The organism is Halomonas sp. AOP5-B2-8 (assembly GCF_052376475.1).
GTDB classification, from domain to species: Bacteria; Pseudomonadota; Gammaproteobacteria; order Pseudomonadales; family Halomonadaceae; genus Vreelandella; species Vreelandella casei.
In genome coordinates this window covers 1-115,343 of sequence record NZ_JBQSVS010000004.1, presented here as the reverse complement: position 1 = coordinate 115,343, position 115,343 = coordinate 1, and the positions used below count along the sequence as shown (strand labels likewise).

The following is a 115,343-nucleotide window of genomic DNA, read 5'->3' as shown; positions in this document are numbered from 1 at the left end:
ATGACCCGCCACATTTACGCACCGGCGCTGTTTATTATGAGCCTGCCCAAGTGGAATTCACTGCCCGAAGACGTGCAGACCTTAGTGCTTGAGGCATCACGTGAGGCATCGGCCTACGCACGTGAACAAAATGCGGAAATGGAAGCCGAGCAGTTAGCCGCCCTTGAAGCCGCCGGTATGGAAATCAACGACTCGCCGGATATTGAAGCGTTTCAGGCCGCGGTAGCCCCGGTCTACGAAAAATACGGCAGTCAGTTCGGTGACTACCTCCCCCGTATCCAGGAGGCGCTGCAGTAACGTGGCCACTTTGTCGCAATCGTTATTATCACTATTAAGAGGCATTGAGCGCGGGCTGGATAAGATTCTCCAGCCTATCGTGTTCCTTGGCATGGCTGCCCTGATTGGCGTGATCACGCTACAAATTGTCTCTCGGGTGCTATTTAGCGCCGTCGGCTGGACCGAAGAAGTCGCCCGTTTTCTACTGGTATGGATCACCTTTTTGGCCGGCACCCTGGCGTTTCAGCGCGGGCGGCATATTGCCGTGACCTTTGCGGTGGATGCCCTACCCGGCCGTCTGCGCCAAGCGGCACGGGTTATCGCCCTGCTCATCGTGCTGGCCTTTATGATCACGCTGATTGTGATTGGCTACCGTTATATGCAGGTGCAGAGCTTTCAGAAATCCGCCTCGCTGCGCCTGTCGATGACCTATGTGTATGCGGTGATGCCGATCTGCGCGGCCATTATGGCATGGTATGCGCTGGTCGATATTCTAGAGCTGCTGCTTAACGGCGAGACCTCCCATCACCAGGAGGAACCGCTATGACGCTGCTGCTATTTGGGCTTTTCTTCCTGTTTATGCTGCTGGGCGTGCCGATCGCTTTTGCGATTGGCGCCAGCGCGCTGTATGCCCTGTACCAGTCGGGCGTACCGCTGATGGTCGTCACCCAGCAGATGTTCCAGGGCATTAACTCCTTTGCGCTGGTCGCGATCCCGATGTTTATTCTGGCCGGTGATTTAATGGCCCAGGGTAAGGTGAGCGAAAAACTGGTCAGCTTTGCCGATTCGCTAGTGGGCTTTATGCGCGGCGGGCTGTCGGTGGTTTCCGTGATGGCGGGCATGTTCTTTGCGGCGATTTCCGGCTCAGGGGCCGCGACCACGGCAGCCGTAGGCTCAAGCCTAGTACCAGAGCTTAAACGCAAGGGCTACGACCCGGCCTCGGCGGCTAGCCTGATCGCGGCGAGCGGCACCATTGGCGTGGTCATTCCGCCCTCGGTGCCGATGATTATCTATGCGGTCATCGCCCAACAGTCGGTATCCAAGCTGTTTTTAAACGGCTTTTTGCCAGGGCTCGCGATGGGATTAGGGCTAATGGCCATCGCCATTGCGCAGGCCTATAAGCGCCAATACCCTAAAGGTACGCCGCTATCACTAGCCACTATTCTGCGCACCTTTAAAGATGCCAGCTGGGGGCTGATGACGCCGGTGATCATCCTGGGCGGTATTTTCACGGGGCTATTCACACCGTCAGAAGCAGCGGTCGTCGCGGTCAATTACGCCATGCTGGTATCGCTGCTTGTGTATCGTGACCTAACGCTGGTGCAGGTTTATAAGCTGTTGATTCGCTCTGCGATGACCACGGCGGTGATTATGCTGGTGATTGCGATGTCAGCGGTGCTGAGCTGGACGCTCTCCAGCTGGCAGGTGCCGGGCGCCATTGCCCAAGCCGTGCTGTCGCTCTCGACCAACCCCTACGTGATTATGCTGCTGGTGGTCGGCGTTATTTTGCTCACCGGGGTGTTTATTGAAACGGCCAGCGCGCTGATTATTCTCACGCCGGTACTGCTGCCGCTGGTGCTTCAGCTGGGGATTGATCCTATTCACTTTGGTTTGATCATTGTGGTGGGGCTTTCCATTGGAATGATTACCCCGCCGGTGGCGATTAACCTTTACGTGGCGTCATCGATCACGCAGCTGCCGCTTGAGCGCATCACCCGCGCCATCGTGCCGTACTTATTGGGGCTGATTGGCGTGCTGCTGCTGGTCGTTTACGTGCCGATACTCATGGGCTGGTCAGGGCGTTAGCAGCGTTGGAATTTACTGACCGCAGCCCTTCCCCTTCAATGCCTTTGACCAAGCCCAGGATGGCTTGGTCGGGCTTAGCAGGAGACACCATGAACGCACAGCGCCCAAAAAGCTCGTCATCTCCACCAGAGGCCGCCTTGGCGTATCAGCCAATGGAGGTACGCCACGATGCCAGCGGCTGGCATGCCAACGCTCAGGAGGACATGCTGGCACTGGAAGTACCGGTGGCGCTGGTCTACAACGGTATCTCCCACGCGGTGATGATGGCCAGCCCTACCGACCTGGAAGACCTGGCGCTGGGGTTCAGCCTTTCTGAAGGTATCCTTGCCCATCCGCACGAGTGCTACGACATGGAACTACGTGAGGAAGAGCATGGGCTGGCCGTTCAACTGACAATTTCGACCCAAAGACTGGTGGAACTCAAACAGCGCCGCCGCAACCTGACCGGCCGCACCGGCTGCGGTCTATGCGGCACCGAATCCCTGGAACAAGCGATTAGCCCGATTCCCCATGTGATTGCGCCAGCGCTGAGCGACGCGGCTATTCAGCATGCCCTGGGCGAATTACTCGCTCACCAGCCGTTACAGGCGGTGACTGGCGCCAGCCACGGTGCTGCTTGGTGCGATTTAAATGGACGAATTCAACGGTTACGCGAGGATGTTGGCCGCCACAATGCGCTAGACAAGCTGATCGGCTCCTTGGCCGGCGATGGGGTGCTGCTTGATGAAGGCTTTGTGCTGGTCTCAAGTAGGGCTAGCTACGAGATGGTGCACAAGTGTGCCAGCGCAGGCATTGGTGCACTGGTCGCTGTCTCTGCGGCCACGGCGCTGGCGGTGGAACAGGCCCGCGAGGCGGGTTTACTGCTGGCTGGCTTTGCACGCCCAGGTCGTCATTTGATCTATCACCGCCCTCTTACAACAGCTGCCTATGCACAGGATGGCTAACGCGAAAGCCCCTAAACTGAAGGCCTTATATGTGCCATTTTTGCCCACTTTAGGTATTTTTCTACTGTGTAAGCAGTTATTTAGCTAACAATTGTAGGTTTCATAACATGGGTTAAGGTGTGCATTACCTTAGTCGTCCAATCTACTTAGGTGGTGGCCAAGGATGGCCCGTTTTTAGCAAGCAGCTAACCACATTCTTCAGTTGCCCTGACCACTTAAACCGCCTGGTCAGGGCGGCTTTTTTGTTTATAGGGCTGCCGCAACATCAGGCCGACGCTCGTCAAGCATTCCTTTATCGAGAATAAAGCGGATGATCTCCTCAAGCCCCACCCCATCATAAAGATTGGTAAATACAAAGGGGCGCTCGCCGCGCATCTTTTTAGAATCTCGCGCCATAATGTCTAACGAAGCGTGCACCTGTTCCGCGATATCCATTTTATTGATAATCAGCAAATCGGACTTGGTGATCCCTGGCCCGCCCTTGCGTGGAATTTTGTCGCCGGCAGAAACGTCGATCACGTAAAGCGTTAGATCGGAAAGCTCAGGGCTAAAGGTCGCTGAAAGATTATCGCCCCCCGACTCCACCATCACCAGCTCAAGCTTAGGATGACGCGCCTGTAGCTCATCAATGGCGGCAAGGTTCATCGAAGCATCTTCACGAATAGCCGTATGCGGGCAGCCGCCGGTTTCCACGCCCAAAATGCGATCGGCAGGCAGGGCATCGTGTTTGAGCAAAAAATCGGCATCTTCGCGGGTATAGATATCATTAGTGACCACGGCAATATCGTAATAATCGCGCAGCGCTAAGCAAAGCTGCTTGAGCAGCGCCGTTTTACCGGAACCCACCGGGCCGCCTACTCCAATACGTAAACAGTGCGTCATAACATGTCCTCAATAAGCGGATTAACTGCTGAGCTATCTAACGTCTACAAAACGTGAATCTGTTAGCTTCTAAACAGGCGTGAATATTGCGTTTCGTGTAATGCGCTGGCGAGCGCCAACCCAGGCAGCACAGGGCCTAGCTCGTCGTCATATAACGTCAGCGCATGATCAACGGCATCAACCAAAGCGGGGCGCAGCTGCTCAATAATACGCTGCGCAGCGGTGTGACCAAGCGGTAGCGCTTTGCAGGCCACGGCTAGCTGATTTTCCAGCCACGCCCAGGCAAAGCCGAGCAACATTTGCCGAATAGACGCGCCACGCAAGTGGGCCGCAAAGGCAAATAGCGTCACATAGCCTGGGTGGGCCGGTAACAAGGGCGGTAGTAAGTCTTCACTCGGCATCAGATTTAAGCTGCCCAACAAGCGCTTTAACGATGCGCCCAGGCGGCTATCTTCAGCGGCTAACTCCGCCGTTTCCCGCGTGGCGGCCAGCCACTCATCCCACTGCGCGATTGAATCACGGTCTGCGTCATCAATGGCCTTGTGCAGCCGTGCCAGTACCGGTAGTTCGCAGCGTGTTATGCCATCTTCCAAGACGCCGCACAGCCATTCAGTCAGGCTGGCCTCATCCCGTACCCAATCAAGCTCAAATGCGCTTTCCAAGCCTTGCGAGAAAGCAAATGCCCCGATGGGCAACGCCGGGCTAACCAGTTGCATCAGCCCCAACAGCGCTAAATCGTCGTGCTGCCCGGCGGATGCGGTTTGCTCAGTGGGCATGGTGGTGATCGTGATCGTGCACATGGTCGTGGCCGTGCGCATGGCCATGGGAGTGCCCACCGCCTACTTGGCTATAGGCGCCCGGCTCTGGGTCGAAGGTCGCGTCATGGTGCTCCAGCGTGGCGCCCAACAGCACGGCTAGTTCCTCCAGCACGTGATCTGGCGGGAAGCGCACCCAGCTGCCTTTTTCATCGTCACCTAAGGCTAACTGAACGTGGCGATTACCCAGATGATAGGCCAGTCGCGCTAGCGGTAAGCCAGTACTCACTCGCGCGGTAACCACCGGTTCTATGGCGGCGCAGATGCGTACCACTTCGCCGCTTTCGGCTTTTAGGCCTTCGCCGCTACGCAGTACCGGCCCGCGATCTAAAAACAACCCAAGCTCACGGCCACTGTCGCTTTTGGCTTTCAGGCGTCCACGAATTCGCAGCTCAAAGGGCAGCGTTAGTGTATCGCTAGCAGCGCTCTCGTTTATCGGCCCTAAACGTTCTATCAGTTTTAGCATGACTAGCGTCCTTTCTCGCTCGGTGCGGCTGTGCCGGGGGTAGGCAGTAGAGAGGGTCTTTTGCCATGGATGGCAAAAGTAGCGTACACGGACGTATTCACAGCGCCCTCTCGTAGGCCTATCCCCGGCGCCCCGGATAATAGTTCAATCAAAACAAGTGATAGCGCTGGGCCAGCGGCAGTTCGGTGGCCGGCTCGCAGGTTAAAATTTCGCCGTCACAGCGCACTTCATAGGTTTGCGGGTCCACGGTTAATTCAGGACACGCATCGTTCAACTTCATATCTTTTTTACGCACGCCGCGCACGTTTTTACACGCAGCCAGCGTACTTTGCAGGCCCAGGCGCTCCTTAATACCGGCATCTAGCGCGGCCTGGCTAACGAAGTTGAGTCGAATTTGACTGGTGGCACGGCCGAAAGCGCCAAACATGGGCCGGTAGTGAACCGGCTGGGGTGTGGGGATTGACGCATTGGGATCGCCCATGGGCGCGCCCACAATCATGCCGCCTTTTAAAATCAGTGCCGGTTTAACGCCGAAGAAAGCAGGCTTCCACAGCACTAAGTCAGCCAGTTTACCCACTTCCACCGACCCCACTTCATGAGCAATACCGTGCGTGATCGCGGGGTTGATGGTGTATTTAGCGATATAGCGCTTAGCGCGAAAGTTATCGGCGCCCAGCGCTTCATCTTCTGGCAGTAAGCCGCGCTGTACTCTCATTTTATGCGCGGTTTGCCAAGTACGGCAGACCACCTCGCCTACGCGCCCCATGGCTTGGGAGTCTGAGGCAATCATCGAGATCACGCCAAGGTCATGCAGAATGTCTTCAGCGGCAATGGTTTCGCGGCGAATACGCGAATCGGCAAACGCCACGTCTTCAGGAATATTAGGGTCGAGGTGATGACACACCATCAGCATATCGAGATGCTCGTCGATGGTATTGATCGTGTAGGGCCGTGTCGGGTTGGTGGATGACGGCAGCACATACTCTTTCGAACAGGCGGTCAGAATATCCGGCGCGTGGCCGCCGCCCGCCCCTTCCGTGTGATAGGTGTGAATACCGCGCTCTTTAAAGGCTGCCAGGGTGTCTTCGACAAAACCCGACTCGTTTAGCGTGTCAGTATGAATAGCAATCTGCACATCATACTTTTCCGCCACGGTTAAGCAGTTATCAATGGAGGCCGGCGTGGTACCCCAGTCTTCGTGGAGCTTTAGGCCCATGGCACCCGCTTCTAGCTGGGCCTCAAGCGCTTCGGGCAGGCTGGCATTGCCTTTCCCCAGCAGGCCGATATTCATCGGCAGGTCATCAACGGCTTGCAGCATTTTACCAATATGCCATGCGCCGGGCGTACAGGTCGTGGCGTTGGTACCGGTAGCCGGCCCGGTGCCGCCGCCTAGCATCGTGGTGATGCCACTCATCAATGCTTCTTCGACCTGCTGGGGGCAAATAAAGTGAATATGCGAGTCGATGCCGCCAGCGGTAAGAATTTTGCCTTCGCCTGAAATAATTTCAGTACCGGGACCAATCACGATATCAACATCGGGCTGTACGTCCGGGTTGCCAGATTTGCCAATCGCAGCGATACGGCCATTTTGCAGCCCTACATCGGCTTTAACGATGCCCCACCAGTCTAAAATCAGCGCGTTGGTGATGACGGTATCCATCACCGAGTCATCAACACGCTGGCTTTGGCCCATACCATCGCGAATCACTTTGCCACCGCCGAACTTCACTTCATCACCGTAGTGAGTGGCGTCTTTTTCGACTTCAATCCACAGCTCGGTATCGCCTAAGCGAACCCGGTCGCCCACCGTAGGGCCGTACATATCGGCGTAGGCTCGCCGACTGATCTTGTTGGTCGGTTTCATTGTTTACCTCCGTCGAGCGCGCCCATGACTTCGCCACGAAAGCCATAAATTTCGCGCTTGCCGACAAACGGAATTAGCGTGACTTCACGGGTCTGGCCAGGCTCAAAGCGAATCGCCGTGCCTGCTGCCACGTCTAAACGAAAGCCGCGGGTTTTGACGCGATCGAAAATGAGCGCGGGATTGGCTTCTGCAAAATGATAGTGAGAGCCTAGCTGGATGGGGCGGTCACCGGTATTCGCAACGTCTACCGTAATGCGCTCACGCCCCACGCACAGCTCGATATCGCCCTCTTTTAACTGATACTCACCAGGAATCATCGTATCTTCTCCAAGAGGGGCGCTTAGTTGATGGGGGTATGCACAGTGACCAGCTTGGTGCCATCCGGAAACGTGGCTTCTACCTGGACTTCGTCAACCATCTCGGCAACGCCTTCCATTACGTCTTCACGGCTAAGTATTTCACGGCCATAGCTCATTAAATCCGCCACGCTGCGGCCATCCCGAGCACCTTCCATAATCTCGAAGCTGATAAGCGCCACCGCTTCCGGGTAATTGAGTTTTAAACCACGTGCCTTGCGGCGCTCCGCCAATTGGGCGGCTGAGAACAGCAGCAGCTTGTCTTTGTCTCTCGGGGTTAGTTCCATGAGGTGTCTCCGTTACATAGGTTAGGCGGGACTGTAGTAACATAGCGCAACCCATGTACCAAAATGGTGAATAAAAGGAAAAGAAATTAAAATTCAAAAACTTATAATTAATCACTGGGCTTAGCCGAACGCTTTAAATGCACCAAATCAATCAACCCACCCCGCCCAGGCACCAAAATAGTGCATTTTGGCGTTACCAAGAATTTAAGCATATGCCGTCTTCAAAAAATAAATAAAAACCATTATCATTTAAGGACCTATTCATAGCGGTATTCCCATAACGTGACGGTCTCTCGACGCTACACCATCAATCACTTTCTGGACTATGGCCGTCGCTATTGCATCGACTATCGCTTCCCCGACGTGAATGCCGCCCCCACTTACCTGCCTCATGCAGCCGTTGCTATTGGCCGCGTAGAAGAACATGACTTGATGGACGGGATGGGGCTATTCATTTCCGATCTCGACATTAAGCGCCCCTACCGATCTTGCTCACAGGGCAGTGAAACGTTATTGATTGTCGTGCTGCTAGAAGGCCGGGTCCATTTTGATATTTCAGGCCAGCGCCGCTGGCTAACCGAAGGCGAGGCATGCTGTTTGCGACTGACGGAGGAGCGGACTCTCAGCGCTCTTCACCCCGCCAATCAACGGCTGCGCACGCTATGCCTTTCATTGCAGAAACCGGCGATCAATAGCTGGTGTGGCGCATCTTCTGCTAAAACCATGTCTCATACGTGGCGATTGAGTGCCGGCTTACGCCTCGCTCTTGAAGAAGGATGCGACCGTGTTGGCTCAGAGCTTGCTCAGCGCACACAGCTTCAAGGACTAGCGTTACAGGTATTAGCGCAAAGCATGTCGGCTCAGCCCCAGCAATGCATAGCACCACCCCTATGCGCTTACCAGGAGCGCCTTGAACAAGTTCGTCGCTGGCTGGATGAAGAACCGCTGCTGAATCATTCATTAGCCCGTTTGGCCGAGCACGCAGCGATGAGCCCAAGCACCCTGTTACGCCACTTTAAGCTGGCCTACGGATTAGCCCCCATCGACTATTTGCGAAAGCGCCGCTTAGCGCTAGCCAAGGAGCTGCTCATGCGTGGTCATAGCGTGCAACAGGCTGCTCACCTAAGTGGCTATCGTCACGCCAGTAATTTCATTACGGCTTTTCGTAAGCTGTATGGCATCTCACCCGGCGGTTTATGCCATCAGGCGGGCTGAATGAAAGTTCCCGCATTTGACGCGATCTGACGATTGCGCATAACGCATGGCTGAGATGGCATAACTATTCCCACTCCATTAATGGAATAATTCTCAATTGTTAAAAAATTCACTTGAGAAGAATAACCGATGCCATCTTTTCCCCGTCTAACGCTCACTGCTTTATTACTGGCATATCCCCTTCACGCATTGGCGGATGCAAAGGAGACGCTCAACAATCTTGTCGTTACCGGAGAGCGGCTTGCCGATAATAGCGAAAGCACGCAGCGATACACGGTGCCGGCTAGCCGTAGTGCAACGGGCTTGTCGCTGACGCCTCGTGAAACGCCGCAATCCGTTAGCATCATTACCCGCCAGCAGATTGATGACCGAGCATTACAAACCAGCGGTGACGTGCTCGCTCAGGTACCTGGCGTTTCACCCAGTCGTGCCGATAGTAACCGTATGAGCTATTCCGCACGCGGCTTCACGATTCGCAGCTTTCAGTTCGATGGGCTGAGCATTCCCATCAACAATTTCTGGAATTTTGGGGATACAGATTGGGATGCTGCTATCTATGACCGTGTGGAAGTAGTACGCGGCGCGACGGGGCTTTTGACGGGTGCAGGCGACCCCTCTGCGAGCGTGAATTTTATCCGCAAACGCCCGCTGCCTGACGCGGCAATCTCGCTTTCTACCAGCATAGGGCGATGGGATCGACGCCGGATAAGCGCTGATGTCTCGACACCGTTAACCAGCGATGGCACGACGGGCATCCGCTTTGTCGCTGCCAAAGATCGCAATGACAGCTTTATTAGCCACCAGGGAGATGATCACGACACGTTATATGGCGTGATCAGCAGTGAACTGTCGTCTGCGACGCAGTTAACGGCAGGCGTTGAATACCAGCGCAATGACTCTGATGGCATGGGCTCTGGCGTGCCCGTTTTTTACGCCGATGGCGACCGCACCGACTTTGATCGCAGTGCCTCTAACAATACCGCCTGGTCAACGTTCTATAACGAAACCACGCGCGCGTTTGCAGACCTCAGCCACACGCTGGATAACGGCTGGACCTTGCGGGCGGCCTACAGCCATAACGACGGTAACTACGGCATGCAGTACCTATACCGTGGCGGCTACCCCGACCGAGATACCGGCCTTGGCATGTCGAGTTCTTACTTGAACTACCGCGGCAACCGTACTCAGCAAACGGTCAATCTCTCCGCAGAGGGCAATTTTGGCCTCTTGGGGCGCCAGCATGAGCTGGGCATAGGCTGGATGTATAACGAGGACGATTTCGATATTTTGACCGCGTCACCCGCGGGTGCAGCGCCGGATGCCGGTAGCTTCTTCAACTGGCGCGACAGCGTGGTTGCCAAGCCCGCATGGGGAGATTTTGCTAACGCTGATAGCATGCGCGTCACTCAAAGCGGCGGCTATGTGGTCTCACGCTTTTCACTCAGTGACCCGCTGAGCCTGATTGTCGGCGCACGCCTGAGTGACTGGGAGCTGGATCAAAACTACTTCGGCGATGAGCGGCAATATCGCTATAGCAACGAGCTAACGCCCTATGCAGGCCTTGTTTATGACGTGACCGAGCATACCTCGCTATACGCGAGCGCTACAGAAATTTTTCAGACTCAGAACGCTCGCTTTGAAGACGGCTCACTGCTGGATCCTCTGCAGGGGCGTAGCTATGAGATCGGCGCTAAAACCAGCTTGCTGCGAGACCAGCTGGATGCCAGTGTCGCCGTGTTCAGAACAGAGCAAAATAACGCCGCTGAAGCGATCCCGGGCGTAGAGGTTATCGGCCAGCCCGGTACACAGGCAAACCGAAGCATTGATGGTAATCAAGTTAACGGGCTGGAGCTGGAACTCATCGGTGAGGTGCAGCCTGGCTGGAACCTGAGCGCGAGCTACACCTTAGCGCAGGCAGAAACGGCCCAGGGAGAACGCACCAATACGTCCCACCCGCGCCAGCAGCTTAAGCTGTTTACCGCCTACCAGTTGCCGGGCACATGGCACGACCTGACCGTGGGCGGTGGCGTGCGCTGGCAAAGTGATATCTCGCGCGCTGCCTCTAGCCCGAACGGTAGTGTGCAGGTCGGCCAGGATGCTTATGCTGTTGCCGACCTGATGGCCAGATACCGCTTCAATGACAATCTGAACGCTCAGCTAAACGTCAATAATCTCTTCGACAAGGATTACTACGAGCAAATTGGCTTTTATAGCCAGTACTGGCTGGGCGAACCGCGTAGTGCCACCGTTTCATTGAACTGGGATTGGTAAGAACCGGCCGTTAGGGTTGTGTCCACCACAGCCCTAGGTTAACCAGATACGCGGCGTATGCGCTTCACGCTCAATCCAACGCGGACGCAGTAGCCGCCAGGCCTGCTCGCACAGCGACCAGGCTTCATTGCGTGAATGACCCAAGTAGCGCAGCAGCAGTACGCCGTAACGCACGGTGACGGCCCAACGAGGGTTATCCGGCAACGCCTCGCGCAGGGCATCAATAGCGGCAGGTGCATCAGCAATACCTACCGCCCAGAGGGTAGCTTGTACGGTCGCACCACCTTGCCCCCAGCGCCCCGCAAAGCGTGGGTGTAGCGGGTCTAACGGCTGGCGCTCTAACCACAGCGGTTTGCCATCTAGCGTGAGCCGAAAGTGTTGTTCAATGCGCCCCGAAACGTAGGGCAAATTGCTTGCCGGGCGCCCCAGCGCCATCATTTCCCAACCTAAGCAGCGAGCACTGCCGTGTAGGGCAATATGCGTGCGCTGCTCACCTTTCGAGCCATCAAAGGCGATGGTTTCTTGGGGCAGCCATTCCAGAATCGCGTTATCTTCCACGCTTAGCTGGGTATGTTGAGTCCAGGCAACGCCTTGGCTGTCGGCTTTATAGAGTTTATTGGCAGCCGGAGTCGTCAGCAGCGCATGGGCACCGCTCTCTACATGAGCACTAATGGTAAGCGCATCGCCACTCACCAGTCCGCCCGGTGGGTGAAGCACGTACACATGGCACGCCTCACTTCGGCCTTCTGGGTAAAACGGCCGTTGCACCCGCAGCGGGCCTTGGTGGCGCGCCTGTACCATGCGGGTAACGCCGTCGCGCTGGGCAAAACGTAAGTCCAACGAAGCCGCCCAGTGGCGGCCTTGATCAAAGCGGTGGCCAGAGGCAAGGGGAGATTTTGCGATATCGCATAGCATCATAATTAGCTATCGCTTCCTTTCAGTAAGCCGTTAGCTAAGTAGTGCAATTAATGCGCCAAAATGGTGAAAAATTATTTTCCAGCTCTAAGACAATGACTTAAACAATTTCTCCCTACACCTAAAAATTTTCAATGCACCACAAAAGATCAAAAAAATAACAATTTGCACCAAACAAGAACGTACAGGCGCTGCTTATGCTGCCAACGGGGCTGCATAAGCAGGTAAATATATCGATTAAAGGGGATAACGCGGCTAGACAACCGCTCTGCCGCAAGGGAGTGAAGGAGCCAGGTATTGGAGAGAGGTGTGGGCAACGTATTAGACATCACCTTGCAAACGTGACATTAGGCTCTGTACGAAAACTGCCTTCGCTCGCCGACTTTTCGTACAAAGCCTAGCCCGCAGGACGCGGCTCTACTTGGCGACTCTGCTTAGCGACTCTGGCCTAACCATTTTACCGGCTCTCAAAGGGCGGAATGGTGAGCTTCCTCAAGTGAGTTTTCGGTCAGTATAACTAGCGCGCCGGTAATCAGCGCCTGCATACCTTGCGCTAGATCAATCTCCATTTCCGCCTCTTCTTCAGCACGATCTACCGCGTCATCAGGCGCCTGTCCTATCACCGAGTAAATCGTGTCTGCCACGGCAAAACAGTGAAAGGCGACCGTCGCAAGCAGCCAACGCGCCTGGGCCTGGGAAATCTCATAGACCTCCGCAATATGCGCTTGGTGCGCATGGATTTTTTCAATCATGGGCTGGGTCGCCGCCAAGCGACGGATTACGTAGGGCGTTAGGCCTGGGTGCGCTTTGACAAACTCGGCTATCGACATGGCAAAGGTGAACAGATACGCCTGAAGCGCTTGGGATTCCTCTCGACGAGCGCGCGGAATGCTCCAGCGTCGAAAAATCTCTTCGGCCACCAACCTCTTCAGCGCCTTGAGATTCGTCACGTGCTTATACAGCGCCATATGGCTGATGCCTAGCGCGCTGGCCACCCCAACAAAGGTGATGTTGGGCAGACCGATTTCGATACCCGCATTGGCAATACGCTCAAGCGTGATGGTAGGCGGCCGCCCGCGTGCTTTAACTGGCTGTTGCGTTGTCATATTGCATCCTTGATCGCTGACGTCCCCTATCTAGCCACTCACTCACCTTAGGGTCAATTAGTTGATTGACATGCAATTATATTAATTAGTTTATTGCCATGAAACTAATTATCTATTAGCCTAACTAAACGCGACTAATTCTCGTTACAGATTGCTGCTATGCAGGTTCGATAACCCCCTATGGCCGAGTACTAACGCTTCATGAGCACGCACGATACATCGAAATCCCAAGGTAAGAGCCCCATCAGCCAAGTGCTGGCCCCTATACGCACACGGCTTTTTGCCGCGGCAATGCTGGCGGGCATCGGCACGATATTAACGATGGTGCCGCTTGCCGGTATGGCACATATCGCCAAGATTCTTGTGTCTGACCCAGGCGCCGCCTGGACGTTATCAACCGCCAGCATGCGTGAAATCGGCTGGGTGGTAGCCGCCAGCGTCGCGAGCCTTTTCGTCGGCATGGGGTGCATGTTCCTGGGCGAGCTGGTCGCGCATCTGGCGGATAACCAACTCACCTACCAGTTACGCTTGGCTGTTATGCGGCGCTTGTCCCAAGCACCGCTTGGCTGGTTTACCAGCCGTGCATCCGGCGATGTAAAACAGGCGATGCAAGACGATATTGCGACGCTGCACAGCCTGACCGCGCACTTTTACACGGCGGTAGGACGCGTGCTTGGCGCCTTACTGATCTCGGTGATCTACCTGCTCGCGCTGGATTGGAAAATCGCCGTGATTACGTTACTGCCGCTGCCCGGTTTCTTTCTTTTCCTGCGCCGGCTGATGCAAGCCGGCAAAGCCAATATGGGTGAGTTTATTGCCCAGCTTGAGCGCATGAATAACGCCATCAATGAATTTGTCTGTGGCATTCCCGTCGTCAAGGCCTTCGGTACCACCGGACAAGCCTATCGTGGCTACCAAGCCGCCGTGGATAGTTTTGCTCATGCCTTTGAGCAATTTACCCGCCCTCTGGTCGCTTCTATGGCGCATGTCCATGCGATGGTGACAACGGGGACGATATTGGGTCTGACGCTCACGTTTGGCATATTTTGCGTCGCCAATGGCTGGTCAGAACCGGTCGATCTGGTGCCCTTCATTCTGGTAGCACCCGGCATCTGCGCTCCGTTACTGCTACTGCATACTTTGCTGCACGACTTAGGCAGTGCCGTTGGCGCCGCCCAGCGCGTCATGGCACTGCTTGAAACGCCGGTGCTGTCATCAATCCCCCCTGATGAGCGCCAGCTCCCAAACAACCATGAAGTACGCTTTGAAAACGTCAGTTACGTCTATGACAACGCTCAAAACGGGCTATCTAACCTTCACTTTACGCTTGCACCTGGCAGCGTGACGGCAATTGTTGGCCCATCTGGTGCGGGCAAGTCCACCCTGGCACGGCTGATGCTGCGCTTTTTTGACCCCACCCATGGGCGCATTACGTTAGGCGGGGTGGATCTGCGCCATCTTGAGATGTCAACGCTCTACCAGCGTATTGGTTTTGTTCTGCAAGACGTGCGTCTTATCCATGCCAGCATTGGTGACAACATTGCGTTGGGCCGACCTTCGGCCAGCCAACAGGAAATCGAGGATGCCGCTCGCGCGGCGAATATTCACGAACGTATTGCAGCGCTCCCTCAAGGCTATCGCTCGATTGTTGGCGAGGATATTCAACTGTCAGGTGGCGAGCAGCAGCGTGTCAGTATCGCCCGCGCCATATTACTTGATCCGCCTCTATTGGTGCTGGACGAGGCGACAGCAGCCGTTGACGCCAGCAACGAACTGGCCATTCAGCAGGCACTTTCGCGTTTAACCCAGGGGCGCACGCTTGTGATTATTTCGCATCACCTAAATTCGATTATGCACGCCGACCACATTCTGGTACTCGATGACGGCAAGGTCGCTGAGCAAGGCGATCACGACCAACTGCTAGCCAGCAAGGGTCTTTATGCTCGCCTTTGGGCACTGGAAGAGATAACAAACTCACTGGAATCGAAGGTGGCAGCGTGCTGAAAATGCTCAATCAACTGCTTGGCGACGACACCGCGCTTTTACGTCGCTATCTCGGGCTGGCCATTGTCTATGGTGTGCTAAGCGGTCTGACCATCTTGGCCCTTATTCCGCTTCTCAATTACCTCCTGATCGGCCAACTCAGCGTGGCCACCGCATGGCTGGCAGCGCTGCTTTTCGGCATCCTGGTCTGTTGGGGCGTGCGATGGCACGTGGAGCAGGCAGGCGTCCGTGTCGGCGTCGCCATCTTGCAGTCGGGTCGCCATCGCCTTGGCGAACACGTCGCGCACCTGCCGGTCGGCTGGTTTACCGCGACGAACACCGCGCGACTTAGCCATGCCACCACGCAGGGTATGATGGCGGTGGCTCAGCTTCCTGCCCACGTCTTTACACCGGTAATCAGCGGGCTTGTCACGCCTATCGTCCTGCTTGCCGCGCTGTTGGTGTTGCATACACCGCTGGGCATTGCAGCGCTGGTCGCACTGCCGCTGCTGTTGGGGGTTTTATTACTCACCGCTAAGCTTGCCCGGCATGCCGACAGAGCCTTCCAGCAACACTTTGCCGATACCAGTCAGCGCATGGTTGAGTTCGCCAGTGCCCAGGCCGTCTTACGCGCCTTTAGTGGCAACAACCACAGCACGCGCTTCTTGGAACAGGCCATGCAACAACAGCAGCGTTCGGGAACCAGGCTGGCTTGCCTCTCGGCACTTTCGGCGCTGCTCAATGCCTGGGCAGTACAGACAGTCTTTGCCGTACTGCTGATCGTCACGACCCTGTGGATCAATACGCTTCTAGAAGGATCGCTGACGGCAGCGAGCATCATCAGTGTCATCATTGCGCTGGTACTGGTAAGCCGGTTCGTCGAGCCGCTGCTGGATGTCGCTCAACATAGCGACATTTTGCGCAGTGCAAGAGGGCAACTCGAAGAGATCCAGTCGATTTTCGACGCGCCCCCCTTAGCCGAGCCCACCGCCCCTCAGCCGCCGCGTGACGCCTCCATCGAATTGAGAGCTGTCCGCTTTCGCTATGCGCCGCATGAGCCCGATGTGCTCAACGGGGTTAGCCTATCTATCACGCCCGGTAGCATGACCGCATTGATCGGCGAGTCAGGTTCAGGCAAGACCACCCTGGCACGACTGGTAGCGCGGTTTTTCGATGCAGATCACGGTAGTGTGCTCGTCGGCGGCGTAGACGTGCGCGATATGTCGAGCACCCAGCTGGCGAACCAAGTCAGTCAGATCTTTCAGGAGAGCTACCTGTTTGCTGGCAGCATTGCTGACAATATTCGCTTTGGATGCCCCGAAGCCAGCGATGCCGCACTGATGGAAGCCGCGCGTCTAGCCGGTGTCATCGAGATCGTCGAACGCCTGCCCCAAGGATTGGACACCCCGGTGGGCGAAGCAGGCACCCGCCTTTCCGGCGGCGAGCGGCAGCGTATCGCCATCGCCCGTGCCCTCATTAAGAATGCGCCCATTCTGCTGGTGGATGAAGCGACAGCCGCACTGGATGCGGAAAATCAGGCCATCATTACCCAGGCGCTGGTGCGACTGAGAGGCCAACGTACGCTCTTGGTGATCGCCCACCAACTCTCTACTGTGAGCATGGCTGACCAGATCATCGTGCTAGATGAGGGGCGTATCATTGAGCAAGGCGCGCCCGATGAACTGCTCGCTCAGCAGGGGCGATACGCCACGTTCCTTGGCCAACGCCAAACCGCCAAAGGATGGCGCATCACCCCGGATAAAACGCGAGAAACCTCACAGTGATGCGCGTGTATTTGCCTCTCCTGTTTGTATTGCTGTGCGGGATATCATTACTGGTCGGCGCGCGGCAGATAAGCGGTTACCAACTCATCACCCTGTCGGATGATGCTTGGTTGACGCTGACGGCCAGCCGGCTGCCACGCCTGATTACGGTGTCATTGACCGGAGTGGGCCTCGCGATTTGCGGTGTGATTCTGCAGCATATCGTGCGCAATAAGTTCGTGGAGCCCGCCACCTCGGGTGGGCTTGATGCCGCCAAACTGGGCATTCTCGTATCGCTGCCACTAATGCCTACGGCTGGCGTTGGATCACGAATGCTTGCCGCCCTGCTCTTCTGCTTCGCTGCGAATGTTATCTTTATCGCTATCGTTCGCCGCATCAAGTTCATCAACACGGTGCTGATTCCCGTCATCGGTTTGATGTACGGCGGCGTACTAAGCGCCCTCGCCGAGTTCTACGCCTACCGCCATAACATCCTGCAAAGCATGCAGGGCTGGCTGCTGGGAGATTTTTCGAAGATCGTCCAGGGTCATTACGAAATTATCTACCTTATTCTGCCGGTCGTTATACTCGCCTACGTCTACGCTCATCGCTTCACGGTACTGGGCATGGGCGAAGAGATGGCGACGAGTTTAGGCGTGAACTATCTCGTCACCTCTGCCATTGGACTGATGCTGGTGGCCATTACTGTCTCGGTCACGGTCATCGCCGTGGGTGCCATCCCCTTTGTCGGATTAGTGATTCCCAATCTGGTGGCGCTGTACTACGGCGATAACCTGGCTCGCACTCTACCCGCCGTAGCACTGTCGGGGGCAACCCTGCTGCTGGCCTGCGACATTGCGGGACGCCTGCTGATCTATCCCTTTGAAGTGCCCATCGGCTTAACGTCGGCTTGTGTCGGAGGAGTGCTGTTTCTGATCCTGATTGTCAGGAGGGCACAGTGATGACTATCAAAGCTAGCCACACCGTTTGGGCGGCAGTGATCGCTCTTGCGCTCGCTTTTGTCTTCGTACGCTCCGGTTTCGACTTCGAGTATGTGATCCCGAAACGACTTGAACGCTTGGCCACCATGGTGATCGGTGGCATCTGTGTCGCCTGGTCCGCCATTACGTTTCAGAGCCTTACCGGTAACCGGATATTAACGCCTGCCATCATGGGCTATGAGGCCGTCTATCTGCTGTTTCAGACCTTGTTGATGCTGATGCTGGGCACTCACAGCCTGATGGTACTCGGCGAGCACGGCAACGCCGCACTCTCGATCCTGCTGATGCTTGGCTACTCCTGGACGCTGCATCGCTGGCTGTTTAGAGACGACAGAGACAATGTCTATTTCCTGCTGTTGGTAGGACTGGTACTGACAATGGTCATTACCACGTTCACCCAGTTCGTTCAGCTTAAGATGAGCCCAGGTGAGTTTTCCATTCTGATGGGTTACAGCCAAGCCACTTTCGGTAACGCCAACGCCACACAACTGCTCTACGCCACGCTGATCGTGGCCACGATTTGCCTGGTGGGCCTGAAAAGCCTCCCAATGCTCGATGTGCTCTTGCTGGGCAGAGAGCAGGCCATATCGCTTGGCATCGATTATCGACGCTGCGTGCAGCGCCAGCTCTTTCTGATCGCCGCGCTGGTGGCTGTATCGACCAGCTTGCTTGGCCCTACGGCGTTCATGGGCATTTTCGTGGCCAATACCGCCTATGCGCTTGCCGGGACTTACCGTCATCGGGTCACGCTGCCGTTGGGTTGTGCCATCGCCATTGCCCTTTTCATCCTCGCCCAACTGCTGGTCGAACATCTCTTCAACTACACAACCACCGTCGGCATCCTCGTCAACCTTGTGTGTGGGGCTTACTTCCTTTCGCTGATGGTGCGTAAGCGGGGCGCAGCATGATCACGGTTCAAGACCTTCATAAAACCTACGGCGACCGTTCGGTGCTATCGGCGGTCAATCTCTGCTTTCCATCAGGACAGTTAACGTCCTTGGTGGGCCCTAATGGTGCGGGCAAGACGACGCTGCTGATGATGCTCGCGAGACTGCTTAAGCCCACTCGTGGGGATATTCGACTCGACGGCTCCCAGGTAACGCGCATTCCCATCAGTGAGTATGCCAAGCAGGTGGCCACACTGCGCCAGACGCCTGAGTTCAATCTACGCCTGACCGTCGAGGAGTTGGTGGCCTTTGGCCGCTTTCCCTATAGCCGTGGCACGCTCACTCGGCATGACCATCGTGTGATTGACGACGCCCTGTCGTTTCTATCGCTGACGACACTACGCGGTGCTTATCTGCATGAGCTCAGCGGCGGCCAGCGCCAGATGGCGTTCCTGGCCATGACCATTGCACAGCAGACCGATTACCTACTGCTCGACGAGCCACTGAATAACCTCGATATCAAACATGCCGTTCAGATCATGCAGGCGCTTCGCCGCCTCTGCGATGAGCATGGACGAACGGTCATCCTGGTCGTTCATGACATCAACTTCGCCGCCAACTATTCCGATTACATCGTCGCCATGAAGGACGGGGCCGTGCACTGCGATGGCAACGTCTCCGATGTCATCACCGAACGGCGCTTGAGTGAGCTTTACGGCCTGAAGTTCGACATCGCCCATAACGAACGCGGCTATCTATGTAATTACTTCAAGCCCTCAGGAAACCTGGAATGAAACAATCTCTCAACAACCGCTTGGCACGCTTTCTCCCACTCGCCTTGGTGGCGTTGCTACAAGGGTGCGATCAACCCTCAGCCAATGACATGCCCGCACAGGAGGCCATGACACCGCTCACGATTCACCACGCGCTGGGCAGCACTGTGATCAATCACCGTCCACAACGGGTAGCGGCATTGGACATGAATGAAGTCGACTTTCTGGATCAGTTGGACGTTCCGGTGGTGGGCATGCCAAAGGACTTTATTCCCCATTTTCTGGAGAAGTACCGGGACGACCCGACGATTGAAGACCTGGGCGCTATCGTACGCCCTAACCTTGAGCGAGTGCATCGAGCTAACCCTGACCTCATTCTTATGACGTCATTACAGGCCAACGATTATGACGAGCTGACGCAGATCGCCCCCACGCTGCACTTCGACGTGGATTACCGCAACAGCCAGACCAACCACATTGACGTTGTCATGGATCATCTCATGGATCTTGGGCAGATCTTTGGTAAACAGGCGTTGGCCCGTCAGCGAGTTGCCGAGCTGGCTCATACCGTCGAGGAAGTCAGACGTGTTACCCAGGGCCGCCCTGAGAAAGCCCTTATCCTGCTGCACAATAATGGTGCCTTCCACTCCTTTGGCATGCAGTCACGCTACGGCTTCATCTTCACCGAACTAGGCGTTGCACCCGCCGCACCTGACATTGATACCGGCCTGCACGGCCAGCCGGTCTCTAGCGAATTCATCCAGCAGGCTAACCCCGACATCATCTATGTCGTAGATCGTACTGCCGTGATGGAGCACCGGCCCACCATGAGTGCCGACAGCCTGGCAAACCCCCTGTTACGCCAAACTAACGCCTGGCGAAAGGACCGGGTGGTCTTTGTCGACCCCGAAGCCTGGTATGTCACCGCAGCCAGCGTCAGCTCTCTGGCGATCATCGCGGATGACATTATCGACGGATACCGGAACTAGCGGCTCGTCGTCCCAGAGCACCTAAAAAAAACGTTTTCATCGACTGCTTCATTGAGCCTTTTAACAGTTGCTCAATTGAAGCGGTGTAGTTCCTCTGTCTTTAAAAATGGAGATCGACATGCCCTTACGTTGCCACCACCGCCCCCTACAGCCGACGAGAGCGCCACATTGCGCCTCTTGCTCAAGCCCTTTATCGCTCGTCAGGAGCGCCTTTCCGCTGGCGCTGAGCGCGAGTGCTGCCATGCTGCTTTCCTCACAAGCTCTAGCACAGGCCCAGGAGACCGAGACCCGCAGTAGTACTGCCCTAGCCCCTATCACCGTACACGGAGAAGCGACATCCGTTAACGATACGTATTCCGGCGGCCAAGTCACCTACAGCAATAGGGCTGGTTTTCTGGGTAATAAAGACTTTATGGAGACGCCTTTCAATACCATCAGCTATACGGACCGCTTCATCCAGGATCAACAAGCTCAGAATATTACCGATGTGATTGCAGCGACTGATCCGAGTGTCTTCAGCAACGGCGTCACCAGTGCCTGGAGCGAAACCTACTCGATCCGTGGTTTTGACGTCAGCACACGTGACGTAACGTTCGGCGGTCTGGCCGGTATGGCCCCTTACTACCGCACGTCCCCAGAAATGTTCGAGCGCATCGAGGTGCTCAAGGGGCCTTCGGCACTACTCAGCGGGATGCCACCAGGTGGCTCCGTTGGTGGAGCCATTAACCTGGTTCCCAAGCGGGCTGGCGATGAACCGCTGACGCGTTTCACCACCACGTATATGTCCGACGCTCAGCTTGGCGGGCACCTTGATGTCGGCCGACGCCTGGGTGACGATCAGCAGTTTGGCGTTCGCTTTAACGGCGTATACCGCGACGGCGAGGGTGCTGTGGACAACCAGAAACCAAGGGTTCAAATGGGCTCTCTAGGGCTGGACTGGCGCGGTGAGCAAGCTCGACTGTCAGCTGACTTGTACAGTGCTGACGACCATATTGATGGCCCCGCTCGAGGTATCAACCTGGCCCCAGGCCTGGCAGTTCCGACGCCTCCCGACTCCGATACATTGATCAATCCGGACTGGGCCTTTGCCGACACACGAGACAAGGGCGCCATATTGCGTGGCGAATTCGACTTTACCGACGAGATCATGGGGTACGCGTCAATGGGTCGAAGCGAAACGAACTACACCTACAACGGTGCCATGTTAGCCCAGGTGCTTGATGATCAAGGCAACTATCGCACAAGCATTGGTCAGCTCGCCTTCGATGTCGAGAAAACATCGGCGGAAGTTGGGCTTCGCGGCCATTTCCAGACCGGCGCCGTCAGCCACGCAATTAGCGTCAATGCCACCCATTACGAGCATGAGCAGCACGACTACGGCCGCAGAATTGTCCCCGGTGCGGACTGGGTCACCAACCTATACGATCCGCAGTGGGGCGCCGCTGCCGAATTCATCACGCCGCACATCATGCATACAGAGCTACGCTTAAACAGCTACGGCTTGGCAGACACGCTCTCGTTTGCCGATGATCGTATACAACTGACGCTCGGCGCCCGACGCCAGGAGGTAGTGAGCGATGCCTACAGCGTGGCAACCGGCGAACGTATCTCCCGCTATGATGAAAGCGCGGTCACCCCCGCCGCAGCACTACTCTTCAGAGCCACCGACCAGGTATCGCTCTACGCCAACTATATTGAGGGACTCAGTCAGGGGGCCACAGCACCTATGAGTGCCGCTAACGCGGGTGAGGTGTTTGAGCCTTACACGACTAAACAGAACGAGGTTGGCGTGAAGCTTGATCTGGGTGATTTTTCACACACGCTTAGCCTGTATGAAATAAAGCGGCCCAGCAGCTACACCGATCTGGTCACCAATACCTTCTCGGTTGGGGGCGAGCAGCGGAACCGTGGAGTAGAGTGGAGCTTCTTCGGCACTCCTATCAGCAACCTGCGCCTGATGGGTGGCATCGCCTATGTCGATCCTGAAATCACCCGCGCCGCGAGCGATGAAGAGCAAGGTAATCAGGCAACCGGCGTACCGAACCTGCAAGCCAAGCTAGGCACTGAATGGGATCTGCGCGCAGCACCAGGGCTGACACTGACCGCTAATGCCACCGCAATGTCAGAGCAGTACATTAATAGTGACAACTCCCTATCAGTCCCCGGACACACTATTTATGACGTTGGCGCACGCTACGCCTCTAACCTTTCCGGCTATCCACTCACACTGCGTGCCACTGTTAACAATGTGACCGATAAAACGTACTGGGCAATGCCTCAACTCTCAAGCCTCGCATTAGGCGCCCCCCGCACCTTTATGTTTTCGGCCTCACTGGACTTCTAGACAGCTTTAACAAGCGATGCTGATGCCATAACAGCTACTGTTGTCCACTACTGATTTTCACTGCTGTTTTTCACTACTAACCTCGTAAAACATCCCCCCTACGCCCGTCGAGCGGGCGTAGGGGGATAACTTCAACCGTCATTGTGCCCCATGACGCAGGTGCACTGCAGGCAACTCCGAACCCGGCCCAATAGTTCCCTACCTGGCAATGGTTATCACAACGTGGCAATTGACCGCACAACTGTCACTCTCTCATCAGCTAAAATCCTAGAATCTATATAAAAAACACAACACGGCCAACAAAGCGTATCGAGTAAATGTATTTATCACGTTCAGTAGGGACTCTTTGGTATCGCATGGCGCTTTTTATGGCGTTTGTGGCGATGCATCTCCTATTGGGCGGGCCGCTGATTTCGCAGTACCAAGCCGGTGGTCAACATCACGCTAATCACGGCACTCACCACCCACCTAGCCACCCATCTAGTCACCATGGCGGGGGCCATCATCAACACGCGGCGCCGCAAGCAAGTAATGACCACCACCACCATGCGGGCCAGGCTGAAACAGTAGAGCCAATATTTAACTGGTTTCATCAGTGTGGCTACTGCGCTGTCTGGCAGCAGTTTCCGACCACCCAAGCCTTGCTTCCCGCGATCGGCCAGCAAGCGTTCATCACCCATGAACGACTGCTGTCGCAACCGGCTCAGGGCACGCAGTCCTGTGATACCTACCCTCACGCACTTACTCGCGCACCGCCGTTCTCGCAACCTGTATAGCCCATTTCTCTTCGCCCTATCAGCCTAAAGATTGCTTTTGGCTGGCGGCTGCTTATACAAATTCAATTGGCGCTTAGCGAAACAAGCTAACGCGTCAGGAAACGATGATGTCGACGACTACCTCTTCCCCACAGGCTGGGCGCAAAGCCTCATTAGACCTGTACCGCGCTGTCTGGCGCTGGCATTTTTATGCCGGCCTTTTAGTGTTGCCTTTTATGATTATCCTGGCGATCACCGGCGGGCTATATCTTTTCAAAGACGAACTGGATGCACTGATACACGCTGACGTGAAGCGCGTGGCCGTTCAAGAGGCGACGCTCCCTCCCTCTTCGCTGGTAAGTGCGGCCCTGACAGCACACCCCGGCACCGCTGTAAAATTCACTGACCCCGCGACGCCGGAAAGCTCGGCAGAAATCACGGTTAATACAACCGCGGGCGAGCGATTAGCGGTTTACGTCGACCCGTATACTGCCCATGTGCTGGGTGCGCTGGATGATCGCGGCACGGTAATGTGGACCGTTCGCTATTTGCACAGTTTGAAATACTTTGGCCCTACGGCGCGCAAACTGATTGAAATAGCCGGCGGCTGGTCAATTCTGCTGGTGCTCACCGGCATTTACCTTTGGTGGCCACGGCGTAAAGGCGCGGGCGGTGTGATTAGCGTGCGCGGCAAGCCCCAAAAACGCGTGTTCTGGCGCGATCTGCATGCCGTGCTGGGTATTTTTGTGGGCGGGTTTATCGTCTTTCTAGCCATTACCGGCATGCCCTGGTCAGGCGTATGGGGCGCGCAGGTTAATCAGTGGGCTAACGGTAACAATTTCGGCTATCCAGCCGGTGTACGGGTGGAAGTGCCCATGTCCGAGGCACGTTTAAACGAGCAAAGTCTGACGAGCTGGTCACTCGAACAGGCACAAATTCCAACATCCACGCACTGGCCAAGCCAGACAACGAGCATTGGCCTTGACGGTGCTGTCACCATCTTCGATGAATTGGGATTGCATCACGGCTATGCGGTCAGCCTGCCGGCCACGGAAACCGGGGTGTACTCCGGCTCGGTCTACCCCAATGATCTTAGCCAACAGCGCGTAGTGCATCTGGACCAGTACACTGGCGAGCGCTTGATCGACATGAGCTACGCCGACTACGGGCCCATGGGTCGCTGGCTGGAATTTGGCATTAACGTGCATATGGGCCAGCAGTTTGGGTTATTTAATCAGCTGCTGTTTCTGGCCGTCTGTATGGCGATTATCTTGCTGGCGGTATCGGCTGGCGTGATGTGGTGGAAGCGCCGTCCCTCGCGCGCGATGGGCGTACCGCCACTACCGGCTGATAAACGCGTTTTCCGGGGGTTGATTGCCATTTTGGCAATCGGTGGTCTGCTATTTCCGCTTGTCGGCGCGTCGCTGATCGTTATGCTGCTGCTTGATTGGCTAACTGTGCGTCCAAGACAGGAAAAACGACTAGGCTAAGCTCAATAACGCTCCGGCCCTTATGCTATCACTAGCATAAGGGCCGGAAGGTATTTCAACATGTGCCTTAGCAACCACGTCTGGCGTGGTTAAAAACGCATTATCAGGAGCCTGAAGCCAAGTTCTTAAGGTCAGCAACAATAGACGTCATCGAATCACTGTCGCGGATCATGAATTTTGCTTTACCGTGGCGATCAAACGCAAAAACGGCGCTGGAGTGAGTGACCTCATAGTTGCCGTGCTCATCCTTTTCGCCGTATTCGTAGGCAATACGATATCGGTTAGCGACCGCGTCTATATCCGCTCTGTCGCCGGTCAGGCCGATAAACTCGGGCCCAAACGCATCGGTATATGTTTGCAGCACGCTGGGCGTGTCACGCTCAGGATCAACCGAAATAAACAACACCTGTAGATTGTCCCGATCACCCTCCTCCAATTGCCGTATGGCTGATGCAACGGTTGCTAGCATGATAGGGCAAACATCAGGGCAGTTCGTAAAGCCAAAGTAAACCAGCGTGGCTTTATCGGCATAGGCTGTTTCATCGACGGCCTCGCTATCTTCATTGACTAAATCAAAATCAAGTTCCGGCAGCATGTCGGAGACGTCGTTAGTGCGCCAACTTTCGTCGCTACATCCTACTAGCAACAATAGCCCGATAAACAAACATAGCCTTTTAATCATCGCTAAACATCCATCACAAGAACTGTCTTACATTGATCCGGGAGCAACGACGGTGAAGGTAACCGGCAGCTCTGGCTGATTTTCAAAGTGAAGCAGCACATCCACTTCATCGCCTTGCTCCAACGGTTCAGCTCTGTGCATGAACATAAGATGATAACCTTTGGGAGCAAAGGCAAAACTCTCACCAGGCGCGACGTCGACTTTTTCAACAGACTCCATGCGCGCCATATCATTTTCAGTGGTGCTAACGTGCATTTCGGTCATATGAAATGCAGCGCTTTCTGCGCCCACCAAGGTGAGCGGTTCATCACTTGTATTGGTAATATTAAAGTAGCCAGCACCAGGTGAGTCGCCGGGCAATAGACTCAGCCTCGCGTCGGTGACTTCAGGTTCAGCAGCCTGCACGCTGCCTGCCGACAGCGCTAACGCTAAGAGTCCCCAGACTGCTTTAGTACGCATGTTTAGCATTTTAACTTCCCCTTATTGTTAACGTTAAGTTGTGGACAGCAAGGTATTAACCGCCTGATTAGACACTCATTGACAACTCAGCAGACGCCGTCATGGTCTAACCAAGCGTTAGTCAATAAGCGCTATTAACACAGAGAGCCAAGGCTACAGTTCGACTTATATCGACGCGAATTAATATCGAGCACGAGGTCGTGGTTAGTCGTGTCATAAAAGAAGGGCGCAAAACCTTTTTCTGCTGACGGCGTTTTGTACAGGCCGCACACACCGTAACCGTAGTTAACACTCTGCAAATACTGAAGCTCCACGTCATCAGGCGTTTCAAGCGCTGTCGCCGTCGCTAATGCTCGCTGAATATCACCTTCTTGGTTTTGATCAGACATCGCCTGACTGCCAAAGATGAGCCCGCCCAAAATGACAATGGCGGTAAGGGGAATGGCGACAAGCAGTATGAAGGGACGGTTTTTACGCATAAGTGGGCTTTTTAACAGTAGTCCGCATTGAGGTTAACGTCATTGACAATGACTCTAGCGGTTGCAGGCCTATTTATCCATTGAGAGTGGCCAATTGCGCCAATCTGCCACACCCAATGGAGCGCTACTAGACTATTTCAAAGGCCTCGTTCAGCATGTTATACCGTCAAATGCTGTTTAATCAGCGCGTTAGAAAGCTCACTGATCTCGCCTTTGGCGACCGGCCGACCGCGGTCCATGATCACGAAACGGTCGGCGTACTTGCGGGCGAAGGGCAGCTTCTGTTCGACCAGTAGCACCGTCAAACCATCCTCATTGATCAACTGACGAATAACCTGGCCAATTTGCGCGACGATATTGGGCTGAATGCCCTCCCCCGGCTCATCCAAAATGAGCAGTTGGGGTGCAATCACCAGCGCGCGGCCGATGGCGAGCTGCTGCTGTTGGCCACCGGAAAGGTCGCCGCCACGCCGGTGTTTCATTTCTTTCAGCACGGGGAACAGCTCGTATATCCGTTCGGGGATTTTCTTCAGCCCGTCCCGACGCGCCGCTAAGCCGGTGCGCAGGTTTTCTTCCACGGTCAGTAGCGGAAAAATCTGCCGCCCCTGGGGCACATAGCCAATTCCCAGTCGCGAACGCGCTTCCACGGCTTTTTGGGTTAGTTCGATCTCACCCGCCTCTCCGCGTGTGTAGCGTAACGCACCGCTTTTCACCGCGACTTCGCCCATCACTGCTTTCAACAACGTGGTTTTACCCACGCCGTTGCGGCCCATCACGCAAGTACACTGGCCGGCGGGCACATCAAGGTCTAAATCCCAAAGGGTGTGGCTTTCGCCATAAAACTGGTTGAGCTTTTCAATGGCTAACATCAGGCGGCCTCATCATCATCAGCACCCAAATACACTTCGATCACTTTGGGATCACTGGATACCTGATCCATGGTGCCTTCCGCCAGCACGCTGCCCTGATGCAATACGGTGACTTGGCGGGCAATCGAGCGTACAAACCCCATATCATGTTCCACGACGACCACGGACTGCTTGCCAGCAAGCCCCGTGAGCAGTTCGGCGGTGCGCTCCATCTCCTGCTCAGTCATGCCGGCGACTGGCTCGTCCACCAGCAGTAAGCGCGGGCGCTGCATTAATAGCATGCCGATCTCTAACCACTGCTTCTGGCCGTGGGAAAGGATACCCGCGGGCTGGTGGCGTAGCGCCGTCAAGCCGATAGTTTCCAGCACTTCATCGATGCGGTCTTTAATCTCACCGGTCATGCGGGCGGTGAGCGTGGGAAAAATGCGCTTATCCGCCGACATGGCAAGCTCCAGGTTTTCAAACACCGAGAGCGCTTCAAACACCGTGGGCTTTTGAAACTTGCGCCCAATGCCTAAGCTTGCGATATCTGGCTCGTTCATATTAAGCAGGTTATGGCGGCTGCCAAACCAAACGCTGCCGCTATTAGGGCGCGTTTTACCGGTAATAATATCCATCATGGTGGTTTTACCTGCGCCGTTAGGGCCGATAATGCAGCGCAGCTCGCCATCATCAATAGTCAAATTGAGGTTATTGATCGCTTTAAAGCCATCGAAGCTAACGGTGACATCCTCCATATACAGGATAGGACCATGGCGCACATCCACCGGTGAATCCTGCGGCGCCATAAAGTCGAACACCCGATCACGCTGAGTTAGCGATTGCAGCAAGCTCATGCGGAAGCCTCCTTGGGCGCGGTGGGTTTGGCGCTATTATCGTCGCGCTTACGCCGCTTGATATGGCGAAACAGCCCCGCCACACCCTTGGGCAGAAATACCGTGACCAATACAAACATCGCCCCTAGCGCAAACAGCCACGCATCCGGCATGACGCCGGTAAAAAACGTTTTGGCGTAGTTGACTAAAATAGCGCCGATCACCGCGCCATAAAGCGTAGCGCGACCGCCTAGGGCCACCCACAGCACAATTTCGATAGAGAAAATGGGTGAAAACTCGCTGGGATTAATGATCCCTACCTGCGGCACATAGAGTGCCCCCGCCAAGCCTGCCAACATCGCCGACACCACAAACACAAACAGCTGAAAGCGCTCGACTCGGTAGCCAAGAAAGCGCGTACGTGCTTCGGCATCACGCGTAGCGATACTGACCCGGCCCAGTTTGCTGGTCACTATGGCACGGCACAGAATATAGCCCAGCGCCAGCGCAACCCCGGTGGCGATAAACAGGCCCAGGCGCGTATCGTTGTTGCGCAGGTTGTATCCCAGCAGCTCGCGGAAGTCGGTTAAGCCATTGTTACCGCCAAACCCCATCTCATTGCGAAAGAACGCCAGCATTAAGGCAAACGTTAACGCCTGGGTAATGATCGACAGGTAAACGCCGGTCACTCGCGAGCGAAACGCCAAGAAGCCAAACACTAACGCCAGCAGCCCGGGGGCCAAGAGCACCATGGCAAAGGCAAACCAGGCCATGTCGAAGCCCTGCCAGAACCACGGCAGGCTGTCCCAGTTTAAAAACACCATAAAGTCCGGCAGCACCGGGTGGCCGTAGGTACCCCGATCACCTATTTGGCGCATCAGGTACATGCCCATGGCGTAGCCGCCAATAGCAAAAAACGCACCGTGCCCCAGGCTCAAAATACCCAGATAGCCCCACACTAAATCTACTGCCACCGCTAGCAGCGCATAGCTTAGGTACTTGCCGAACAAATTGACCGTATACGCGCCAATATGCAGCGGGTTTTCCGGCGGTATCGCCACATGTAGCAGCGTGACTAACGCCAGCGCAGCGACCAGCACGCCTAAAAAAATCTGCGTAGAGCGCTCGCTGAACGGACGTGTTAGCCAAAAATTGGTCGATGATTCGGTCGTCAATGACATCGTTTAGCCCTCCGCAGCCCGGCCCTTCTGCGGGAAGAGTCCACGCGGGCGTTTTTGAATGAATAGGATGATAAAGACCAAGACGATAATTTTGGCCAGCACTGCGCCCGCCCAAGGTTCTAATACCTGATTAATAATCCCCAGCGAGAGGCCCGCCACCAGCGTTCCCCACAGATTGCCGACGCCGCCAAACACCACCACCATAAAGGAGTCGATGATGTAGTTTTGCCCCAGGTTAGGGCCGACGTTGGTCAACTGGGAAAGCGCGACACCTGCCAAACCGGCCACGCCCGAACCCAGTGCGAAGGTCATAATATCGACACGGGTAGCGCGAATGCCCATCGAGCGGGCCATGGCCCTATTTTGCGTCACGGCGCGCACATCAAGCCCTAGCCGTGTGCGGCGCATAATCAGCATCAGCGCCGCAAACACCACCAGCGCAAAACCGAGCACCACCATACGGTTAAGCGTGAGAGACAGCGCATCATTGATCACTAAAGAGCCGCTCATCCACTCAGGGGTAATCACCGTACGGTTAAGCGGTGAAATAACGGTGCGCACCAGTTGCTGTAGAATCAAGCTGATACCGAAGGTCGCCAGCAAGGTTTCCAGCGGGCGGCCTTTTAAAAACTGAATAACGCCGCGCTCGATGGCAATACCCGCCAGCGCTGCGACCATAAAGCCCGCAGGAATAGCAAGAATCAGCGCCAGCCCCGGCTGGCCGGGCAGCAGCTGCTGCATTCCCCAGGTGGTATAAGCGCCCAGCATCATCAGCTCACCGTGGGCCATATTGATCACGCCCATGACGCCAAAGGTAATCGCCAGGCCTATCGCTGCCAGCACTAGTACCGAGCCGAGACTTAAACCGAAGTAGAGCGTTTCCAAGCCACGATTAATCTTGAGATTTTGTTCAATGCTGCCCAAAGCGCTCGCCGCTGCGTCTGCCACAATGGGGTCATCTCCGTTCACGGCGCGGCTTAGCGCGACTCGGGCGCGAGGATGCAGACTGCCACGCAGCGCTTCAACGCCCGCCAGCTCACCGCTTTCCACTTGGTAGATCGCTAACGCTTGGGAAAGCCTGCGGACAACCTGGCTATCCTGCTCGCCGGCAATCAGCTCACTGAGCGGCTCGGCCAGCGTTTCATCCACTTCGCCCAATAGCCGTTCTGCCGAGTGGCGACGACGCTCAATGTTAGGCGAGTAAAGGTCAACCACGGCGATGGCGCTACGCAGCTGATTGCGCAGCGCGTTATTTATGCCGATACGATCTAAGTCGCGGCGCGACATCTGGCCCAGCGCTTCGCCCGTTAGTACATCGGCAACCGGCCACTCGCGGCCGCTGTTGTCGAGCACCAGCACTATTCTGCCATCGTCGGTACTCTGTAAGCGGCCATCCAATAGCGCCTGCAGCCAATCGCGGGCGCGCTCATCATCGCTTTGCAAAATAGCGGTGATGGCGTCGCCTTTAGCGCTATATGATTTAACGTTCAGCGCTTCTAGCAGCTCAAGGGCGGCGGCGTCAGCGTTAGCTGTAGAACTCGTTTGGGCTTGCGAGGTGACTGTGATGCTCAACAACAGCAGGCACAGTAGCCCTAAGGAAAGGAAACGCCTCATGGGGTTCTTCCTTTGGTTATCTGAGAGGGAAAGGTAGCGTGCTCCTCTACGCCTCACTTTTCAGTCAGGCGTAGAGGGAAATCATCGTTATTCTGCGAGGGCCGCTTCGGCTTCTTCTACGGCGGTACTGCCGCCGCACGAGCCGTTAACGACGTTAAAGTTGCCGCATTCCATCGGCTTGCGCCAATCGGCAATCAGATCACGCGAACCGGGTAGGTAATCCGACCAAGCATCGCCTGCCACGGTAGACGGCGTCTGCCAGACAATATCAAACTGGCCGTTGTCTTGAATTTCACCAATCAGCACCGGCTTGGTGATGTGATGGTTGGGCATCATCGCCGCGTAGCCACCGGATAGATTCGGCACCGTCACGCCAATAATCGCATCTTTTACGCTGTCGACATCGGTGGTGCCTGCTTTACGAACCGCTTCTGCCCACATATTAAACCCAATGTAGTGTGCTTCCATCGGGTCATTCGTCACTGCCTCTTCGTCGCCGGTGTAGTCGATCCAGGCATCGATAAAGTCATAGTTGTCATCATTATCGACGCTCATGAAGTAGTTCCAAGCGGCTAAATGACCCACTAGCGGGCCCGTATCGATACCGGTAAGCTCCTGTTCGCCCACGGAGAAGGCGATGACCGGAATATCGGCGGCATCGATGCCCTGGTTAGCAAGCTCGGTGTAGAACGGCACGTTGGCATCGCCATTAATCGTTGAGATGACGGCGGTACGCTTACCCTCTTCGCCAAAACGGCTCAGCTCAGACACGATATTCTGCCAATCGGAATGACCGAATGGCGTGTAATTGACCATGATGTCTTCGTCGGCGATGCCATACTCATCTTTGAGAAACGCCTCAAGAATCCGGTTAGTCGTGCGCGGATACACGTAGTCGGTGCCGATCAGCGCGAAGCGTTCGATACCCACTTCGTTGATCAGATACTCAACGGCAGGAATCGCCTGCTGGTTAGGCGCCGCGCCGGTGTAGAAGACATTTTCTGAGGACTCCTCACCTTCGTACTGCACCGGGTAGAAAAGCAGGCCGTTGAGTTCTTCCACGACGGGCAGCACCGCTTTACGGGAAACCGAGGTCCAGTTACCGAAAATAACGTCAACTTCTTCCTGAGCCAGCAGCTCACGGGCGCGTTCAGCAAACAGCGGCCAGTTAGAAGCGGGGTCGACGACAACGGCCTCTAGCTGGCGACCCAGCAGGCCACCCGCTTCGTTCTGCTGTTCAATCAACATTTCGACGGTGTCTTTAAGAACGGTCTCACTGATCGCCATAGTGCCGGAGAGCGAATGTAGAATGCCGACCTTAATCGGATCTTCGCTCTGATCAGCATCTTGAGCGATGGCCTGAGCACTGGCCCCCATCACGACAGCGGCTAGCAAGGCGAGCGCAAAGCGACCCGGCGAGCGGGTTGCGCTCAGGTGTGTCGAGCGAGCGCTTGTGTTGTATGGCAATGTGATCACTTGAACCTCCTTGCACCCCTTATGTGTGGGGCTTGTTAATTGGCGTCGCATTTAGGGCTGCGATGTTAGTTCCCCCAATACGTCCACTAGCCATTAACACCTGCAAGGGGTGCGCCAGATTGGCACAACACTTATTTACAGCCATTTATTCAATGACTTATTGATATTATAAAAAACCATAGTCTAGCCGAATGCACCAACATTAAGCACGACGCCTGAGCTTAAGCACGCTATCAATGCACCAATAAAACCCTGTGCACCAATCGGGTAATTGTCGGGCGTCGACACACAACAGCAATGCTAAGCTCACCATTTGATTACAAAACCGACAAAAGCGTGAGATACAAAAAAGGAGCCTGGGTATCCCCAAGACTCCTTATTAATCATCCAAAACACCCCACTAATGAGTTACATAGCGGTACGTTTCTTGCGGCGTTTTTTCAGTAGCGGTAAGCCAAGCGATAGTAAGGCAACCAGCAGCAGCCCCAGCGCAATCGGCTTATCGACGAACGTTGTCCAATCGCCACCCGAGATTTGCAGCGCACGACGCATGGACTCTTCCATGATATTACCCAAAATCAGCGCCAGGATTAGCGGCGCCGCCGGGAAACCAAACAGACGCATTCCCAGGCCAACCAAGCCAAAGCCCAACAGCAGCAGCAGATCAAACACGCTGAAGCTCATGCCGTAAACGCCGATCATGCAGAAGATTAGGATGAGCGATAACAGCAATGGGCGGGGCATATCGAGAATTTTGGCGATATAGGGAATCAGCGGCAGGTTAAGCGCCAGCAGGAAGATATTGCCAATATACATACTGGCAACCACGCTCCAGAACACGTCCGGGCGCTGCTCAAGCATCATGGGGCCAGGGTTCACGCCCATTACCAGCAGCGCACCCAGTAGCACCGCGGTAGTACCCGAGCCCGGCACGCCTAGCGTTAATAGCGGTACAAAGGAGCCGGTACAAGCAGCGTTATTGGCGGCTTCTGGTGCCGCAACGCCCTTGATATTGCCCTGTCCAAAGGTGTGGCCATCTTTAGCAATACGCTTTTCCATACTGTAGCCCAAAAATGAGCCGATGGTTGCGCCCGCACCTGGCAGTACGCCGGTAAAGAAACCCAGTACCGAGCTACGGCCAATGGGGCCAGCGATCTCTTTTACTTCACTGCGAGTCAACTTCAGCGAGCCAATCGCATTGCGCGGCACTTCTTTGCCACCGCCGCCGCGCAGCAGCATATAAAACACCTCGGCAAGCGCGAAAATACCCAGCGCTACGACAAGGAAATCAATGCCATCGAGAAGCTGAATGGAGCCAAACGTATAGCGCTCGGTGCCGGTCTGCATATCGATACCCACAATCGAGATAATCACCCCAACCACGGCGGCAATGAGCCCTTTGACCAGAGACTTATCCGACAGCGAGACCACGGCGGTTAAGCCCAGCACCATCAGTGCAAAGTACTCAGAAGGGCCAAAGCTGACGGCCACTTTCGACAACAGCGGTGCGATCAGCATTAAGAAAATAACGGAAACAGTGCCGCCGATAAAGGAAGCGTAGGCGGCAATCGCCAGCGCTTTGCCCGCTTGCCCTTTTTTAGCCATCGGGTAGCCATCAAAAGAGGTCGCCACCGTGCCCGCCACGCCGGGGGCGTTGAGCAGTATCGAAGACGTAGAGCCGCCGAAGATGGCGCCGTAATAAACCCCCGCCATTAAAATTAAACCTGACGAAGGCTCCATGGCAAAGGTAATAGGAATCATAAGGGCAAGTGCGCTGATAGGGCCTAAGCCCGGCAGCATGCCGATAATAGTGCCGGCGAATACGCCAGCAAACACGTAAGCGATATTGATCGGCTCAAGCGCGATGCCAAAGCCGTACATCAGATTATTGAAGGCATCCATGGGAATTACTCTCTTAAAGACCTGCTAGCTTAATTTCGACTAAAACGGCTGGTTTAGAAAGGCAGCACGCCAGTGGGTAGATAGACGTCCATCACTCGCGTCATGGTGAGATAAAGCGCTAACACCACCCCCAGTGACGTAGCGAGGTTAACCGTATGGCGGCGGTAGCCGTAGTAAGCCGTTAAACCCACGCAAAGCAGCGTCGAGGCGAGCACGAAGCCAATCGGTACCAGTAAAAATGCATAGGCGGCAATTGCCAGCGAGGTCACGATGACTCGTGCCCAGGGCGTTAATAGCAGCGGCCCTTGTTGTGCCTCTTGATCAATTTCGTCAGCACCGGCAATCGGCGTAGGCTTCTCAAAGAACAGAAAGCCCGACAGGATCAATAAAGAAAATCCTAATACTTTGGGAAACAGGTCTGAATCGACCGGCCGCGGTAGCGGGAAAGTCGGGATTTGCCATGCCATCGCGATGTAGGCGACAGCCAATAGCGCCAATATCAGCGCTAACCACTGATTGGTATTTAAACGAGTCATAGGAATCTCTCCGAAGGAGCCAACGCACCGACTGTCGTTAACAACCCGTTTTAGTCACGGTTTTTTAAGAAAAAACAAGTGGTTAACAACAGGGGGTGCCCCAGCCGCACTTAGGCGGCTGGGTTATACAGGAGTAGGATTACTGGCGCAGCAAACCAAGCTCACTCAGCACATCGCTGAACTGCTCTTGCTGCTGATCCAGGAAGGCACCAAATTCTTCGCTGTTTTGGTAGGCGTCGATCCAGCCCAGCTGGTCGCTCGCTTCACGCCAGGCGTCGGTTTCAAGCATTTCAGCGAACAGATCTTCGTAGTAAGCCACAGCTTCTTCAGGCATATCCGGCGTGCCCATGATGCCGCGCCAGATATCGAAGGTGTAGTCGTAGCCTTGTTCCTGGTAGGTAGGTACGTCGGCTAAGCCGCCACCCAAGCGCTCTTCAGAGGAAACACCCAGCGCGCGGAGCTGGCTACCTTCACCCAATTGGCCAACTGACTCGCCAGCACCGGTGATGACCGCTTCAATATGGCCACCCATCAGGTTAGTCATGGCATCGCCGCCGCCCGAAAACGGAATATAGTTGATGTCCGCAGCATCAATACCCGCCGCTGAGGCCAAACCTGCCACAGAGATATGATCCATCGAACCCGGTGCACTACCACCGCCAACACTCAAACGGGGGTTCTCTTTAAGAGCCGCAAACAGATCTTCCAGCGTTTGATACTCAGAGTCTGCCGCGACCAGAATGATCGAGTAGTCGGTATTAATTCTAGCGACCGGGGTAAAGTCGGTGTGGTCATAGCGTGAGGCGCCTGCCAGCGGCACCAAAATCATCGGTGGGCTGGTCGCAAATAGCTTGTGCGGATTGCCGGCGTCGCGCGCCACTTGTGCCCAGGCGACGGCACCGCCACCGCCGGGTACGTTGATCGCGGCGAAGCTTTCATCGGCCAGACCTTCTTGCTGGATCACCCGCGACATGGTGCGGGCAAGCGTGTCCCAACCACCGCCCGGATTAGCTGGCGCGACGAATTCAATAGAGCGGCTTGGTGTCCACTCTTGCGCCTGTGCGGCGGTCGTCATTCCAGCAAATGCGGCTAGTGGTAGAGCAAATACAGATAAGCGCTTAAGAGTAAGCGAGGTCATGATGGCGTTCTCCAGATCTCAGTGTTGTTGTATGGTTATTTGTATAAATATTGGTCTTATTATGTGATGACACGTCGCGAACGTTAGAAGACCGTGCCCCTGACCGACAAGCTTATGCGCATAAAAGACAAAAAGTTCTTTATGGGCATTTTGTTCATTGTGCTCACTCGCCTTAACCGCGCATTAACGTTGTGACGGCGCATCTTCCAGAATGCGCCGCCTTCCATTGCTACCGGCTTCCCAAATTCAGCTTAGCCGTGAAGCATCCGTGGATCAAACGGCTATCACGCCGAGTAAAACAGCACACATCAATAGTACAATACTCAACCCCCACATCCAGAAGAACGAGTAGCGCAAGTGCTTGTGCATCTCTAGACCGGAGAGCCCTAGCGCCAGCCACACGGCGGGAGCCAAGGGAGATACGAAGGTGCCCACGATGTTACCAATGACCATGGCATAGGCTGTTGAATACGAGTCGATATCAAAGGAGAGACCGATTTGTTCTACCACAGGGAACAGAGCGAAGTAGTAGGCATCCGTACTAAGCAGCAAGTCCAACGGCACACCCAGCACCCCAATAATGATATGCAGATAGTCGGAGAAGGCGCTCGGTAGCACCGTCACCACATCATTGGCGATGGCATTTAACATGCCCGTACCGTTCAAGACTCCCAGGAACAGGCCAGCGGAGATAATGATAGAGGCCATTGTTAAGGCACTCGGCGCATGCGCTTGAATGCGCGCCATTTGCTCTTTAGGCGTACGATAGTTCACCAGCAGCGCCACAGCGACACCCAGTAAGAACGCCAACCCCGCAGGCAATATACCGGCAACCAGAATCGTGATGACGGCAATAGCGATGATGGCATTAACCCAGATCAGCTTTGGTCGCAGCAGGCTGACATCAACATCATTTGAGAACACGCCTTGGGTTAGTGAGCCTTCGTCATGCTCCTGGCCCGGCTGAAGCGTGCCGTAGGTTCTTAAAATCCGGCGCTTTTCCAGAATTCCCATAAAAACCGCCAGCGCCAGCATTAACACTACGCCGATGGCCTGAATCTGAATTAGTGGATACCATAATTCGGTGACATCTACATCAAGTACCGATGCCACTCGCCCCAATGGCCCGCCCCACGGCACCATATTCACGATGGAGGCAGAGCCTGCAATAAGCAGCAATAGTAAGTAAGGATTCATGCGTAGCCGCAGATAGAGCGGCAATAGTGCCGGTATAGTGATCAGGAATGTGGATGCGCCGGAGCCATCTAACTGAGCCACCATGGCAATGAGCACGGTAATCAGAGCGACGGTAATAATATTGCCTCTCGATAGCGCGATCATCTTATTGATCACCGGCTCAAACAGCCCCGTGTCCTGCATGATTCCAAAGAAAATAATGGCGAAAATGAACATTACTGCGACGTTCATCACGGAGCTTAGCCCCGCACTAAAAAACTCGCCTAGATCCGTCGCATCAAAGCCTGCCGCAAAAGCTGCGATTACCGGCGGAATAACCATTGCCACCAGAGGAGAAACGCGCCCACTAATAAGGAGGCCGACGATAACGATGATGGTGATAAAACCAATGACACTTAAGCTCATTCGTCATTAACCTTTTCTTTAATTCTTAAGCTTAATCATCCCTAGCAACGCAGAACACGCGCCCGCCTTAAGTCTCAATAGACTTATTGACGAGCCACATCGCGCTCAGCCACACCAGGTGCATAGCAACAGGCGTTGGTTGGCTAATAACTGAGTCGGGGTATTCTCCCCGCCCTAGGAATTGACTAGCGTTAGAAATTGGCTGAAATGGGAAGGATCCTGCGCATTCACCTCGGGGGTGACACTAGGTCCAGTCAGGAACATCTGAGGCAGTCCAGACCCTTTAAAACGCCTTAATGTCAGGGATTCTGACGATCATGGCGCTCTTCTTGTGAAGAAATCATTACTAAGCTGGCGTGCTGAACGCACATTAAAGGATTGGCACAACGCCTCTCAACGTTATGAACATAATGAACAAAAAGTTCATTTTGAGCGTTGTGTGCATTTTGTTCACGCGGCCCCGTCTTCTCTTGCGACGCTACTCCTCTTCACACCAAGGCAAGGCGTCACCGACCAAACGATAGCGGCGCTCGGGCCTGCCGACATCGCCGTAGCCCAGCTCGGCGTTTACCAGCTGCACCGAAACCAAAAACTCTAAATAGCGGCGCGCCGTGGAGCGGCTAGTGCCCATCTCCCGCGCCACCTGCATCGCAGCCTGAGGCTGAGATGATGCCTGAAGCGCAGCCACCACCGCACGCAGGGTTAGGCGATCAATACCTTTGGGAAGCACGCGTGTTTTCTGCGACGAACGTCCCGCACCACTGGGTTGTAATCGGGCCAGTACGTGATCCAATTCATCCTGGCTCAGCTCTGCGTAGTTGGCCAACACTTCGCGCTCACGGCGAAAACGAATGAGCATCTGGCTCATCCGGGCGGCTTCAATCGGCTTAATCAAATAATCAAAAACCCCACCGCGCAGCGCCTCGCTAATCGTTTCCACCTCACGAGCTGCCGTAACCATCACAATATCCACATGCACGTAGTCGCGCCGGATAGCCCATAAAAGCTCCAGCCCTTCTACATCGGGTAAGTAGGCATCCAGCAAAATCAGATGAATATCATCGGCATGCTGGGCCATCAGCGCTTTAGCCTCACTGCCATTTCGCGCCATACCGACGACGTAAAAACCGTCGCTTTGCTCAATAAAGGCTTTATGAATATCGGCAATGCGAAAATCATCTTCGATGACCAAAATACCGTATTGCTTGGCAGACATGCATTTTCCCCTAGCAATGTTTCATCATTGTTGTAGTGGCAATGTGTAGTGGCGGTGGTAACAGGCGCCGGTGTTGCTCATTTGTGTCGATTAGACCCAAAGCGCTGCGTTCATACGGTGCGGGAAGCGGCGCACAGCGAGCGGTCTAGCACGGCGATAAAGCACGCGCCCTCAAGCTCACTTTCCTCTAGCGTCACTGCTCCTCCGTTTTGACGACACAGCCTTGCGACGAGCGCTAAGCCAATGCCCTGGTGCTTGCCGTTTTTGGTTGAAAAGCCATCTTGGAAAATCGACTCTGCGAGTTCAGCGGGAACGCCTAGGCCGTTATCTTCCACCTCAATCAACAGCTGCTCGCCTAGGTCGGTGAAAAACAGGCGCACTTTAGGCTCCTTACTCGGCCCGTTAAGCGCGGCATGGCAGGCGTTATCTAGCAGGTTGCCAACCACACTCATCATGACTTCTTGCCCGGTAGGCGTGAGCGGGCAAGAAAGCGAGCTTTGCGAGTCGATTTCCAGTACCACGCCAAGCTCCCGCGCCCGAGTGAGTTTACCCAGTAGCGTGCCACTAAGCACGGCGTCAGCCACATGGCGCATTAAAAAGCTCATCTGTGCCTGGGCGCGCTCCGTTTCTTGGTGGATCAGCGCCAGCGCCTCGTCAGTGCGCTTTAGCTGCAGCAAGCCCGAAATAGTGTAAAGCTTATTAGAAAACTCATGCGCCTGAGCGCGCAGCATATCCACGTCGCGGCTTGCCTGGGTCAGTGCTTGAGACAGATCAATGATCTCGCGGCGGCTACGAAAGGTCGCCACCGCGCCCTCGATCTCGCCCTCATGCAGAATCGGTACTCGGTTCACCACCACCGGGTGATCGCCTAGCCACATCTCCTGATCAAACTCCCGCTCGCCGTGCTTGAGGACTTCTAAAAGCCGAGAATTCGGTACCACCCCGCGGATGGGCTGCCCGAGCAGCACATGCGCATCGTCTAGATTAAGAAAGCGCCGCGCCTGCTGATTAACCAGGGTGATATGACCCTCACGATTAACCGCCAGCACGCCCTCGTGAATCGATTGCAAAATGGCCTCTTTTTCCATCGCTAAGCGGGCAATTTCATAGGGTTCAAGCCCCAGAATCACTCGTTTAAGATGCTGTGACAGCCCGTAAGCTCCGGCAAACCCTAAGCAAATCATTAATCCGACCAGCCACCAGCCGAAGCTGGTGTATCTTCCGACATCCATGGCGACGCGATCCATCATAAAGCCGACGGAAACAACGCCAATGATATTACCCTCCTCATCCCAAATGGGGGCTTTTCCTCGCATGGCGGTACCCAACGAGCCGGTCGCCTCTGAGACATAAAATTGACCATAAATCAGTGCTTGATCGTTGTCTCCTCCCACCATTTTCTCACCAATCCGCTCCTGCACCGGATGCGAGTAGCGCCTGCTTTGCGCATCACCGACCACCACGTAGCGCGCCCCCGTTTCATGGCGAATGCGCTCTGCGAGCGGCTGAATAATGAAAGACGGGTCGGGAATAGCAAACGCGTTGATAATTTGCGGCATTGACGCCACCGTTTTAGCTACCGCCAGCGCCCGCTCGCCCATCTGCTGGCTAATAATTTCCGACTTACGATGATTGAGATACGTACCCTGTGCCAGTAGCATGCCGGCTAGCAGTAGCCCGACTAACAGCATTACCTGAAGGCGAAAACTGCGTTTATACCAGCTGCGTCTGGCGCGAGTACGGCGCCAGCGCTGTAGGTCAGCTAAGGTGCGGGGACGAGAAATGGTCATAGATACGCTCAAAATACGTGACAGCGTCATTATGACACGCGCCGGCAAACGACGTTGAACGTCGCCACTTTCTGTCATCGTTCGCTGATATAATGGCTGAATGCCTTACTCAAGGAGGGACGTTGTGGCGATCACTCGATGGATGCTCTTGCTGGCCTGCTGGCCATTGTGGCTAACAGCAGCGTATGCCAGCCCGTTCTATGCACCACCAGCGCCGAAAGAAGACTCCCCGGTGTTCAGTGGCGATACTGAACTCGGCTTTACCCGCCTTTCAGGCAACACCGACAGCCAAACGCTTATTGGCAAAACGCTGTTAACGTGGCTAACGGGTAACTTTACCTATTCGCTGCGCGGTGAAGTCCGCAACGTGACAAAGGATGACGAAACCAGCGCTGAGCAATATTTGGTGGCCGGACGCGAGCGCTATGACTTAGAGGGCCCACACTATTTGTTTGGATTCGCCCGCTGGGAAAAAGACCGCTTTGCCGGCTATGACCAGCAGCTCTCCGTCGTTGGCGGCTATGGCCGACAGATTTTTGAGACCGATGCTCATACGCTGTCGCTAGAAGCAGGCCCGGGCTACCGACACGACCGCTTGCGAGATGACGACAACGATCGACTGGCAGTGGCCTACACCGCACTCGACTACCGCTGGGGATTTTCTGACTATGCAGATCTTCAGCAGGAAATGTCATTGGAGTATACCGAGCAAAATATCACTTCCCGCTCGCTAACAGCGCTTACCGCACGACTCAACTCAAAGCTTTCGTTACGCCTGTCACACGAAATCAAGCACAACTCCGAGCCGCCTGCCGATGCCAGTGAGCGTACCGACAGCACCGTGAGTGCGTCACTTCTTTACCGCTGGTGAGCCAAAAGCGTGCAGGCTGATTTTTTTACGCACCAAAATAAAACGAGTTAGACGTTCGTCTATATTAGAGATATACTGTCTCCAGTTTCCTGTCCTCGCGCCATTCATTGAATGGCGCTTTTTTTTTGCTGCGCTTTCCGCATTTGCGCTGTTTCTTCATGTTCCACCCAAGGTGTTCTTATTGATGAACCAACCGACTCCAGGTGCTGAAAGCCATACGCGACACTCGCTTGGCGATCCGACCGTACTCACACTAAGTATTGGATTTATTGTCGCTTTCCTAGGCCTATCCTTTTACGACATTAACTTAGTGGCGGGTGCCATCAGCACCAGCTTCAGTTGGACGGCGTTGGTCTTTGGAAGCTACTTCCAACTACTACTGCTGCTCACGTTCTTTATTGCCATGGGGATTGCCGTCACCCCGGCAGCAAAAGCCAAAATTGGCAATTTGGATGCACCAGAAATGAGCACATTCAAGTGGCTATCGATCATTCTGTGCACGCTTTTGGCAGGTGGTGGAGTGTTTTTTGCTGCCGGTGAGCCGATTTCTCACTTTTTGGTCACGCCACCCGCGTTTGACACTGAGCCAGGCACGCCCGACGCCGTTGCAGGTGCTCTGGCGCAGGCCTTCACGCACTGGGGGTTTATTGGCTGGGCGGTACTTGGCTCGTTGTCCGCTATCGTGCTGGCGCATGCCCACTATGTAAAAGGCCAGCCGCTGCAGCCACGCACGCTGCTTTATCCTCTGTTGGGTGAACGGCTTTTGCGCGGCCCGCTGGGCGGCATCATTGATGCCTGCTGTGTGATTGCCGTTGTGGCCGGTACGGTCGGGCCGATTGGCTTTCTGGCGACCCAAGTAAGCTTTGGGCTACATGAAGTGTTTGATATTCCCGATAACTACACCAGCAAGCTGATTATTCTCGCCGTCCTGGGCACGATGTATGTGCTGTCGGCCGTCAGTGGTGTGCATAAGGGCATGCAGATACTCAGCCGCTTCAACGTCTTTCTAGCCCTGGCGGTTGGTGCGGTGATTTTCGTGTTTGGCCCCACGCTGTTTCTTTTTAACAGCTACGTTGCAGGAATGGGCACTTACATCAGTGATTTTTTCCCGATGGCAACGATGACCGCTGAAACTGCTCCCGCTTGGTGGATGCAGTGGTGGACGGTATTTTTCTTTGCCTGGTTTATCGGCTTTGGCCCGCTAGTGGCTATTTTTGTGGCGCGTATTTCCCGCGGTCGCAGCATCCGCGAGATGATTATTGCTGTGGCGATACTGGCGCCTATCGCCACCACGGTGTGGTTCACCCTGCTGGGTGGTACAGGTATCTACTACCAGATGACCGGCGTGTTTGATTTAACCGAGCCGCTAAGCAACTTCCAGTTTGATGTGGCCACCTTAGCCGTTGCCCAGTCGCTACCGGGCGGCTCCATTATGACCATGGCCATTTTGCTGCTTACAACCATCTTTGTGGCCACCACCGGCGACTCAATGAGCTACGCCATTGCCGTCGTGGGTGCAGGCCACGATGACCCAAGCGCAGTCATGCGTGCCTTCTGGGGGATCGCCATGGCGATCATGGCGGGCGTGCTTTTACATATGGGATCAGGGCAGATCGCTGCGCTTCAGCAGTTTATTGTGGTCACTGCCATTCCGGTCTCATTCATCCTGCTGCCTTCGTTATGGGATGGCCCTAAAGCGGCCTATGCCATGGCGCGTGAGCAAGGGATTATTGACCGTTAATCAAACCCGCTGCTATTAATCACGGCAGTGACGTTTGGCATAGCCTCATTAGAGGCTATGCATTCCCTCACCGAATACACTATCGTAATAAGAACCTTGGGTAGCCCTACCACCTCAAAAAAAATAACTATCTGATTAATAAGAACTTTAGCCATCAAAGCTAGCGTATATGATCAGTTTCTGAAGCGATTATAAAACAGCGTCCAATAGAATCATGAGAATTCGGAATGCATACGCAACTTAATTTCTTTTGTCTGCCGCCCTTCGTACGTGAACAATAGCCAGTCAATTCTCCGCTCGCGCTTTCGTTTAGCCGCCTTTGGTCAATGCACCGAAGGCTCGGCACCGCAATGAGCGGCACTGAACCATTACAAATAATCTTACTAGCAGGAGTTAACATGAAGCTTTCCCTGTCCAAGGTCTTCTGTGGCTTAAGTGCCAGCATTTTCCTCGCGGGATGTAGTAGCGAAAGCAAGCCTAATATTGCGGTTGGGCCTCCTGCCAGCACAACGCAAAGCGTTTCTCAGCTGCTTTTTGATGCTTACGGCATTGGCAGCGACAAATACAAGACATATCAGGAAGGCTTTGGCGCCGCGCTCGACGGTGTACAAGATGGCAATATTGATATTTCGATCGGCATTCTGGGCTTGCCTTCAGGCAGCATTGAAAACCTGCAGGCATCTAGTGGCGATGTCCGCTTGATGAGCCTAAGCGACGATGCAATTGATTACATCGAAGCGAATAGCGCCTATAAGCGGTTTACAATTCCGGCCAAAAGTTACGACTTCCAGGATGCTGACGTTGAAACTATCACGGCCTATGCCATTTTGGTGGGTAACACTCAGACCATCGACGAGGAGCTGGGCTATCAGCTAGCGCGCTTGATGCACGAGCATGCTGAAGAGAACACTCACGCTCAATCAGCGTTTATAACGTTGGAAAATGCCCTGAATGGCTCTGAAGGTCTGCCTATTCATCCTGGTGCCAAACGCTATTACGAAGAACAGGGATTGACTGTCGATAACCCTGTCGCTGAACTGGGTGATATCGAGCCTAAAGGTGAGTTCATTCTGGGCACCGGTAGCCAGGGCGGCACTTACTATCCGCTGGGTGGCGAAATGGCGACTATCTGGAATCGCTACCTAGACGGTCAAAATTTCACCAACATTGAAACCGGCGCCTCTATCGAGAACCTGGTAAGCATCCGCGACAATACGATGGATTTGGGCATGACCGTTCACGCGCCCGCCCAAGAAGCTGTTGAAGGCCGCGGTGAGTTCGAAGGTGGCCCCATCGGCAACGTTGCCTTTATCGGCCACATTTACCCAGAAATTATCCAAATTGTTACTCGCGAACGCTCCAAGATTGAAAGCCTAAGCGATCTGGCTGATTAACAACTCCTTATATCGCCGCTGGGTAAACCAGCGGCGTCATCCGCATGAGGCTTAACCGTGGATAAAAAAAAACATCTGATGAAGCATCTCTCTTAGAGAAATATGACCGCGAATATCAGGTTCGCTCGCCGTTACAATTAGGCAAATGGGCATGGCTCATCACGTTAATGGGCGTGTCACTTACCTGCTTCCATCTCTACACCGCTTACTTCGGTACGCTACCCTCACAGCAGCAGGGTGCCGTTCACTTGGGCATGGCGCTAGGGATGATATTTATTATCTTTCCGGCTACCCGCGGTGCTGGCCCTCGCCAGGGCGTTCCTTGGTACGATATTGTGTTGGCCTTCACGGCAACGTTCGCTGCCTATTATAAAATTATCTTTTATGAAGAAGTGCTGCGTGCCCGTATTACCGGCTACTCTACGTTTGATCTCATTATTGCCGTACTCGGGGTGCTGTTTGTTCTAGAAGCCACTCGCCGTACAGTGGGTATGCCCATCGTGATCATGGCAGCCTTAGCCATTGCTTATGCGCTGTTTGGGAATCTAATTCCCAGCCCCTTGCTGTCTCATCCAGGCTTTTCGCTTGAGCAAGTCTCACCCTATTTATGGTTTAGAGAAAGTGGCGTGTTTGGTACGCCCTTGCAAATATCGGCGCGCTTTATCTTCCTGTTTTTGTTCTTCGGCGTTGTGCTTATGCACACCGGCGTTGGCCGTTTCTTTAATGATTTAGCCTTTGCCGTTACGGGCCGCTTTACCGGCGGTGCGGGCAAGGCGGCGGTTATGGCAAGCTCTTTACAGGGTATGATTTCAGGCAGTTCTATCGGTAATACCGTGGCCTCTGGCTCGTTCACCATTCCTATGATGAAAAATGCGCGCTTCAAGCCTGAAGTGGCTGGTGCCATTGAAGCTTCCGCATCTACGGGCGGGCAGATTATGCCACCACTGATGGGGGCGGCTGCGTTTATCATGGTGGAATACGTGGGCGTCTCTTATCGCGAGATCATGTTCGCCGCGCTTATCCCTGCGATTCTTTATTTCGCCAGTATTTTTATTGGCGTCCATTTTGAAGCTAAGCGCCATCGTATTCTGGGCCTTCCTAAAGACCAACTGCCTAGCAAACGTAAACTGCTGCTGGAAAAAGGCTACATGCTGCTGCCGCTGCTGGTCATCATTGCTACGATCAGCGTCGGATTCACGGCTCAGCGTGCCGCCCTTTTGGGGATCGCCTGTGCCTTTGCCGTAAGTTTGGTGCGTAAAGAGACTCGCCCATCGCTCAAAGACATACTCAATATTTTTGAGCAAGGTGCTCGGGTAGCCTTGCCCGTCATTGCGGCAGTGGCCTGTGCGGGCATTATTGCGGGCGTTGTCGGCATGACCGGTATGGGCTCGAAATTTGCTTCCGGTATCATTAGCCTGGCTGATGGCGTGTTAATACTGGCACTACTGTTCACAATGATTGCCTGCATTGTGCTGGGCATGGGATTGCCAACAACCGCCAACTATGTGGTAACAGCGACGATTGCCGCACCAGCGCTGATCAATGAATTCGGTCTGCCGCCGATGGCCGTTCATCTGTTTGTATTCTATTTCGGCATTATTGCCGATATTACGCCGCCCGTTTGCCTAGCCGCCTTTGCCGGTGCCGGTATCGCCCAGGCGAATCCGATGAAAACCGGCTTTACCGCGGTTAAGCTGGCCATTGGCGCCTTCATTATTCCTTATGCGTTTATTTACAATCCGATGCTGGTAATGGTCGACCCCACTCCTCTGGGATTAATCACCGCGCTGGGGTTCTCGCTGCTGGGGATTATGGGCGTGAGCAGCGCATTGCTCGGCTACTTTGTGCGTGACTCTCACTTCTGGGAGCGCTTGGTAATCTTGGCAGCAGGACTTGCTATGGTTGTTCCTGAGCTACTGACCAGCGGGCTGGGCTTGATAGCCATGGCGGCAGTTGGCTGGTGGCAGTCGCGCCGCCCGGATGCTTTTCAGGACGCGAAGCCGCACGCCTCATGAGCTATGATCAACCTATTACATCACTCCGGTGCTCAGGCACCGGGGCGATTCATAGGTTTTCAGGAGCTCCTCGCTTGGCATCACGTAATCTTCCTTCAACCGCCGCCATGCAGTGTTTTGAGGCTGCGGCGCGTCATATGAGTTTTACCCGGGCAGCCGATGAGCTGAGCCTGACGCAAAGTGCGGTAAGCAAGCAGGTCGCGCATCTTGAGTCGATCTTGCAACATAAGCTGTTTCGTCGGGTTAGACGCAGCCTTCTGCTCACGCCAGAAGGCGCTATCTTTCTGAGCGACGTACGCAAAGTGCTTGCACAGCTTGAGATGTCGACCCATACCATCATGACCTACAGTGGCAATAGTGAGGTACTCAAAGTCGCCACGCTGCCAAGCTTTGGCAGCCGCTGGCTAGCCGATAAGCTGCCGGCCTTTTTAGCCGCGAACCCGGGTATTAGTTTGGAGTTTCATGACCGCGTGGAGGACTTTGATTTAGAGCAGCAAGATATCGATATCGCGCTGTTTTACGGTCACGGCAGCTGGCCTAATCTTGCCTGCCATAAACTGGTAGATGAAGAGATGGTCGCCGTTGCCGCGCCTACTCTTCTGGCGCAGCATCCCGTTGAGGCTGCCAACGACTTAGCTCAACTGCCGCTACTGCACCTTTCCACTCGCCCTGATGCCTGGCACCACTGGTTTGCCGGTCAGGAGATTGCGACTGACCGCAGCTATCACGGCACCCGCTTTGAAACTTTCCCGATGCTGGTGCGTACCGCCATGGCCGGCGGCGGTGTCGCGTTGGTTCCACACTTTGTCGTTGATGAAGAGCTGGCCGCCAACCGGCTTATGCTGGCCTGGCCGCATCGTTTGCATAGCGAAAGCGCGTATTATTTGGTCTATCCCGAGCACTTAGGCGAGCTGGCTAAAGTTCGCCGTTTTGTCGAGTATATAACAGCAAATACCAGCGTTAATCCAGGCGCTTGCGAATCCACTCGATAAACACACGCACCTTATAAAGCTCGACCATATGTTCTGGATACGCCATATAGTAGGCATCTTTGCTCTTTAGCAAGAACGGCCAAGGGATCACCAATTTTCCTTCATCAATCTCTTCCTGGGCTAAGAATTGTGGCACTAGCGCCACGCCGCAGCCAGCGCGGGCAGCACACAGCGCCATATAAAACGTATCAAACCGCGGCCCGTGATAACTGTGCTCGGTATATAGCGATTGCGCGTCAAACCATTCGTGCCATGCCTCGGGCCGGGTGGATACCTGTAATAACACTAAATCAGCCAATGCTAGGGGGGTATCCATCCTTTGCTGTTTAAGCATCGAAGGGGCACAAACCGGCACCAACTTCTCATCCAATAGTTTAAGGCACTCTGCTCTCGGCCATACTCCGTGACCAAAAAAGAACGCTATCTCAATACGCTCTTTTTGCATATCAAACGGCTCTGCTCGGTTCGAAATATTCAGATTGATAGAGGGGTGTTTATGGCGAAACCCATTCAAACGAGGAATCAGCCAGCGCGCACCAAAAGTTGGCAGGGTTGCCACATTGAGTACATCTGACTCCACGCCGTAAGACTGCATGTAGCGTGTTGACATCTCCACCTGCGCAAGAATTTTGCGCGCTTCACCTAAATATACAGCCCCTTCCGGCGTTAAATGCAGACGCTTTCTTACCCGACGAAATAAGGGGTGTAACAAGGTCGTTTCAAGCTGAGCGACCTGCTTACTCACGGCACTTTGCGTTAGGCTCAGCTCATCCGCTGCACGGGTAAAACTCAGATGCCTTGCGGCTGCCTCAAAACAATGCAAAGCCGTTAAGGATGGTAGATGGTTGCGACGCATATTAACCCCACTTGATGAAAAAAAAGAATGATGTTTGTCTCAATCATCGTTTGAACGTTTACCCAATGCCTAGCAATACTGACTCCACATCAAGACAATTCAAAACATAATACGAGGTGGAAGAATGATTCATTCTCTAATGGAAAAAATGGGCGTAGCAAGTGACCTGTATCAAGGCGGTGATCTTGTAGTAACTACGCCGATAGATAGCAGTGAAATCGGACGCCTTAAGGTCGCTTCACAAAGCGAGGTAGACACAGCAATTGCCAACGCGGAAAAAGCCTTTCTTACTTGGAAAAGCATCCCTGCTCCACGTCGCGGCGAATTAGTTCGTTTATTTGGCGACCAACTACGCCAGCACAAAGAGACACTGGGTGAATTAGTGACTTGGGAGTGCGGCAAGATATTGCAAGAAGGGCTTGGCGAAGTGCAGGAAATGATCGATATTTGCGATCTGGCCGTTGGTCAGTCACGTCAGCTGTTCGGTCTGACTATCGCTTCCGAGCGTCCAGGCCACCACATGCGCGAAAGCTGGCATCCTCTAGGTCCTATTGGGCTGATTACAGCCTTCAACTTCCCGGTAGCTCCTTGGGCATGGAATGCGGCCCTCGCTCTGGTATGCGGTAACAGCCTGCTGTGGAAACCGTCAGAAAAAACTCCGTTAACCGCCTTGGCCTGCCAAGCACTGCTGGATCGTGCCATTGAGCAGTTTGGCGATGAGGCCCCCGAGCATTTAAGCCAAGTGATTATTGGCGAGCGCGCGATGGGCGAGCAGTTGGTTAATGATTCACGTGTTGCTCTTATTAGCGCCACTGGCAGCACACGCATGGGCCGGGAAGTGGGCCCCAAAGTGGCTGCGCGTTTTGGTCGTAGCATTCTTGAGCTGGGCGGTAATAACGCGATGATACTCGCGCCAAGCGCAGACCTAGATATGGCGACTCGCGCGATTCTATTCTCGGCAGTGGGCACTGCTGGCCAGCGCTGTACCACTCTGCGCCGCCTGGTTGTGCACGAATCCATTAAGGATGAAGTGCTGTCCCGCTTGAAGAAATCCTATAGCGCAGTGACTATTGGAAATCCGCTGGAAGGCAATCTGGTCGGGCCGCTGATTGATCATCAAGCCTTTGATGCCATGCAGAGTGTGCTGGCCAAAGCACGAGAGCATGGGGCTGAGGTGTTTGGTGGCGATCGCGTCAACATCCCAAGTAACGATGGGGGCTACTACGTTACCCCAGCGATCGTTGAGATGACCGAGCAAAACTCGCTGGTAAAGCATGAGACCTTTGCCCCCATTCTCTATGTGCTCACCTACAAAGATCTGAATGAGGCTATTGCCACGAATAACGATGTCCCTCAAGGCTTATCATCGTGCATTTTTACTACCGATTTACGCGAAGCTGAAACCTTTGTATCAGCGACAGGCAGTGACTGCGGCATCGCTAACGTCAACATCGGCCCTAGCGGTGCTGAGATTGGCGGTGCGTTTGGCGGCGAGAAGGAAACCGGTGGTGGTCGCGAGTCCGGCTCCGACGTTTGGAAGAGCTATATGCGTCGCCAAACTAACACCGTGAACTATTCTCGTGAACTCCCATTGGCCCAAGGCATTAAGTTCGACTAACCCTTCCTCGTATCAGGGCCCTTACCTGCAGGGCCCTTGCTAAAATCATAAAAAAAAAGGTGATTTATGCGTGACGATGTCCAAATCGGCCCGACGCCGGGCCTCGCGATGGCGCTATTACCACTTCTGGCTACTACCGCCATTCTTATTGTGCAGTTTTTTATTTTTTCTGACTTTACTCCCCATATTCCATTGGCTTTCGGCATTATGATTTGTGCCTTATGTGCGCGTATACGGGGCGTCCCCTGGGAAAAAATGGAAGCCTCCATGCTGGAGGTGGTCAAGTTAGGAATGCCAGCTATTTTTATTCTATTAGCGGTCGGCATGGTAATTGGAACATGGATCCTATCCGGCACTGTGCCCACACTAATGTATTACGGTTTTCAGTTGGTTTCGCCCTCCTATTTCCTCGTAGCGACATGTGTCATTAGTTCTCTGGTATCGCTCGCCACAGGCACTTCTTGGGGCACGCCCTTTATTCGTCTTGCTGTGGGCGCTAACCGGCCGTCTCATTCCTCGTAAATCCCCCGAGGCCATGGCTGAAAAATCACCCTATACGCCTCAAACCAACGACTCCTCCCAACCTACTTCATAGCCATACAAGGTCGGCCTATGGCCGGCCTGCGCTTCTTTTCAGGAGATACTATAAGATGCAAACGACCCTCTCCGAGCGCTGCCTTTGGCTGCAAACGAGCGCGGAAGTCCCTGTACACTATCCTGCGTTAGCGAACCAGGAAGAGACCGAGGTCTGTGTTGTTGGTGGCGGTATTACGGGCCTGTCCACCGCGTTACATTTGGCCGAAAAGGCATCAAGGTAATTTTGCTGGAGGCGGGAGATATCCCCACAGGTGGCTCAGGCCGCAATGTTGGCCTGGTTAATGCCGGGCTTTGGATTCCACCCGACGACATCGTGGCCGCGCTAGGTGAAGAAAAAGGTGAACGCGTTAATACTATTTTGGGCGGCGCCCCATCAAAAGTATTCGACATTATTGAGCGCTATGCCATTGAATGCGATGCAACGCGTACAGGCACCCTGCACCTTGGCCATAACACCAAAGGCTGCCAAGAGCTCGCACGCCGCTGCGACCAGTTACAAAACCGTGGGGCACCGGTGACCTTATTGGAAGGCGAAGCATGCGAGCGGATGACGGGAACCTCTCAGATACATACCGCGCTGCTTGATAAGCGCGCGGGCACTATCAACCCCTGCACCTATACGCGTGGTCTCGCGCGTGCGGCAGCAAATCTTGGGGCTATTCTCTACTGCCAAAGCCCAGTAACAGGCATCGAACGACAGGAAGACCGCTGGCGCGTGTTAACTCACAACGGCAGCGTGATCGCGAACAAAGTAGTAATGGCGACCAATGCGTATACAGAAGACGACTGGAATCACGTTCGACAACACTTTTTTACCGGCCATTATTATCAATTGGCATCAGAACCCCTTACCGGTGAAGCCGCCGATGCGATACTGCCAGAGGAGCAAGGCGCCTGGGATACTCGGACGGTGCTTAGCAGCATTCGTCGAGATAAGGCGGGGCGCTTACTGTTGGGCAGTCTGGGTAAAGGTGAAGGCAAGCCGCTGGCTTACTTAACTCGCTGGGCCGATATTATAAAAAATCATTACTTCCCTGGGCTTGGCAACGTTCGCTGGGAATACACCTGGACCGGCAAGATCGCTTTCACACCGGATCACACCTTACGTATTTTCGAACCAGCCCCAGGCATATTGTCAGCCACTGGCTATAACGGGCGCGGCATTACTACCGGCACGGTGGTCGGTCAAAGTTTTGCCCATTATATTGCAAACGAGGATGACAGCCTGCTGCCTCTTCCGTTGTCACAGCCCAAGCCTATCAAAGCACGCTCACTGTGGAGCTGCGCCTATGAGAGTGGTTTCTCACTGTATCATGCGGGTCAGTGTCTACGGGTGCTTATCTAATAACGCTGTTAATCATCAATAGACTTTAAATAAAAACGTGCGCTACGAGTCCATCGCAAGCGCACGTTTGTATAATTTAAATTACTGCCTAAAAAAATTTATTTAAAACAAATAACATGCAACATAATCCTGTGCTGCATGTTGATTATAAACGATGAAATAGCCCTTTAAACTTGCCAACACCTTCGCTTTAAAAGCGTTTTCGCGCCCTGCATAGAGCGATTGCTCAGCTGTTGACTGGGTATCCAGCGCCTCTTAAAATTTTGACTATCAGTCTCCAACTGGCTATTTAATGACACTCTCACATAAACTAATAATAATTTTTTTCTAACATCTCCGCTCTATACCGACTAAATCACAACTAACTTAATTGGATTAAAAAATTAACAAAACAAGCCAATTGATGCAGGCCCCGGCAGCCTGCATCAATACCATTTCACACCAAATCACTACCACTACATATCAATTCTTCATATCTTGGCTTCGTTCATATAGCTAGGTAGAAAGGTTGCAAGCTCAGGAAGGACAATCAGCAATAGCGCCATAAAAACCATAATTAAAAACATTGGAGCGGCTGCTTTGGCAATAAAGCTGAGGCTATGATTTGTTAGGCCTTTCATTACAAACAGATTAAAGCCCACGGGTGGAGTAATCTGAGCCATTTCTACCATGACTAGCACAAATATACCGAACCAAATCAAGTCGATGCCTGCATCGTTCAGCATGGGAGTGACTACAGCCATGGTCAGCACTACGGCTGAAATACCATCCAGGAAGCATCCCAACACAATATAAACAACCATTAATGCCATCAGAAGCATAAAAGGCGTTAGATCGAGTGTGCCCACCCATTCAGCCAAACCTCTAGGTAACCCCGTGTATCCCATTGCTAGGGTTAGAAACGAAGCCCCAGCCAAAATAAGTGCAATCATGCAAGAGGTTTTAGCGGCTCCAATTAGGCTTTCCAACAGCGAGGAAAAGGTCAGGCTGCGTTGTATTGCCGCAAGTAACAAAGCGCCGACAACCCCGAGAGCGGCTGCTTCGGTTGCAGTAGCAAGACCGGAGTACATCGAACCAATCACGATAAGTATCAGTAACGCAACTGGTATCAGTAAACGCGACTCATAGAGACGCTGCTTCATTGTCATGGCTGGTTCTTGGTCAATATTAGGCTTTTTCAGGATTCCCCATGCAGCGACATACCCCATAAATAACATGGCCAATATCAGACCGGGGAGTATGCCCGCGATAAATAGTATGGGTATAGATTGATTGGTAATCACGCCATAGACGATCATAGTTAGCGAGGGTGGAATCATAAGGCCTAGGGTAGAAGCACCGGCCAGAGTCCCCACACTCATGAAATCCGAATAGCCACGCTTTTTAAGCTCCGGCAAAGACATCTTGCCTACCGTCGTCAGGGTGGCAGCAGAAGAGCCGGAGACCGCTGCAAACAGCGTACAACCAATGACATTAGTATGCATTAGCCCACCCGGCAGCCAGCTAAGCCAAGGGCTCAGTCCGCGAAAAAGGCTTTCGGAAAGCCGCGTGCGGTACAGAATTTCGCCCATCCAGATAAATAGAGGGAGAGCCGTTAGCGTCCAGCTCGTCGAAGATGTCCACAGTGTGCTGTACATTGAGGCCCCGATAGGACGGCCAGTGAAAAATGCGATGCATAGGATGGCCACCCCAACCAAGGATAGGGCCACCCAGACACCTGAACCCAGCAGGAGGAAAAGGATAAACAGCAGCGCAACGGCCAGTTCGGTGAAATCCATCATAGACTCCTCATGGGATGGGTTTCTTGGTGGTTGGCGCCCGCGGAACGAAACAGCGTGGCCAGTGTACGCACGAAATGGTCAAGAATTGAAATCGTGAATGCTGTAGAACCGATTGCGAGCAGCGACTGTGGGATCCAAAGCGCCGTCGCATCCTGTCCTGATGAGACGTCACCAAACCGGTAGGACCAGTAGGCCGCGTCGAAAGCGTGCCACGTGATAAAACCAGCAATGCCGCTTGCGATTAACAGGCACCACAGCTCGCCAATGGGGCGAAAGCGTCCGAGTCGTTCCACTAGGAGACCAACACGGATATGACCGCCTTCGTGAAAGGTATACGCCGCAGCAAGGAATGTGCTGGCACCCATCAGGTAGCCAGCGTAATTTGTGGCGCCAGGCAGAGTCGTGCCACTCCAACGCAGCACCACCTGAGCGACAATCACTAACAGCATGATAAAAATGCATAGCGCGGCAAGATAGCTGAAGACGCGATAGAGCGTTTCCAGGCATCTGGCTGCACGAGAAGAGAAGGTGTTCATAGGAGCAGCCCCTAGTTCAACCAGCTAAGCGAAGTCCCCCATTCTTCGGAATGAGGACGTGAATCATACCGTTATTGCATGGCACGATATTCCTCTACCAATTGCCGGCCTTGCGGGCCCGCCTTCTCTAGCCACTCCTCCTGCATAACTTCACCAATACGGCTAAATTCAGCTTGCAGGTCTGCGTTGGGTTGGTTGATCGCAACACCCTTATCATCCAGTCGGCTCTTGAGCTCATCGGTGAGCTCTCTGGCCTGCTCTTCGCCGCGCTGCTCGGCTTCTATGGCAATGGCCAGAACATCTTGTTTCATTTCCTCGTCAAGAGCTTCCCAACGATCCTTGTTGACGAAGACGTGGCTAAGCACGAGCCACGCCTTGGCATCGTAGAAGTGAGGGAGATAATCCCATAGCTGGTGGTTGTAGACGGGGTCGCCGGAAGAGATCAGTGATTGCACCATGCCGGTAGCAGCAGCCTGTGAAAGCTCGGCTTCTTCGATCAAGGTTGGCGTCATGCCCATCAGTTCGGCAAAGCGCGCCGTCGCTGTATTATAAGCCCGGAAATTAAGCCCCTCTGCATCCGCGGACGATTCGATCTCGCGGTCAAAAAAGATGCCTTGAGGAGGCCAAGGAATGTGGTAGAGCAGTTGAAGATTCTGCTCCGCCATCAACTCGTCCAGTGCCGGCTTAGTCACTTCCCAGAGCTGTGCGGACTCTTCGAAGGAATTTGCCAAGAAAGGTACTGAGTCGATACCATAAAGAACATTCTCGTTCTGATGGGCGGAAAGTACGTGAACACCCATCTGAGCCTGATCACGCTGGACAGCGCGTTTGATCTGATCGCCAGGAAATAGCGATCCACTCGGGTGAACGCGTATATCCAACTCCCCATTGGTGACTTCGCGTACTTGATCGGCAAACCAGCTTACGTTCTCGGTGATGTAATTGTCCGCCGGCTGCGGGGAAGGTAAATCCCAGACTTCGGCGTAGGCAATGCCGCTGGCTGCTAGAGATAACGTCGTAATAGCAGCAGTCTTGTGAAGTATATGGACCATGCTGTTAGTCTCCCTTGTTCTAGTTGTAGGAACGGCAGTTAGGGCTTTTCTCTTGTCGTTATTGTTCATTTTTTCCTCTGGATCACGTTTAGTGAAGACGCCGACTATCCCAGGCTTCATGTAGGGTCTTGGGTAGGCAATGTTTGACGATGCGGTGGCTGGGAGTTCGCTCGAACTCTTCCACGACAGCAAGGTACCTAGGGCACTGGTAGGAGGCTAAACGCTCGTTCAGCCATAGATGAAGTTCACGAGGCTTGATGTCACAACCAGCCTTCGGTTTCAGGAAGAGCTTGATTTCCTGTTCACCAATCTCAGCAGCAACTCCTATCATCGCGCACTCCTCAACATCGGGGTGCTGCTGAGCGACCGACTCCACCTCCCAAGCCGAGACATTCTCACCTCGGCAGCGCACGCTATCGGTGATACGTCCAAGAAAGTAGAGAAACCCGTCCTCATCGAGCCAGCCGCGATCGCCAGTTTGCAGCATGCCTTTCGTTAGCGTCTTCTCAGTAGCCTCAGCATTGTGGAAGTAACCATCGAACAGCACACCTGGCTGCGTTTCACGAACCACGATCTGGCCCGCCTCGCCTGTCGCTAGCAAACCTCCTCTATCATCGTGAATAGAGACGTCCAGCCAGGGAACGACATGGCCCACTGACCCTGGCTTTCCTACCGCATTGAAGGTGGTTAGGCTTGAGGCTTCCGTCATTCCGTAGCACTCACGGATCTCGAAGCCGAAACGACTCTGGAGGGTCGACCAGAGGTCGCTTGGACATCCCCCGCCCCAGGCGATACGTACATTGTGGGTGGACTCTAGTTTACTAGGCGGCTGCTTCAGCAGGATCTGCAGAACTCCACCCAGATAATGAATATGAGTCGCACCGCTTGCATGAACCTGCTCCCAGAAACGACTAGCGCTGAAGCGCTCAGTCAGGCTAAGCCGCACCTCGAAGACCAGCGGCAGCAACAACATTTGGGCGCCGCCGATGTGATAGAAGGGCTCCCACTGGAAGAAGATGTCGCCCGGCTTGATCGAGCAGAGCAGCTTAACGCTCTTCAGGGCATATGCCATCATCGCATGCGTAACGCGTACTCCCTTTGGCTTTCCCGTCGTGCCGGAGGTGTACATTAAGGCGTATGGTTCCCACATGGCAGGCGCCGGTGCGTCCAGTCTTTCTCTGCCTTCCAAGTGCTTTGATACTGTGTCTTTAGCGCCTCCTAGCAGCAATGTCTTGCCCGTAAAGGCCGCCCCGCTATCGACAACAATAGGCCAAAGATCAGCATCGATGAACAGGGCCGCCGGGGCGCAATGCTCGATAATATATTTCAAGCCATTGCCGCGTTGACGGGCATTGACCGGCACCCAAATGATGCCTGCTTTGGCCAGGGCGAACAGGATGGCTATGGCCTCCGGTCCGTTTTTCATCATAACCGCGGCACGCTCGCCAGGATGAATGCCCAGCTCTCGGCGTAGGTGGGCGGCGAGAGCCTCGGCCTGACGATCGAGCTCTCCAAATGTCAAGGGACGTTGATCGAAGTGCCCGAATAAGCGTTCCGGCTCACGCGTTGCGATATCGCGCAGCGCGAGAATAAAACTGGGATCGTTGAGGTTGAATATCATAGCAATCCGAATGCCCTTTGCGTCTCACGCGTCACGTCGCTCCAGCGACAGTTGTCCAACCTATGTCTTCTACCGTCTCAACGCTTGAGGAAGAGTTCCATCATGCGTGCTGGCTCTCCCGAGGCGTAGGCCTCCCCCTGGATGCGAACCCCCGCCTCGAGACAGTCGCGGAAACCGGGCTCGGTGATCTCTTGAAAACGCTGACGATCCAGGCGCATTGCAACAGGGGGCTTGTCGGCGAGCTCTTCACCCAACGCCAGCGCTTCAGTCAGAACCTGATCGGCTGCAACCACCCGGTTGATCAAGCCAAGGGCGTGAGACTCCTCGGCATTCATCAAGCGACCGCTTAGGGTCAGGTCGATGGTTCGAGCTAGCCCCAGGTGTTCGCGCATGATCCAGGGGCCGGTGGTGCTAGCGATTCCCGAATTAATTTCAGGTTGCCCCATACGGACGCCGACATGGGCGATGCGGAAGTCGCACAGTAGGGCTACTTGAAAGGCCGAACCAGCCGCAACTCCGTTGAGGGCAGCAATGATAGGCTTAGGGCTGCTACGCAGCTTGTCGTAGAGCATCTCCCACTCGCCAACCCAGCTTTTAGCCCGTTCGGCGTCGAAGGAACGGGTCTCGTTGAGGTCTTGACCGGCACTGAAGGCTCGCTCGCCCGCCCCAGTCAACACGATAGCGCCGAGCGAATCATCTTTTGTTAACTCCTCAAGTGCGGCGATAAGTTGTTGACGCATTTCACTATGCCAAGCGTTAAGAACTTTTGGACGATTCAAAGTGATGACACCTACGCGACCTTGCTTGCTGGTGAGGATATGTTCAGACATGATTATCTCTCTATTTGCGCTTTGATTGATTGTAATGCGATCAAAGTGATCAACATACAATCAATATAGTCGAAATGTGCTCATTGTAAAGCTAACAAATATACAAGAATGATTTTATTCCGCAGATACCAGTCAATTAAAAGGTGAAAAATTGAACGAAAAGAAAAAGGTGGACCATTTAATGGTCAAGAGCGTGGTTAAAGCGTTTCGGATTCTCGAGGTTTTCGATGCAGAGCATCCAGCAATGAGCATCAAGAACCTCGCAGAACGCTGTAACATGGACAGAAGCGCTGCTCAGCGCTTTGTGCACACTTTGATGCAGCTTGGCTACTTGCAGCGCAACGAGGAAACACAGCTGATCGAACCGAGCGTGCGCACACTGGATATCGCCGCGCATTACCTGCATGCGCATCCACTGGTTGATAAGGTTCGTCCCTACTTGCTGAACCTGAGTAAAGAAACAGAAGGCTCAGTCAGTCTAACGATTTTGGATGGACAGGATGTGGTGTATCTATCTCGCCTGCTGAGCCGTAACATGCTCGATACCGATATCACGATCGGATCGCGTCTTCCGGCTTTTTGCACGGCACCAGGGCTGGCAATGCTATCGCAGTTAGATGAAAAAGATGCCCTTACTCTATTGGAGCAAACTCAGCGAAAGGCTTATACGCCGAATACCATCTACGAACTGCCTGCGATAATGGAGCGCTTGGAAAGATTTCGGCGCCAAGGATATGCAATATCAGTAGAGGAATATTTTCTATCCGATATATCAATTTCAGTGCCTATATTAGATCGACATAACCAACCACGTGCAGCTGTCAGTATCTCAATGTCTCGAGCACGGAGCATGCCTGACGAGCTGGAACAGAATTTATCGGATTTATTAATAGCAACAGCAAGGCAGATATCCAGACTGTAACATTAACTTATAATTCAGATGATTAGATGCTCTATCAGACACTATCGATAATATGTTATTGCCTGATTATTTTATGTGCGCCAAAAATCAATCTGGGCCCACTTTCTAATCTTTATGGACTAAAATCGCTGGTAGCACATATCTGTGCCACCAGCTTTCAGGATTGAAACGAGCACGTCATCTTATAAACTTGCCAACACCTTCGCTTTAGAAGTGTTTTCCCGCTCGGCATAAAGCGCCAGTTCGTCCGTCACCGGTGCCCCTAATGCTTCTTCAAACGCCTCTCGATTGGCGTTGCCAGCATAGGCATCGCTGGCGTTGCCGCCCAAATTAGATTGGAAAATACCTGCCGCGCTGACCGGTAAAAAGTCTTCATAGGTAATGGGCTGCGCCTCAACCAAACCCTGTGCTATCAGGGCATCCATATCGCTACTGGTATTGCCTGTAGCGACTTTTCCAGCATCGGTGAGATGATAGTGGAAGTAGGCGAGTCCTTCGCGGCGCATCGCTTCATCGCTGTCAGGCAGCGCTGTAAATACTTTATCCATCACCGCTTGGTGGGCATCGTTATCTAACCCTGCCGTCTGCTTACGGCCTTCATTTAACAGCTGATCGTAAAGCGCCCGGCCTTTAGGTGTGAGCGCCATGCCTCGCTGCTCGATCTCGCCAAATCGCGCGGTATGCGTACCCTGAGCATCCCCGGCAAAGCGAATAGATTCTTCTAATGCTTTAAAACTCGTTTGGCGCAGCAAGATGGGGCTTTCACGACGCGGCGGGCCTTCGATCACGGCCTTGGGATTCATGCCGACGCTCGGCATACGGCGCTGAGCTTCGTCAATATCCAGGGTACGCGGCGTTAAATGGTTGATGTGCGGGCCACGAAAACACACTACATCGGCAATCAGGCGGTGTTCAGCGCTCAGCGCCTGATAGGTGTCTAGGTCTACCGTGGCATCCTGGTGCCAGCGGAACGTTTCTAGGGCTTCGTTAACAAACTGATCGGCCTCGTCGCTGGTTAATCCGCCTTGCGTCTCAAAGCGCTTGATCAAATCGCGCGCTTTAGGTGTGAAAATATCCCGCTTAGCCAGAATCTCTTCAGCACGCTGGCGCAGCGCCTCGCTTTCAATAAGCTCTAGGCGCAGCAGTGAAGTAAACACGCGGAAAGGATTACACGCCAGCGCCTCATCTTCGATAGGGCGAAAAGCCGTCGAGTGCACCGGCACGCCCGCTGCGGACAAATCGTAATAGCCGACCGGGTGCATGCCCATCACCGCAAACAGGCGGCGCAGCATGGATAATTCATCGGCGGAACCTACGCGAATTGCCCCGTGGCGCTCTACGCTCAGTCGCGCCAGCTCTCCTTGGGCTTCCAAGCGGCGGCGCAGCTCAGGCTGCTGGCTCAGCGTCTCTTGGTTAACCTGCTCCACCAGTTCCAACAGCGTGCCGTACTGGGGCACTTCCGTTTGATACATCGCCGACATAGCCGTGGAGAAACGGTCGCGCACGTCATTGGTGGCTAAAAAAGGGGTATGGGTCATTTCACGGCTCTCTATGTGTATTGTTACGGTGAAAAGGGAGTGCTCGCCGTCAGTTGCGCCAACAGCGCTTGAAGGGGGTGCTGCAATATATGATCTGAAAACCGTTTTACCTGGCTACGACAGAAGTACCCGGTGGCCAGCACAGTGCGGCTGGCATAGTCAGGGGCAATTTCGCCGTCGAAGCCGCGTATTCTGAGGGCTTGTAAAAAGCGCACGTGTAACGCACTAATACGTTCACCGGCTTCTGCTGCAATCATGCACTTAGCGTTTCCAGCGCTTGCTCAATAAGATCTAGGCCTTCTTTTAAGATTTCCGGCTCCGTGGTGAGGGGCGGCAATAAGCGCAGAATATTGCGTTTCCGCCCGCTCGGCATCAGCAGAATACCGGCCTTGCGTCCTGCTGCTAGCAGCGCCGCCAGATGCTCAGCTCCGCTGGCATTTGGCGTATCGTTAAAGACGATGCCACGCATGGAACCAACACCGGTCATGGCGCCCAGCATAGGAAAGCGCTCGCTTGATTGCCATGCTTGGTAGGCCTCAACCATCAGCGTTTCTTGACGTGCACCCCACTCGGCCAAAGTGGCTTCTTGCATAACGTCCATCACGGCCAGTGCCGCTGCACATGCCACAGCGTTACCGGAGTATGTTCCTCCCAAAGCGCCTTTGGGTAAGGCATCCATCAATTCGGCCCGCCCTACGACAGCGGCCAGCGGCAGCCCAGAGGCGATGCTTTTACCTATTAAGATAAGATCCGGCTCAACGCCCACATGCGTGAAACCAAAGCGTTTACCGCTACGCCCAAAACCAGACTGAATTTCATCGAAAATCAATAAGATATTGTGCTGATTACAAATATCGCGCATGGCTTGAGCAAACTGCGGGCAGAGCAAACGGAAACCGCCCTCGCCTTGAATCGGCTCAACAATGATGCAGGCCACTTCATCGGCAGGTATTTCAACCTCGAATATGCGCTCCAGCGCGGCCAGCGACTGCTCGGCAGTTACACCGCTATCGCGACTCGGAAACGGCAGGTGATAGACAGGGCCAGGCAAGGCGCCAAGTCCTGATTTATAAGGTTTAACCTTACCGTTCAGGTTCAAAGCAGCCAGCGTACGGCCATGGAAAGCGTCATCAAAGGCAATAACCGCCTGTCGACCGGTAACGCCTCGGGCAACTTTTAATGCGTTTTCAGTAGCTTCTGCACCGCTATTGGTTAGCATGCAGGAAAGTGGGTACGAAACCGGGACAAACTGATTTAAGGCTTCCGCTACCGCTAAATAGCCACGATGAGGCACGGCATTAAATGCAGAGTGCATTAACGTTTCTACTTGATGCTTAACGGCATCAACCACGGCCGGATGGCTATGACCAAGGTTAAGCACGCCAATGCCACCGATAAAATCGATATAGCGCATACCGGACTCATCCCAAACCTCAGCATTAAGTCCGCGAGCAATACAAATAGGATGTAACACGCCCAACGCGGCACTTACATGGGGAAGATCCATCGCCGTTGCTTCTCTCTGTCATTCAAGGGTTAATGCCCTTATCAAAGCAAATTCAAACGGTAGATCACAAACGAAAAAAAACGCTCAATGCATGCCAAATTGGAATGCATGACGAATTAAGTGACTCTCGCTGAAGCGTTCAAAGCCAACAGTCGAGGCAAAGGAATGAATAGTCGCGCTTACGCAACGCAGCGAGGCCGCCCGTAGGCGGCCTCGCTGAGGGTTAAGATGACAGCGGCTTAGGTTTCACCCACATCATCATGATCAGGCTTTTCATGCTCAAACGTTTCAGGGGCTGATTGAAGGCTGCGAGGGTCAAACCGATCATCCGACGTGGAGAGATCACCGGCTTTAGGCTGCCCTGCGGGGCTACCATCAATCGTAAAGGCTTGCTGCATAACCCGTAAGTTCGCGGGCGGCGCAGAGCCGGTTTTGTCTTGCCCGAAGTAAAGCGTCGTATGCGGGAACGGAATCTCGATACCCGCCTCATCAAAGCGCAGCTTGACCAAACGGTTGTAAGCACGGCCAACGCCCCACTGATCGCCCGGCGTGGTCTTAATCACCACACGGATGTTCACGGAGCTATCTGCCAAGGCGACGACACCTGCCACCGTCATATCGGCCAACAGTTTATGACTATGCTCTTCGCTGGCTTTGAGATCTTCAAAGGCAAGTTTGAGCTGCTCAATGGCGCCGTCAATGCTTTCACGATACGCAATGCCGTACTCGCCAACGTGATTACCAAACTCACGCATATAGTTAGAGACGGTGTCGACACTTGAGAACGGCACAATGTGATACGTACCAGAGAGATCGCGGATCCCTACAGAGCGGATGCTAAGCTTTTCAGCGGTACCGGTAACGCCACCCACGGTGACGACATCGCCGGTATTCATCGCGTTTTCGATCTGGATAAACACGCCCGTAATCACGTCTTGAACGAGCTTCTGGGCGCCAAAGCCAATCGCTAAACCGAGCACACCGGCACCGGCAATCAGCGGGCCAATGTTGATGCCAATTTCCGACAACACAATCATGCCGGTAATGGTCACCATCGCAATGGCCAGTGCATTACGGAACAGGCTGAGCAGCGTTTTCGCCCGTGCAGAAGGCTCACCCATGCCCGTTTCCGGGTTAAGTTTGTGCTCAATCAAGCTTGCCAAGCACAGCCAAACTATAAGTGAAACAATCAAAATAACGGCAACGCCGGTTAGGTTGCCGACTAAGTTCGCGCCGCGCTCAGAGGCGTACCAAGCGGCTAAATTAAAGGCGCCCCAGGCATTTAGCACCAGCATGATGACCACGACCAAAATGATCGTGCGCAGCACGCGCAGCGCATTAGGCACATAGCTATTTAGCCGCGTTTCAAGCAGCGGCAGCTTACGACGCAGATCGTCTGACAGCGTGATGCGGCGGCCAATCGTCTGCGTAAGGAAAGTTGATACCAATAGCCCGATCACAACGGCCGCTAACGTCTTCAGCGTGGCGAACATAACAAACGGCAACGCATCGCCAGGGCGAGTTAACGTCAGTACAAACACCATCAGGAAGTAAAACAGTGCGAATAGATGCCAGGTGCGTGCAAACAGCTGCAGTGAGACGCGGCTGGCCGTCATCGTTGTTCTCGATGCGGTCGCGTTAAGGTTATTACGCACGCGCACACGGTTTTTAAACACAAAGCCGACGGCGTAAATGAACGCCATTAACATGATCAGCGTACCGACTGCCTGACCAAGCGACGCGGCCAGATAGAAGTTCACCAGCGGCACCACGACCATAAGACCGTAACCAACCATGCCAATCAAGCGTGCCAGCCAACGGTTCCAGTAGGATGCTTCCTGGGCCGAAATAGGCAGCAGGCGCAGCCCTTCATAGCGCGAAGAGAACAACATCCGCACCGCGGCTTTAAGTAATTCGATAATTAAGAAAGCATTTAAAAACAGCGAAGCGCGGGTGGAAAGTTCACCGGTTTCACCTACCGCAAAAGTGGCCAACAAATTGCCACCCACATAGGCAAGGGCAATCAGCAGCACATCGATAACTGCGGCAATCACCACGCAGCCAATTAAGCGCAATACGGGTGTTAAGTTGCTGCCGTTGAGCGACAAACCGCTTATCTTAGTAAATAGAGGCTTCGCTAACCGCCTGAAAATCATAAACATTACAAATGTAGCGACAATCACGATGCCCAGATTGATCGCTGCACTTGTGAAGGACGCCAAATCAAAGACGCTATCGGCCCCTTGCCCCGTGAACAGGTCTCCTAAGATACTTCCCACTTGCTCAAACTGCCCACCCACATCACTCACCACACGGCTAGTGAGTTCAGCCAACTGCCGCGGTAGGGATACATCTTCCGGCGCCAGCTGGCTGCCTTCTGCGGCGGCTTCAGGCGATAGTTCAGCGGCAATATCAGCGGGCAGCGCTGAGGCTTGATTGCGCAGCATATCAATCAGCTCTTGTCGCGACTGCTCATTCTCTAAGAGACCCGCCAATGCCTCGTAGGAGGCAGGCTCTGCCTGCGCAGATGACGCTGAACTATCGGCATTGGCCGATTCACTAGGCGTGCTCTGTGCCATTGCTGGCGTGGCCATTAAGGCAATCATTGCCAGCAGCCAGACACCTAGCCAGGGTAATAAACGAAGTGGCTTCACACCTTAACCTCCTTTTGGGTGAGTATTCTTTTCAATCTAACGGCTGCTGTGTGTTACGCAACCGATATTACCGACACTGACAACTCAGCCGACTATAAAGCTGTACAGGGTAACACGACTTGATTAACAAGGTGTTTCACTGACAGTACGGTGCCAGCCATTGATTCGCCAATAGCAGCACCAGTGCGTAACGAGCGCCTTTGGCAACCACAATCCACGCTAATGCCCGCCACCAGGGCAGCCGAAACACGCCGGCGAGAACAGTAAGCGGATCACCGATAATCGGTGCCCATGACACCAGTAGACTCATTTCACCGAACCGATGATACCAACCCTGGGCGCGGGCCAGGCTACGTGGCGATGCCGGAAACCAGCGGCGGTCTTGAAAACGGCGAGCATAGCGCCCCACCGCAACGTTGATCATGCTGCCCAGCGTATTGCCCGCCGTAGCCACGAACCACAGCGCCAGCGGCGGCTCACCCACGCACCAAAGCCGTGCTAGCCACACCTCAGACCCACCGGGTAACAGCGTAGCACTCACCAAAGCGACAAAAAATAGGCTCAGCATCGTGGTGTAACCATAGCCTCGGCATGCCTAAGCTAGCGCGGCACTTGCCCGCCCAGCTGCTGGGTAATTTCATCGGCGGTTTGCCGAACCAGCTCGCCCAAGGTCAGCAAACGCGCTTCGGGAATCCTTGCCATCGGGCCTGAAACGGATATCGCCGCCATCGGTGTGCCGTGCTCATCAAACACACAGGCAGCCACGCAGTGCAGGCCAATGGCATGCTCCTCACGGTCACAGGCAAAGCCCTGAGCGCGAATTTTCGCCACCTCGGCTTGCTGCGTGTCGGGCTGATAGAGCGTATTCGTCGTCACTCGTACAAGCTCGCCTTGTTCCAGCAGCTGCAGGCGCTCGTCATCAGGCATCCACGCCAGCAGCGCTTTACCCACACCCGAGGCGTGCAGCGGCGCACGGGAGCCCAGACGAGTAATCATGCGCATCATCTGAGGCGACTCGTGCTGGGCAAGAAAGACAGCCGTTGCCCCATCGCGAATGCCCAAGTTAGCGGTTTCGGCCGTTTCGGCCGTTAGCCGACGCAGAAATGGACGGCTGGTCGCCACCACGTCGCGCGCTTCCAGAAAGCTGTTGCCGATACGGAAAGTTTTGACATCGATTCGCCACAGACCTTGCTCATTCTCTTGCGTCACAAAGCCTTGGCTTTGTAGCGCCTGTAGCAGCCGATGGGTGGTTGAAGGCGCCAACTCGGCCATCTCTGCTACTTCTGACAGCGCTAAGCCTAGCGGGCTAGCCGCGAGATGTTCCATCAGCGTTAAGCCACGTACCAGCGACTGGCTATGGCCGCCGCTGGCTTTGGCGGTACTCGCCGGACGACCGACCGTCCTGCGTTTGGCTTCACTCACCGGGCTCTCTCCTAAAAGGCTCTCTTAAAAACGACTTTAAAAGACTATCTTAAAAGCGCCTTTCCTGAAGACGCCGTCCCTGAAAACAGCATTTCTGACAATACCGTTCCTGAAAATAGTATTTCTAAACATACTATTTCTAAAAATAAACAGGGCATCAGGATAACGTGCCAATGCGACCGCTGTCGCGTTTACGGAAACGAATTCCACTAAAGCAGCAGCGTAACGTTAACGATGCTGCCATTGCGGTGGCCGCTTGCCGATAAACGCATCAATGCCTTCGCCCACATCCTCGGCCAGCATATTGCAGGCCATTGTTTCACCCGCAAACGCGTAAGCCTCATCAAGCGGCATGGCAAGCTGGCGAGCAAACATTGCTTTGCCGGCACGCACCGCCACGGCGCTTTTAGCACAGATGCTCGTGGTCAATGTCGCAAGAACTTCATCCAACGCGTCATCTTCGGCCATTCGGTTAATCAGCCCCCACTCGGCCGCCTGCTCGGCGCTGATAAACTCGCCGGTGAGCAGCATTTCCATGGCGCGCTTACGCGCCACGTTGCGTGACAGAGCCACAGCGGGCGTAGAACAAAATAGCCCCACACTAATGCCCGACACGGCAAAACGAGCGCTGCGCGCAGCGACCGCCAAATCGCAGCTGGCCACCAGTTGGCAGCCAGCGGCAGTGGCAATGCCCTGGACCTTAGCAACCACCGGCACAGGCAGGTTAACAATGGCCTGCATTACCTCGCTACAGCGGGTAAACAGCGCCTGGTAGTAAGCTTTAGTGGGGTTGGCGCGCATCTGCTTTAAATCATGCCCGGCACAAAAGGCTTTGCCTTCTGCGGCGATCACAACACAGCGTACGCTGCTATCGTCGGCAATCTCGGCTAACGCGTGCTGAAAGGCTTGCAGCATGGCTTCAGAGAGCGCATTAAAACGCTCAGGCGCGCGCATGGTTAGCGTTGTGACGCCTAGATGGTCGCTGCGTTGCAGAAGGGAGGCAGAGGCACCTGCAGACGATGAACCGGTAGAGATGATGGGCATGATGAACTCCAATTTGAGTAGCACATGGCCCATCAGTCTAGCGCACAAGGTGCGCGTATTGGTCGCTACTTCTTCATTTTGCGCGTGTCGCGCCCTAAGGGATGGGGCTCGCCACGAGACTTGGCAAGCTCAATCTGGCGCTGGCGTTCGCGCGCAGCGGCGCGGGTTTTCTCGGGCAGCGAATCAATACAGTGGGGGCAGCTAATGCCGGGCTCAAAGGCGGAGGACTGCATGTCGTCGGCAGAGATCGGCATACGGCAGGCGTGACACTGTTCAAACTCACCTTTGCTTAAATCGTGGCGTACCGTGACACGGTTATCGAACACAAAGCACTCGCCGCGCCACAGCGACTGCTCTTCCGGGACTTTCTCCAGGTAGTTCAGCACGCCGCCCTTTAGGTGGTAAACCTCTTCAAAGCCTTCTTTAAGCATGAAGCTCGAGGCTTTTTCGCAGCGAATACCACCGGTGCAGAACATGGCCACTTTTTTATGCTTTTCGGGGTCGTAGTGCTCGCGCACGTACTCAGGGAATTCCCGAAAGGTCGTGGTCTTCGGGTCTATCGCGCGCTCAAAGCTGCCGATGGCCACTTCATAGTCATTGCGCGTATCGATCACCAACACTTCCGGGTCGGCAATAACGGCGTTCCAGTCTTCTGGCTCAACGTAGGTGCCGACGGTGTCGTTGGGGTCAATATCCGGCACGCCTAGCGTCACGATCTCTTTTTTGAGCTTCACCTTAGTGCGATAGAACGGCGTTTCATCGCAGTAGGATTCTTTATGATCAATGTCAGCCAGGCGCGAGTCGGCAGTCAGCCAGCTAAGCAGCGCATCAATGCCGGCACGACTGCCCGCCACCGTGCCGTTAATGCCTTCTTTAGCAAGCAGCAAGGTGCCCGTCACGCCGTTATCCAGCATTGTTTGGTGCAGCGGATCACGCAGTGCTTCAAAGTCGTTCAAAGTGACAAATTTATACAGCGCCGCGACCACGGTGGGCGGCATGGGGCTGGGGGGCGTACTGGAGATTGTGGTGGCTACTGACATGTGAAGCTCCTGGTAGTCGCCCTCGCAAAGGGCGGACCGGGTGAATAATCGCGCACATTCTACCCTAAAGCGCTGCACGCTTGAATCTTGGATGCATTAGCCGGGGGATTAAACGGCGAGTTCAATCCATCGATTTATTCGACGAGATCGTACTGAAACCTTCACCCCACGCCGCTCCAACGAAGCGTATATTGGGGTTATTCCATCCCACGCATTCTAGTGAGTACACCATGATTATTCGCCGAGCCAATGAGCGCGGCTACGCTGACCACGGCTGGCTACGCTCTTACCATACCTTTTCCTTCGCCAACTACGTTGATCCAAAGCACATGGGATTTCGTGCCCTGCGCGTTATCAATGAAGACCGCGTGACGGGCGGCCATGGCTTTGGCGCTCACTCCCACCGCGACATGGAGATTATCTCCTACGTGCTGGAAGGGGAAATGGAGCACAAAGACAATATGGGCAACGGTGAAGTGATGCGCCCAGGCGACGTGCAGCGCATGTCGGCAGGCACCGGCGTGCAGCACAGCGAGTTCAACCATTCTGAGCAATCCGACCTGCATTTTCTGCAGATATGGATTGAGCCAAAACAGCTGGGCATTGCTCCCAGCTACGAGCAGAAAGCCTTCCCGCCGGCTGAGCGGCAGGGAAAGTGGCGTCTGGTGGCTTCTGAAGAAGGCCGCGATGGGTCTGTGGGCATTAACCAGGATGTTAACCTTTACGCAGGGCTGTTCGCAGCAGGGGAAAGCACGACTACACCACCCGCCCGTCATGCCTGGCTGCATGTTGTTAACGGCACCATGGAAATTAACGGTGAAACGCTCGGCGCAGGCGACGCGGCCGCTTTCCAGCCGGAAGAGATGATTACTCTCACCGGTAAAGAAGCGGGCGAAGTGCTGCTGTTTGACCTGGCTTAATAGCCTGCACCAACCAAAACGGCGCCTCAAAAGAGGCGCCGTTTTTTATGCGGTGGCCTTTACTGCTAAGCGCTAGCTGTTGTGAGACGAGTAGAGCGCACGAATTTTTAGCGTGTGATCTACCTGCTTCAATGCTTCCAGCGCTTGAGGGCCGTAGGCTTTATCGACATCGATAACCACATAGCCGACTTTCTCATTGGTCTGCAGATACTGGCCGGAGATGTTGATGCCATTTTCAGACAACACACGGTTAATCTGCGACAGCACACCCGGTACGTTGTCATGAATATGCAGCAGGCGGTGCTTGTCTGGATGTGCAGGCAGCGCCACTTCAGGGAAGTTAACCGAGGTCACAGTGGTGCCGTTATCAGAATACGTAATCAGTTTTTCTGACACTTCAATGCCGATGTTCTCCTGAGCTTCCAGGGTTGAACCACCCACGTGTGGCGTCAAAATCACGTTTTCTAGGCCACGCAGCGGGCTTTGGAACTCCTCGTTGTTACCTTTCGGCTCCACCGGGAAGACGTCAATCGCCGCACCGTTCAGTTTGCCCGCTTTAATCGCATCTGCCAGCGGTTCGATTTCTACCACGCTGCCGCGCGCAGCATTGATAAAGATTGCGCCTTGCTTCATGGCCGCAATCTCTTTCGCGCCGATCATCCAACGGGTTGAGGCAAGATCAGGCACGTGTAAGCTGACCACATCCGCACGCCCCAGTAGCTCTTCAAGGCTGCCCACTTGGCTGGCATTACCCATGCCCAGTTTGGTGATCACGTCGTAAAAAATAACGTTAAAGCCTAACGACTCAGCCAGCACAGAAAGCTGCGCGCCGATACTGCCGTAACCAACGATACCCAGCGTTTTACCGCGGGCTTCGTGAGAATTTTTCGCTGATTTCAGCCAGCCGCCCTGATGGGCACGAGCGTTTTTCTCAGGAATACCTCGCAGCAGCATAATTGCCTCTGCCAGCACCAGTTCAGCCACGGAGCGTGTATTGGAGTACGGGGCATTGAACACCGCGATGCCGCGCTTCAGCGCTGCAGTCAAATCGACCTGGTTGGTGCCGATACAGAAACAGCCAACACCCACCAGCTTCTCTGCCGCTTCGAAAACGCGCTCAGTCAGCTGCGTCCGCGAGCGAATGCCGATGAAGTGCACATCGCGGATCTTTTCGATCAGCGCGTCTTCATCCAGCGACGTCGGCAGGTGCTCAATGCTGGCGTAACCTGATGTGTGAAAATTGTCCACCGCGCTTTGGTGGACGCCCTCGAGTAGCAGGATCTTGATCTTGCTCTTGTCCAGGGACGTTTTGGCCATGGCTGAATCAACCTCTAATGGGCGGCGGCATGCGCCGTGTATCGGTTCACGGAAGGCCCATATCCTAGCACAGCCCGCCTCATTCAGACCGATTCAAGATGATGAAAAGTGTGCGTGCTAACGATGAATCTGTCGCAAGTCGTCGCCTTTCGCGTATATGGAAAGGCAGACGCCCCCCCCAGGCGTCGGTGTATACTATGTACCTATATTTAAAAATATCGGCTTGCAGGCACCCCAATGAGCGACACCACATCATCTCCGCAGGATTTTGCCGCGACGGTTGAGCAACTCGAAACCATCGTCGAACGCCTAGAATCAGGCGAGCTCTCATTGGAAAATGCGCTGACTGCATTTGAGCAGGGCGTGCGATTAACTCGCGATGCTCAACAGCGGCTGGATACCGCTGAGCTTAAAGTGCGGGCACTCAGTGAAGACAGCGAAGGACGCTTAAACGTGACACCCTTTGCTGGCCCTGACGATGCTAAGAACGATCTCAAGGACGTGCCCAAGGACGACGCCGAGGAAGACAGCAAGGAGACGCCCCCATGGTAGCCACGCAGTCTAGCCAGCTTGCCGTTTTACGCCGTACTAGCACTGCCCGCGTAGATGCGACCCTAGCGGCATTGTTTGATAATCGACAGGACGATGATAGAAAGCTTGATAATCGACAGGCGGTCGCTCCCCGGCTGGAGGCCGCCATGCGCCATGGCCTGCTAGCCGGCGGCAAACGCCTGCGCCCACTGCTGGTATATATGGCGGGCCACGCGCTAGGCGCAAAAGACGATGCGCTGGATGCCCCTGCCGCAGCAATTGAGCTGATTCATGCCTACTCGTTGATTCATGACGACCTGCCCGCCATGGACGATGACGACCTGCGTCGCGGACAGCCCACCGTGCATAAAGCCTTTGATGAGGCGAGCGCGATTCTAGCCGGGGATGCGCTGCAGGCGCTGGCATTTGAAGTACTGTCCAGCACAGCACATCCGCGGCTTGGTAATTTGGTATATACGCTTGCCTGCGCCTCAGGGCGCGATGGCATGGTGGCAGGCCAGGCGCTGGATCTAGATGCGGTCGGTGGTCATCCGGATGTCGATGCGCTGGCCCACATGCATGCCCATAAAACCGGTGCCCTGATCGTTGCCGCCGTGCGCCTAGGCGGCCTTGTGGCGGTTGATGAAGACGACCCACGCTTAGGCGCGTTAACTCGCTACGCAGCCGCCATTGGTTTAGCCTTCCAGATTCACGACGACATACTGGACGTGACCGGCGATACCGCTACCCTAGGTAAAACGTCAGGCGCCGATGCCGCACGTGCCAAGCCCACTTATCCCAGCCTGCTGGGTTTAGAAGGCGCACAGCGTAAAGCACAAAGCCTGATCGACGAAGCCATTGCCGCGCTTGCCCCACTGGGGGAGCGTGCTGCACCGCTGGCCGATCTTGCCCACTACATGATCGAGCGCGACCACTAAGCAATGTCTATGCAAACAATGTCTATGCAAACAATGTCCCTGAAAATAATGTCTATGCAAACGATGTCTATGAAAATAATGTCTATGAAAACATGCCCATGAAGCTGTTCGACGAGATTCCCCGTGAGCGCCCTGCAACGCCCCTGCTCGACTCTTTTGATCACCCGGCTGCGCTGCGGGCCATGAACGCGCACCAGCTCGCCCAGCTGGCCGACGAGCTGCGCGCCTATTTGCTGTATAGCGTAGGCGTGTCTGGTGGGCACTTTGGTGCCGGGCTTGGCGTTGTCGAGCTCAGCGTTGCCCTGCACCGTGCCTTCCATACGCCGGACGACCGCTTGGTGTGGGACGTTGGCCATCAGGCCTACCCACACAAAATTCTTACCGGTCGTCGTGAGACGATGCTCAGCATTCGCCAGCACGGCGGCTTAGCGGCCTTCCCTAACCGTGCTGAATCTGAGTACGACACCTTCGGCGTGGGGCATTCCAGCACCTCTATTTCAGCAGCACTCGGCATGGCATTGGCCGCCAAAGCACAGGGCAGCCAGCGGCGCGTTTGTGCGATTATTGGTGACGGTGCGCTAACGGCAGGCATGGCGTTTGAAGCCCTTGCCCATGCAGGCCACGTCAACGCTAACCTGCTTGTGGTGCTCAACGACAACGAAATGTCGATTTCCGAGAACGTTGGCGGCATGGCCACCTATCTCGCCCGGGTACTCTCCAGCAAGCCCTACCTCAAAATTCGCGAAGAGAGCAAGAAAGTGCTTTCACACCTGCCCGGCGCACTGGAGCTTGCCCGACGCACCGAAGAGCACATGAAAGGCATGGTCAGCCCCGCCACGCTGTTTGAAGAAATGGGCTTTAACTACGTAGGCCCCATCGATGGCCACGACCTTGGCGCGCTCACCGAGACGCTTGAGAACCTGCGTGACCTTGATGGGCCGCAGTTTCTGCATATCAAAACGGTGAAAGGCAAAGGTTTCTTACCGGCGGAAGCGGATCAGATTGGCTATCACGCGATTACCAAGCTCGAAAAACCCAGTGCAGCGCTCAAGCAAGCGCCGCTACCGAAAAGCGTCGTTAAGAAAAAGTACTGCAATGTGTTCGGCGATTGGCTTTGCGATATGGCTGCTCACGATTCGCGCCTACTGGCGATCACCCCCGCGATGCGTGAAGGCTCCGACTTAATTCGCTTCTCTAAGCAGTACCCGGAGCGCTATTTCGATGTCGCGATCGCCGAGCAGCACGCCGTAACGCTAGCGGCGGGCATGGCCTGCGAAGGCATGAAGCCCGTCGTTGCCATTTACTCTACCTTTCTGCAGCGCGGCTATGATCAGTTAATTCACGATGTGGCGGTACAAAACCTGGACGTCACCTTCGCGATTGATCGAGCGGGCCTGGTAGGCGAAGACGGCCCCACGCATCACGGCAGCATGGACCTTTCCTTCTTACGCTGTGTGCCGGGCATGGTGATTCTCGCCCCGGCGGATGAAGCCGAGTGTCGCGCCATGCTCAGCGCTGCTTATCACTACCCCGGCCCTGCCGCCGTACGCTACCCGCGCGGCACCGGCCCGGGTGTCGATATTCCAACGCACCTTGAGCCTCTAGCGATTGGCAAAGCGGAGATCCGCCGCCAGTCTTCTAACGACGGCGTGCGCATCGCGCTGCTCGCTTTTGGCAGCTTAAACGGCCCTGCTGCCGAGATTGCCGAACGCTTAAACGCGACGCACATCAATATGCGCTCGATTAAACCGTTGGATCGCGATGCAGTGCTTCACGCCGCCGATGAACACGAACTGCTGGTTACGCTGGAAGAGAACGTCGTTGCTGGCGGCGCAGGCAGCGCGGTTAACGAGCTGCTGCATGCCGAAGGCGTGCAGATAGAAGTATTAAATCTCGGCCTACCGGATACCTTTATCGAGCACGGCACGCCCGACCAGCTGCTGCACGACTGCGGCCTGGACGCTGAGGGCATCGAAGCCGCCATTCGCCAGCGGCAGCCATAGCAACCGCTGCGTGCTAAACCGCTAACTTAGCCCATCGCGAGAAGCGGTTTAATCAACACCACCCGCAGTGCCGAGCTTGCCCCACCAGCGGGCTGGGAATGAACCCAGCCCGCCTCTTCAAGCGTGGTGCAGGCGCGACGGATAAGCGCATGCTCAATATCCAAATGTCTCGCTAATAGCGCGCTGGAAACACCCTTGTCAGAGGGCGGCGAAGCATCAAGCGCCAGCAGCACCAGCGCGGCCAGGGTGTCGAGCTCGGGATACGCGGCCTGCAGTGCGGTGAGTGCGCGCTGCAGGTGTTGCCCCTCCGTGGGTTCAGGCATTTTCTCAGACATTTATTCAGACAATCCGGGCGCTAGCTTCCAGGCGAATAGCAATCGACTTGGAGGCTGGGGTATGGCTTTGATCGCCTTTATGATCCAGCGGGATCAGCGGATTGGTTTCGGGGTAGTAAGCGGCGGCACAGCCTTCGGGCGTTGCGTAAGCAACGACTTTAAAGCCATCCACTCGGCGGGTAATGCCATCGCCCGATTCGCCAATCAAATCCACCCACTGGCCTGCTTTAAAGCCCAGCCGATCAATATCCTTGGTATTCAGGAAAATCACCTGGCGGCCGTTTTCAATGCCCCGATAGCGGTCGTTATAGCCGTATATCGTGGTGTTGTACTGATCGTGGGAGCGCATGGTTTGCAGGGTTAGCCAACCACCTTCTCGGCCCGTCATCTGCTGGTGCATTACCTGCTCAGGCAACCTGGCATCAGAAAACTCGGCCTTGCCGCTCTGGGTAGGGAAGCGCAGCTCAAAGGCCGGATTCATCAGCCAAAAGCCGCGCGGCTCACGCACACGCTCATTAAAATTATCAAAACCGGGAATGACGGCTTCGATATGCTCGCGAATCACGTCGTAGTCGTCACGCATGGCGGCCCAATCGGCTACGTCGTTACCCAGCAAGCGCTCGGCAAGGCCGGTCAATATGGTGATTTCAGAGGGTAGCGTGCTATCCACCGGGCGATTAATGCCCGCCGACCCGTGCACCATGCTCATAGAGTCTTCCACGGTAATTAGCTGCGGCTTGCCTGTTGCGCTGCGGTCGACCTCGGTGCGCCCCAAACAAGGCAGAATCAGCGCGTCTTTACCCGTCACTAAGTGGCTGCGGTTGAGCTTGGTACTAATAAACGCCGTTAAGCGGCATTGAGACATCGCCGCTTCGGTCACTCGGCTGTCGGAAATAGCGCGGGTAAAATTACCGGCTAGGCCAATAAACACCTTGCCCGGCTGATCACGCATGGTCTGTACGGCGGCCACAGAATCAACGCCAAACGCTCTTGGCATGGGTCTTTGGTAACGGCTTTCCAGGGCGTCCAGCAGTGCATCCGAGGGCTTTTCGAAAATACCCATCGTTCGGTCGCCCTGCACATTGGAGTGTCCGCGTACCGGCGAGGTACCGGCGCCGGGTTTACCCAGGTTTCCGCAAAGCAGTAGCAGGTTAACAATTTCACGAACGGTCGGCACCGAGTGCACGTGCTGCGTAATGCCCATCGCCCAGCAGATAATAGTGGCGTTGGAGCGGGCATACAGCATCGCGGCCTGCTCGATTTCCGCTCGACTTAAGCCTGCCTGAGCCTCAATCTTCTCCCACTCAGTGGCCTCTACTTCGCGGCGGTAGGCGTCAAGTTCAACGGTGTGCTCAGCGATAAATTGATGGTCCAGCACGGGTTCGCCTGCGCCATCACGCTCAAACAGCGCTTTCGCCATGCCGCGCAAAACGGCCATATCGCCGCCCAGCTTAGGGCAAAAGTAATGCGAGCTGATGGCATGGCTGCCGTTATGCAGCATTTCAAGCGGCTTTTGCGGGTTGGCAAACTTCTCAAGCCCCCGCTCGCGCAGCGGATTGAAGCTGACGATCGTGGCGCCACGCTCAGCGGCTTCACGCAGCGTACCCAGCATACGCGGGTGGTTGGTGCCGGGATTCTGGCCAAATACAAAAATCGCCTCGGCCTGCTCAAAATCCGCCAGCCGCACGCTGCCCTTGCCAGTCCCCAGCGCCGCGCCAAGGGCAACGCCGCTCGCCTCATGGCACATATTCGAACAGTCCGGCAGGTTGTTGGTGCCATAGAGCCGCGCCAGCAGCTGGAACACGTACGCCGACTCGTTACCCGCCTTTCCGGAGGTATAGAAGATAGCGTCATTCGGCGTGGGCAGCGCCTTAAGTTCTGCGGCCATCAAGTCCAGCGCCGCGTCCCAGGCAACCGGCTCGTAGTGGTCGGTTTCAGCGTTGTAGCGCATCGGCTCGACCAGCCGCCCCTGATCTTCCAGACGATAGTCGTCCCAGGTTTTGAGTTCGCTAACGGTATGCTTGGCAAAGAAATCCCGCGTCACTCGCTTGGAAGTGGACTCCCACGTCACTGCTTTTACGCCGTTCTCACAAAATTCGAATGAAGAACCGTGCTCAGGGTCACCCCAGGCGCAGCCGGGGCAATCAAACCCATCGGGCTGATTGAGCTTAAACAGCGCCCGCGCATTGGTAGCCACGGCGCGGCTATGCAGTAAATGCTTACCCACGGCTTTAAGCGCACCCCAGCCCCCAGCCGGGTTGTGATACTCAAAAACCTTGGGATCGTGTACCTTAGAGCTTTTTGGGGCATCAGGATTCGGCGAGGACATCGTGCTTCTCCATACAGAAGGGAAGGAAGCATCGTATTAGTCATTAGCCTGCCTCCTTATAGTGCGTTACGTTCGACCAAAAGCGCCGCCTGGTCAAGTAGTGAACGCGCAGTGCCGCCATTAGCGATGAGCGCCGTCACTGACCGGCACTAAGCAAGCAGAGCGCTCGCCGCGCAAGAATGCCTTAAGTCCTTATCTTTCAACTACTTTGAGATTTCTATGCTATTACTTATTATCATTTTCAGCCTAATCGGCCTAGCGTTTGGCGGACCGGTTGGACTGCTGGTTGGCGGCGGTCTGGGTTGGTGGGCGGGGCAACGTCTCAGCCGCCGCTTAAACGGCGCCCGCGTGCGCATTCAAGAAGGCTTTTTGGAGTCAATTTTTTCTGTCATGGGCTGCCTGTGCCAAGCCGACGGAAAAGTCACCGAAGGCGAGCTGGGCGTTGCCGAAAAGCTCTTTGATCAGATGCGGCTGCAAGGCGAGCAGCGCGCCAAGGCGCGTGCCGCCTTCGAACGGGGCCGCGCCGCTGACTTCAACTTAGACGCTGAGCTGGCCGCGGTTAATCGCCTGACTCAGCGTCAGCCCGTTTTGCGTCAGGTTTTTATCCAGGTTCAGCTCACCGCTATCTCAGCCGACGGCGTTCTGCATCCTGCCGAGCATGAAATGATTCTGCGCGTTGCTCGCGGGGTGGGCTGTAGCGAAGCCGAAGTTCAGCAGATCGAAGCGATGCTGCACGGTGCTGCCGCGAACTCTCAAGGCGCCAGCGAAGAAGCGCTTAAAGATGCTTACCGTGTTCTGGGCGTTTCTGAAGACGCCAGCGATGCTGAGATAAAGAAAGCCTATCGCCGCTTAATGAGCCAAAACCACCCCGACAAACTCGCGGGCAAAGGCTTGCCAGAAAGCATGCGCGACGTTGCACAGGCGCGCACGAGCGAAATTGGCAACGCCTACGAGCGTATCAGCGAATCACGCGCTTGATCATCGCAGCTTATTCGCCTTCAACGCCTACCTGCGCTAGAGTTAAACGCACCTTATTCCAACACTGGAGAAAGCATCATGCGCGTACAACTTTCTAGCATTATGGGCGTTTGTTTCACTATAGCGCTGGGCGGCATGTCTGCTAGCGCGCTTGCTGAGTCCGCTGGTGAGCGACTTTCTGGCGATGAAATTCGTGAGCTGGTGTGGGGCAACCAGGTACAGGGAGCGATGGCAGGCGGCCAAGACTATAGCGAAATCTACCTTCCCGAAGGTGAAATTGTTGGCGACGGTTACTCAGGCCAGGCGACCATCGTTGATGACACCATGTGCTTCGATTACGGTGACGACGAGATTAACTGCTACGGGGTTAGCCGCGATAGTGATGGCCGCATCGAATGGATCTCCGATGACGAAGTCGTCGGCTACGGCAATATCAGTGATGCACCATGATCACGCTATACAGTTTTCCAAAATCGCGCTCTTTGCGGGTGTCGTGGACCCTTGAAGAGCTTGGCGTTGAGTATCAATGCCAACACATAGCGCTAGATAAAGGTGAGGGCCAAACGGCCGAGCATTTGGCGCGCCACCCTGATGGGAAGGTGCCTGCGCTTGAGGATGGTGACGTCCACTTATTTGAATCTGCGCCGATTTGCCGTTATTTGGCCGAAACGTATAGCAACGGCACGCTGCTGCCTAATGATCCAGCTGCCCGTGCTCAGATCGACCAGTGGCTCAGCTTTATCGTGACGGAAATTGAGCAGCCTCTTTGGAATCAAGCCAAGCACACGTTTGCCCTGCCCGATGATAAGCGTGTTCCCGCGATTCTACCGGTGTGCGCTTGGGAGTTTCAGCGTGCGCTGGCCGCTTTAGAGCGTCGCTACCACGGTCAAGAAAACTTGGTCGGTGAGTCGTTCACACTCGCTGATCTGTTTTTAACCCACACCCTATCGTGGGCGATCAGCATGAAACACCGCTTACCTGACACGCTAATAGCCTATCGCGAACGCCACATTCAGCGCCCTGCTATGGCGCGTGCTATAGCCCGCGAAGAAAACGCGGCTTAACGTCCTTACCTGCCTTTCTAGCGAGGCGGCCGCTGGAAAGGCAGGCGGCTTACTAGGGGCATCTCAGCCCCATAAAACAGCCAAGTCGTGTGCGCTGAGATCGTTTGATCTCCTTAACATGTGTGCGTAAAGCCGCACATTTACGCTTGTGCATCATTACGTGATCACGTAAATTCAACACTAAAGTCGATATCACATTCACTCACTTTGGTGCATTACTGCCCTCGATTTAGCTTTCCCGCCCTAAGATTCACTACCTTTTACGGAGCCCTATGCTGCTACTGTTACTCATCCTAATGCCAGTAGTTGGCAGCATAATAGCCGCGCTCATGCCGACCAATGCGCGTAACCGTGAAGCATGGCTAGCCGGAGGTATTGCCTTTGTAGGGTTAGTCATCACCGCCTATCTCTATACTCAGATAGGCCCTGGTGAACTAGGTACTGGAGAACTAGGCACTGGTGACGTCGTCCGCTATCAGCTTGAGTGGATGCCCGATTACGGGCTGAATTTCATACTTCGCATGGATGGCCTGGCATGGATGTTCTCAATGCTGATTCAAGGCATCGGCGTACTGGTGGTCATTTACGCACGTTATTACATGTCACCCGAAGACCCCGTGCCGCGCTTTTTCTCTTTCTTCTTAGCCTTTATGGCCTCCATGCTTGGCGTTGTGCTATCGGGTAATCTTATCCAGCTGGTTGTGTTTTGGGAGCTGACCAGCCTGACCTCCTTCTTACTCATTGGCTACTGGCACCACCGTGCAGATGCACGGCGCGGCGCACGCATGGCGTTTACCGTGACGGCCACTGGTGGGCTTTGCTTGCTGGTCGGCGTACTGATGCTTGGCCATATCGTTGGCAGCTATTCATTAGATGTGGTGCTGGCATCAGGGGATCTGATTCGTGCGCACCCTTGGTACTTACCCACGCTGATTTTAATCGCGTTAGGGGCGCTGACCAAAAGCGCTCAGTTCCCGTTTCATTTTTGGCTACCTCACGCCATGGCGGCGCCGACGCCCGTCTCGGCTTTTTTGCATTCGGCGACGATGGTCAAAGCCGGTGTGTTTTTATTGATGCGCCTATGGCCGTCTCTTTCAGGAACGCCCGAGTGGACATTAATCATTGGTGGCGCGGGGCTCTGCACGCTACTCATTGGTGCCTTTACCGCCATTTTCCAGCACGACCTTAAAGGCCTGTTGGCTTACTCAACGATCAGCCACCTGGGGCTAATTACCTTATTGCTGGGCATTGGCACGCCGCTGGCGATGGTCGCTGCGCTGTTCCACACGCTTAATCACGCTACATTCAAAGCATCGCTGTTTATGGCGGCGGGTATTATCGACCATGAGAGCGGCACCCGGGATATGCGCCATTTGCGCGGGCTCTTTAAGGTGCTGCCGTATACCGCCACCTTGGCGATTGTTGCGAGTGCGGCCATGGCCGGTGTGCCGCTGCTTAACGGCTTTCTTTCTAAAGAAATGTTTTTCGCCGAGGCATTGGCAGTAGGGTCGGCCCGTAACTGGAGCATGTCCGCTGCGGCCGTGTTAATGGGCATTTTCAGCGTTGCCTACTCGCTGCGGTTTATCAATGTGTTCTTTGGCCCGCTGGCGACCGACCTGCCGCGTACGCCGCACGAACCGCCGCGCTGGATGCGCTTCCCGGTAGAGTTCTTAGTACTTTGCTGCCTAGTAGTGGGAGTGATTCCTGGGCTGAGTATTGGTCCCTTCCTCAACACCGCGGCAATCTCAGTCCTCGGCGAGCAAACGCCCGGCTATAGTCTTTCCGTTTGGCACGGCTTTAATCTGCCGCTGCTAATGAGTGTGGTGGCGTTGGGCGGGGGCGTACTGCTTTATATCTGGCTACGCACACGCCACGGCTTGATCCAATCCAACCGCGTGCCGTTTCTCTATCGCTTTAATGGCAAACAAGCCTATGAGAGCACGATGCTGAGGATTTCCTCCAGCGCCTCGCTGCTTGAAAAACTATTGAGTACCCGGCGCGTACAGCCTCAACTGCTGCTAATGATTACGCTGCTATTAGCGGTGCCGCTGCTGATCGTTAGGCCCGTTTCATTGTTGACTTTTTCAGCCAACGGCGAGTTTTCCCCGCTGTTCGCCGGCCTGTGGGTAATTGGCGCCATTTGTGCCGTGGCAGCCGCCTGGCAGGCTAAATACCACCGCTTAGCAGCGCTCAGTTTGGTGGGCGGTGTCGGCATCGTGGTCAGCATTACCTTCCTCTGGCTATCGGCGCCCGATCTCGCCCTGACCCAGCTTATGGTTGAAACCGTCACGACGGTACTGATTCTGCTTGGCCTTCGCTGGCTGCCTGCGCGGATTACCCCCAAAGAGCTCAACATGCGAGCCACGCGCCTTTCGTGGTTTAGACGCTCGCGGGATATGGTGGTCGCCGTGGTCGCGGGCCTGTGCATGAGTATTGTCAGCTATGCGGTATTGGTGCGCTCGGCACCCGTGGGCAGCATTTCTGATTTCTTCATGACGCGCGCGCTGAGTGAAGGCGGCGGCAGCAATGTGGTTAACGTGCTGCTGGTGGATTTCCGTAACTTCGATACGTTAGGCGAAATCGTCGTCCTCGCCGTGGTAGCGCTGACGGTATACGCCCTGCTGCGGCGCTTTCGCCCTGCGCCGGAAAGCCTGCCAATTCCGGCGCAACAGACCAATAATGTTGACCCCGCCGCCGGCCAAACGCCCGTACAGCAAGTGGAAAGCGGCTATTTAATGGTGCCCGCCGTTTACCTGCGCATGCTGCTTCCGATCATGGTAGTCATTGCTGCTTACTTCTTTATTCGTGGCCATAATCTTCCCGGCGGCGGTTTCGTTGCGGGGCTTACGTTTGCCGTCGCGATTATTGTTCAGTACATGCTAGGCGGCACGACCTGGGTAGAAAAACATCTGCGCTTACAGCCACACCGTTGGATTGCGTTTGGATTAATCATCGCGTGCGCAACGGGGCTGGGGTCCTGGCTGTTCGGCTACCCCTTCCTAACCACGCACACTGCCCATATGACGCTGCCGATACTAGGCGAGATTCACCTACCCAGCGCCTTTGTTTTCGATTTAGGCGTCTTTGGCGTAGTGGTAGGGTCAACAATCTTGATTCTCGTGGCCTTGGCTCACCAATCGGTGCGTAGCCATCGTCTGCCCATTAGTAACATCGCCCCCGTTATCAACAAGGAGGCCAACTGATGGAAGCCGTCATAGCGATTGCCATTGGCATTATGTTTGGCGCTGGCGTCTGGCTGATCCTGCGCCCACGTTCTTTCCAGGTCATTACCGGCCTGCTGCTCATTTCCTACGCGGTGAATCTGTTTATTTTCATTATGGGCCGCCTGTCGATCAATCAAGCACCGCTGACGCTGGGTGAAGGGGCAATTGACCCTTCACTGTACGCTGACCCGCTGCCGCAGGCGCTGGTGTTAACGGCGATTGTCATCGGCTTTGCGACCACCGCCCTCTATCTAGTGGTGATGATCGGCGCACGCGGTTTAACCGGCACGGATCATGTCGATGGTAAGGAGATGGATAAATGAGCCTACCGTGGGTTCAACACCTCATCCTTGCCCCGGTATTAGTACCCTTGCTATGCGGCGCACTGCTGATCTTGATTAACGAGCGCCGTCATGAGCGTAAGTTTCTTATTAACCTTGTCAGCACCGTGTCTTTGCTAATAATTTCACTGGTGCTGCTTTACCTGTCTGACCGCGAATACTGGCCCAACGGCATTGGCGTTTATCTCTCAGCTAACTGGGCGGCGCCCTTCGGTATTGTGCTGCTGGTCGACCGGCTTACCGCGGTGATGATGCTGCTGACGTCAGTGCTGGCAATCGCCTCGTTAGTATTTTCGATGTCGCGCTGGAGCCGTATCGGCGTCCACTTTCACTCGCTGTTTCAATTCTTATTAATGGGTATTAACGGCGCTTTTCTGACTAATGATCTGTTCAACCTATTCGTCTTTTTTGAGGTGATGCTGGCAGCCTCCTATGGGTTAGTACTGCACGGCTACAATACCCGGCGCATCCGCGCGGGCATGCAATACATCGTGGTCAATTTGCTGGCATCGTTCTTCTTCTTGATAGGCGTGGCGCTGATTTATGCAACGACCGGCACCTTGAACATGACCGATCTCGCCGCGCGTTTAGATCTGTTAGCCGCTGAAGACCTGGTGCTGCTGAAAGTGGGCGTTGTTATTCTAGCGCTCGCCTTTTTGACCAAAAGCGCTATGTGGCCGCTGGGGTTCTGGCTACCCACCACCTATTCAGCCACATCGCCGCCGGTGGCCGCGATGATGGTACTGATGACCAAGATTGGCGTGTACGTGCTGCTGCGGCTGTGGCTGCTGCTGTTCTCGGATGGACCGGCGGCAGGCTTTGGCTTCGATCTATTGCTATGGGGCGGGCTCGCGACGCTGGCATTCGGTACCATTGGGTTGCTGGCCAGCCAAGAACCAGGCCGTATGGCCGGCTATGCTGCGGTCATCTCGTCCGGCACGCTGTTAGCAGCGGTAGGCTACGGGCAGCCCGAACTCATCAACATTGCGCTGTTTTATATGATTAGCTCGACGCTCGCCGTCGCAGCGTTCCTGCTGCTAATTGAGCTGATTGAGCGGATCAGAACCCCCGGCGCGGCGATGCTAGCGCTGACCATGGAAGCCTTTGCCGTTGATGATAAGCCTGACGAGCCGGTGGGTGTGCCTATCCCAGGTGCGCTGGCGTTTTTAGGGCTCGCCTTCGCCGGATGCGCGCTGGTGATCACAGGCCTACCGCCGCTATCGGGCTTTGTGGCGAAATTTGGCCTGATGCATACCTTGCTCAATCCAGAAGGAATGTCGACCGGCATGGTGACCTGGCTGCTGCTGACGCTGATAGTACTTTCAGGTTTGGCGGGCATTATTTCGCTGATGCGCTTTGGCGTGCGCACCTTTTGGGCCACTAAACACACCACGGCACCGCATTTACAGCGCTCGGAGGTGGCACCCATCACCGCGCTGCTGCTGCTCTGCGTGCTGCTAACGGCCCAGGCGGGGCCTACCGTGGCCTATCTGGAGCGTAGCGCTGAGCCGCTTCATCAACCGGGCCTGTATATTGAGCGCATTGAGTCTGCCCCGGTGATCACCCAAGAGCCGTTGGGAGAACGCACATGAGCCTGCACCGCTGGCTACCCTCGCCGATGCTTTCCGTTGCCCTGCTGGCTATGTGGCTAATGCTCAACCAGAGCGTAGCGCCCGCCCAGATACTGCTCGGCACGCTGCTTGCGATTGCCGCCCCCTTAATGACCAAGCCGCTGCGCCCGATGACGCCGGTACCGTTTAGAAAGCCGCTGGTGATGGCCCGCCTGTTGACGCTATCGCTAATAGAGATTATTCGCTCCTGCTTCAACGTGAGCCGGATCATTCTCTTCGCCAAGCCTCAAGGGCTGAATTCACAGTTTATTAAAGTACCGCTGGACTTGAAGCATTCTCACGGCTTAGCGCTGCTGTCGTGCCTGATTAACTCTACGCCGGGTACGGTGTGGGTAGAAATTTTACCCGACACCCATGATTTGGTGCTGCATGTGTTTGATCTTCACGACGCCCAATGGTGGGTCGACACCATCAAGACACGCTACGAGAAACCGTTGATTGAGATCTTCGACAATGTATAGGAGCGCGCGCCAATGACGGCCCTTTTATCGTTAGCCATCAACTTCACACTGGTGTGTATCCTTCTGGCGATGATGCTGTGCGTCGTGCGCCTGCTGCTTGGCCCCACCGCACAAGACCGAGTGCTCGCACTGGACACGCTATGGATGTGCGCAATGCTCCTCGCGTTAGCGCTAGGCCTGCGTTTTGGTAATCTGATTTATTTTGAAGTGGCCATGCTCATCGCATTGACGGGCTTTGTCTCGACGGTGGCCCTCACGAAATTTTTAATGCGCGGCGAGGTGATCGAATGAGCCCTGACTTTGAAAACCTCCCCTTATGGGTCAGCCTGCCCGTCACTCTGCTGCTGGTGCTGGGCAGCCTGATAGTGCTGATTGGCGCGATAGGCCTGGTGCGTTTGCCGCACTTTTTTCAGCGTATCCATGGCCCGGCGATCACGGTCACTTTAGGCGCTGGCTGCATTTTAATCGCATCAATGCTGTTCTTTACCGCGCTGCAGTCGCGCCTGGTGATTCACGAGCTACTCATCACCGCGTTCATTTTGCTTACAGCGCCTGTCGTGGCAATGCTACTTATGCGCACCGCGGTCTATCGAGACCTCCGGGCGCGCCGGCGCGATAGCAAGACAGAATCAAACGAAGTTTATCCCTTCTCACCGGATGAGTAAGAAGGGCTAACGCCATAGCAATGGCGCCCCTTCTGTTAGCCTGACACCGTCCGCTTACCTAGCCCTTACGCTCAATATCCACATCGCTGGCGCGGGTAAAATCATCAAGGGCCATCATGTGGCCCAGCTTGCCCGCTTTGGTTGAAAGATAGTGTTCGTTATGGGGATTTAGGCCGGTCGTGATGGGCAGGCGCTCTACTACGTTGACACCGTCGCGGGTGAGCGCGTCAACCTTACGCGGGTTGTTGGTCATTAAGCGTAGCGATGTAACGCCTAGGTGATTGAGCATGGGCACGCACAGATCGTATCGGCGCATATCGGCACCAAAGCCGAGCTGCTCGTTGGCCTCTACCGTGTCAGCACCTTGGTCTTGCAGATTGTAAGCACGAATTTTGTTCAAAAGCCCAATGCCGCGTCCTTCTTGGCGCAGATAAAACAGTACGCCGCGGCCCTCTTCAGCGATGCGTTTGAGCGCCTCCTGCAACTGATAGCCACAGTCGCAGCGCATTGAGAACAGCGCATCGCCGGTCAAACACTCAGAATGCACACGCCCAAGTACCGGCTCATCGCCGGTCACGTCACCCAGCGTTAGCGCGATATGATCTTTGCCAGTAGCCTCATCTTCGAAGCCATGCATAGTAAAAGTGGCCCAGGGCGTGGGCAGTCGGGAAGCGGCAATGAAGCGAATGGTCACAGGTTACCTCGTTGATTAACCAAACCAGTTAACCACACCAGTGTTGGCAAAGTAGGCAAGTATTCTATCAGGAAGCGGCGCCCGCCTCACGGTGGTTAGACGGCTAAATAGCGGAGAAAAATTGGCTGGGTGCGACGATTTTGCCACGCGGTAAGCCGCTCTCGCGCCTATCTTCAAGTACAACTTCAAGTACAATTACCCCCATACAATGCGGGCAAATTTCCTAAGAGCAAGTGTTTATGACGACTACACCGTTGAAAAATGATCGTTTTCTTCGCGCGCTGGCGCGTCAGCCCGTGGATCGCACGCCGGTATGGATGATGCGTCAGGCTGGCCGCTATCTGCCAGAATATCGCGCCAGACGGGCCGATGCGGGCAGCTTTATGGACCTGTGCCGCAATCAAGACCTGGCCTGCGAAGTAACGCTTCAGCCGCTGGAACGCTATCCACTGGATGCGGCTATCCTGTTTTCGGATATTTTAACCATTCCGGATGCGATGGGGCTTGGCCTGTACTTTGAAACTGGCGAAGGCCCTAAATTTCGTAAAACGGTACGCACGCAGGCAGAAGTTGACGCGCTGAGCGTGCCCAATGCCGAGCGCGACCTAGATTACGTGATGCGCGCGGTGTCGACTATTCGCCGCGAGCTGAACGGGCGTATGCCACTTATCGGATTCTCTGGCAGCCCCTGGACACTGGCGACTTACATGGTGGAAGGCAGCTCTAGCAAAGATTTCCGCCACTTAAAAACCATGCTCTACGACACGCCAGACACTCTGCACCAGCTGCTGAATACGCTGGCGCAGTCGGTGACCGACTATCTGAATGCGCAGATTCGCGCGGGTGCCCAGGCGGTACAGATTTTTGACACTTGGGGCGGCGCGCTTTCAACACCTGCCTACCTTGAGTTTTCGCTGCGCTATATGAAGCAGATCGTGGCGGGGCTGATCCGCGAACACGACGGGCGCCGCGTGCCGGTGATTCTGTTCACCAAAAACGGCGGCCAGTGGCTGGAACATATCGCTGACGCCGGTGCCGATGCGCTGGGTATCGACTGGTCCACCGAGCTTTCCGATGCTCGCGCCCGCGTTGGTCATAAAGTGGCGCTACAGGGCAACCTGGACCCCAACGTGCTGTTTGCCCGCCCCTCGGCAATTCGCACAGAGGTTGCTCGCGTGCTTGAAAGCTACGGCCATGGCCCTGGCCACGTGTTTAACCTGGGCCACGGCATCAGCCAATTTACGCATCCGGACAACGTCACCGCCTTCATGGAGGCGCTGCACGAGCTAAGCCCGCAGTATCACCGGGATATTTCGACCCCATCCAACGTCACGCATCCAGGAGCCAATTGATGAGCGAATTACGCGACGACCAGTGGTTTACCGAAGTCTTTGATAGCCACGGCAGCGCTTTCTCACTGAAGATTTCTGAAAAGTTGCTGGATGTGCAGAGTCCGTACCAGCACTTAGAAGTCTACGCCACCGAGACCTACGGCAACTTAATGGTGCTGGATGGCTGCGTGATGCTGACGGATCGCGATAATTTTCTTTACCACGAGATGATTGCGCACCCGGCGCTGTTTACCCATCAAGATCCTAAGCGTGTAGTGATTATTGGCGGCGGCGACTGCGGCACCTTAAAAGAAGTGCTGCGTCACCCTGGCGTTGAAAAAGTCACTCAGATCGATATCGATGAAGAGGTTACCAAAGCATCACAACGCTTCTTCCCTACGCTGGTGGCGTCGAATAACGATCCGCGGGCCGAGCTGCTGTTCGCCGATGGTGTGAAGTGGGTCGACGATGCACCGGATGAGAGTATCGACGTGTTAATTATCGACTCCACCGACCCGGTTGGCCCCGCCGAAGGGCTGTTTAAAACTGACTTCCTAAAGCGCTGTCACCGCATTTTGAAAAGTGGCGGCGTAATGGTGCAACAGAGCGAGTCGCCGCTTTATCATAGCGGATCGATCATTCGCGAACTGCGCCACGATATGCAAGAAGCCGGATTTGACAGCGTTGCTACGCTGCCTTTCCCGCAGCCGGTTTACCCCTCAGGCTGGTGGAGCGTGACGCTGGCCGGTAAATCTATCGACGTTAATGCGTTCCGTGAACAGGACGCCGCAAGCCACGGCCTGCCGCTGGAGTATTACAGCGTTGATGCCCACCGTGGGGCGCTCGTGCTACCGCCGTTTATGCGCAAGGCATTTGCGGCCGAGTAAATAACGCCCTTAGCCCGTCGTTTGACCACTGCCCATCTTGTTCTGCCCTAGAAAGGTGCAAGAGCAAGTGGGCAGTCTCGTTTTTTGCATATAGACGTTCGTCTCGAATCCGTTGAGTAGCGTTGAAAAGCGCTGAATTAGCGCCTGTACCCTTGTTGGCATCTTACTTGCTAGGTTTAGTTACATGCTAAGGCATGCGTAATTCTGGGAATTCAGGATTCTAATTGATTCAAGGGGAACTATATGCTGAACAAAAAACACCTCGTGCTACTAGCGTCTGCTGGCTCAGTGACGTTAGCGGGAATAGCAACGGCTCAAGCAGACGTCTTAGAAGATACCATCGAGCGCGGGGCCGTTCAGTGTGGCGTGAGTGACGGCCTGCCTGGCTTTTCTGCACCGGATGGCGACGGTAACTGGCAAGGCCTGGACGTTGATGTATGCCGTGCAGTCGCCGCAGCCGTACTTGGCGATTCAGAAGCGGTCAACTACATCTCCCTTAACGCCGTTGAGCGCTTTACCGCTCTTCAATCGGGCGAAGTGGATGTTCTTTCGCGCAATACCACCTGGACCACCACTCGGGATACCACCCTGGGCCTCAATTTCGCAGGGGTTAACTTCTACGACGGTATCGGCTTTATGGTTAGCCGCGACCTTGGCATTAACGGTGCAATGGAACTTGATGGCGCCGCTATCTGTATCCAAACGGGCACCACGACCGAATTGAACGTGGCCGATTACTTTCGCGCCAACGATATGGAATTTGACCCCATCGTTTTCGATACCTCTGAGCAAACCGTTGGCGGCTTCCAGGCCGGGCGCTGCGATGTACTGACCTCCGACACCTCACAACTGGCAGCGCTACGTATCCAACTTGACGACCCCGAAGGCGCGGTCATTCTACCTGAGATTATTTCTAAAGAGCCGCTTGGCCCCGTCGTGCGGCAAGGCGATGACACTTGGTTTAACATCGTTAAGTGGTCGCTGTTCGCTATGATTAACGCCGAAGAATACGGCGTGACCAGCGAAAATGCTGAGGAAATGCTCAGCTCTGAAAATCCGGACGTGGCTCGCCTGCTCGGCCAAGACGGTAACTATGGCGAAGGCATGGGCTTAGAGGCTGACTGGGCTTACAACATTATCAGTCAGGTCGGTAACTACGCTGAAAGCTTTGAACGTAACGTAGGCATGGGCTCTCCGCTTGAAATTGAGCGCGGTGTGAACGCTCTTTGGAACGCCGGTGGCTTCCAGTACGCTCCTCCGATTCGCTAAGCGTCTCGCTTGACCCTGGCCCGCCGACTTTTCCAGTCTTCATATCAAGGAATGGGCGGGCCATCTGATTGACCTTCCGTGTAGCGGAGACGCCATCCATGTCGGTAAGACCCAACATTCGCCACGCCGGCCACAAGCCGCCGTTTTGGCGAGATCGCGCTAAGCGCGCACTTATTTTCCAAATCATTTTGATCGCCGTTGTCGCGGCTTTCCTGGCCTACATTATCCACAATACCCAAGCCAACTTGAATGCTCGGGGCATTACCACCGGCTTTGGATTTTTGAGTAACACGGCGGGCTTCGGCATTGTTCAAAGCCTGATCGATTACTCCTCGCAAAGCTCCTACGGCCGCACCTTCGTGGTTGGCTTGATCAATACGCTGCTGGTCGGCGGGCTGGGCGTCATCGCCGCGTCCATTATTGGCTTTACTGTCGGCATAGCGCGTTTGTCACCCAACTGGCTGATCGCACGCTTAGCCAACGCCTATATCGAAACGTTTCGTAATATTCCCGTGCTGCTGCAGATCTTTTTCTGGTATTTCGCGGTACTGCGCACGCTGCCCGGCGCCCGGGATAGCCTGGCCTTTGGTGAAGCCTTCTTTCTGAATGTTCGCGGGCTTTATCTACCCCAGCCGCTGTTTGAATCCGGTTTTGGGCTGATTCCCGCTACGTTTGTAGTCGCGATTATTGCCAGCATCGCACTGATTATTTGGAACAGGCGCCGTCATGAAGCCACCGGCAAACGCCTGCCCGCCGGTTTGCTATCGCTGGTAATCATTTTTGGCCTGCCGCTGCTGGTGCTAATCGCCACCGGCGTGCCGGTCACTTGGGAAATGCCTGAACTGCGCGGCTTTAATTTCCGAGGCGGCATTACCATCATTCCCGAGTTCCTGGCGCTGTGGCTGGCACTGTCTATCTATACCGCATCGTTTATCGCCGAAATTGTGCGCTCAGGTATCCAGGCTATTCCCCATGGACAGACGGAAGCGGCACAGGCACTGAGCTTGCCGCGCAAACTGGTATTACGTCTGGTGGTCATTCCACAGGCCATGCGCGTCATCATTCCGCCGCTCACTAGCCAATATCTTAACCTGATTAAGAACTCGTCACTGGCCACCGCCATCGGCTATCCCGACCTAGTATCGGTGTTTGCCGGCACTACGCTCAATCAGACCGGTCAGGCAATCGAAGTTATTGCCATGACCATGGCGGTTTATCTTGTCATCAGCTTGCTGGTGTCCATGTTCATGAACTGGTTCAACGCTCGCGTTGCGCTGGTTGAACGCTAGGCCGGAGGCGACACCATGATTCACAACAAAGACACCATCCCTCAGCGCCCGGCGCCTAAAGGCACGATTGGCCCGATCGCCTGGCTGCGCGGCAACCTGTTCAATGGGCCCGTCAATAGCATCTTCACGCTCTTGGGGCTGTATGTGCTGTATCTATTGATCGTACCCACGATTCAATGGGCCTTTATTGACGCTGACTGGGTGGGTTCCAGCCGCGAAGACTGCTCTCGAGTAGGCGCTTGCTGGGTATTCATTAACGCGCGTTTTTCACAGTTCATGTACGGCCTATACCCCAGCAGCGAGTACTGGCGGCCCAATATTGTGTTTACCATGTTTGCGGCCATTATTGCCTGGATGGTCATTCCACGCCTGCCGTTTAAACGTTGGGTGGTGCTATTGGCTCTGCTGGTATTCCCAGTGATCGCCTACGTGCTCCTACACGGCGGCTACTTTGACCTGCCGCGTGTTTCAACGCATCGCTGGGGCGGTCTGATGCTGACGCTGCTATTGGCCACCGTCGGCATGGTAGGGGCACTGCCTATTGGCATTGTATTAGCGCTCGGGCGACGCTCGAATATGCCTATCGTCAAAACGTTCTGCGTGATTTTTATCGAGTTTTGGCGCGGTGTCCCGCTCATCACCATTTTGTTTATGGCCTCGGTGATGCTGCCCCTGTTCCTACCCTCCGAAATCAGCGTGGATCGCCTTGTGCGTGCCCTGATCGGCTTAACGCTGTTCCAGAGTGCCTATATGGCGGAAGTTATTCGCGGCGGCTTACAGGCCATCCCCAAAGGCCAGGACGAGGCCGCAGCGGCGTTAGGCATGACCTATTGGAAACGTATGGGCCTGATCGTCATGCCTCAGGCGTTGAAAATGATGATCCCTGGCATCGTTAATACGTTTATCTCACTGTTTAAAGACACCACTCTGGTCATGATCATCGGGTTGTTTGACCTGCTGGGCATCGTGCAAGCGGCGCTTTCCGACTCGAACTGGCTGGGCTTCTCGCTCGAGGGCTACGTCTTTGCCGCATTCGTGTTCTGGATCTTTTGTTTCAGCATGTCGCGCTATAGCCAGTATTTGGAGCGCAAGCTCAATACCGGCCATAAGCACTAACGCTGCCTCTCTTTACGTTTTAAGTAGGATTTCAACATGACACAAGCAGCCACCAACACCTCTGACACCAGTGCTTCTGACCTGATGGTCGAGATGCGCAACATCAACAAGTGGTACGGCGACTTCCACGTACTGCGCGATATCTATCTGGAAGTAAAACGCGGCGAGCGTATCGTGGTATGCGGCCCTTCGGGCTCAGGAAAATCAACGTTAATTCGCTGCATCAACCATCTCGAAGAGCATCAAAAGGGTGAAATCGTGGTGGGCGGTATACCGCTGACCCAAGATGTGAAACGCATTGAGCAGATTCGCCGCAGTGTCGGCATGGTATTCCAGCACTTCAATTTGTTCCCGCATTTAACGGTACTGGAAAACTGCTGTATCGCGCCGATGTGGGTACAAAAGAAGCCGCGTAAAGAGGCCGAAGCACTGGCGATGGAGTACCTAGAACGGGTGCGTATTGCCGAGCAGGCCACTAAGTATCCGGGGCAGCTTTCCGGCGGTCAGCAGCAGCGTGTGGCGATTGCCCGCTCGCTGTGTATGCACCCCGACGTCATGCTGTTTGACGAGCCGACCTCTGCACTTGACCCTGAGATGATCAAGGAAGTACTCGACGTTATGGTCGAGCTTGCGGAAGAAGGCATGACCATGATCTGTGTAACCCACGAAATGGGCTTCGCCAAAAAAGTGGCTGACCGAGTGATCTTTATGGATCAAGGGCAAATTATAGAAGAGAACGCGCCTGAACCCTTTTTCAATAACCCGCAGTCAGAGCGGACCCAGCTGTTCTTAAGCCAGATCCTGGGCCACTAGCTAAGTGGCGAATATGCATGCTTTTTTACGCCTGTATTTCGCTTACTTCTGCTCGCCTAGCGGCGTAATACTGGCTGGCATTAACGGCGTTTGCTGGCGATGCTGGCTCAATGGCTTTTCAGCCAGGGCGGTCAATAGGATTTGCAACGGGTCACCGTGGCTAACCAGCAAGATCGTTTCTCCGCTGACCTTTTGCTCCCACTCACGGACCACTGCCTGCATACGCCCGGCAACGCTGCTAACGGCTTCAACCTGATGGTGTTGATGCTCGGCATCCTGAGCATCTAATGCCCATATGCGGGGATAATGTTCGTCTCTCTGCCCGTCTAACTCACCGAAATGGCGTTCTCTTAAACGCGTATCCACGCTGAGGGCTAGTCCAAACGCGGCGGCCACGCGGGCAGCGGTCTGGGTAGTACGTAGGAAATCAGAATGAATAACGCGCGTGGGCCTAGGCCACTGCCAGTCGATCACCACCTGGGCAAGCTGCTGCTCACCATGTTCGGAAAGGCCAAAATCGGCTACCCCGCGCTCAGGTGAACTAATGATCAGTCCTTGCTGATTAGCCTGGCTATGGCCGTGGCGCATTAATAAATAGCGGTTACGCCAATGGTCTGAGAGTGACTGTAAAGTATTTGACATATGTTCGTCTTAAACCCTAAATTGAAGGTGTCTGTTTTCGGAAATAACCATTTTTCGTGCAAAATGTCCACTTACGAAACGTAGTTTGCGTCGTCTCAAGTGAAAACCACGAAGATTACAAAGCGAAATAACTACTCAGTTTTCAAAGACACGCTGCATTCAAAGACGTATCAAGCAGTAAAAGCAGCAAGGCTTTAATAAAACAGCAAGGCACAAAAACAACGCACAAATGAGGCTTACTATGGCAACTTCGCTTTTCTGCAAGCGCCCGCTTGCACTGCTGACAGCGGTATCCCTGCTTCCGCTAGTCCTGCTATCTACCCATGCCTATGCGGAATGTGAGCGTGGTGATTTAGACGCCATTTATTGTGATGAAAATGGTGATATGGTCGCCGACCTACCCGCTGATGAGGCGGAATGGGCCAATCCAGATACGCTAATTTTTGCCTACACGCCGGTCGAAGATCCCGCTATCTATACCGATATCTGGCAGCCGTTCATTGATCATCTAGCAAAGGTCACCGAGCGCGACGTACGCTTTTTCGCGGTGCAATCTAACGCTGCCCAGGTAGAGGCTATGCGCAGCGGCCGGCTACATATCGCCGGCTTCTCCACAGGCCCCACGCCCTTTGCAGTTAACCTTGCGGGCGCCGTTCCCTTCGCGCTGATGGGATCAGATGACGGGCAGTTTGGCTACACGTTACAGCTGTTTACGCACGTGGACTCCGATATTCACGAGTTGGAAGATCTTAAAGGCAAGCGCGTCGCCCACACATCGCCAACGTCCAACTCGGGCAACTTAGCGCCCCGCGCACTGCTTCCTGAACTTGGCATTACCCCGGATGAAGACTACGAAGTGGTCTATTCGGGAAGTCATGATCAGTCGATGCTCGGCGTTGTGGCGAAAGATTATGATGCCGCCCCCGTCGCCTCTGAAGTTGTTGATCGGATGGCCGCACGTGGCCTCTACGATGCCGACGACGTGCGCCTGATCTACGAGTCCGACCGCTTCCCCACCACCTCCTATAACTACGCTTATAACCTAGATCCCGCTTTAGTCGAAAAAATAGAAGAAGCCTTTTTCACCTTTGACTTTACTGGCACCGAGCTTGGCGAAGAGTTCGAAGGCGTCGAGAAGTTTATTCCTATCAACTACAAAGACAACTGGCAGGTGATTCGCACCATCCAGGCAGCTAATAACGTCAGCTATACGCCCGAAAACCTGGAAGAGTAAAACGTAACGCACCGCTACTGGCGGTGCGGTTATTTTCTCGACGATGGAAGCGAACACATGCTGGAAATTACCAATCTGGTCAAACGCTATGGCCACGATGAAGCCGTACTTAAAGGGCTTGACCTAAAGGTAGAAGGAAACAGCGTTGTTTCTATTGTAGGCGCCTCAGGTGCAGGCAAAAGCACCATGCTGAGATGTATCAACCGTCTGGTCGAGCCGACTTCCGGCTCTATCAAACTCAACGGCACTGAGCTTGTGAATTTGAAAGGCGGTGATTTACGCCGCGCTCGACGCAAGATTGGCATGGTGTTCCAAGGCTTTAATCTTTTAGACCGCTTAACCGTGATGGAAAATGTGCTGGCCGGGCGGCTAGGCTACGTCAATCTCTACCAGGCGATTTCGCGCCGCTATCCCAAGGAAGACATTGAACGCGCGTTTGTGCTGATGGAGCGCGTCGGTATTGCCCATTATGCCAATAAGCGTGCCGATGAGCTTTCTGGTGGCGAGCGCCAGCGGGTCGGCGTGGTACGTGCACTGATGCAAGAGCCTGAAGTCCTGCTGGCCGATGAGCCCACGGCCTCATTGGACCCGCGCACGTCTGAGCAAATTATGATCTTGCTGCAAAGTTTGGCCAGCGAGCTCTCGCTGCCGGTGCTGATTAATATCCACAACGTTGCTCAGGCAAAAACCTACACCGAACGGATTGTCGGTTTACGCCACGGCAAAATGATTTTTGATGGCCTACCCGCGGACTTCAATAAAGACGCCTTAGATGCCATCTACGGGGGCATTGAAGCGCCAGACGATGCAATCACGGATACGCCCGTCGAGGAGCGCTCCCATGACTCCGCCTGACGCCCATCCAGCGACGCCCCGCACGTGGAAAAAACCACCGTTTATCGCTAACCCTCTGCTGCGCTACGGGCTAATCATTGTCGCAGCGGTGTACTTGGTGTGGGCCTTTGGCTCGCTGCCGTTCAACTGGGCGCGTATTTCTGAAGGCCTACCCCGCGCTGCGCGCATATTTAGCGGCGGCTTTCCTCCTAGTCTGGAGCGCTATGGGCTGCTCATTACGGGGTTTAAAGAGAGCTTTCAAATCGCTATTTTGGCCACCCTTCTGGGGGTTTTTCTATCGATCCCCTTTGCGGTGATGGCCGCACGAAATATCGCCCCAATGCCTATTTATATCATCGGCAGAGCGGTGATTATTATATCGCGTAGCTTTCACCCGGTGATTGTGGCGATCCTCTTTGTGGCCGCCGTTGGGTTTGGTCCGCTGGCAGGCGTTCTCACGCTAACCCTCTACTCGATTGGCTTTGTGGGCAAACTGCTCGCTGAGGAAATCGAAGAAATTGACTGGGGCCAAGTGGAAGCCATGAAGGCCGCCGGGGCAGGCTATGTAGCCATTCTGTTCTATGCGGTATTCCCACAGATTCTGCCGCGCCAAGTGGGCCTTTCGATGTACCAACTCGACAGCAACCTGCGTGCCTCTGCGGTCGTAGGGATTGTCGGTGCTGGTGGCATTGGGGGCACGCTAATGAATGCCTTTGGGCGCTACGACTACGATTTCGCCTTTGCGATTTTGCTCATTATCATCGCGGTCATTTTGCTCAGTGAAGGTGTCAGCGGCTGGGTAAGGAAAAAAATATGGTAGATCACGCACAGCAGCTTGCCGATCGCGTTTGGCAACGCTATGACCGCAAACAGCGCCTTACTCGCTACGCCGTACTGCTCGCCACCGTCATGCTGGTGGTATGGGCCGTGCGCGATATTGATATTTTCTGGCCCTGGGTATGGGACGCACCAAATCAAATCTCCAACCTGGGCGCGCGCATGTGGCCACCCAGTGCAGCGGGTTTCAACAATATTATCGCAGCGCTGGTCGAGACTGTGCATATCGCGACTCTGGCCACTTTCCTAACTATTTTTTTAGCGCTACCGGTGGCTTTCATTGCCGCTCAAAACACCACGCCAAACCGTGCGTGCCTATGGTTGGGGCGTTTCATACTCGTCTCCAGTCGCTCGGTGAATACCATAATTTGGGCACTGCTGTTTGTGGCCATTTTTGGCCCCGGCGTGTTAGCGGGCATTCTCGCCATCGTGTTTCGCTCTATCGGTTTTATCGGCAAGTTGATGGGCGAAGCCATTGAGGAGATCGACCGCAAGCCGGTAGAAGCGATGGAAGCCACCGGCGCGTCCAAAGCCAAGGTGATTGCCTATGCGATTGTGCCGCAAGTCATGCCCGCCTTTTTTGCCATTGTGATACTGCGCTGGGACATCAACATCCGTGAATCGACGGTGCTGGGGCTTGTTGGTGCGGGTGGCATCGGGGTTATTTTGCAGGGCGCTATTGATACTTTCGCTTGGCCAACCGTAGCGACGATATTGATTGCGATCATCGTGTTGGTGCTGATTGGTGAGGCCATTACCAGCCTTCTACGCAGCAAGGTGCTGTAGCAGATTGTGCAAGCGTTTGACCTATCGTCAAACGCTTGCCATGGTTAAAGCACCATCAATGACCAGGAGGATGCACAGTGATGACAACCTATATTGTGGTAGCCGACGCCGCTCGCGCGCGTATCTTTACGCGTGATGCGCTGACGCTTGAAGAGCACGAAAGCCTGGTTCACGCACAAGGACGGCTGCACGAAGGGGATCTGGTCACCGATCGGCGCGGCGACATGCACGATGCTACGTCCACCACATCACGCTCAGCTGGAGAAGAAGGCTCAGCCTCCAAGCACGAAAACGAGCTCTTTGCGAAAGAGGTTGCCAATCATCTGTACGCCGCCCGTGTGGATAACCGCATGGAGAAGCTCATTATGGTGGCACCGCCCAAGTTTTTAGGTTTGCTACGCGACAAAATCGATGGCCCCACTCAGAAGCTAGTCATTCACTCGCTTTCGAAAGACCTTAGTAAAGCGTCACTTGAAGATATCCAGGCTGCCGTCAGCGATTTACGCTAAGCGAACAGTTAAACATTCATTTAAAATGGTTAAGGAATCGGCGGCAGCGAGATATCGTCGCTGCGCTTGGCGCCGGCCGTCATCTCACGGCAGAGGCGTAGAAACTCGCGCACGCCCGTCGTGAGATATTTATGCCTATGCCAGATAAATGTGAATTGACGCCTTAGATCCAACTCCGGCGTAGGCAGGGGCACTAAGCTGCCGCGCCGAAAGGCATCGCGCAGCGCTAGGCGCGAAACGCAGCCAATCCCTAAGCCCGACTCCACGGCACGCTTAATACCCTCAGTATGTTCAAGTTCCAGTAGAGTATTGAACCGGCTACGCCGGTGGCGGGCGGCATGCTCGAGCGTCATACGCGTGCCGGAGCCCTCTTCGCGCATGATCCAGTCCTCACGCAACAGCTGCTCAAGTTCAAGATGTTCCAAGCCTGCCAGCGGGTGGCGCGGCGAGCAAAAAACACACAGCTCGTCCTCCACCCACGGCTGGCTGATAATCATATCATCGTCGCACTGCCCTTCAATTAATCCTAAATCTAGCGAGTGCTGACGCACGCCTTCGATAATATGGCGGGTATTGCGCACCGCCAGGCGAACACGGCTGCCGGGATGGCGCTGCATAAAATCGCTGATTAAAAGGGTGGCCAAATAGTTACCTATCGTCAACGTGGCTCCTACATCCAGCGACCCCACGCCCTGCTGCCCGCGCAGCAGCTCTTCGATCTCTTCACCCCGGTCAAGCAACGCGACGGCTTTGGGCAATAGTTGAAACCCCAACGCGTTGAGCTTTAAGCGCTTACCCACTCGGTCCAGCAGTTGGCAGTCAAACTGGCGCTCAAGCTCAGCCAGCGACGTACTGGTCGCTGACTGAGACATCACAAGCGCCCGCGCCGCCTGAGAAACGCTTTCATGCTGAGCTACCGCCACAAACACTTCCAATTGACGCAGGGTATAGTGCATAAATCCGGCCTATATCTATTTTATAGATAAGAGTTATCAATATAATTTACTTAACAGATATATCATTACTCACTTAGAATTACCGACAATATATTTAATAATTTTTATTCTTTTTAAGAATAACGCTGCGGCAGTTTAGTCACCGCAGCGGCTAATGGAGATCCGCATGAGCAAGTTTGCCCTAGAAGAAGTTCTCAGCGTTCACCACTGGAACGACACGCTATTTAGTTTCCGCACCACGCGTGAGCGCAGCCTTCGCTTCAAAACGGGTCAGTTTGTAATGATCGGCCTAGAAGTCAACGGCAAGCCGTTAATGCGTGCTTACTCGATTGCCAGCCCCAACTATGAAGACCACCTAGAGTTCTTCAGCATCAAGGTGCCCGATGGCCCGCTGACTTCACGTCTGCAACACTTAAAAGTGGGCGACCAGATTATGGTTAGCCGCAAGCCCACTGGCACGCTGGTCTGCGACGACCTGCTGCCGGGGCGAAACCTGTATATGCTGTCTACCGGTACGGGCCTCGCGCCCTTTATGAGCCTGATTCAAGACCCTGAGGTTTACGAGCGCTATGAAAAAGTGGTGCTGATCCACGGCGTGCGTGAAGTCTCTGAATTGGCCTATGCCGACTTCATCACCAAAGAGCTGCCGGCCCACGAATACCTAGGCGAGGATATTGCTAAAAAGCTGGTTTACTACCCCACCGTCACCCGTGAAGAGTTTCACACCATGGGACGCCTGACCGACCACATCCGTTCCGGCAAGCTGTTTGAAGATACTGGCCTGCCGCCCATTGATCCGCGTCAAGACCGCGCGATGATCTGCGGCAGCCCTGCGATGTTAGACGACACCAGCGCCTTACTTGATGAGCTGGGGCTGAATATTTCGCCGCGCATGGGCGAACCCGGCGACTACGTGATCGAGCGTGCCTTTGTAGAGAAGTAATTTGTTGGTAAGTGGTGAATAGTGAATAGACAAAATTCTCTACATCATCACTAGGACGACAAAGCCCCTGATGGAGATTATCCACAGGGGCTTTGTGCTGCTTATCACTCACGATTTATAAAGCGCCACTCAATCGTTTAAACCGCGTCTTTTCCCGTTTCACCGGTACGGATGCGAATGACCTGCTCTAGCGGTATGACGAAGATTTTCCCATCACCAATTTTACCCGTGTTAGCGACCTGGGTGATGGCATCAATGACTTGTTCCGCCATATCGTCGTCCACCGCTACTTCCAGCTTCACTTTAGGTAGGAAATCCACCACATACTCAGCGCCGCGATAAAGCTCGGTGTGACCTTTCTGACGACCAAAGCCCTTAACTTCCGTCACCGTAATGCCCTGTACGCCGATCTCGGAGAGAGACTCGCGCACGTCGTCTAACTTAAATGGCTTGATAATAGCAGTGATCAATTTCATTACGAAAATCCTCTCTAACTAGGTGGCCGTGATGGGCTTTACTGTGCGGCGGCGGATGGCCCGCTAACGACCAGCATACACCGCTATGGGAGGAGAATAAAAAGGCCTCCCCAAAAGGGGAGGCCATGAGAACAACACTTGCTCATTTAGGCGTCTTAAAATTGCTTTTTGGCGCCACCTAATTATTTTTTAACACTAAACTCTGGGTAGGCTTCGAGACCGCACTCAGCGATATCGACACCCTCATACTCTTCTTCTTCACTAACGCGCACGCCCATGATCGCTTTGAGAATAAGCCATACCACCAGGCTAGCAAGAAAGACCCAGGCAAAGATGCCCACAATGCCAATGATCTGAGCACCAAAGGTTGCATCGGCATTGTTCAGCGGTACTGCTAACACACCCCAGATACCGACCACACCATGAACAGAGATAGCACCGACAGGATCATCCAGTTTCAGCTTGTCCAGTGTCACGATGGCAGCGACAACGATGATGCCACCTATCGCGCCAATCATCGCCGCACTCAAAGCAGAAGGAGAAAGCGGATCGGCAGTAATGGCGACGAGGCCCGCCAATGCACCGTTCAACGCCATGGTGAGGTCCGCTTTACGGAACCACAGTTTCGCCAGAATAAGCGCGGCAATGACGCCACCCGCAGCGGCCGCATTAGTGTTAACAAACACCTGTGCCACGTTGTTAGCGGAACCGATATCCGACATTTTTAGCTCTGAGCCACCGTTAAAGCCAAACCAGCCCATCCACAGAATCAGTGTGCCTAGCGCCGCCAGCGGCATGTTGGCGCCGGGAATAGCATGAATCGAACCATCTTTACCGTACTTACCTTTACGTGGCCCTAGCACCAATACACCGGCTAGCGCAGCAGCGGCCCCAGCCATGTGCACAATGCCCGAACCGGCATAGTCAGAGTAGCCCGCTTCAGCCAACCAGCCGCCGCCCCATGTCCAATAGCCAGATACTGGATAGATCACCGCGGTCATGACAACCGCAAAGGCCAGGAATGCCCACAGTTTCATACGCTCAGCCACCGCTCCAGACACAATCGACATGGCCGTTGCGACAAACACAACCTGAAAGAAGAAGTCGGCTCGCATGGAGTAATATGGAGCATCGTCGCCACCTGCGGTGACGGCATCAATGCTGTTTTCGGCACCAATCAAGAAGCCCAGGTTTGGCAGGAAGCCACCGGCAGAGCTTGAGTACATGATGAAGTAGCCAACCAGCAGGTACATGGTGCAGGCAATAGCAAACAGTGCGATGTTTTTGGTTAGAATTTCTGCCGTGTTTTTCGAACGCACCATGCCCGCTTCAAGCATGGAGAAACCAGCGGCCATCCACATGACTAGCACGCCGCAAATTAAGAAGTAAAAGGTATCGAGTGCGTAGCTTAGATCAGCCAATTCATTCATTGTTAGTTCTCCGTTGAACTAAAAAAGTACCCTGTGAGTGCGGTTTAAACGGCATCTGCGCCGCGTTCACCGGTACGAATACGGATCACGTCTTCTAGCGGCGTCACAAAGACTTTGCCGTCGCCAATCTTGCCGCTGTTAGCAGCGTTACAGATCGCATCCAGTACGCCCTCTAGGCGATCATCGTCTACGGCCACTTCCACTTTCACTTTGGGTAGAAAGTCGACCACATACTCGGCACCGCGATACAGTTCGGTATGACCTTTCTGACGACCAAAGCCTTTTACTTCGGTAACGGTAATGCCCTGCACGCCGTTATCGGCGAGTGCTTCACGAACGTCGTCGAGCTTGAATGGCTTGATGATAGCGGTGATGAGTTTCATCCCGGATCTCCCCTGCTGGATAAGTCCTGCTAGATTAGTAGCGGCGCAGCCGCCAGAATAAGCACCTGAACCGTTAATGCGCATACTGTGCCAGCTGATTTTTTTTAATTTAAAATCATTTAGTTAACATAAAAAAAATGGTTTTTAATGGCCGATTTTGCGTAAAATCATTACCGTAACAGCCCTGGCGCACCAAAAAAGAGCGTAAGCAAACGTTGCCCGCCCTATTTAGATGCAAATCACGCACAAGACAGTAAACGCACGCGGCACATGCGAAGTCGCCCACTGTTGCGTATCCTTACCGGTAAGCAATTATCTTTTATGTGTGACCCATTAGGAGAGAGCCATGGCGCCTCAAGACCGTATTAGCCGACTGGCACAGCAGATTGGCGACCGCTTACAGAACGCATCTCAAGCGCCGGAAGATATTCAAAAAGGCGTACAGCAAGTGGTTCGCAGCGCGTTTGATCGCCTTGAGCTGGTCTCACGCGAAGATTTCGATATTTTGATGGATGTCGTACAGCGCACACGAACGCGCGTCGAAGCGCTGGAACGCCAAGTGGCAAACTTGGAAGCCGTGATTGAAACGCAGCAGGCCGCAGCGCCGTCACCCACACCGACGGCCGACAAGCCTGTCTCTAGCGGCCCGTCAGACAACCAGTAATGCACTTCGCGGCGGCCTAAATCGCCGCCGCGTAGCTCAGAGCAGCAGAGAAGCTAGCAACGCTTGTTATTTCCAAAAACAATGAGAACATTTATCATTGCGTTTTAGACTGTCAATGATTAGGATCACTGCCAATAACAAACCTGTTCTCTGGAAAACTCATGAAACGCTATCTCGTTGTAAGCGCTAGCCTTTTGAGTAGCGCTTTTCCTCTGCTTGCCTATTCGCAAACCCCGTTTGGACATACTGAGCAGGAAACCATGGTGGTGGTCGGCTCGCGCACGCCAACACAAATCAGCCAGATTCCCGGGGCGGTGCACGTTGTCGAAAGCCGCGAGCTTCAGCAGCAAATCAATGCTGGCGGCGACCTTAAAACGGCGCTGGGCAGGCTGGTACCGGGGCTTGATTTTGGTCCCCAGGGTCGCACCAATGCAGGGCAAAACATGCGTGGGCGCAGCGTGCAGGTGCTGATTGACGGCGTTTCATTGAATAACTCACGCGGCTTGTCACGCCAGTTCGATGCCATTGACCCGTTTAATATCGAGCGTGTCGAAGTGCTTTCCGGCACCAGCAGCCTTTACGGCGGGGGCGCGACGGGCGGGTTGATCAATATCATCACCAAACAAGGCGAAAGCGGTCGTCCTCATTTCGAGTCTCAGGCCAGCGTGACCAGCGGATTCAATACTGGCCATGACGTTGATCGGCGGCTTTCTCAATCGGCTAGCGGTGGTAATGAAACAGTGCAGGGCCGCATTGGCGTATCGCTAGTGGAAAATGGCCGCCAGTATGATGCCGGTGGCGATGAGATTTTTCCCGATATCGCCCAGAGTGACCTGCAAGACAACCGCAGCCTAGATATTCTTGGCAACCTGCGCATTGAGCTGAGCGATGAACAGACACTGATGCTTAGCGGCCAACTCTACGAGTCAGGCAAGCAGGGTGACCGTGGCCTTTACTTCCCTGATTTGGCTGCCGCAACGCCCAGTCTAGAGAATGCCGATATCCGCGATGGCTTTAGCGCTGACCGAGAGCCGCGCACTGATCGCAAGATGTTTAGTGCCAACTATCATCATGCCAACTTGCTTAACCAAGATTTCTATCTTCAGGTCTACCATCGTGAAGAGGAATCTAGCTTTCACCCCTTCCCGTATGCGGCGCCTGGCGGTGGCTACTATTTCGCGGCCTCCCAGCAGAACACCACTTTAAGCGGCTTAAAAGCGTTGTTTTCGGCCGACCTCAGCGACTCACTAAACCTGACCTACGGCGCGGATCTGGACCGGGAGTCGTTTGATGCCTCGCAGATGCGTTTTGACCGCGTCGCCAGTGATGCCAGCGGCGGCCTCATCCAGCGCACTGGCAGTATTACGCCACGCTACCCAGGCTTTGAAGTTGATACGGTCGCACTGTTTGCACAAAGCGAGTGGTGGGCAACGGATCAGCTGCAGTTGAGCGGCGGCATCCGCCACCAGCAAATGGGTGTTGAGATAGACAACTTCAACAGCGTGCCGGGCGGCTCCAGCGACTACGACGTGACGCTTTACAACCTCAGCGCACTCTACGACTTTGACAACGGCCACCAAAGTTGGCTCGGCTACTCAGAAGGCTTTGAGCTGCCCGACCCATCCAAGTATTACGGCCGTGCCGGCCAGACCGTCGCAGACAACCCGCTTAAGGGCATTAAGGCACAACAAGTCGAGCTGGGTTGGCGCTATAGGGGCGGCGACTGGCTGACCCAGGCGGCGGCTTACTACGCCTGGTCGGACATCGCCATGAAGTTGGATAGCGACCTCAATGTTACTCAAATCGACGATGATCGGCGCGACTACGGCTTAGAAGCCTCTGTGACACGCTTTATTGGCGATCATTGGGAAGTGGGCGGCACTCTGCATGCGCTGGTCTCCGAGCAAAAAGTCGATGGCAGCTGGCAGGATCGCGGCATTACCGTTGCTCCTTATCCCTCTCAGGATAGCCTGACCACTCACGTAGCATGGAGCGATAATCAGCGTACGCTGCGCCTTCAGGGCAGCCACGCTCGGGATTACGAAGACGCCGATGGCGATCGTATTGATGGCTTTACCCTGTTTGATCTGATTGGCAGTCAGGACACTGACTTTGGCACGGTTAGCCTGGGTATCAGCAACCTGGCCGATAAGCAGTATTCTACGCCTTGGGGGCAACGCGCAGTTGGGTTCTATTCACCCAATTACGGACCGGAATATCTTTACGATTATCAGGGCCGCGGGCGTACATTTACGCTGGGCTGGTCGCTCGATTACTAGGTATATTGCAACGTTATGGATGTATCGCACCGATGCCAACGCTTACATCGTTAACTCCGGCCACGCTTAGCCAGCTAGGGCATAAATACGGCATCGACTACTTACACCCTGGGGAGGCGTCTGACTGCCCGCTCGCACACGGCAGCGTCAGCGATTTATCGCTGCCTCCTGCGCTGCACCTCACACTGTCGGATCTTGAGGTTCGTCATCGCTATCTCTCGCGCTCAACTCAGTCCGTGCCATGGTTTATGTGTGTGGTTATGGATGGCCGTATTAATATCAGTCAAGGCCATACGCAACTCACTATCGGTGCCGGCCAAGGGCTGTGCGCGCACTTCACTCCGCAGGCACCGCTGATTGTCGAACAGCCCGCTCAGGTGCGGCTGCGCACGCTGAATATTGCCGTTCTGGCAACCGCTCCCTATGCGCTACCAGGCGCACATGAGCCACAACTGCGCACCTGGACACTGCCACCGGCGCTCTTTACACAGCTACTTGCCACAAGCGAACATCCGCTGGACGACTGGCGCCAGTCGCTGCTCTGGCATGGCCTTTCATTACAGCTACTTGGCTATGGGCTACCCACGCCATCTACCTTTGATTTCTCACTTACGCCCGGTCTTAAAGCGCGCGAGAACGAGCGGCTCGCTCAGTTGCATGAAACCCTATGCAACCATCCGATGGCCGAGTACTCCCTTAAAGCACTGGCCCGCAGCATGGCCATGAGCCAGAGCAGCCTGCGTCAAAAGTTTCGCGACCGATACGGCTGCACCATCTTTGATCATTTACGCCGCTGCCGCCTGCAAGAGGCCTATCGTCAATTAGAAAACGACTATAGCGTTCAACAGGTCGCCCACGCCTGCGGGTATTGCCACGCAACCAACTTTGCGACCGCCTTCAAGCGGCAGTTTGGTATCGCCCCCACGGCGGTTATCAGCCGGTGCTAATGGTTTTCCCTGCCCGCGCTGTGGGTATCTTTGCGCAGCAAGTTCCTTCGCACCGCGCTTTTTGTCATATCCAATAGCTTCTTTGTCATCGCGCATACCTTTCCCTAGCAATTAAGAGCAATAATTCTCATTAACATATTAGTTAATTGCTTCTCCTTGCAGGTACACCGTCATGCCCTTAGCGCCTCGCCGCTCCCCACACGCCTCTCTGTTCTTATGCTCTCCGCTAAGTGCCGCCGTTCTTGCCGTACTCAGCGTTACACCCGCGATTGCACAAGAGGCAACGTCGCTGGGCACGGTCACCATCACGGCACAGCAAGCCGCGACAAAAGTAGCAACGCCGTTTATTGAGACGCCGCAAAGCGTTTCCATGATTACCCGTGAGCAAATGGATAATCGCGGGGTAAGCACAGTGCAACGGGCCACAGACTACACGCCAGGCGTATACTCCAACCAAGTGGGCGCGTCCAATCGCTTTGACTATCTGGTGCTACGCGGCTTTTCTGATGGCAGTTTAAGCAATACGTTTTTAGACGGCCTAAAAGTCATGGGCGATGCCAACTCGCACAGCAGTATGCGCATCGACCCGTGGTTTTTGGAAAGTATTGAGGTGGTGCGCGGCCCCGCATCGGTACTCTACGGGCGCGCCTCACCCGGCGGCGTGGTGGCCTTGAACAGCAAACGGCCCGAGTTTGAACAAGGCGGTGAGCTGCGCTTTAGAGTGGGTAATAACAACCAGCGCAGCGCGGCGTTTGATGTCACCGGCCCCATTGGCGCTGAGCAACGCGTAGCATTCCGCTTAACCGGCATTGCCAGCGCTGCTGATACTCAATTTGGTCCAACGGAAGAGCAGCGCTACGCTATTGCGCCTCGGCTAACCTGGGACATCACCGACGATACTAGCCTGACTGTCGAAGCCTACCTTCAGGACGAACCCGAAGGCGGCTACCACTCTGGCGTTCCTTATGAGGGCTCAGTGGTGCCACGCAACGGGCGTAAAATCAGCAATAACTTCTATGACGGCGAAGCAGACTACGATGCCTACGAGCGTACTCAGCGAATGGTCGGCTACTCGCTAGAACACCGCTTCAACGATCAAGTGACGGGCCGCCAGATGTTGCGCTATCTCAACTCTGACGTCGTGCTTAACCAAGCCTATGGCTTTGGCTGGTCCTCACCGACCTCCAACGAATTGAATCGCTATTACTCCGGCAGTAACGAGTCCCTTGAAGCGGTGACGGTTGATAACCAGCTGGAAGCGCGCCTCAGCAGCGGTGTTGTCGATCACACACTGCTCTTCGGGGTCGATTACCAGCAGCGTGAAAATGACGTTTCATGGCCATCCGGCGCGTTCCCTTCCCTGAATGCGTTCGAGCCAATCTACGGTAGCGATCCGCTCGCGTTTTACGACCCGATTCGTGAACAACATAAAATCGAACAAACCGGGGTTTATTTACAGGATCAAATCGCCGTCGATAACTGGCGCTTCACGCTGGGCGCGCGCTACGACTGGGTTAGCATTGATAACACCAACCTCGATACCGACGATACGAGTTCACTCAGTGACACGCAGTTTAGCGGCCGTGCCGGCGCCGTTTATCTATTCGATAATGGCGTGGCCCCTTATTTGAGTTACTCCACTGCGTTTACCCCGACCAGTTTCGTCGATGAAAGCGGCAATTTACTCTCTCCCATGGAAGGCGAGCAGTGGGAAACCGGGGTGAAATACCAGCCCAACGGTAGCGCCAACCAGTACAGCGCGGCCATTTTCCATATCACTCAGGAAAACGTAGCGACTAAAGAGCAGCCGAGCGACCCTTACCGCGCCGTGGGTGAAATTGAATCCCAAGGGCTTGAACTGGAGGCACAAACGCAGCTCACCGATACGCTCTCGCTTCAGGCAGGCTATAGCTTCACCGACATCACCTACGCTAAAAGCGACGACGGCAACCAGGGTAACAACGCGATTTACTCACCGCGCCATCAAGTACAGGCATGGGCTCACTATGCAGCCAATGACGGCTGGCTAAACGGTGTCGATATGGGCGTTGGCGTGCGCCATTACGCAGACATCGCCGCCGATCGTGCCAATACTGAAACGGTGCCAGACTATACGCTAGTCGATGCCACCATCGGTTACGACCTAAGCCACGTAGGTGTTCCGGGCGTCGAAACACGCTTAAACATTAGCAACATGCTGGATAAAGATTACGTCGCCTCGTGCAACTCGCTTGATTACTGCTACTTCGGCGCTGAGCGCGGTGTGACGGCTAGCGTTCACTACCGTTTCTAAGCCTCGCTATGCACAACCACACGCCCAGGCCAATAGGCCTGGGCGTTGCTGTTTCTGAATTAGGTTTGCAAACAATAAACATTATCGTTTAAATATATCGCTTATATTCCTGGATGGCCTTCCTCCCTCATGCGCCACACCCCCCTGCTCGTTTTATGTGCTAGCTGCGGACTGTTCGCCGTATATCTGCTGACCGTTTCTACCGCGCACGCCCAGGTTGCCACGGTAGATTGGACCATTGCCGAAACGCTGCTGGCGATCGATGCACCTGTCAGCAGCATCGCCCAGCAGGCTGACTACCACGCCTGGGTGGGCAAACCTCGCATTCCGGAAAGTGCTACCGATATGGGCCTGCGCACGCAGCCTAATCTGGAGCTTTTGTCCCAGCTGCCCCCCGAGCAGCTGCTGATTTCCCCCATGTTCGCGAGCTTAGCGCCGCGCTTGGAGAAAGTCGTACCGGTCACATCGCTGGCGCTCTATTCACCCGGCGCAGATATCTGGCAGGAAATGCAGGCGCTGACCCGCGAGCTGGGCGAAATAACCGACCGCGAAGCGGCGGCAGAGCAGTTGATCAATGACACTCAAACGCTGATGGCGTCGCTACGCCAGGCACGGCCGGATACCGCACCGCTGTTGATGGTGCAGTTCATGGATGCGCGTCACGTGCGTGTCTTTGGGCAAAGCAGCTTGTACAACGCCGTGCTTGAGCAGCTAGCGCTGCCCAATGCATGGGAGCAAACGACCAACGCCTGGGGATTTTCACTGGTGGGCGTTGAAGCGCTGGCGCACTATCCCGAGGCAACCATCGTGATCATCGATCCCTTACCCGCGGGGGTAGAAGCAGAGCTGGCTAGCAGCGGCCTGTGGCAACAGCTGCCTAACGTCAAAAACGCTAACCTGCTGCGCCTGCCGCCGGTATGGAGCTTTGGAGCGCTGCCATCTGCACAGCGCTTTGCACAAGAACTGACCGCCGCGTTGGAAGAATCTCATCGCAGCGATCAGTAGCTCACGCGTTAAACGGCTTACCAGCGGTAGCTAACGCTGCCGATGACGCTGCGTGATTCACCGTAGTAGCACCAGAATTCGCAGCTCGCAACGTACTCTTTATCGGTCAGGTTATTGACGTTAATCTGTGCCTGCCAGCCATCGGCAAACTCGTAGCCGACCATGGCATCCACTAGCGTGTAGCTGCTCACATCGCTACTACTATTATCCGCATCGACGCTGCTGCCTACGTAGCGCACGCCGCCGCCCAGCGTTATGCCATCGAGCGCGCCCCCGGTCACCGCATAGTCCAGCCAGGTGGATGCTTGATGGCGTGGAATTAAGCTGGCGCGTCGATCATCTTCCAAGCGCGAATCGTTATAGGTGTACGCAGCGGTGACCTTAAGGTCATCCGTTACGTAGCCTACCCCCTCCAGCTCAAAGCCTTGGGACGTACGCTCGCCTTCCTGCACCTGAAAACCTGCCGGCGAGTTGACTAGCGTGTTGCTTTCTTGGAGATCAAAAACCGCCGCGGTGATATAGCCATCCCAGCTAAACGGTGCGACCTTCACACCCACTTCCCACTGCCGGCCTTCGCGCGGCTCGTAGAGATCGCCGCTGCTATCGACGCGGCCTACCGGGTCAAACGACTCGGTATAGCTGACGTAAGGGTTAATGCCATTTTCACCCAGGTACATCGCACCACCCGACCACGATACCTGATCATCATCTGAGCGCTGCGTGGTATCGGCGGTTACATTGCGATTTTCCGTTTCCGCCTGATCATAGCGAACGCCGCCTAGCAGCACCCACCGGTCGTCTAAGCGCAGCTGGTTTTGCGCATAAAAACCGGTTTGCTCTTTGTCGATCTCACGGGTGAGCAGATCATCCTGACCAATGGGCGTGAAATTGCCGTACGTCGGATTAAAAATATCGATCGGCTCACCGAAGGCGTAGTTATCTGCTTCCTGACCCTTCAAGGCGAGGTTTTGATAATCAACGCCTAGTAGCAAAGTATTCTCGGTGCGGTCCGTATACCAGGTGCCCACAACGCGGTTGTCGACCGTCCAGCTGTCGATGTTGCCATCACGATAAACGTGCCCGCGGGAAGCACGCCGATCATCGACCATCGAGAGTACATAGGTGCTGCGTAGATCTAGGTCGAGCTCGCTGTAGCGCAAATCTTGCTCAAACGCCCAGGTATCATTAAGGCTATGCCTCAATTCATAGCCTAGCCCCCACTGGGTGCGTTTATCCTGATCGTAGCCCGGCTCGCTTAAATTAGTTTGTGGGTCAATGCGGCCAAAAGGCGTGTTTTGTACGGTGCCGTAAGGCAGTTTAAAGCCGTTAACGGGGACACCGTCGTCTTTTTGCACGCTGGCCAAAAACGTCACGGTAGTGTCTTCGCTCACGTCCACTGCTAGGCTCGGTGCAAAGTAGTAACGCTCGTTGTCCGTCGCATTTAAATCGCCATCGCGCTCCTTATACAGGCCCACCATGCGGTAACGTACGTTGTCAGACTCCCCCAGCGGCCCGCTGGTATCAATACCAATTTGACGATGATTACGATTACCCAGCTGGAAATTCACCTGCCCCTGCGGCGTTTGCGTTGGGCGCTTGCTCACCGCGTTAATCAGCCCGCCGGGAGGTGCTTCGCCGTATAGAATCGACGAAGGCCCTTTAAAGACGTCCACTCGTTCCAGGCCAAACGGTTCAGGCAGCCACTGATAGAAGCCTTCTCGATAGATGCGCAAGCCATCTTGATACGTCGATTGATCAAAGCCACGCACCTTAAGCCAGTCAGTGTTGTTATCACTGCCGTAATGGCCCGCTAACACACCTGCACGGTAACGAAAGGTTTCGTCTAACTGCTGCACGTTACGCGCGTCTAGCTCTTCGCGGTCAACGCTAGAGACAGGGCGAGGCGTTTCAACCAACGGCGCATCTACTTTCAGCGCCGTGCCCACCACGACCATCGTGCCATTGTTAGCCGTGCCATCCTGGGCGCTAGCGGTAGAGCATAATAAAATGGCGGTGACGGGTATCAACGCAGCAGCAATCGAGCGCGCCAAAGGACGGCGGATAAACGGCAAAGCGGGCATAGTCGGCAAACTCATTATGAGGTTAGAAGGAAGCAGCAGAGTCAGTATAGTAAAGATCATGATAATCGTTTTTATTTGTATTAATCATATCGCCTTGACCGGCCCGCTATCAACGTCCTTTTAAATACGGTAGTTTAACGCTTACAGTAAAGTTTGCTTAGAAAGCCCTAGGGTTCAGATATTAGCGAGGAAAGGCGATGACGCTAGCCATTGTGGCCACGCGCGCAGGCGTGGGCTTAGACGCACCAGCAGTGCATGTGGAAGTACACTTAGCTAACGGCTTGCCTGGACTGACACTCGTAGGCCTTCCAGAAACCGCCGTCAAAGAAAGCCGTGAGCGCGTGCGCAGCGCCTTAGTTAATGCGGGCTTTGATTTTCCCAATACGCGGCGGATTACCCTCAACCTCGCGCCTGCCGACCTGCCCAAAGAGGGCGGCCGTTTTGATCTACCCATAGCGCTTGGGATTCTCGCCGCCTCGGGGCAGATTCCGGTTGAAACATTAGAAGGCATGGAATGTGCCGGCGAGCTGGCCCTAGACGGCAAGCTGCGCGCGGTGCCCGGAATACTGCCCTTTGCGCTGGCCACCCGGCGGGCAAAAAAAGCGCTGATTGTGCCCCGCGACTGCGCCGATGAAGCCGCGCTAGCGGGCGATCTACCGGTGCTGCCCGCCGATACGCTTTGGCAGGTCGTCGCTCACCTGCTTGATCAGGAGAAGATTTCACCGCATAGGCTCAGCGCCTCGGTGAAAGAGGCGGCAACGGTGGATGACCTTGCCGATGTGCGCGGCCAGCAGCAGGCGCGACGCGCGTTAGAAATCGCCGCGGCTGGCGGCCACAACCTACTCTTTGCCGGCCCACCGGGCACGGGCAAAACCATGCTGGCCAGCCGCTTACCGGGCATTTTGCCGCCGCTTTCTGAAGAAGACGCCTTAGAAGTCGCCGCCGTGCGTTCGGTCTGCGGCCTGCCCTTAGAAGCCGATTGGGGTAAAAGACCGTTTCGTCAGCCTCATCACAGTGCCAGCGCCGCAGCGCTGGTCGGTGGTGGTTGTGAATTACATTAATAAAAACGACTAAACAAAAAACTGCACGACTGGCATACTGCACTTAAGAAAAAAATAGGTGCTAATATTTGCATGGCTAGTCGAAATCTAATCACTAATTTTGAAGAATTTCCTCACGATGGTCGCCACTGGATGATACGGTGGGTAGATGGGTACCAATCGCATGAGGGACGAACATCAACCCCCTCTGTTGGCGTCAAGCTTTGTCCAGTAAGCTCGAACCCAAACAAACAAGAAATCTGCAAGCCTGCCAGCCTGAGTGAAGAGATCCTGGTACGCGCACATACGGGAATAGTTCCAGAGCTTGTTTTAGGTACCATATACAAAAATGGGCGCCTAATTGGTCGCGCTAATGCTCAAACTATTAATATTAATGCAGATTTAACAGATAACAGTTCTAGAATTGTTAAAGCAAACGATATCATGCCTGAAAGGCCAAGTTGGTGGAAAGATGAATTCCCATACCGTTGGATAGGGCAGTCAGAATACAATCTTGGAAAAGACTTTTCTAACAGCTACTGCGTTGTAATTCAGCAAGCACAAAGTACCTATATAATCCCTTGCCACGAAGTTTTTAGGGCCCTCATGGCACCCTCTTCTGAGTTCGCACTAGCATTAACAACGGGGCCATGGGCAACAACTAGGGAAAGAATTGTTAATATACAAAAAACTGGAACAATTTCCGATGACGAATGGTTGGTAATTTTAAGAAAGAGAATTAAGGATAAGTTTGCTGATAATGCAGCGAATCTCACTATTTCTGAACATGGCATTCAAGCAGCTAATGCTATTTATGCTAATGCCTTAAGGGCTACTGGTGAGTCTTATATATATGCAGGCATTCCTTTTCTAGTTAACAATTTTAAATTTTCTGTACGTGCAGTTCAAATACAATCAGAACCTAACAAATATCTTTGCTTGGAGATAATCTCAGCAACGTGGCCTTTTAGTAACTTGACAATCCACCATGGTCGCGACAATAGTGGCGAGACAGGCAAAGACACTATAGATTCAGATAAAGATAAGCCTTGGCCAAATGGCAGTCAGAACAACAGCAGCCCAAATGATGATTTAGCGATTTCTTCTAAAGAAGATCCTGCAGCGAATTCTGGGCTTGATGAAATCAGCTCTTTAGGGGTTGCTTGGAAAAACAAACCAGAATTAAAAAAAATTGAAAAAGAGGTTAGTTATAAATACCTTACAGGAAAAGTAACGCCTATTGAAAATCAATTTTTCAAGTATGGCACTTCTGGATTACCGACGCATGGAAATACAGAAACAAAGGAGGTTTCTGCGGAACAGGTCGGCCAAACAAACATGCCTTATAGGTTTTTGCAGTTAAAGAAAATGTTGAATCTGCTTCGCAATAAAAAAATAATAAGTAATCTTTTCTGCTATCAGCCACAAGAAGGCGGTCTGTTTAGAGATAACATTCTGACTTGGCCATTACCCAAAAGAGTTATAGACGAGTATCAAAAAAAACACAGAAGGGACAAATGGACCACGTTAACACTTTCAAAACATAGAAGCGTTTTAGTTTATCATTTTGACTACAGCGGAAGTAGAGTATTTCTTCTTGAAATTGAATGTAGAGAAAATGAGGGTGGGTACTGTGCGTTACTGCTTGAGATAACAGAAGAAAACCATCAAGCGACTATCAAAAAAGTTATAAACCACATAGCATTTTTCCGTGGAAATTTAAAAGGAGCTGAAAGTAAAATTCGAGCTTCTTCGGGTGTTTTAGATATGAAAACATGGGTACACGCATATAATAAAAAGCAAGATAGCAGTTCATCTATAAAGCCACTTAACCATGTAAGCTTCACCAAAGCTTTAAGAACGCTCACAGGCGAATAAAGACTAAAGTAATTTAAAATATATAAGCTAGGTGAAACGTACCGAAAGACGTCATCCAGAGGGCGGTTTTTGTAAGAGGCTACTTTAGCAGCCCTTCCGAAAGCCGCAATTCATGCTAAACAGCATTGCCCTCTTGCACCTTCAAACAATCCTGCCAGATTCACTATGCGACGATTTGGTCAGCCTCTGCGTGCCAGAAGAGACAGATATCCAGCGAAGCTATGTGGGATGCATCGACTCAACACGAATCGCCAAACAGGCACTACAGAGCGGGCGAGGAGTACTAGATCTTGTACGCGAAGAAGGGCTTTTAGACGACGCTACGCTGAGTGAAATTCAGCGTCCCGCGAACATGATTGCTTCGAGACAAGCAACACGAGTTACGCCGGTCAGCGGGTAACTTCCTTGTTTCGATAAGAGTAAGTGACCTGCCTAGATTTAAACCTTCAAGTGGCAGGTCACAGTAAGGTTATAATTACTTTACAAAAAAGTTAATGACCTATCTAGCCCAACAAGCCCTTAAGCGCTTCTTGTGCAGCATTATTTTCGTGCCCCACAAAAAAAGGATTATCTTTTATAACAGCGTTTTTCGCTAGATTGAGTGGTTGGAATGGATCTGAGGTAATATCAATCTGATAGTCCCTCAGAGATCTACCAAACTTACCCAGTGCAATGCATGTGACAGAATTAGCGCCTGCTTTACGCAAAAGTGCGGCGGCTACACCGAAAGACACCCCATGAGTAGTACAGTCATCTACCACTATGACATTACGCCCGGTGAGGTTACCGCGATATTTAGGGTTTAAATGAATAGTTTCTATCTGTTCGGTGGGATCAAGTCGATCTGTTCTTGAACCAGCTGACGACCGCTTAGTTGATGGTTTATGACGCACAAACAAGGGCTCTCCCTTTCTCGCCATACGAACTTTTGATACAGTTGTCCTTAAGCGATGCGTAAAATCGCTGAGTACCTCGCTATCACTGTTATCGCTAGCTGACGAAGGAAACACTCCCCAAAAAAGCTTTGGAAACGAGTCAACACCCTGAGTTAGCAGAGATCTCGCAACCATTGCAAGTAAGGCATTCAATCGAGGCCCCCCTTGTTTTATAGTACTAGTTAGATGCGCGCGAAATTGTTTTTGATCAAAGTCTTTTCCGAAAGTAGATAGATCTGAAAGAGCATGTACAGAATACGAAGCGCCTTGGCCATTGAACCACCACTTGCCATCCCACTCCGAAGTTAATCGAAGGGTTTCCTTAAGAGAACGTGCACAATCCACTTGAATACCGAGCTCAGACACTCTTGGGTCATTTGACCAACCGGCTGCAACCATAACCGCTTTACCATTCTTACCCATGGCAATGTCAGCTTGCGATCCAACTAGCACTAAGACATCTTGCGGCGCGATTTTTAGCTTTTCGGCAGTTCTTTTAATAATCCCTCCATTTTGCCGTCCTAGCTCTTGCTTAAATATTACACCGGTTTCGGCAAATAACTCATCAAACCAACCCGGTTTGGCGTTATTTGAGACAATCCCAACCTTATGATTATTTTGAGCTGCTTCTATCAAAACCTGTGCAATAGAGGGATCGGGGTCACCATTAATTAGCAGCGCACTGGGAGAGGTTACTATCAACATAGGCTTCTTTTCATATTGTTAAAGTGA

The 115,343-nt window shown here is 54.3% G+C and carries 104 protein-coding genes and 1 pseudogene (1 of these 105 running past the window's edge); 58 read left to right on the top strand and 47 right to left on the bottom strand.

All coding sequences use genetic code 11. From position 1 onward, the window contains the following. The 4 genes from ACT3RP_RS10665 to fdhD form a co-directional block, all read left to right on the top strand. Positions 1-297, top strand: partial view of a TRAP transporter substrate-binding protein gene (locus ACT3RP_RS10665; protein WP_096282244.1) — the final stretch only. It extends 702 nt beyond the left edge of the window; only the last 297 of its 999 coding nucleotides appear in the window; its start codon lies beyond the left edge, outside the window; the stop codon is at positions 295-297. A gap of 1 nt (position 298) precedes the next feature. Then, positions 299-823: a TRAP transporter small permease gene (locus ACT3RP_RS10660; RefSeq protein ID WP_096277295.1), complete on the top strand. Its 525-nt coding sequence runs from the start codon at positions 299-301 to the stop codon at positions 821-823. Continuing rightward, positions 820-2,082 carry a TRAP transporter large permease gene (locus tag ACT3RP_RS10655; protein WP_096277293.1) on the top strand — a complete coding sequence of 421 codons (1,263 nt, stop codon included), beginning with the start codon at positions 820-822 and terminating at the stop codon, positions 2,080-2,082. Before ACT3RP_RS10660 ends, ACT3RP_RS10655 begins: the two co-directional genes overlap by 4 nt. 152 nt (positions 2,083-2,234) lie before the next feature. Next, positions 2,235-3,026: a formate dehydrogenase accessory sulfurtransferase FdhD gene (gene fdhD, locus ACT3RP_RS10650; protein ID WP_096282243.1), complete on the top strand. Its 792-nt coding sequence runs from the start codon at positions 2,235-2,237 to the stop codon at positions 3,024-3,026. 246 nt (positions 3,027-3,272) lie between these two features. On the opposite strand, the gene ureG is transcribed toward fdhD, so the two are convergent. The 6 genes from ureG to ACT3RP_RS10620 all read right to left on the bottom strand — a co-directional run bounded on the left by ureG (position 3,273) and on the right by ACT3RP_RS10620 (position 7,696). Further along, positions 3,273-3,908: an urease accessory protein UreG gene (gene ureG, locus ACT3RP_RS10645; RefSeq protein WP_096277291.1), complete on the bottom strand. Its 636-nt coding sequence runs from the start codon at positions 3,906-3,908 to the stop codon at positions 3,273-3,275. A gap of 62 nt (positions 3,909-3,970) precedes the next feature. Beyond that, entirely contained in the window at positions 3,971-4,684 is a 714-nt protein-coding gene (locus ACT3RP_RS10640; protein WP_096277289.1) for an urease accessory protein UreF, read from the bottom strand. Next, positions 4,674-5,189, bottom strand: a complete 516-nt coding sequence (ureE, locus tag ACT3RP_RS10635) for an urease accessory protein UreE (protein ID WP_096277287.1) — start codon at positions 5,187-5,189, stop codon at positions 4,674-4,676. Before ureE ends, ACT3RP_RS10640 begins: the two co-directional genes overlap by 11 nt. 148 nt (positions 5,190-5,337) lie before the next feature. Beyond that, positions 5,338-7,053, bottom strand: a complete 1,716-nt coding sequence (gene ureC / locus ACT3RP_RS10630; RefSeq protein WP_096277284.1) for an urease subunit alpha — start codon at positions 7,051-7,053, stop codon at positions 5,338-5,340. Then, positions 7,050-7,370: an urease subunit beta gene (locus ACT3RP_RS10625; protein WP_096277282.1), complete on the bottom strand. Its 321-nt coding sequence runs from the start codon at positions 7,368-7,370 to the stop codon at positions 7,050-7,052. The genes ureC and ACT3RP_RS10625 overlap by 4 nt, the downstream gene beginning before the upstream one ends. Before the next feature lie 23 nt (positions 7,371-7,393). Next, a complete protein-coding gene (locus ACT3RP_RS10620) occupies positions 7,394-7,696 on the bottom strand; it encodes an urease subunit gamma (RefSeq protein WP_096277280.1) in 303 nt (100 codons plus the stop codon). 282 nt (positions 7,697-7,978) lie between these two features. Here ACT3RP_RS10620 and ACT3RP_RS10615 point away from each other — a divergent pair, with 282 nt between their 5' ends. Then, positions 7,979-8,911: a helix-turn-helix transcriptional regulator gene (locus ACT3RP_RS10615; RefSeq protein ID WP_096277278.1), complete on the top strand. Its 933-nt coding sequence runs from the start codon at positions 7,979-7,981 to the stop codon at positions 8,909-8,911. 129 nt (positions 8,912-9,040) lie between these two features. Next, positions 9,041-11,182: a TonB-dependent alcaligin siderophore receptor FauA gene (gene fauA / locus ACT3RP_RS10610; RefSeq protein WP_096277276.1), complete on the top strand. Its 2,142-nt coding sequence runs from the start codon at positions 9,041-9,043 to the stop codon at positions 11,180-11,182. A gap of 33 nt (positions 11,183-11,215) precedes the next feature. On the opposite strand, the gene ACT3RP_RS10605 is transcribed toward fauA, so the two are convergent. Together ACT3RP_RS10605 and ACT3RP_RS10600 are read right to left on the bottom strand one after the other, a co-directional pair. Further along, entirely contained in the window at positions 11,216-12,100 is an 885-nt protein-coding gene (locus tag ACT3RP_RS10605; protein WP_096277274.1) for an urease accessory protein UreD, read from the bottom strand. A gap of 464 nt (positions 12,101-12,564) precedes the next feature. Continuing rightward, on the bottom strand, positions 12,565-13,203 hold the full coding sequence (locus tag ACT3RP_RS10600) for a TetR/AcrR family transcriptional regulator (RefSeq protein ID WP_096277272.1): 639 nt from the start codon (positions 13,201-13,203) through the stop codon (positions 12,565-12,567). Between the two features lie 201 nt (positions 13,204-13,404). On the opposite strand from ACT3RP_RS10600, the gene ACT3RP_RS10595 reads away from it, so the two are divergent. From ACT3RP_RS10595 to ACT3RP_RS10555, 9 genes are all read left to right on the top strand, one after another. After that, on the top strand, positions 13,405-15,207 hold the full coding sequence (locus tag ACT3RP_RS10595) for an ABC transporter ATP-binding protein (protein WP_444671815.1): 1,803 nt from the start codon (positions 13,405-13,407) through the stop codon (positions 15,205-15,207). A gap of 2 nt (positions 15,208-15,209) precedes the next feature. Then, complete coding sequence (locus tag ACT3RP_RS10590) at positions 15,210-16,970, top strand: ABC transporter ATP-binding protein (protein ID WP_225734247.1); 1,761 nt, start codon at positions 15,210-15,212, stop codon at positions 16,968-16,970. After that, the gene (locus ACT3RP_RS10585) at positions 16,970-17,911 is read left to right on the top strand and encodes an ABC transporter permease (protein WP_444672022.1); all 942 of its coding nucleotides are present in this window, start codon (positions 16,970-16,972) and stop codon (positions 17,909-17,911) included. Before ACT3RP_RS10590 ends, ACT3RP_RS10585 begins: the two co-directional genes overlap by 1 nt. Next, the gene (locus ACT3RP_RS10580) at positions 17,911-18,858 is read left to right on the top strand and encodes an iron chelate uptake ABC transporter family permease subunit (RefSeq protein ID WP_096277264.1); all 948 of its coding nucleotides are present in this window, start codon (positions 17,911-17,913) and stop codon (positions 18,856-18,858) included. The genes ACT3RP_RS10585 and ACT3RP_RS10580 overlap by 1 nt, the downstream gene beginning before the upstream one ends. Then, positions 18,855-19,631: an iron ABC transporter ATP-binding protein gene (locus ACT3RP_RS10575; protein ID WP_096277262.1), complete on the top strand. Its 777-nt coding sequence runs from the start codon at positions 18,855-18,857 to the stop codon at positions 19,629-19,631. The genes ACT3RP_RS10580 and ACT3RP_RS10575 overlap by 4 nt, the downstream gene beginning before the upstream one ends. Positions 19,632-19,651: 20 nt before the next feature. Next, positions 19,652-20,599, top strand: coding sequence for a siderophore ABC transporter substrate-binding protein (locus ACT3RP_RS10570; protein ID WP_483393749.1), 948 nt, complete (start codon positions 19,652-19,654; stop codon positions 20,597-20,599). Between the two features lie 241 nt (positions 20,600-20,840). After that, positions 20,841-22,943 (top strand): TonB-dependent receptor, encoded by a 2,103-nt coding sequence (locus tag ACT3RP_RS10565; protein WP_275542730.1) that lies wholly within the window; start codon positions 20,841-20,843, stop codon positions 22,941-22,943. Positions 22,944-23,260: 317 nt separating this feature from the next. Then, positions 23,261-23,719: a hypothetical protein gene (locus ACT3RP_RS10560; protein ID WP_483393748.1), complete on the top strand. Its 459-nt coding sequence runs from the start codon at positions 23,261-23,263 to the stop codon at positions 23,717-23,719. 107 nt (positions 23,720-23,826) lie between these two features. Then, positions 23,827-25,188, top strand: a complete 1,362-nt coding sequence (locus ACT3RP_RS10555) for a PepSY-associated TM helix domain-containing protein (RefSeq protein ID WP_483393747.1) — start codon at positions 23,827-23,829, stop codon at positions 25,186-25,188. Between the two features lie 103 nt (positions 25,189-25,291). Here the strand turns inward: ACT3RP_RS10555 and ACT3RP_RS10550 are convergent, their stop codons facing one another. The 14 genes from ACT3RP_RS10550 to ACT3RP_RS10485 form a co-directional block, all read right to left on the bottom strand. After that, on the bottom strand, positions 25,292-25,870 hold the full coding sequence (locus tag ACT3RP_RS10550) for an SCO family protein (RefSeq protein ID WP_096277252.1): 579 nt from the start codon (positions 25,868-25,870) through the stop codon (positions 25,292-25,294). Between the two features lie 27 nt (positions 25,871-25,897). Then, positions 25,898-26,338 (bottom strand): copper chaperone PCu(A)C, encoded by a 441-nt coding sequence (locus tag ACT3RP_RS10545; RefSeq protein ID WP_096277250.1) that lies wholly within the window; start codon positions 26,336-26,338, stop codon positions 25,898-25,900. A gap of 125 nt (positions 26,339-26,463) precedes the next feature. Continuing rightward, complete coding sequence (locus ACT3RP_RS10540) at positions 26,464-26,808, bottom strand: hypothetical protein (RefSeq protein ID WP_096277247.1); 345 nt, start codon at positions 26,806-26,808, stop codon at positions 26,464-26,466. Positions 26,809-26,966: 158 nt separating this feature from the next. Beyond that, positions 26,967-27,677 carry an urea ABC transporter ATP-binding subunit UrtE gene (gene urtE, locus ACT3RP_RS10535; protein WP_096277245.1) on the bottom strand — a complete coding sequence of 237 codons (711 nt, stop codon included), beginning with the start codon at positions 27,675-27,677 and terminating at the stop codon, positions 26,967-26,969. Beyond that, positions 27,677-28,513 (bottom strand): urea ABC transporter ATP-binding protein UrtD, encoded by an 837-nt coding sequence (gene urtD, locus ACT3RP_RS10530; protein ID WP_483393746.1) that lies wholly within the window; start codon positions 28,511-28,513, stop codon positions 27,677-27,679. The genes urtE and urtD overlap by 1 nt, the downstream gene beginning before the upstream one ends. After that, a complete protein-coding gene (urtC, locus tag ACT3RP_RS10525; RefSeq protein WP_096277241.1) occupies positions 28,510-29,673 on the bottom strand; it encodes an urea ABC transporter permease subunit UrtC in 1,164 nt (387 codons plus the stop codon). The genes urtD and urtC overlap by 4 nt, the downstream gene beginning before the upstream one ends. A 3-nt stretch (positions 29,674-29,676) precedes the next feature. Then, on the bottom strand, positions 29,677-31,287 hold the full coding sequence (urtB, locus tag ACT3RP_RS10520) for an urea ABC transporter permease subunit UrtB (protein ID WP_096277239.1): 1,611 nt from the start codon (positions 31,285-31,287) through the stop codon (positions 29,677-29,679). Positions 31,288-31,374: 87 nt separating this feature from the next. Further along, positions 31,375-32,664: an urea ABC transporter substrate-binding protein gene (urtA, locus tag ACT3RP_RS10515; protein WP_444672020.1), complete on the bottom strand. Its 1,290-nt coding sequence runs from the start codon at positions 32,662-32,664 to the stop codon at positions 31,375-31,377. 507 nt (positions 32,665-33,171) lie between these two features. Further along, the gene (locus tag ACT3RP_RS10510) at positions 33,172-34,665 is read right to left on the bottom strand and encodes a tripartite tricarboxylate transporter permease (protein ID WP_444671811.1); all 1,494 of its coding nucleotides are present in this window, start codon (positions 34,663-34,665) and stop codon (positions 33,172-33,174) included. Positions 34,666-34,718: 53 nt separating this feature from the next. Further along, positions 34,719-35,201, bottom strand: a complete 483-nt coding sequence (locus tag ACT3RP_RS10505; protein WP_441686699.1) for a tripartite tricarboxylate transporter TctB family protein — start codon at positions 35,199-35,201, stop codon at positions 34,719-34,721. Positions 35,202-35,340: 139 nt separating this feature from the next. Next, entirely contained in the window at positions 35,341-36,339 is a 999-nt protein-coding gene (locus ACT3RP_RS10500; RefSeq protein WP_441686700.1) for a Bug family tripartite tricarboxylate transporter substrate binding protein, read from the bottom strand. A 273-nt stretch (positions 36,340-36,612) separates the two neighbouring features. Beyond that, a complete protein-coding gene (locus ACT3RP_RS10495) occupies positions 36,613-37,941 on the bottom strand; it encodes a CitMHS family transporter (RefSeq protein WP_441686701.1) in 1,329 nt (442 codons plus the stop codon). Positions 37,942-38,419: 478 nt separating this feature from the next. Next, on the bottom strand, positions 38,420-39,157 hold the full coding sequence (locus ACT3RP_RS10490; protein ID WP_441686702.1) for a response regulator: 738 nt from the start codon (positions 39,155-39,157) through the stop codon (positions 38,420-38,422). Between the two features lie 110 nt (positions 39,158-39,267). Beyond that, the gene (locus ACT3RP_RS10485) at positions 39,268-40,947 is read right to left on the bottom strand and encodes an ATP-binding protein (RefSeq protein ID WP_483393745.1); all 1,680 of its coding nucleotides are present in this window, start codon (positions 40,945-40,947) and stop codon (positions 39,268-39,270) included. Between the two features lie 142 nt (positions 40,948-41,089). On the opposite strand from ACT3RP_RS10485, the gene ACT3RP_RS10480 reads away from it, so the two are divergent. The 5 genes from ACT3RP_RS10480 to ACT3RP_RS10460 all read left to right on the top strand — a co-directional run bounded on the left by ACT3RP_RS10480 (position 41,090) and on the right by ACT3RP_RS10460 (position 47,960). Next, the gene (locus ACT3RP_RS10480) at positions 41,090-41,818 is read left to right on the top strand and encodes a DUF481 domain-containing protein (protein ID WP_441686707.1); all 729 of its coding nucleotides are present in this window, start codon (positions 41,090-41,092) and stop codon (positions 41,816-41,818) included. A gap of 184 nt (positions 41,819-42,002) precedes the next feature. Then, the gene (locus ACT3RP_RS10475) at positions 42,003-43,559 is read left to right on the top strand and encodes a BCCT family transporter (RefSeq protein ID WP_441686704.1); all 1,557 of its coding nucleotides are present in this window, start codon (positions 42,003-42,005) and stop codon (positions 43,557-43,559) included. A gap of 398 nt (positions 43,560-43,957) precedes the next feature. Further along, a complete protein-coding gene (locus ACT3RP_RS10470) occupies positions 43,958-44,953 on the top strand; it encodes a TAXI family TRAP transporter solute-binding subunit (RefSeq protein ID WP_441686705.1) in 996 nt (331 codons plus the stop codon). Between the two features lie 158 nt (positions 44,954-45,111). Continuing rightward, positions 45,112-46,968 carry a TRAP transporter permease gene (locus ACT3RP_RS10465; protein WP_444625058.1) on the top strand — a complete coding sequence of 619 codons (1,857 nt, stop codon included), beginning with the start codon at positions 45,112-45,114 and terminating at the stop codon, positions 46,966-46,968. Positions 46,969-47,042: 74 nt separating this feature from the next. Then, entirely contained in the window at positions 47,043-47,960 is a 918-nt protein-coding gene (locus tag ACT3RP_RS10460; protein ID WP_444671807.1) for a LysR substrate-binding domain-containing protein, read from the top strand. Here the strand turns inward: ACT3RP_RS10460 and gcvA are convergent. Further along, positions 47,929-48,816, bottom strand: a complete 888-nt coding sequence (gene gcvA / locus ACT3RP_RS10455; RefSeq protein ID WP_444671806.1) for a transcriptional regulator GcvA — start codon at positions 48,814-48,816, stop codon at positions 47,929-47,931. The genes ACT3RP_RS10460 and gcvA overlap by 32 nt on opposite strands. Before the next feature lie 124 nt (positions 48,817-48,940). On the opposite strand from gcvA, the gene amaB reads away from it, so the two are divergent. From amaB to amaA, 4 genes are all read left to right on the top strand, one after another. Further along, a complete protein-coding gene (gene amaB / locus ACT3RP_RS10450) occupies positions 48,941-50,434 on the top strand; it encodes an L-piperidine-6-carboxylate dehydrogenase (RefSeq protein ID WP_444671805.1) in 1,494 nt (497 codons plus the stop codon). A 66-nt stretch (positions 50,435-50,500) separates the two neighbouring features. After that, positions 50,501-50,956 carry a Na+/H+ antiporter NhaC family protein gene (locus tag ACT3RP_RS10445; protein ID WP_483393744.1) on the top strand — a complete coding sequence of 152 codons (456 nt, stop codon included), beginning with the start codon at positions 50,501-50,503 and terminating at the stop codon, positions 50,954-50,956. 128 nt (positions 50,957-51,084) lie between these two features. Further along, positions 51,085-51,252, top strand: coding sequence for an FAD-dependent oxidoreductase (locus ACT3RP_RS10440; RefSeq protein WP_483393743.1), 168 nt, complete (start codon positions 51,085-51,087; stop codon positions 51,250-51,252). A gap of 2 nt (positions 51,253-51,254) precedes the next feature. Next, a complete protein-coding gene (gene amaA / locus ACT3RP_RS10435; RefSeq protein ID WP_483393742.1) occupies positions 51,255-52,376 on the top strand; it encodes an L-pipecolate oxidase in 1,122 nt (373 codons plus the stop codon). 470 nt (positions 52,377-52,846) lie between these two features. On the opposite strand, the gene ACT3RP_RS10430 is transcribed toward amaA, so the two are convergent. From ACT3RP_RS10430 to ACT3RP_RS10410, 5 genes are all read right to left on the bottom strand, one after another. Beyond that, on the bottom strand, positions 52,847-54,154 hold the full coding sequence (locus ACT3RP_RS10430) for a TRAP transporter large permease (protein ID WP_444672018.1): 1,308 nt from the start codon (positions 54,152-54,154) through the stop codon (positions 52,847-52,849). Further along, the gene (locus ACT3RP_RS10425; protein WP_444671802.1) at positions 54,154-54,693 is read right to left on the bottom strand and encodes a TRAP transporter small permease; all 540 of its coding nucleotides are present in this window, start codon (positions 54,691-54,693) and stop codon (positions 54,154-54,156) included. Before ACT3RP_RS10425 ends, ACT3RP_RS10430 begins: the two co-directional genes overlap by 1 nt. A gap of 71 nt (positions 54,694-54,764) precedes the next feature. Beyond that, entirely contained in the window at positions 54,765-55,745 is a 981-nt protein-coding gene (locus ACT3RP_RS10420) for a TRAP transporter substrate-binding protein (RefSeq protein ID WP_483393741.1), read from the bottom strand. An 88-nt stretch (positions 55,746-55,833) separates the two neighbouring features. Further along, on the bottom strand, positions 55,834-57,366 hold the full coding sequence (locus tag ACT3RP_RS10415) for a class I adenylate-forming enzyme family protein (protein WP_483393740.1): 1,533 nt from the start codon (positions 57,364-57,366) through the stop codon (positions 55,834-55,836). A gap of 77 nt (positions 57,367-57,443) precedes the next feature. Further along, positions 57,444-58,196, bottom strand: coding sequence for an enoyl-CoA hydratase/isomerase family protein (locus tag ACT3RP_RS10410; RefSeq protein ID WP_483393739.1), 753 nt, complete (start codon positions 58,194-58,196; stop codon positions 57,444-57,446). Between the two features lie 151 nt (positions 58,197-58,347). On the opposite strand from ACT3RP_RS10410, the gene ACT3RP_RS10405 reads away from it, so the two are divergent. Beyond that, positions 58,348-59,118 carry an IclR family transcriptional regulator gene (locus ACT3RP_RS10405; protein WP_444671798.1) on the top strand — a complete coding sequence of 257 codons (771 nt, stop codon included), beginning with the start codon at positions 58,348-58,350 and terminating at the stop codon, positions 59,116-59,118. A gap of 182 nt (positions 59,119-59,300) precedes the next feature. On the opposite strand, the gene hglS is transcribed toward ACT3RP_RS10405, so the two are convergent. From hglS to trhO, 8 genes are all read right to left on the bottom strand, one after another. Next, positions 59,301-60,656 carry a 2-oxoadipate dioxygenase/decarboxylase HglS gene (hglS, locus tag ACT3RP_RS10400; protein WP_483393738.1) on the bottom strand — a complete coding sequence of 452 codons (1,356 nt, stop codon included), beginning with the start codon at positions 60,654-60,656 and terminating at the stop codon, positions 59,301-59,303. Between the two features lie 23 nt (positions 60,657-60,679). Continuing rightward, positions 60,680-60,913, bottom strand: coding sequence for a hypothetical protein (locus ACT3RP_RS10395; RefSeq protein ID WP_483393737.1), 234 nt, complete (start codon positions 60,911-60,913; stop codon positions 60,680-60,682). After that, a complete protein-coding gene (locus ACT3RP_RS10390; protein WP_444671795.1) occupies positions 60,910-62,163 on the bottom strand; it encodes a 2-aminoadipate transaminase in 1,254 nt (417 codons plus the stop codon). Before ACT3RP_RS10390 ends, ACT3RP_RS10395 begins: the two co-directional genes overlap by 4 nt. A 239-nt stretch (positions 62,164-62,402) precedes the next feature. Further along, a complete protein-coding gene (gene ybiO, locus ACT3RP_RS10385; protein ID WP_444671794.1) occupies positions 62,403-64,817 on the bottom strand; it encodes a mechanosensitive channel protein in 2,415 nt (804 codons plus the stop codon). Between the two features lie 136 nt (positions 64,818-64,953). Next, positions 64,954-65,385: a YqaA family protein gene (locus ACT3RP_RS10380; protein WP_444671793.1), complete on the bottom strand. Its 432-nt coding sequence runs from the start codon at positions 65,383-65,385 to the stop codon at positions 64,954-64,956. A 32-nt stretch (positions 65,386-65,417) separates the two neighbouring features. After that, positions 65,418-66,239, bottom strand: coding sequence for an IclR family transcriptional regulator (locus ACT3RP_RS10375; RefSeq protein WP_483393736.1), 822 nt, complete (start codon positions 66,237-66,239; stop codon positions 65,418-65,420). 228 nt (positions 66,240-66,467) lie between these two features. Further along, positions 66,468-67,283 carry an enoyl-CoA hydratase gene (locus ACT3RP_RS10370; RefSeq protein WP_444671792.1) on the bottom strand — a complete coding sequence of 272 codons (816 nt, stop codon included), beginning with the start codon at positions 67,281-67,283 and terminating at the stop codon, positions 66,468-66,470. Between the two features lie 65 nt (positions 67,284-67,348). Further along, the gene (gene trhO, locus ACT3RP_RS10365; RefSeq protein ID WP_483393735.1) at positions 67,349-68,323 is read right to left on the bottom strand and encodes an oxygen-dependent tRNA uridine(34) hydroxylase TrhO; all 975 of its coding nucleotides are present in this window, start codon (positions 68,321-68,323) and stop codon (positions 67,349-67,351) included. 230 nt (positions 68,324-68,553) lie between these two features. Here trhO and ACT3RP_RS10360 point away from each other — a divergent pair, with 230 nt between their 5' ends. Beyond that, positions 68,554-69,243, top strand: coding sequence for a pirin family protein (locus tag ACT3RP_RS10360; RefSeq protein WP_444671790.1), 690 nt, complete (start codon positions 68,554-68,556; stop codon positions 69,241-69,243). A 72-nt stretch (positions 69,244-69,315) separates the two neighbouring features. On the opposite strand, the gene serA is transcribed toward ACT3RP_RS10360, so the two are convergent. After that, positions 69,316-70,560 carry a phosphoglycerate dehydrogenase gene (gene serA / locus ACT3RP_RS10355; RefSeq protein ID WP_444671789.1) on the bottom strand — a complete coding sequence of 415 codons (1,245 nt, stop codon included), beginning with the start codon at positions 70,558-70,560 and terminating at the stop codon, positions 69,316-69,318. 237 nt (positions 70,561-70,797) lie between these two features. On the opposite strand from serA, the gene ACT3RP_RS10350 reads away from it, so the two are divergent. The 3 genes from ACT3RP_RS10350 to dxs all read left to right on the top strand — a co-directional run bounded on the left by ACT3RP_RS10350 (position 70,798) and on the right by dxs (position 74,032). Continuing rightward, a complete protein-coding gene (locus ACT3RP_RS10350) occupies positions 70,798-71,112 on the top strand; it encodes an exodeoxyribonuclease VII small subunit (RefSeq protein WP_192535821.1) in 315 nt (104 codons plus the stop codon). Further along, entirely contained in the window at positions 71,106-72,029 is a 924-nt protein-coding gene (locus ACT3RP_RS10345; protein ID WP_444671788.1) for a farnesyl diphosphate synthase, read from the top strand. Before ACT3RP_RS10350 ends, ACT3RP_RS10345 begins: the two co-directional genes overlap by 7 nt. Before the next feature lie 92 nt (positions 72,030-72,121). After that, the gene (gene dxs / locus ACT3RP_RS10340) at positions 72,122-74,032 is read left to right on the top strand and encodes a 1-deoxy-D-xylulose-5-phosphate synthase (protein ID WP_444671787.1); all 1,911 of its coding nucleotides are present in this window, start codon (positions 72,122-72,124) and stop codon (positions 74,030-74,032) included. A gap of 26 nt (positions 74,033-74,058) precedes the next feature. Here the strand turns inward: dxs and ACT3RP_RS10335 are convergent, their stop codons facing one another. Together ACT3RP_RS10335 and ACT3RP_RS10330 are read right to left on the bottom strand one after the other, a co-directional pair. Next, positions 74,059-74,367 carry a MarR family transcriptional regulator gene (locus tag ACT3RP_RS10335; RefSeq protein ID WP_441685461.1) on the bottom strand — a complete coding sequence of 103 codons (309 nt, stop codon included), beginning with the start codon at positions 74,365-74,367 and terminating at the stop codon, positions 74,059-74,061. Between the two features lie 4 nt (positions 74,368-74,371). Next, a complete protein-coding gene (locus ACT3RP_RS10330) occupies positions 74,372-76,696 on the bottom strand; it encodes an FdhF/YdeP family oxidoreductase (protein WP_483393734.1) in 2,325 nt (774 codons plus the stop codon). Positions 76,697-76,915: 219 nt separating this feature from the next. Here ACT3RP_RS10330 and djlA point away from each other — a divergent pair, with 219 nt between their 5' ends. The 9 genes from djlA to mnhG all read left to right on the top strand — a co-directional run bounded on the left by djlA (position 76,916) and on the right by mnhG (position 85,060). Beyond that, on the top strand, positions 76,916-77,674 hold the full coding sequence (gene djlA / locus ACT3RP_RS10325) for a co-chaperone DjlA (protein ID WP_441685467.1): 759 nt from the start codon (positions 76,916-76,918) through the stop codon (positions 77,672-77,674). Positions 77,675-77,752: 78 nt separating this feature from the next. Next, positions 77,753-78,124: a hypothetical protein gene (locus ACT3RP_RS10320; RefSeq protein ID WP_441685469.1), complete on the top strand. Its 372-nt coding sequence runs from the start codon at positions 77,753-77,755 to the stop codon at positions 78,122-78,124. Next, positions 78,121-78,738 carry a glutathione S-transferase family protein gene (locus ACT3RP_RS10315; RefSeq protein ID WP_441685471.1) on the top strand — a complete coding sequence of 206 codons (618 nt, stop codon included), beginning with the start codon at positions 78,121-78,123 and terminating at the stop codon, positions 78,736-78,738. The genes ACT3RP_RS10320 and ACT3RP_RS10315 overlap by 4 nt, the downstream gene beginning before the upstream one ends. A 272-nt stretch (positions 78,739-79,010) precedes the next feature. Beyond that, positions 79,011-81,941, top strand: coding sequence for a monovalent cation/H+ antiporter subunit A (locus ACT3RP_RS10310; RefSeq protein ID WP_444671785.1), 2,931 nt, complete (start codon positions 79,011-79,013; stop codon positions 81,939-81,941). Next, on the top strand, positions 81,941-82,285 hold the full coding sequence (locus tag ACT3RP_RS10305; RefSeq protein WP_096277176.1) for a Na+/H+ antiporter subunit C: 345 nt from the start codon (positions 81,941-81,943) through the stop codon (positions 82,283-82,285). The genes ACT3RP_RS10310 and ACT3RP_RS10305 overlap by 1 nt, the downstream gene beginning before the upstream one ends. Next, positions 82,282-83,895, top strand: a complete 1,614-nt coding sequence (locus ACT3RP_RS10300) for a monovalent cation/H+ antiporter subunit D (RefSeq protein WP_441685475.1) — start codon at positions 82,282-82,284, stop codon at positions 83,893-83,895. Before ACT3RP_RS10305 ends, ACT3RP_RS10300 begins: the two co-directional genes overlap by 4 nt. Continuing rightward, a complete protein-coding gene (locus ACT3RP_RS10295; RefSeq protein WP_444671784.1) occupies positions 83,892-84,395 on the top strand; it encodes a Na+/H+ antiporter subunit E in 504 nt (167 codons plus the stop codon). Before ACT3RP_RS10300 ends, ACT3RP_RS10295 begins: the two co-directional genes overlap by 4 nt. 12 nt (positions 84,396-84,407) lie before the next feature. Continuing rightward, positions 84,408-84,686: a K+/H+ antiporter subunit F gene (locus ACT3RP_RS10290; protein ID WP_441685477.1), complete on the top strand. Its 279-nt coding sequence runs from the start codon at positions 84,408-84,410 to the stop codon at positions 84,684-84,686. After that, positions 84,683-85,060: a monovalent cation/H(+) antiporter subunit G gene (mnhG, locus tag ACT3RP_RS10285; protein WP_441685479.1), complete on the top strand. Its 378-nt coding sequence runs from the start codon at positions 84,683-84,685 to the stop codon at positions 85,058-85,060. The genes ACT3RP_RS10290 and mnhG overlap by 4 nt, the downstream gene beginning before the upstream one ends. 58 nt (positions 85,061-85,118) lie before the next feature. Here mnhG and ribA read toward each other — a convergent pair whose 3' ends face one another. Continuing rightward, complete coding sequence (gene ribA, locus ACT3RP_RS10280) at positions 85,119-85,754, bottom strand: GTP cyclohydrolase II (RefSeq protein ID WP_441667771.1); 636 nt, start codon at positions 85,752-85,754, stop codon at positions 85,119-85,121. 239 nt (positions 85,755-85,993) lie between these two features. On the opposite strand from ribA, the gene hemE reads away from it, so the two are divergent. From hemE to ACT3RP_RS10250, 6 genes are all read left to right on the top strand, one after another. Beyond that, complete coding sequence (gene hemE / locus ACT3RP_RS10275) at positions 85,994-87,106, top strand: uroporphyrinogen decarboxylase (RefSeq protein ID WP_483393733.1); 1,113 nt, start codon at positions 85,994-85,996, stop codon at positions 87,104-87,106. Next, the gene (gene speE, locus ACT3RP_RS10270) at positions 87,106-87,972 is read left to right on the top strand and encodes a polyamine aminopropyltransferase (RefSeq protein ID WP_441685484.1); all 867 of its coding nucleotides are present in this window, start codon (positions 87,106-87,108) and stop codon (positions 87,970-87,972) included. Before hemE ends, speE begins: the two co-directional genes overlap by 1 nt. Positions 87,973-88,215: 243 nt before the next feature. Further along, positions 88,216-89,241, top strand: coding sequence for an amino acid ABC transporter substrate-binding protein (locus tag ACT3RP_RS10265; protein ID WP_441685485.1), 1,026 nt, complete (start codon positions 88,216-88,218; stop codon positions 89,239-89,241). Positions 89,242-89,339: 98 nt separating this feature from the next. Next, the gene (locus ACT3RP_RS10260; RefSeq protein ID WP_441685487.1) at positions 89,340-90,530 is read left to right on the top strand and encodes an amino acid ABC transporter permease; all 1,191 of its coding nucleotides are present in this window, start codon (positions 89,340-89,342) and stop codon (positions 90,528-90,530) included. A 15-nt stretch (positions 90,531-90,545) separates the two neighbouring features. Continuing rightward, positions 90,546-91,646 (top strand): amino acid ABC transporter permease, encoded by a 1,101-nt coding sequence (locus ACT3RP_RS10255; RefSeq protein ID WP_441685489.1) that lies wholly within the window; start codon positions 90,546-90,548, stop codon positions 91,644-91,646. A gap of 36 nt (positions 91,647-91,682) precedes the next feature. After that, entirely contained in the window at positions 91,683-92,459 is a 777-nt protein-coding gene (locus tag ACT3RP_RS10250) for an amino acid ABC transporter ATP-binding protein (RefSeq protein ID WP_483393732.1), read from the top strand. A gap of 42 nt (positions 92,460-92,501) precedes the next feature. Here ACT3RP_RS10250 and ACT3RP_RS10245 read toward each other — a convergent pair whose 3' ends face one another. Next, the gene (locus ACT3RP_RS10245; RefSeq protein WP_483393731.1) at positions 92,502-93,101 is read right to left on the bottom strand and encodes a histidine phosphatase family protein; all 600 of its coding nucleotides are present in this window, start codon (positions 93,099-93,101) and stop codon (positions 92,502-92,504) included. A 241-nt stretch (positions 93,102-93,342) separates the two neighbouring features. On the opposite strand from ACT3RP_RS10245, the gene phnD reads away from it, so the two are divergent. The 5 genes from phnD to ACT3RP_RS10220 all read left to right on the top strand — a co-directional run bounded on the left by phnD (position 93,343) and on the right by ACT3RP_RS10220 (position 97,301). Next, complete coding sequence (phnD, locus tag ACT3RP_RS10240) at positions 93,343-94,335, top strand: phosphate/phosphite/phosphonate ABC transporter substrate-binding protein (RefSeq protein WP_483393730.1); 993 nt, start codon at positions 93,343-93,345, stop codon at positions 94,333-94,335. Between the two features lie 57 nt (positions 94,336-94,392). After that, on the top strand, positions 94,393-95,190 hold the full coding sequence (phnC, locus tag ACT3RP_RS10235) for a phosphonate ABC transporter ATP-binding protein (RefSeq protein WP_441685496.1): 798 nt from the start codon (positions 94,393-94,395) through the stop codon (positions 95,188-95,190). Further along, complete coding sequence (gene phnE / locus ACT3RP_RS10230) at positions 95,177-95,989, top strand: phosphonate ABC transporter, permease protein PhnE (protein WP_441685498.1); 813 nt, start codon at positions 95,177-95,179, stop codon at positions 95,987-95,989. The genes phnC and phnE (ACT3RP_RS10230) overlap by 14 nt, the downstream gene beginning before the upstream one ends. After that, positions 95,983-96,792 (top strand): phosphonate ABC transporter, permease protein PhnE, encoded by an 810-nt coding sequence (phnE, locus tag ACT3RP_RS10225; RefSeq protein ID WP_444671779.1) that lies wholly within the window; start codon positions 95,983-95,985, stop codon positions 96,790-96,792. The genes phnE (ACT3RP_RS10230) and phnE (ACT3RP_RS10225) overlap by 7 nt, the downstream gene beginning before the upstream one ends. An 80-nt stretch (positions 96,793-96,872) precedes the next feature. Then, positions 96,873-97,301: a host attachment protein gene (locus ACT3RP_RS10220; protein ID WP_483393729.1), complete on the top strand. Its 429-nt coding sequence runs from the start codon at positions 96,873-96,875 to the stop codon at positions 97,299-97,301. 29 nt (positions 97,302-97,330) lie between these two features. Here ACT3RP_RS10220 and ACT3RP_RS10215 read toward each other — a convergent pair whose 3' ends face one another. After that, complete coding sequence (locus tag ACT3RP_RS10215; RefSeq protein WP_235040743.1) at positions 97,331-98,257, bottom strand: LysR family transcriptional regulator; 927 nt, start codon at positions 98,255-98,257, stop codon at positions 97,331-97,333. A 166-nt stretch (positions 98,258-98,423) separates the two neighbouring features. On the opposite strand from ACT3RP_RS10215, the gene ACT3RP_RS10210 reads away from it, so the two are divergent. After that, positions 98,424-99,200 carry a ferredoxin--NADP reductase gene (locus ACT3RP_RS10210; protein ID WP_192535838.1) on the top strand — a complete coding sequence of 259 codons (777 nt, stop codon included), beginning with the start codon at positions 98,424-98,426 and terminating at the stop codon, positions 99,198-99,200. A gap of 137 nt (positions 99,201-99,337) precedes the next feature. Here the strand turns inward: ACT3RP_RS10210 and glnK are convergent, their stop codons facing one another. The 3 genes from glnK to ACT3RP_RS10195 form a co-directional block, all read right to left on the bottom strand. Continuing rightward, complete coding sequence (gene glnK / locus ACT3RP_RS10205) at positions 99,338-99,676, bottom strand: P-II family nitrogen regulator (RefSeq protein ID WP_441685505.1); 339 nt, start codon at positions 99,674-99,676, stop codon at positions 99,338-99,340. Between the two features lie 182 nt (positions 99,677-99,858). Next, complete coding sequence (locus tag ACT3RP_RS10200; protein ID WP_441685507.1) at positions 99,859-101,106, bottom strand: ammonium transporter; 1,248 nt, start codon at positions 101,104-101,106, stop codon at positions 99,859-99,861. Between the two features lie 44 nt (positions 101,107-101,150). Continuing rightward, positions 101,151-101,489, bottom strand: a complete 339-nt coding sequence (locus ACT3RP_RS10195; RefSeq protein ID WP_096277138.1) for a P-II family nitrogen regulator — start codon at positions 101,487-101,489, stop codon at positions 101,151-101,153. 346 nt (positions 101,490-101,835) lie between these two features. Between ACT3RP_RS10195 and ACT3RP_RS10190 the strand changes: the two genes are divergently transcribed. From ACT3RP_RS10190 to ACT3RP_RS10170, 5 genes are all read left to right on the top strand, one after another. After that, the gene (locus tag ACT3RP_RS10190; RefSeq protein WP_441685509.1) at positions 101,836-102,153 is read left to right on the top strand and encodes an accessory factor UbiK family protein; all 318 of its coding nucleotides are present in this window, start codon (positions 101,836-101,838) and stop codon (positions 102,151-102,153) included. A gap of 161 nt (positions 102,154-102,314) precedes the next feature. Further along, positions 102,315-104,432, top strand: coding sequence for a TonB-dependent receptor (locus ACT3RP_RS10185; RefSeq protein WP_441685511.1), 2,118 nt, complete (start codon positions 102,315-102,317; stop codon positions 104,430-104,432). Positions 104,433-104,464: 32 nt separating this feature from the next. Beyond that, positions 104,465-105,379, top strand: a complete 915-nt coding sequence (locus ACT3RP_RS10180) for a helix-turn-helix transcriptional regulator (RefSeq protein WP_483393728.1) — start codon at positions 104,465-104,467, stop codon at positions 105,377-105,379. 172 nt (positions 105,380-105,551) lie between these two features. Further along, a complete protein-coding gene (locus ACT3RP_RS10175) occupies positions 105,552-107,672 on the top strand; it encodes a TonB-dependent siderophore receptor (protein WP_444671776.1) in 2,121 nt (706 codons plus the stop codon). 129 nt (positions 107,673-107,801) lie between these two features. Further along, positions 107,802-108,677, top strand: a complete 876-nt coding sequence (locus tag ACT3RP_RS10170) for an ABC transporter substrate-binding protein (RefSeq protein WP_444671775.1) — start codon at positions 107,802-107,804, stop codon at positions 108,675-108,677. Between the two features lie 17 nt (positions 108,678-108,694). Here ACT3RP_RS10170 and ACT3RP_RS10165 read toward each other — a convergent pair whose 3' ends face one another. Continuing rightward, positions 108,695-110,758 carry a TonB-dependent siderophore receptor gene (locus tag ACT3RP_RS10165; protein ID WP_444671774.1) on the bottom strand — a complete coding sequence of 688 codons (2,064 nt, stop codon included), beginning with the start codon at positions 110,756-110,758 and terminating at the stop codon, positions 108,695-108,697. Between the two features lie 197 nt (positions 110,759-110,955). Between ACT3RP_RS10165 and ACT3RP_RS10160 the strand changes: the two are divergent. The 3 genes and pseudogenes from ACT3RP_RS10160 to ACT3RP_RS10150 form a co-directional block, all read left to right on the top strand. Further along, positions 110,956-111,804, top strand: a pseudogene (locus ACT3RP_RS10160) (YifB family Mg chelatase-like AAA ATPase); the annotation flags it as partial. Positions 111,805-111,891: 87 nt separating this feature from the next. Beyond that, on the top strand, positions 111,892-113,676 hold the full coding sequence (locus ACT3RP_RS10155; RefSeq protein ID WP_096277126.1) for a hypothetical protein: 1,785 nt from the start codon (positions 111,892-111,894) through the stop codon (positions 113,674-113,676). A 112-nt stretch (positions 113,677-113,788) separates the two neighbouring features. Then, on the top strand, positions 113,789-114,076 hold the full coding sequence (locus tag ACT3RP_RS10150) for a hypothetical protein (RefSeq protein WP_096277124.1): 288 nt from the start codon (positions 113,789-113,791) through the stop codon (positions 114,074-114,076). Positions 114,077-114,179: 103 nt separating this feature from the next. Here the strand turns inward: ACT3RP_RS10150 and ACT3RP_RS10145 are convergent, their stop codons facing one another. Next, positions 114,180-115,316: a hypothetical protein gene (locus tag ACT3RP_RS10145; RefSeq protein ID WP_192526916.1), complete on the bottom strand. Its 1,137-nt coding sequence runs from the start codon at positions 115,314-115,316 to the stop codon at positions 114,180-114,182. Between the last annotated feature and the right edge of the window lie 27 nt (positions 115,317-115,343).

Coding starts and splice junctions, on each gene's coding strand:
- amaB (WP_444671805.1), top strand. CDS start 48,941: ATGATTCATTCTCTAATGGAAAAAATGGGCGTAGCAAGTGACCTGTAT.
- ACT3RP_RS10260 (WP_441685487.1), top strand. CDS start 89,340: ATGTCGGTAAGACCCAACATTCGCCACGCCGGCCACAAGCCGCCGTTT.
- ACT3RP_RS10445 (WP_483393744.1), top strand. CDS start 50,501: ATGCGTGACGATGTCCAAATCGGCCCGACGCCGGGCCTCGCGATGGCG.
- ACT3RP_RS10490 (WP_441686702.1), bottom strand. CDS start 39,157: ATGTCTGCCAAGCAATACGGTATTTTGGTCATCGAAGATGATTTTCGC.
- ACT3RP_RS10495 (WP_441686701.1), bottom strand. CDS start 37,941: ATGAGCTTAAGTGTCATTGGTTTTATCACCATCATCGTTATCGTCGGC.
- ACT3RP_RS10505 (WP_441686699.1), bottom strand. CDS start 35,201: ATGACTCGTTTAAATACCAATCAGTGGTTAGCGCTGATATTGGCGCTA.
- ACT3RP_RS10480 (WP_441686707.1), top strand. CDS start 41,090: ATGCTCTTGCTGGCCTGCTGGCCATTGTGGCTAACAGCAGCGTATGCC.
- ACT3RP_RS10410 (WP_483393739.1), bottom strand. CDS start 58,196: ATGTCTGAACATATCCTCACCAGCAAGCAAGGTCGCGTAGGTGTCATC.
- hglS (WP_483393738.1), bottom strand. CDS start 60,656: ATGACCCATACCCCTTTTTTAGCCACCAATGACGTGCGCGACCGTTTC.
- ACT3RP_RS10345 (WP_444671788.1), top strand. CDS start 71,106: ATGGTAGCCACGCAGTCTAGCCAGCTTGCCGTTTTACGCCGTACTAGC.
- ACT3RP_RS10580 (WP_096277264.1), top strand. CDS start 17,911: ATGACTATCAAAGCTAGCCACACCGTTTGGGCGGCAGTGATCGCTCTT.
- ACT3RP_RS10335 (WP_441685461.1), bottom strand. CDS start 74,367: ATGTCTGAGAAAATGCCTGAACCCACGGAGGGGCAACACCTGCAGCGC.
- hemE (WP_483393733.1), top strand. CDS start 85,994: ATGACGACTACACCGTTGAAAAATGATCGTTTTCTTCGCGCGCTGGCG.
- ACT3RP_RS10545 (WP_096277250.1), bottom strand. CDS start 26,338: ATGCTAAACATGCGTACTAAAGCAGTCTGGGGACTCTTAGCGTTAGCG.
- ACT3RP_RS10485 (WP_483393745.1), bottom strand. CDS start 40,947: ATGACCATTTCTCGTCCCCGCACCTTAGCTGACCTACAGCGCTGGCGC.
- ACT3RP_RS10255 (WP_441685489.1), top strand. CDS start 90,546: ATGATTCACAACAAAGACACCATCCCTCAGCGCCCGGCGCCTAAAGGC.
- ACT3RP_RS10330 (WP_483393734.1), bottom strand. CDS start 76,696: ATGTCCTCGCCGAATCCTGATGCCCCAAAAAGCTCTAAGGTACACGAT.
- ACT3RP_RS10620 (WP_096277280.1), bottom strand. CDS start 7,696: ATGGAACTAACCCCGAGAGACAAAGACAAGCTGCTGCTGTTCTCAGCC.
- ACT3RP_RS10265 (WP_441685485.1), top strand. CDS start 88,216: ATGCTGAACAAAAAACACCTCGTGCTACTAGCGTCTGCTGGCTCAGTG.
- ureE (WP_096277287.1), bottom strand. CDS start 5,189: ATGCTAAAACTGATAGAACGTTTAGGGCCGATAAACGAGAGCGCTGCT.
- ACT3RP_RS10500 (WP_441686700.1), bottom strand. CDS start 36,339: ATGACCTCGCTTACTCTTAAGCGCTTATCTGTATTTGCTCTACCACTA.
- phnE (WP_444671779.1), top strand. CDS start 95,983: ATGGTAGATCACGCACAGCAGCTTGCCGATCGCGTTTGGCAACGCTAT.
- ACT3RP_RS10300 (WP_441685475.1), top strand. CDS start 82,282: ATGAGCCTACCGTGGGTTCAACACCTCATCCTTGCCCCGGTATTAGTA.
- ACT3RP_RS10190 (WP_441685509.1), top strand. CDS start 101,836: ATGGCGCCTCAAGACCGTATTAGCCGACTGGCACAGCAGATTGGCGAC.
- ACT3RP_RS10195 (WP_096277138.1), bottom strand. CDS start 101,489: ATGAAACTCATCACCGCTATCATCAAGCCATTCAAGCTCGACGACGTT.
- ACT3RP_RS10565 (WP_275542730.1), top strand. CDS start 20,841: ATGCTGCTTTCCTCACAAGCTCTAGCACAGGCCCAGGAGACCGAGACC.
- ACT3RP_RS10175 (WP_444671776.1), top strand. CDS start 105,552: ATGCCCTTAGCGCCTCGCCGCTCCCCACACGCCTCTCTGTTCTTATGC.
- ACT3RP_RS10200 (WP_441685507.1), bottom strand. CDS start 101,106: ATGAATGAATTGGCTGATCTAAGCTACGCACTCGATACCTTTTACTTC.
- ACT3RP_RS10290 (WP_441685477.1), top strand. CDS start 84,408: ATGACGGCCCTTTTATCGTTAGCCATCAACTTCACACTGGTGTGTATC.
- ACT3RP_RS10640 (WP_096277289.1), bottom strand. CDS start 4,684: ATGCCCACTGAGCAAACCGCATCCGCCGGGCAGCACGACGATTTAGCG.
- gcvA (WP_444671806.1), bottom strand. CDS start 48,816: ATGCGTCGCAACCATCTACCATCCTTAACGGCTTTGCATTGTTTTGAG.
- ACT3RP_RS10475 (WP_441686704.1), top strand. CDS start 42,003: ATGAACCAACCGACTCCAGGTGCTGAAAGCCATACGCGACACTCGCTT.
- ACT3RP_RS10625 (WP_096277282.1), bottom strand. CDS start 7,370: ATGATTCCTGGTGAGTATCAGTTAAAAGAGGGCGATATCGAGCTGTGC.
- ACT3RP_RS10170 (WP_444671775.1), top strand. CDS start 107,802: ATGCGCCACACCCCCCTGCTCGTTTTATGTGCTAGCTGCGGACTGTTC.
- ACT3RP_RS10155 (WP_096277126.1), top strand. CDS start 111,892: ATGGCTAGTCGAAATCTAATCACTAATTTTGAAGAATTTCCTCACGAT.
- ACT3RP_RS10595 (WP_444671815.1), top strand. CDS start 13,405: ATGAGCACGCACGATACATCGAAATCCCAAGGTAAGAGCCCCATCAGC.
- ACT3RP_RS10550 (WP_096277252.1), bottom strand. CDS start 25,870: ATGATTAAAAGGCTATGTTTGTTTATCGGGCTATTGTTGCTAGTAGGA.
- glnK (WP_441685505.1), bottom strand. CDS start 99,676: ATGAAATTGATCACTGCTATTATCAAGCCATTTAAGTTAGACGACGTG.
- serA (WP_444671789.1), bottom strand. CDS start 70,560: ATGGCCAAAACGTCCCTGGACAAGAGCAAGATCAAGATCCTGCTACTC.
- ACT3RP_RS10655 (WP_096277293.1), top strand. CDS start 820: ATGACGCTGCTGCTATTTGGGCTTTTCTTCCTGTTTATGCTGCTGGGC.
- urtE (WP_096277245.1), bottom strand. CDS start 27,677: ATGTTAGCCATTGAAAAGCTCAACCAGTTTTATGGCGAAAGCCACACC.
- ACT3RP_RS10380 (WP_444671793.1), bottom strand. CDS start 65,385: ATGCTGAGCCTATTTTTTGTCGCTTTGGTGAGTGCTACGCTGTTACCC.
- ACT3RP_RS10320 (WP_441685469.1), top strand. CDS start 77,753: ATGCGCGTACAACTTTCTAGCATTATGGGCGTTTGTTTCACTATAGCG.
- ACT3RP_RS10605 (WP_096277274.1), bottom strand. CDS start 12,100: ATGATGCTATGCGATATCGCAAAATCTCCCCTTGCCTCTGGCCACCGC.
- urtB (WP_096277239.1), bottom strand. CDS start 31,287: ATGAGGCGTTTCCTTTCCTTAGGGCTACTGTGCCTGCTGTTGTTGAGC.
- ACT3RP_RS10425 (WP_444671802.1), bottom strand. CDS start 54,693: ATGAACACCTTCTCTTCTCGTGCAGCCAGATGCCTGGAAACGCTCTAT.
- ACT3RP_RS10590 (WP_225734247.1), top strand. CDS start 15,210: ATGCTCAATCAACTGCTTGGCGACGACACCGCGCTTTTACGTCGCTAT.
- ACT3RP_RS10420 (WP_483393741.1), bottom strand. CDS start 55,745: ATGGTCCATATACTTCACAAGACTGCTGCTATTACGACGTTATCTCTA.
- ACT3RP_RS10600 (WP_096277272.1), bottom strand. CDS start 13,203: ATGACAACGCAACAGCCAGTTAAAGCACGCGGGCGGCCGCCTACCATC.
- ACT3RP_RS10220 (WP_483393729.1), top strand. CDS start 96,873: ATGACAACCTATATTGTGGTAGCCGACGCCGCTCGCGCGCGTATCTTT.
- ACT3RP_RS10310 (WP_444671785.1), top strand. CDS start 79,011: ATGCTGCTACTGTTACTCATCCTAATGCCAGTAGTTGGCAGCATAATA.
- phnD (WP_483393730.1), top strand. CDS start 93,343: ATGGCAACTTCGCTTTTCTGCAAGCGCCCGCTTGCACTGCTGACAGCG.
- ACT3RP_RS10295 (WP_444671784.1), top strand. CDS start 83,892: ATGAGCCTGCACCGCTGGCTACCCTCGCCGATGCTTTCCGTTGCCCTG.
- ACT3RP_RS10390 (WP_444671795.1), bottom strand. CDS start 62,163: ATGGATCTTCCCCATGTAAGTGCCGCGTTGGGCGTGTTACATCCTATT.
- ACT3RP_RS10245 (WP_483393731.1), bottom strand. CDS start 93,101: ATGTCAAATACTTTACAGTCACTCTCAGACCATTGGCGTAACCGCTAT.
- ACT3RP_RS10305 (WP_096277176.1), top strand. CDS start 81,941: ATGGAAGCCGTCATAGCGATTGCCATTGGCATTATGTTTGGCGCTGGC.
- urtA (WP_444672020.1), bottom strand. CDS start 32,664: ATGGGGGCCAGTGCTCAGGCCATCGCTCAAGATGCTGATCAGAGCGAA.
- ACT3RP_RS10210 (WP_192535838.1), top strand. CDS start 98,424: ATGAGCAAGTTTGCCCTAGAAGAAGTTCTCAGCGTTCACCACTGGAAC.
- urtD (WP_483393746.1), bottom strand. CDS start 28,513: ATGAGCTTGCTGCAATCGCTAACTCAGCGTGATCGGGTGTTCGACTTT.
- ACT3RP_RS10430 (WP_444672018.1), bottom strand. CDS start 54,154: ATGGATTTCACCGAACTGGCCGTTGCGCTGCTGTTTATCCTTTTCCTC.
- ACT3RP_RS10555 (WP_483393747.1), top strand. CDS start 23,827: ATGTCGACGACTACCTCTTCCCCACAGGCTGGGCGCAAAGCCTCATTA.
- ACT3RP_RS10575 (WP_096277262.1), top strand. CDS start 18,855: ATGATCACGGTTCAAGACCTTCATAAAACCTACGGCGACCGTTCGGTG.
- ACT3RP_RS10315 (WP_441685471.1), top strand. CDS start 78,121: ATGATCACGCTATACAGTTTTCCAAAATCGCGCTCTTTGCGGGTGTCG.
- speE (WP_441685484.1), top strand. CDS start 87,106: ATGAGCGAATTACGCGACGACCAGTGGTTTACCGAAGTCTTTGATAGC.
- phnE (WP_441685498.1), top strand. CDS start 95,177: ATGACTCCGCCTGACGCCCATCCAGCGACGCCCCGCACGTGGAAAAAA.
- ureC (WP_096277284.1), bottom strand. CDS start 7,053: ATGAAACCGACCAACAAGATCAGTCGGCGAGCCTACGCCGATATGTAC.
- djlA (WP_441685467.1), top strand. CDS start 76,916: ATGCTATTACTTATTATCATTTTCAGCCTAATCGGCCTAGCGTTTGGC.
- ACT3RP_RS10470 (WP_441686705.1), top strand. CDS start 43,958: ATGAAGCTTTCCCTGTCCAAGGTCTTCTGTGGCTTAAGTGCCAGCATT.
- fdhD (WP_096282243.1), top strand. CDS start 2,235: ATGGAGGTACGCCACGATGCCAGCGGCTGGCATGCCAACGCTCAGGAG.
- ACT3RP_RS10215 (WP_235040743.1), bottom strand. CDS start 98,257: ATGCACTATACCCTGCGTCAATTGGAAGTGTTTGTGGCGGTAGCTCAG.
- ACT3RP_RS10370 (WP_444671792.1), bottom strand. CDS start 67,283: ATGCCCATCATCTCTACCGGTTCATCGTCTGCAGGTGCCTCTGCCTCC.
- trhO (WP_483393735.1), bottom strand. CDS start 68,323: ATGTCAGTAGCCACCACAATCTCCAGTACGCCCCCCAGCCCCATGCCG.
- dxs (WP_444671787.1), top strand. CDS start 72,122: ATGCCCATGAAGCTGTTCGACGAGATTCCCCGTGAGCGCCCTGCAACG.
- ACT3RP_RS10145 (WP_192526916.1), bottom strand. CDS start 115,316: ATGTTGATAGTAACCTCTCCCAGTGCGCTGCTAATTAATGGTGACCCC.
- ACT3RP_RS10540 (WP_096277247.1), bottom strand. CDS start 26,808: ATGCGTAAAAACCGTCCCTTCATACTGCTTGTCGCCATTCCCCTTACC.
- ACT3RP_RS10350 (WP_192535821.1), top strand. CDS start 70,798: ATGAGCGACACCACATCATCTCCGCAGGATTTTGCCGCGACGGTTGAG.
- ACT3RP_RS10585 (WP_444672022.1), top strand. CDS start 16,970: ATGCGCGTGTATTTGCCTCTCCTGTTTGTATTGCTGTGCGGGATATCA.
- ACT3RP_RS10360 (WP_444671790.1), top strand. CDS start 68,554: ATGATTATTCGCCGAGCCAATGAGCGCGGCTACGCTGACCACGGCTGG.
- ACT3RP_RS10395 (WP_483393737.1), bottom strand. CDS start 60,913: ATGATTGCAGCAGAAGCCGGTGAACGTATTAGTGCGTTACACGTGCGC.
- ACT3RP_RS10150 (WP_096277124.1), top strand. CDS start 113,789: ATGCTAAACAGCATTGCCCTCTTGCACCTTCAAACAATCCTGCCAGAT.
- ACT3RP_RS10415 (WP_483393740.1), bottom strand. CDS start 57,366: ATGATATTCAACCTCAACGATCCCAGTTTTATTCTCGCGCTGCGCGAT.
- ACT3RP_RS10510 (WP_444671811.1), bottom strand. CDS start 34,665: ATGGATGCCTTCAATAATCTGATGTACGGCTTTGGCATCGCGCTTGAG.
- ACT3RP_RS10440 (WP_483393743.1), top strand. CDS start 51,085: ATGCAAACGACCCTCTCCGAGCGCTGCCTTTGGCTGCAAACGAGCGCG.
- phnC (WP_441685496.1), top strand. CDS start 94,393: ATGCTGGAAATTACCAATCTGGTCAAACGCTATGGCCACGATGAAGCC.
- urtC (WP_096277241.1), bottom strand. CDS start 29,673: ATGTCATTGACGACCGAATCATCGACCAATTTTTGGCTAACACGTCCG.
- mnhG (WP_441685479.1), top strand. CDS start 84,683: ATGAGCCCTGACTTTGAAAACCTCCCCTTATGGGTCAGCCTGCCCGTC.
- ACT3RP_RS10165 (WP_444671774.1), bottom strand. CDS start 110,758: ATGCCCGCTTTGCCGTTTATCCGCCGTCCTTTGGCGCGCTCGATTGCT.
- ACT3RP_RS10180 (WP_483393728.1), top strand. CDS start 104,465: ATGCCAACGCTTACATCGTTAACTCCGGCCACGCTTAGCCAGCTAGGG.
- ACT3RP_RS10185 (WP_441685511.1), top strand. CDS start 102,315: ATGAAACGCTATCTCGTTGTAAGCGCTAGCCTTTTGAGTAGCGCTTTT.
- ACT3RP_RS10250 (WP_483393732.1), top strand. CDS start 91,683: ATGACACAAGCAGCCACCAACACCTCTGACACCAGTGCTTCTGACCTG.
- ACT3RP_RS10560 (WP_483393748.1), top strand. CDS start 23,261: ATGTATTTATCACGTTCAGTAGGGACTCTTTGGTATCGCATGGCGCTT.
- ureG (WP_096277291.1), bottom strand. CDS start 3,908: ATGACGCACTGTTTACGTATTGGAGTAGGCGGCCCGGTGGGTTCCGGT.
- fauA (WP_096277276.1), top strand. CDS start 9,041: ATGCCATCTTTTCCCCGTCTAACGCTCACTGCTTTATTACTGGCATAT.